Below are 115343 nucleotides of genomic sequence, written 5' to 3' on the forward strand. Positions count from 1 at the left end.
GTCCGTCCCGAGGAGCCATATATACGGAGAGTTACCCAAGAGGCCGAAGGGGACGGTTTGCTAAACCGTTAGTATGCGCAAGCGTAGCGAGGGTTCGAATCCCTCACTCTCCGCCATATGTTTTAATCTCATAGCTTCATGGCGGTGTAGCTCAGCTGGTTAGAGCGTTCGGTTCATACCCGAAAGGTCGGGGGTTCGATTCCCTCCGCCGCTACCATATTAGTTGCGGTCGTGGTGGAATTGGCAGACACACCATCTTGAGGGGGTGGCGGGGCGACCCGTGCGAGTTCGAGTCTCGCCGACCGCACCATACTTCATAATCCTGGCCCGTTGGTGAAGCGGTTTAACACAGCAGCCTTTCACGCTGTCATTCAGGGGTTCGAATCCCCTACGGGTCACCTAGCAAAATGCCCTGCAAACACAGGGGTCCTGGAGGCTTAGCTCAGCTGGGAGAGCATCTGCCTTACAAGCAGAGGGTCGGCGGTTCGATCCCGTCAGCCTCCACCACTTATATTAATGGACAAGGAAGGTCAGCTAAAAGCGCCACGTCCTGTGGCAACACTGACACTCAGTCGTCCTGATTATCGCGGGATGGAGCAGCTCGGTAGCTCGTCGGGCTCATAACCCGAAGGTCGCAGGTTCAAATCCTGCTCCCGCAACCAAATATGGAGCTGTGGTGAAGTTGGAGTTCACGCCGGTCTGTCACACCGGAGGTCGCGGGTTCGAGTCCCGTCAGCTCCGCCATTTTTATTAAAGAATGGCGAAAAGTAATCATAAATGGCTCGGTAGCTCAGTCGGTAGAGCAGAGGACTGAAAATCCTCGTGTCGGCGGTTCGATTCCGTCCCGAGCCACCACTAATTAAATTCAACAGCGCCGGTATAGCTCAATTGGTAGAGCACCTGACTTGTAATCAGGGGGTTGTGGGTTCAAGTCCTATTGCCGGCACCACCATTGGGGTATAGCCAAGCGGTAAGGCAACGGACTTTGACTCCGTCATTCCTAGGTTCAAATCCTAGTACCCCAGCCATTTGCGAGCCATTAGCTCAGTTGGTAGAGCATCTGACTTTTAATCAGAGGGTCGAAGGTTCGAGTCCTTCATGGCTCACCAGTTTTTTTTTGCTGAATAAGCAAAGCTGCGTGATAGTAACAGTAATGCCTTTTCTGTTCTAAGTAAAATGCGGGTGTGGCGGAATGGCAGACGCACCAGATTTAGGTTCTGGCGGGCAACCGTGGGGGTTCAAGTCCCTTCACCCGCACCATACTATAACAGAAAGCTTTGTCCTCAGTACAAACCACATAAGATGTAACATGCGGACGTAGCTCAATTGGTAGAGCGTCGCCTTGCCAAGGCGAAGGTCGAGGGTTCGAGACCCTTCGTCCGCTCCATTTATTTGTGCCCTTAGCTCAGCTGGATAGAGCGTTTGACTACGAATCAAAAGGTCGGGAGTTCGAATCTCTCAGGGCACGCCATATTTCATATGAAACCGAAGAGTAGGAATAGATCCTACTCTTTTTTTTATAATGACTTGTGTATTTTTGCAAATTTTAAGCATTTTTCCCTTGTATCTCCTATTTGCATCCATTACTTTAGAATTACGCTGAAAGCATGGAGGAACAGCTGTTACAAACCTGCGGAAGAATATCATGGAACAGGAGTTGTATCAACATGAACCCTATCAAATTGGAACAAGTAAATCCTGCAATAGCCAGTTTAATCGATAATATAGAAAAAGTATTGATTGGTAAACGCTCCGTGATTGAGTTGATGGTAGCCGCTATTCTAGCGAATGGTCACGTTTTGCTCGAAGATGTACCAGGCGTTGGGAAGACCATGATGGTACGGGCATTGTCCAGATCAATCAGCGGTGAGTTTAAACGTATTCAATTTACCCCAGATTTGTTGCCAACGGATGTGACAGGGGTTGCTATCTTTAATCAAAAAAGTCTGGAGTTTGAGTTCCGTCAAGGGCCGATTTTTGCGAATGTCATTCTTGCAGACGAAATCAACCGGACTTCGCCAAAAACACAATCTGCACTTTTAGAAGCAATGGAAGAGCGCTCAGTAACAATCGATGGGGCTACGTATCGATTGGCAGAGCCGTTTTTTGTGATGGCTACGCAAAACCCATTAGAGTATGAAGGGACCTTCCCATTACCTGAAGCTCAATTGGACCGATTTTTCATGCAATTAAGTTTGGGGTATCCAACGGTAGAGGAAGAAATGCGGATGCTGTCCAGATTCTCGGCAGCGAATCCATTGGAAGAGCTTCAGCCGGTTATGACCACAGCCGAGCTGGCGGAACTTCAACGCCAGGTGTCGACGATTAAGGTATCGGAAGGAATAAAAGAATACATCGTACGTCTATGTCATCGTACGCGTGAGCATCATCATATCTATCTAGGCGTGAGCCCGCGCGGTTCCCTTGCTCTTTTCCGGGCTGTTCAGGCGTTGGCCTTCGTTCGTGGACGTGACTATGTCATTCCAGATGACGTGAAGGAACTAGTTCCAGTTGTGTTTGCACACCGTATGATTGTGAAACCAGAAGCAAGACTGGAAGGAGCAACCGTAGATCGGGTGTTGGCTATGATCTTGTCTGAGACCCGTGTCCCGGTAAGCTAAGGCGGTGATTGCAGATGAGACAGCAAAGGTGGGGTAGGCTCAAGGCGATTGCATTAGTCCTGATCACGTATGCATTCGCAAAATTTCAAGGTGGCTTCTCAAGCTGGTTTCTTTTCTATAGTAGTTTGGTGTTTCTCCTGTATGAAATTGTGGCTTATGTACTCATGTTCACGAAGCTAGAAGTCGAGCGTGAACTAGATCGCAATCGTCTACAGGATGGGGAAGATGTCATTGTAACGATACGCTTGCGCCGGAGGATTTGGTTTCCGCTGGGATGGCATATGATTATGGAGCCATTGCCGGCGAGGCTGGCTGGCGTGTATGAACCGCATCGACAACTGATATTCCCATGGTTCAAAAGGGAAGTCGAGTTTCGGTATGTCATACCCAATGTACCGCGTGGATACTATCGTCTGGATGAATGTGTAGTGAGCGGCGGGGATTTTTTTGGATTTTTTGAGCGTCGGAAGGTTTATTCGATTTCTCAGGAGTTTCTCGTTTATCCAAAATACAAAGAATTGACCCATTGGGCCCTAGGTGACGGCAGCTTTAGTGGGACGGTGCATGTTTCCCATCGACGCTCTGACGACGTAGCAGCAGTACGCGGCGTAAGAGACTATCATCGGGGCGATCGGTTGAGCCAAATTCATTGGCGAGCTTCCGCACGGGGGATGGGTCTGAAGACGAAAGAGTTTGAGCATCAGGCGATGAATCAGGCTGTCTTTTTCCTTGATGTGGAGAAGGCGAGCTACCAAGGGAAGCCTGTGCACTTGTTCGAAACAGCAGTGAAGCTAGCTGCGAGTCTGATCGCTTACGCCAATCGGAATCAATACCATTATGGGCTCGTGTACAAGCAAGCAGAACGTATATCGATACCAACAGGACTGTCCCATGCTCATTTCCTCAGAGTTTTTGATCAATTAGCTCGTGTCGCACCAGAAGGACAAGAGTTATTTGCAAGAATTGTGGGAAGAGAATCATTGGAGCAGCCTCAAGGTGTCACTTTGATTATTATTACACCGCATGTAGAAAAAACGCTGATCAGTCGTTTGGTCACACTGGCTCAAAAAGGTAGACGGGTGCAGTTGTTTCTCATGCAGAACGAGTCAACGATTTCGCATGAACAAAAACAAGCGTTGCAGCTGCTTGGCGCAAACAAAGTAACATGTACGTCTATTCACATGGATGATCAAGAGTGGAAACGGATTGGAGGTGCATAGACTCATGAGCGTTTGGAAGCGTCCAACGATTTGGGAATGGGTCTTGGCCCTTTTTCTGTTCCTGATGTTAAGAGAGTGGCTTCTTCCTCTACAGACATTAACCGATACGGGCATTCTGTGGCCGTTTTATGCGATTGTGGCTGGAGTCATTATCATTGACCTGTTGATCCCTTATCGGTGGCTAACCTTGCCGATCAAGGCTCTTGGGCTAGTGGTGCTTTTGCATGCTACTTTATTTGACAAACCGTTTTTTGACACGGAATGGATTGGCGAATTGTACGGGCAGATGATTCACGATCTTCCGTTAGCGTTTCAACAGGATTGGGCCAGCATGTCGATCTTGTCGCGGAATACGATGTTTGATCTCGTTTTGGTGTTGTTAGCGACAATGTTAACGTATCTTGTGCTGGAACAACGGCAAGGCTTATGGTTTGTCTTTTTGACGGAACTGTATTTGGCTGTGTTGGATACGTTTCTCCCGTATGATGCCAGTGCAGGGGTTGTACGGACGCTGATCATTGGTTTCCTGATGCTGGCCATTAGCCATCTGATGAAGATGACGAACATGGCAACACTGGCAGGGAAGAGAAGCCGAATCATGCTCAACTCACTGCTGGCTTCGGTGTTGGTCATTATGGTCTGTATAGGCATCGGTTATGCTGCACCGAAGTCAGGACCGTCATGGCCTGATCCGATCGCCTTTTTAACAGGGAAAGGAAACGATACCCCTGTTGGTGTGATGAAAAAAGTAGGATACGACAACAACGACGAACGGTTGGGCGGTCCTTTCATGCAAGATAACACATTAGTGTTTATTGCAAAGACGAACGAGCGCAGCTATTGGCGAGGTGACTCGAAGGACGTGTATACAGGAGTTGGTTGGGAAAAAGGCGATAGAGAGTACGAGTCAATCCTGGACCCGCAAACCTATACATGGGAGAATACGTTGTTCCAAGGGCTTGAAACGAAGAAGGTACAAGCAACATTAGAATTTAAAGGCCCGCAGCAATTCCCTACTGTCTTTTATCAAGGTCAGCTGAATAAGGTGAGCAACTACGCTCCACCAGAGGCAACCGTTGTTTATGACAAAATGAATCAGCAGCTCGAAGTACGGGCAGGAAAAATCAACTTGGTTCAGCTGAGTGAGAAAAACGGTCGGCCAGAGTACGGCCCCAATCCGCTTTTGCTCAAACTGAATCAATATAAGGTCGAGACAGAAGTACCGATTGTCAGTGAAAAGGCCGTGACGAATGCGGGGACGAACTATCCGGATGATATCAAAGAGCGCTATTTGCAAGTGCCAGCCTCGGTGCCTCCGCGAGTAAGAGAGCTTGCTGCAACGATTACGAAGGATGCCAAGACTCCTTATGATAAAGTGAGAGCGATCGAGAATTACTTGCGCTCAAGTGGAAAATATAAGTATGAAACGAAAGACGTTCCAGTCGCTGCAGAAGGTCAGGATTTTGTCGATCACTTCTTGTTTGACAGCCTTCGAGGGTACTGTGACCATTTCTCCACTTCGATGGCGGTTATGCTTCGTACCTTGGATATCCCAACACGTTGGGTCAAGGGCTTTGCTCCAGGTGAACGAGTGGGAACGGATGCGTTTAATTACGAGACTGTAGAAGTGCGCAACAAGGATGCTCACTCGTGGGTAGAGGTATACTTCCCGGAGGTTGGTTGGGTTCCATTTGAAGCGACGAGTTCATTCATGTCACCTGTTCGTTTTAATTATGATCTGGTCACCTCACAGCCGCAGATCCCCGTTCCATTGCCAAACATGGAGAATCAAACGAATATTGATCGTGGGGATGGACGTTTCAATGAGCTGGAAGAGGGCGACAGACCAGCAGGCAGCTGGATTAAGATTCCATGGCAAGTAAATGCGGGATTGGCTGTAGCCGCTATCGTAGCAGGAATTATCGCGTGGCGCCGCAGACAAGACATCCAGCTATGGTGGATGCGCAGGCAACTGAATCAACAGCGAAGCAGTGAGTTCCCGGATCGGTACCATCTGCTGATGCGAATGATGGAGCGAGTCTACACGCGCAGACAGCCAGGAGAAACATTGCGAGAGTATGTGGGCAGGATGACCCTGCCGGCAGACAAGCGACAAGACCTGCGCTATTTGACGGAGCTGTACGAACGTACCGTGTATGGCTACAAACAAATGGAACAAAAGGCGAGAACAATAGCAGAGCAAATACTCGAACGGTTAATCCGTCAATTGAAGCCTTGAACAATGCCGTTCCATCTGCTAGAATGACGATCAATGAGACTCGTATAATGATCAGGAATAGGGCCTGAAAGTTTCTACCGCTAGACCGTAAATTTGGCGACTACGAGGAGAGCACATCGGATTTTTGTACATGCAAACCGCACATGTGTACACAAGCTGGGACGTTGCCTCCGTATTGTTTATCGGAGAAAAGCAGTCCCGGCTTTTTTGCAAATATGCGACAACTTCGCATGGCATGCCGACACTTGCACGTCCTGTATGTTACAGGAGAAGGGGGATATGATGGACAAGTCAATGGAAATGGTCGTCGTACTCGATTTCGGAGGCCAGTATAATCAGTTGATCGCGCGCCGTGTACGCGATCTGGGTGTTTATAGTGAACTGATAGCGTTCAATACACCTGTTGAAAAGATTAAAGAGATGAATCCAAAAGGGATTATTTTCTCTGGAGGACCTGCTAGCGTGTACGAAGAGGGAGCACCAACTGTAGACCCTGCGATTTTTGATCTAGGCTTGCCTGTATTGGGTATTTGCTACGGTATGCAGTTGATGAGCCATTTGACGGGCGGAAAAGTAGAACGCGCGGGTAAACGCGAGTACGGAAAAGCTGAATTGCGGATGCAGCAAAAACACAGCTTGTACGACAAATGGGATACGAATGAAATCGTGTGGATGAGCCACTCTGACAAAGTAGTGGAGCTCCCAACCGGATTTGTTATTGATGCGGTAAGCGACAGCTGCCCGGTAGCTGCGATCAGCAACCCTGAGCGCCAGCTGTACGGCGTACAGTTCCATCCAGAAGTAGTTCATACCCAAAAAGGTACTGAGTTCATCGGAAACTTCCTGTTCAACATTTGTGGATGTGAAGCGAATTGGAGCATGACGACGTTCATCGAAGACGAGCTGGTTCGCATTCGTGAAACAGTTGGCAATAAGCAAGTACTGTGTGCGTTGAGCGGCGGTGTGGATTCTTCCGTAGTAGCAGCGCTGATTCACAAAGCGATTGGCGATCAATTGACGTGCATGTTCGTTGACCACGGTCTTCTGCGTCAAGGGGAAGCAGAAGGCGTAATGGAAACATTCGCTGAGAAATTCTCCATGAAAGTGCTCAAGATCGATGCGCGCGAGCGTTTCATGAGCAAGCTCAAAGGTGTATCTGACCCAGAGCAAAAGCGCAAAATCATCGGTAACGAGTTCATTTATGTATTCGATGAAGAAGCAGCCAAGCTGACAGATATGGATTTCTTGGCACAGGGTACGCTGTACACCGATATCGTTGAGAGTGGAACAGCAACTGCGCAAACGATCAAATCGCACCACAACGTAGGCGGTTTGCCAGAAGACATGAAGTTCACGTTGATTGAACCATTGAAAACCTTGTTCAAAGACGAAGTACGCAAACTGGGTAAAGAGCTGGGCTTGCCAGATGAGATTGTTTGGCGTCAGCCATTCCCAGGACCAGGCCTCGGCATTCGTGTTTTGGGTGAAGTTACGGAAGAAAAACTGAAGATCGTTCGTGAATCCGATGCGATCTTGCGTGAGGAGATTGCCAAGGCAGGTCTCGATCGGGAAATCTGGCAGTACTTCACGGCTTTGCCAAACATGACGACCGTAGGTGTAATGGGAGATGTTCGTACGTATTCTTACACAGTAGGGATTCGTGCGGTAACGTCCATTGATGGTATGACTGCTGACTGGGCACGCATTCCATGGGATGTATTGGAGAAAATCTCTGTGCGTATCGTGAATGAAGTAGACAATGTTAACCGCATTGTATATGATGTAACGTCCAAACCACCAGCAACAATTGAGTGGGAATAGGAACAAAAAATGACTCTCTTTTATTTGCGTGATTTGCGAATAAAAGAGAGTTTTTTTATGACCAAGAATTATCTCGTTCCATACATCATGAGAAGCTTCCCATTTTCTTTGGCTAGAGCAATATAAATGACCCCGCCTAGCCATCCCGGAGGAAGAGTTCCTTCGATAATCCAAGCTTCTGCAATCGGGTTATAGCTGATAGCGAAGGGAGCTTCCTTTAAAAACGGAGAATAGTGCTCCGCTAAATAGGAGAAGATTGCAGTGGCAACTGCGTGTTCATCTATAAGCTCACCAAAAGCAATTTCATCTCCAAACCGATCTTGCTGGAGAAGAGTGTCGCGATCGGCGAAATAGAGTTCAAACCTTCCATATAAATTCTCATCATACAAATCACGTTCTACAAAGCCATATTCGATGACCTTTTCCTTTTGCTGAACGTTGCGTTTGCTCTTTTTCTTATCGTCGACCCGTAGGGTGATTTGATTGACTCGAAGCCGGTCACGTTCTCGCTCCTGCTCCGCTATTATTTGCTCCCAAGCATCCATATAGCTCATTTTGGACCACCCTAAAAGAGATTGTTGAGATCTGGAGGAATCTATGCAAGTATAACACAGGCCGTATTAGAAAATATCCGGATATTAAACTCTTTCCAAAAATGAATGTTCGTATTTTCGTTGACATTCCCTATGTCACCTGATACACTTCTCAATGTGAGTAGGTAATATAGGAAGGTTCGTATATTCTTGAGAATATGGCTCGAGAGTTTCTACATGGTCGCCGTTAACGACCTGGCTACGAACAAAATGTCATCGGGATCTGATTTTGTTATTATATTTGGAATTATTCCCGGAGTGTTTTGTTTGAAGGCCAGGCGCATGATAAGAGCGTCCGGGCCTTTTTTTGTGAAAAACGTCTCAACGTTTTTCATTAAATAAGATGTGACCGTTTACGGTCGGCAAAAAACAGTCTATCTGTTTTTGCAACAAGATTAGTATGGGGGGACTTATAGGTGCGGAAGTATTTTGAGTTTGACAAGCTAGGCACCAATTACCGTCGCGAAATTATCGCGGGTATCACTACTTTTTTGGCAATGGCTTATATCTTGGCTGTCAATCCATTCATTCTCAGTGGTGCTGATCTGCCGCCAGATTTAAAAGCGAACTACCCTGAATTTGGCGCTGTCTTTACCGCAACGGCTTTGGCTGCTGCTCTCGGTACACTGTTAATGGGTATTCTCGGACGTTTGCCGATCGGTCAAGCTCCGGGTATGGGATTGAACGCATTTTTCACTTATACAGTCGTTCTGACGATGCAAATTCCTTGGCAACAGGCTTTGGCTGGCGTATTCCTTTCTTGTACGATCTTTTTGATTCTGTCCCTGACAGGTGTTCGTGAAGCGATCATCAAAGCGATTCCACAAAGCTTGAAATACGCAGTTTCAGCAGGGATTGGACTTTTTATTGCCTTTATCGGTTTGAAAAACGCGGGTATCATCGTAGCAAATGATGCCACCTTCGTAGCATTGGGACATCTGACCTTCTATCACGAGGGTATGAAGCCGGAAGAAATTTTGGCAGCGAAAAATGCATTGCTCGCTGTGTTTGGTTTGATCGTGACGGTCATTCTGCTTTCTCGCAAAATCAATGCGGGTATCTTTATCGGAATGTTGATTACAGCGATTACCGGGATGTTCTTCGGACTGGTGAATCTGCCTGAGCAAATCGTCTCTGCACCACCGAGCCTTGCTCCTACATTCGGTGCTGCATTCCAATATCTCGGTGATCCATCCGCATTGTTCACCATGAATATGCTGATTGTTGTTTTGACTTTCTTGTTTGTAGACTTTTTCGATGCGACGGGTACGCTCTTGGGTGTAGCGAACCAAGCTGGATTGCTTCGCGAAGACGGCAATTTGCCACGTCCAGGAAAAGCACTCGCTTCCGATGCGATTGCAGGTATGGCAGGTGCGGTACTTGGTACATCTACCACTACAGCTTATGTTGAGTCGACAGCAGGGGTAGCGGCAGGCGGACGCTCCGGATTTACCGCAGTTGTCACAGGGAGTATGTTCCTTCTGGCGTTGTTCTTCTCGCCGATTCTCGCAATTGTGACACCAGCGGTTACGGCACCAGCGCTCATTATCGTCGGTGTTCTGATGGCTTCTCACATTGCAAAAGTGGCTTGGGATGACCTGGATGAAGCGTTCCCTGCATTCCTGACGATTTTGTTGATGCCATTGACTTACAGTATTGCAACAGGTATTGCGACGGGCTTCATCGTTTATCCGGTGATGAAGGTAATGAAGGGCAAGGCTCGCGAAGTGCATCCGGCGATGTATGTGCTGTTCTTCGTCTTCCTGGCGTACTTCATCTGGTTGCGCGAATAGAATTTTTTGGGAACGGGGCTCTTCGTCTACTGGACGGGGAGCTTTTTTTGCGCTATGATAGGAAAAATCTTTTTTGGAAGGATGGACCGATCAAAATGACAGGTCTCACTATGTTCCTTCAACAGCATCACCACACGTAGAGCGTTTGTATCTTCGGAAATTTTTCCGCAGGTGCAAGCGCTTCTTGTGCTTCGTGCCTGCGGTGGTGTATTTAGGAAGCCATGCGGGCAGGAAATTGCCTTGCATGGCTTTTTTGGTTTTCTTTATCTGAAAAAAGAAAGGGTGTTCCTCATGGAAAACGAAGTATTAAAAACGGTAAAAGGCACAAAAGATTTCATGCCGCAGGAGCAAATGCAACGAAACTGGATACGACGGACACTCGAAGCGGTATTCGAGACATACGGCTGCAAACCGTTGGAGACGCCTATGCTACAGCACTACGAATTGCTGGCATCCAAGTACGGTGGCGGGGATGAAATCTTGAAGGAAGTGTATCGCTTGAACGACCAAGGAGATAGAGAGCTTGGGCTACGCTATGATTTGACCGTACCATTGACGAAGGTAGTGGGTATGAATCCTGAGATGCGGATGCCGTTCAAGCGGTATGAGATCGGAAAAGTATTTAGGGACGGTCCAGTAAAAACCGGGCGTTTGCGCGAATTTATTCAATGCGATGTCGATATCGTGGGAACGACATCGGTGCTGGCTGAAGCAGAATTGCTCAGTATGGCGTTTGAGGCATTCAAGCGGCTGGGGCTCGACGTGTACATTGAGGTCAACAACCGCAAGCTATTGTCTGGGGTGCTTCAGGAGTTGGGAGTCCCCGCTCTGCGGGCCGGGGATGTCATGTTGTCGCTGGATAAGCTCGAGAAGATCGGCGTGGACGGAGTGCGTGATGACTTGCGGGAGCGAAACGTCGAAGAGCCACTCGTTTTGGCGATTACGTCTTTCCTGCAAGAAGGTGTGATTACCCTGGATCTGTTGGCAGAGCGCTTTGTGTCCCCGCTAGTTCAAGAAGGTATTCAGGAACTGCGCGATATGCTTGCCTATGTAAAAGGAGCGGGTGTGGGTGGGGAGCTTCGTTTCGCGCCATTTTTGGCAAGGGGCTTAGGGATCTACACGGGAATTGTGTATGAGATTTTTTTGCAGGATGGAAGTCTTACGTCCAGTATCGGCAGTGGGGGACGTTACGATCAGATCATCGGTCGGCTTTTGGATGATGGACGAGAGTATCCCGCTGTAGGGATTTCGTTTGGATTGGATGTCATTCTTGCAGCGTTGGCAAATCGCAACAAGGGAGAGCAGAAGGCTGCCGATGTACTCGTCATTCCCCTCGGGACCGAAGCATCCAGTCTTGGTCTGGCCAATCGATTGCGAGAGAGCGGCATCAGAGTCGAGCTGGAGCTGACAGGTAGAAGGCTGAAAAAAGCACTCGATTATGCAAACAAAGAAGGCGTTGCTTTTGCCTTGATCTATGGGGAAAACGAAGTGAACAGTGGGCAGGTCGTCGTCCGAGATATGCGAGAGGGAACGGAACAGCCGGTTCCTTTGGAGTTGGTTGAAAAGTGGCTGTCCGACAAGCTGTCAGGGTAAAGAGGAAAGATAGTCTTTTCCTTCCATTTTTTGTACAGTAGAGAAAAGGGGGAGATGGCGTGAAGAAATGGGTCTCAATGGTCGGTTGTAGCTTATTGTTTTTGACGTGGATGTTGCCTGTAAATGCTGAGGAGGGTACTGCGCTTAAGCGTAAACCACTCTATCAGGCTGATGTGCGAATTGATCCAATCAAGAAAGAAGTAGCAGGAACCGTAACAATTACCTTTTGGCCAAAAGACCCTACTCGTGCCTATCTCCATCTTTACCCGAACGTATTTACAGAAGAGCATCAAGGCATGCTATGGGAGGAACTTTTAGGCAATGGACCAACGCTTGGCTCATATACTAATAAAAAGCTCTTGGTTGATGGAGTAGCGGTTGTCGGCAAACAGATAAAAGACCTGAACATCCTGGAAGTGCCTCTAGAAGGACAGGCGGGACTACGAAAGATTGTGATGGAGTTCGAGATGACTCTTCCGCGAAACGACGGCAGGATGTCGTACGATGACCAATCGATCTGGCTGGGGAACTGGCTCCCAGTTCTTGCGGTGTACGACAAGGAAGGGTGGCATCTCGATCCATACGAGCCCGTTGGTGATCCATTTTACAGTGAGAACGCAGATTATGAGGTGAACGTGACGCTGCCAAAAGACTATCAACTGGCGAGCACAGCGTCAGACAGGGCTGCGAAGCAGCTTTCTACTAGTGAGGGAGAAAAGACAATACAGCTGGATGCAGAAAATGTGAGGGATTTTGCCCTAGTCGTCATGGATGACTCCTATCAGCAAACGGAAACAAAAGTGGGCGAGACAGTCGTCCGAACATGGTGGCGGAAAACAGATGATTCGGCAACTGCTGAGCAGATTCATGAAGCAGCTGCGAAGTCTCTCGCCTATTTTCATCATCAATTAGGTGCCTATCCATATACCGAATATGATGTGGTAAGGACTGGTGGCGCGATTAATGGGATGGAGTACCCAGCATTGGTCTTTCTCGACGGACGTCATTTCTTTGCTGGGGAAGAAACAGGTATCGTCACGGTTGTCCATGAGACGGCACACCAGTGGTTTTACGGCTTGCTCGGAAATAATCAGGTAAAGGAAGCATGGCTGGATGAGGGATTCACGGAGTACGTGACGCTCTCGTATTTATCTCAGCAAGACCCGCTGTTGGGAGCAGAACGGGTGCGCAGACGGCTTGCGCAGGGCACCTCTGTTCAGTATTACGTGGCAGAGGAACTGCGTCCTTGGCAAGCACTGTCTGCATTTCCTGATAATCAGAGTTATAGCGATCTCGTCTATTCCCGTCCGTCCTCGATGCTGTGGCTATTGCAGGGAGCGTGGGGGGAAGAAAGGGTACATGACGTTTTGAAACAGTATGTCGAGAAGTACCGTTATCAGGTTGTGACCGGAAAGGAATGGGGAGCTTTTCTATCTGAGATGGCAGGAGAAGATGCAAGCGCCTTCTTGGATTATTGGTTGAAGGTAGACATGTCCCAGCAGGAACAGGCAGCAGCTTGGCTGGAGCGCCAACGTCTCAAGCATCAGAAGAAGTAATCGAAGGCAGGGGATCACGATGTGGCGGAAGCATTGGGTGGTCATCGTGGCAGTAGGAGTCGTTTTGACTGTATACTTGACCGTCCGTCCTTGGATAGGGAAGGCAGGCCTAGATGCTCATGAGATTGTGCCGATTGATCACAGGCAGGCTGCAGTTACTTACAAGGCCGACGTACAAATCGATATGAACAAGCACGTGGTGAAAGGCATGCTGACGGCTCGTTTTGTCCCAAAAGATGACCAAGCTTTTTTTCATCTATATCCCAATGCTTTTTCTGCAAATGCTGCTCTCAGTGGTGAAAACTGGGAGGTTGTGCTGGGTAAACAGCGTGAGCCTGGTGGTATCAAGATAAGCGACGTACGGGTAAACGGAAAAAGTGTCGGCGTACAGTATGCAGGAAAGACCAATACGCTTTTACAAGTGCCCCTTCCTGCAAGAGCAACGTCTGCTGAGATGGTGGTGGATATGAATTTTCAGATCGAGGTCCCTTATAACAATGGGCGAATGTCTTACCATGATCATGCAATGTGGCTGGGCAATTGGCTGCCGATTCTGGCGGTCAAGGACGCAGGAGGCTGGCGGCTCGATCCTTATTCCGCGATTGGCGATCCTTTTTACTCGGATATGGCGAATTATCATTTGCGTGTGCAGTTATTAGAGGGGTACCAGCTTGCTACGAGTGGATTGGAGAGCGTGGCTGTCATCACTGAGACGAGACCGCAACGGCTAAAAATCTATGAGGTGGACGCATGGAACGTTCGGGATTTTGCCCTAGTCGTCATGGACGATACGTACCAGCCCATATCTGGTAAGGTAGGGGAAACTATCGTACGTACGTGGGTGCAGAAAAGTGATGACTCGCAAAACGTTGAACGAATACATGAAACTGCTAAGGAGTCACTCGACTATTACGGAAAACAGTTCGGGGTGTATCCGTATAAGGAATACGATGTTGTCAAAACAGGCGGCTTCTTTGGGGGAATGGAATACCCGAGCCTCGTCTTTATTGCTCAAGAGTATTTTGACCGTAGCGATGCCATGGGGGAGGCGGTCGTAGCGCACGAAACGGCACATCAGTGGTTTTATGGGTTGGTCGGAAACGACGAGGTGCGAGAGGCTTGGCTGGATGAGGGACTGACGGATTATGCGACGATGGTATTTTTGCAGCAAAAGTTCCCCGCACGTTCAAAAGCGTATATTCAGATGCGACTAGGCCAAGCACGTGCAGCGGAAGGATATGCGAACCAAAGAGTCACTGCGAAGTCATCCGTGGAAGCTTTTCCAGACTGGAGGAGCTACAATGACCTCGTTTACGGGCGAGCGGGTGCCATGTGGTGGAACTTGAAAGAAGAATGGGGAGTCGAACGACTGCATCAGGTGTTGCGCCAATATGTACGAGATCATCAATACAAGCAGGCAAATGGGGAGCAAATCACAGCGCTATTGACTGCAGCTGCCGGGGCGGATGCCAGTCCCTATTTGGATTATTGGCTTCGGGTTGAGCTAGAGAAAGCCGAAGCGGCAAACAAATGGGTAGAAAAAGGCAAACACGAATAATTTTTGATCTTTCATTTTTAAATGTTCGGAAACGAGGTTGACAGGCAAACTTTCTCCCTGCTACACTGAATATGTTGAGTGAAAACGAGTTCGAATAGCCCAGGCGATGAGAGCGGCGCGAAAAGCCGTTAGTCGGTTGGGTTTTCTTCTGATGTTACAAAACGTAGGGGGCGAATGGTTCATGCTACAGCCTTTGGTAGGAGTCATTATGGGCAGTACGTCAGACTGGGAAACAATGAAGGAAGCTTGCGCAATTTTAGACGAATTGCAGGTGCCGTATGAAAAGAAGGTCGTGTCTGCACACAGAACGCCAGACTTGATGTTTACGTATGCCGAAACCGCTAAAAGCCGCGGCTTGGAAGTCATTATTGCGGGTGCGGGCGGTGCAGCCCATTTGCCAGGAATGGTGGCTGCTAAGACAGAATTACCAGTCATTGGTGTCCCGGTGAAATCATCCAACTTGAATGGTCTCGACTCGCTTTTGTCGATTGTGCAAATGCCAGGGGGCGTACCTGTGGCGACGGTTGCGATCGGAAAAGCTGGAGCCATCAATGCAGGGTTATTGGCTGCGCAAATTTTGGGGATCAAATATCCAGACGTACAAGAGCGGTTCGTGCAAAGACGTGATGATGTACGCAATAAGGTGCTGGAGGCTAGTGAACTCGAATGACGACCAAAGACCGTAAGCAAATCAAACCAGGATCGACCCTAGGAATACTCGGCGGAGGACAGCTTGGACGGATGATTGCTCTTGCGGGACGAGCTATGGGCTACCGCTTTGTCACAATGGACCCGACAGCAGACGCACCATGCGGCCAAACGGCTGATCGGCAAATTGTTGCCAGCTACGATGATGTAGAAGCAGCGATGCAGCTTGCATCGGTCAGTGATGTCATTTCTTATGAATTTGAAAATGTCGATGCGCAGGTGGCTGAAGTGTTGGAGAGCCGCGCTTATGTGCCGCAGGGCAGCCGTCTTTTGCGCATCACCCAAAACCGGATTCGGGAAAAGTCCGCCATTCGCGAGATCGGCATTCCTGTTGCTCCGTTTTGTGTTGTGAATAGCTTGGAGGATTTGCAGAACGCCGTGCGTGAACTGGGACTGCCTGCTGTAATGAAGACCGCAACCGGTGGCTATGACGGCAAAGGGCAATGGGTGTTGAGAAGCGAGGCTGAGCTGGCGGAGGCGTATGAAACGTTGTCCAAAGCAGGTACAGAGCTGATCGTGGAACAATTTGTACCATTCCAAATGGAGTTGTCTGTTATTGCTGCACGCAATCCTGCGGGAGAACTGGCTGTTTTTCCTGTGTCAGAAAATATTCATCGGGAAAATATCCTACACCTGAGCATTGTTCCAGCTCGTATTTCGGCTGAAGTAGCAGCCCGCGCGGAAGAAATTGCCCGAACGATTGTAGAAAAGTTGGATGTGGTCGGCCTCATTGCCGTTGAGCTGTTTTTGACCGAAGATGGTCAGTTGTATGTCAATGAATTGGCGCCGCGACCGCATAACTCCGGGCATTTTACCATGGATGCTTGTGTCACCTCGCAGTTTGAGCAGCATGTTCGGGCGGTTTGCAATCTGCCTTTGGGATCTACAGAGTTGCTCTCGAGCGTCGTGATGGTTAATATTTTGGGAGAGCATCTACAGCCTGTCATCGATCAGATCGACAAGCTGCCGCGCACAGCCAAGCTCCATTTGTACGGAAAAGCAGAGAGCAAGGCCAAGCGAAAAATGGGGCATATCAATGTGCTCGCCCCTACTGTAGAAGAAGCGCTCACCCTGATTGATGAGCTGAAAATCTGGACGAATACATCGGAGGTATTATCATGATCGAACGTTATTCCCGACCGGAAATGCGCGCCATTTGGACGGAAGAAAACAAATTCAAAGCGTGGCTGGAAGTAGAAATTCTCGCGTGTGAAGCATGGTCCAAGCTGGGCGTCATTCCTGAGGAAGACGTGAAAAAGCTGTGGGATAAAGCTACTTTTGACATGAACAGAATCTATGAGATCGAAGAAGAGACACGCCATGATGTGGTGGCGTTTACCCGTGCAGTATCGGAAACCTTGGGCGAAGAAAAGAAGTGGGTGCATTACGGACTGACTTCTACAGATGTAGTGGATACTGCTCTGTCTTACCTGCTGCGTCAGGCGAACGAAATTTTGGAGAGTGATATCCAAGACTTCATCGAGATTTTGGCAGACAAAGCTCGTGAGCACAAGGATACGGTTTGCATGGGCAGAACGCATGGTGTACATGCGGAGCCTACGACTTTTGGCTTGAAGCTGGCCCTGTGGCATGAAGAAATGAAGCGCAACCTGGCACGTTTTCAGGCTGCGAAAAAAGAAGTGGCGTTCGGCAAAATCTCTGGTGCAGTTGGAACATACGCAAACATCGATCCGTTCGTGGAAGCGTACGTGTGCGAGAAGCTGGGGCTGTCGGCAGCGCCTATCTCGACTCAAACTTTGCAGCGTGATCGCCACGCCGAGTACATGGCAACATTGGCACTGATCGCAACCTCTTTGGAAAAATTCGCGACAGAAATTCGCGGTCTGCAAAAGAGCGAAATGCGCGAGGTGGAAGAAGCATTTGCCAAAGGTCAAAAAGGTTCTTCCGCCATGCCACACAAGCGCAACCCAATCGGCAGCGAAAATATTTGCGGACTGGCTCGTGTCATCCGTGGACACATGCTCACTTCCTATGAAAATGTTTCCCTCTGGCATGAGCGGGATATTTCCCACTCCTCTGCGGAGCGCGTGATTTTGCCAGATGCGACGCAAGCGTTGAACTACATGCTGCGCCGTTTCATGAACATCGTGAAAAACTTGACGGTGTTCCCTGAGAACATGAAGCGCAATATGGATCGTACCTTTGGATTGATCTACTCGCAGCAAGTGATGCTCAAGCTGATCGAAAAAGGCATGAGCCGCGAGCAAGCTTATGACACGGTACAGCCTCGTGCGATGCAGGCGTGGGAAGAGCAACGCTCCTTCCGTGCGATCGTCGAGGAGGATGCGACGGTCAGCTCCACACTGTCCAAGGAAGAGCTGGATGAGTGCTTTGACTATCGTTACCACCTGAAGCACGTGGATACGATCTTCCAACGTCTTGGTTTGATGTAAATACAAGGGCCCTCGAATTTTTCGGGGGCGTTTTTTTATACAGTAGCCGTAGTGGGGAGAAGCGCATTTCCAGTCTACGCTTCGGCCTACGCCCTGCTGGGGGATTGACTGTCCGCGCAGGAATAAATGGCGGGAGCGCTTCAAACGTAGAAATTTCAATGAAGGATTCCATAAGTGAAGCTTAAATTCCCCGCCATTTATTCCTACGCTGGGGCGGGCTCCAGAGGCACTTGGACTGGAAATGCGCTTCTCCTGCGCAGCTTCTATATAAAGAGCATGAAAGTGGATTCAAGACTGTGATATTACTGCTAAGAAGTCGCATGATTTAGCATGAAAACTGCTTTGAAAGACATGCAGGGCTTCTCCCCGGCCACAAAGGTTTGAAGACAACTTAAAAAACTCCTTAAGAAATTCTTAAAGATTTCTTTTGAAAGTTGTAACCGAAATGAAACCTCTTCCGTACCTACTTGTGCGAGCTTACAACGAGCCCATAAGTACCTTACAAAAGTGTAAGCTTCCTGAAATATAACTCGATGGTTCCTGCTTCGTTTCGACCGTACAATGAAATCAATTCATACGGATCACGAAACGGGAGATCGATTATGACGACAGCAATCATGTATCCAAAATTAAGTCACCAACAAATTTACGAAGATTACTCTGCTAAAATATATCGCTATTTCCGCTACCGCGTAAAAAACGTCTGGGATGTGGAAGACCTGACAACGACTGTGTTTATTAAGGTGTACTCCAAGCTTGAGCAGTACGATGGCCGCCATCCTTTTGGCGCCTGGATTTTCCGAATTGCGCACAATGCTTTGATTGACTACATGCGCAAGAAGCGGGAGAGCCCGGTAGATCAGGACACATTTAGCAATATGGTCGCAACGGATAAGCTGCCGGAGGAGTGCCTTCTGAATCAGGAGACAACCGAGGGCTTATGGGATAAGGTGCACACGCTGACAAAGGATCAGCGCAATGTGATTGCCCTGCGTTATCTCGGAGATTTGCGAATGAATGAGATCGCGGAAATTTTGGGTAAGACAGAGGCTTCGGTGAAAATCCTGCACTTCCGTGGGATTAAGAAGCTGCAGCAATTGATGGAGGCTCAAGCATAAAGGGAGGGACAACAGTCCTTCCCTTTTTTACTGCTGTAGTGGAGAGAAGAATATTTCCAGACTAGGCTCCAGGCTCCGTCCTGCTGGGGGCTAAGACTGTCCGTTCGGTAGGACTTCACAAGTCGCTACGCCTGGAAATATTCTTCTCTGTCTCTACTGATGACATCCTTACATTCTTTTAAGTCTTTAAAAAAACGTTTAAGTAGGAAAGCTCGTAGAGGAAACAGGAGAAATAAGCGAAGATCTTAGGGACACCGACCGAGACGCAATGCAAAAAGCGAAACACGCCCTTTAGCGTCCACCTCTGAAACACATCCTGAAAGGACAACTTTGGACGCGGTTTCGGTTTTTGCATGGAGTCGGGCAGTCAATCCCACAGCGGGTGGCCCTAGAAGCTGAGCGTTTTCTCCTGTTTCCTCCCCTCCACAACAGTAACGCACAAGCCGTTCTTTCAGTAGATATCTAAGTACGAGAAACGCCAAATGCTTGGCGTAGTCTAGTTTTCTAATGGTATAGTAAAGAATAAAATGGAGGAGACTCAAGACGAGAGGAGTATGAGTGATGTCCACAATTATGATTGTAGAAGACGACCCGAAAATCAACCAGCTGCTGCAAGAGCAACTGGAAAAATACGGATTCGAAACAGTCAATGTTGAACATTTCGATAGAGTCATGGAGGTCTTTACCCAGTCGCGCCCTGATTTGGTTCTGTTGGACGTGAATCTACCGAAATTTGACGGATTTTATTGGTGCCGGCAAATGCGCCAAGAGTCCAACTGCCCGATCCTGTTCATCTCTGCACGAGAAAGTAAAATGGACCAGGTGATGGCCTTGGAAAATGGGGCCGATGACTATATCACAAAGCCGTTTGACTACGATGTGGTTTTGGCCAAAATCCGCAGTCAGCTACGTCGGGCTTACGGACAGTATGCTCCGCAAGAAGGGGAGCGTACGGTTGAAGTGGCGGGACTCAAGCTGTTTTTGGAGCGAATGGAGCTATCTATGTACGATACCAAAATCGAGCTGAGCAAAAAGGAAGCGCTACTGCTCGAAGCCTTGATGAATCAACATCCGCGTGTCGTCAGCCGTGAGCGTTTGCTAGAAAAGCTGTGGGATGAACAGTTTGTCGATGAAAACACGCTGAATGTCTACATCACACGCGTGCGCGGCAAGCTGAAGGACTTAGGCTTAGAGGGAGCTGTCGAGACTGTTCGCGGTTCCGGTTATCGCTTGCGTGCAACTTGGGAGGAAGAGCAATGAAGCTGTTCCTTCGAGATCAATGGCCATTCGCAGCGTTTTTTCTAATCCAATTGATCTTATTGATTATGATTTTTGCGATGGATGGGTATTGGAATGAGTCATTGATGATCTACGTTATGTTTTTATCTGTTTTTTTTGCGGGGGCTTTTCTCGCCATCCGTTATTTGTCTCACCGCACAATCTATCAGCGACTGAGCAAGCCGGTAGAGTCATTAGAGGAACTGACCCAGACATACGGGAATTCGCCGTTGTGCCGCGCGATGGATGATATCAGTCAGGAGCAGTACCGAATCTACAAAGAACAGCTGCATGCCTATGAAAACAAGCAACGGGACCATACGACGTTTATTCAGCAGTGGGTTCATCAGATGAAGACGCCGATTTCGGTTATTCATCTGTTGCTGCAAAATGAAGACGATCCAACAGCTGAGAGCGTCCGTGAAGAAGTGGACCGGATCAAGCGAGGACTGGAAACCGTTTTGTACATAGCTCGCCTCGACCGATTTGAACAGGACTTCCTGATTGAGCCTGTAACTCTGCGTTCCTTAGTGCAGAATGTGTTGGCTGAAAACAAGCGGCTGTTTATCCGCAACCAGGTGTATCCCGAGGTAAAAGTGGATGAAAATTGGCGAGTGGAATCGGACGATAAGTGGCTTGCTTTTGTCCTCAACCAATTGTTGACGAATGCCGTTCGTTATTCAGCAGGAAAAAGCAACAAGGTCACCATTCGTGCGTATGAACGCGGAGCACATGCCATACTGGAAGTACAGGATTATGGAATCGGGATCCCTGTCGAAGATATTCGCCGCGTGTTTAAGCCGTATTTTACGGGAGAAAACGGGCGCAAATACCCTGAGTCCACCGGGATGGGACTGTACTTGGTGAAGGAAATTTGCGGGCGGCTCCATCATGGGGTGGAAATGGAATCAGAAGTGGGCGAGGGGACAACCGTACGGATCGTCTTGTCTGCCGTCGTACCAACCTTACAAGAAAGTAAGATAGCTGAAAGTTAATTCGATAGCTGGACTATGCGCACTTCCGTATAGTTGAATTTGGAAGTGCAAGAAAGGGGAATGGCGCATGGAAATGCTTGCTGTAAATAGCTTGAGTAAAATATACGGGGGCAAGGTGACCTACCGCGCGCTGACCGATATCGATTTTTCGATTCGCAAGGGCGAATTCGTCGGTATTATGGGCCCCTCAGGCAGTGGCAAGACTACGCTATTAAACATGATCTCCACTATTGATACACCAACCTCTGGTGCGGTTCTTTTGGACGGTACGAATCCGCATCATTTAAAAAAAGATAAACTCGCTCTGTTTCGTCGCCGTGAGCTCGGTTTTGTGTTTCAAGATTTCAATCTCTTGGACACGTTGACGATTGGGGAAAATATCGTGTTGCCGCTGACGCTGGATAATGAGAAAGTATCGGTCATGGAAGAAAAGCTGCAAAGTGTTGCAGAGAAGCTAGGGATTCAGGACATTTTGGAAAAGCGGACCTTCGAGGTGTCTGGGGGGCAACGCCAACGGACGGCCATTGCCAGAGCGATCATTCATTCCCCATCGCTTTTGCTCGCTGACGAGCCGACAGGAAATCTTGATTCCAAGTCTTCACGCAATGTGATGGAGACACTGGAAGCGATCAATAAGAGAGACAATACCACCATGATGATGGTGACGCATGATGCTTTGGCGGCCAGCTATTGCCATCGGGTGATTTTTATTAAAGACGGACAGCTCCATAACGAGATGTATCGCGGTGAGAGTCGACAGGTATTCTTCCAGAAAATTATTGACTCGTTGTCGTTTTTGGGAGGGAACACTTATGACCTTTCGACAATTCGCGTGTAATAACGTTGTACGAAATAAACGGATGTACGCTGCGTTTTTTATGAGTAGCGTTTTTTCTGTCTTAATCTTCTTCGTCTATGCGATGTTCATTTTTCATCCGGAAATTATCGGACAGGAGATTCATGAGTCCGTAGCCACTGGAATGATGGCGGCTGAGTACGTCATTTTTCTGTTCTCCTTCTTTTTTCTCTTTTATTGTGTCGGTGCTTTCCTGAAAAAGAGGGAGAAGGAGTTCGGCATCCTTTTTATCCAGGGCATGACACCGTTGCAGCGGAATACACTGATTTTTATGGAAAACATGCTGATTGGCATTGTCTCGATTGCTATCGGGATTGGGCTCGGTTTGGTTCTCGCCAAGCTGTTTTTCCAATTCGCCGGATTTTTGCTGGATGTAAAAGCACTCGGGTTTTACTTCCCGTGGAAAGCGATCGGCTTGACAGTGGTGGCGTTTCTCATCTTGTATGCAGCCATTTCGCTGTTTACCGTCCTCGTGCTGCGAAGCCGCAGTCTGTTGGATCTGTTGCAAGGGAGCGGTCGGCCTAAGCGTGAGCCGAGGGCATCGTTAGTGCTGTCTCTGGTCGCAGTAGCTTTGTTGGGAATGAGCTATGCCTTAGCCCTCACGGCTGACGGCGTGAATGTGCTCGTGCTGATGCTTCCGGTCATTGCGCTGACGACTGTAGGAACGTACCTGTTGTTTACTCAGCTGAGTGTCATCTTCATCGATTTTCTGAAGAAGCGTCGCGTTTTCTATTGGAAAGGTACGAATCTCCTGACGCTCTCTGATCTGGCCTATCGGATGAAGGATAATGCACGGATGTTCTTTTTGGTCAGCATCGTCTCTACCGTTGCTTTTTGTGCGATTGGCACGCTGGCAGCGTTGGCTGGATCGATTCAGATTACGGTGATGAAAACACATCCATTTGCGTTTGAATACCAGTCCAAACAAAGCGATGCGGAGAGAGCGAAGCATCTGTCGTTAATCGAAACGAGCTTGCAGCAAAGTGGCTTTTCCTTCGAAAAATATCAAGTGGCTATGAGAGTTTTGCCAGAACTGGTTCAGGAGGAAAGGGTTGGAGTAGTCAAGCTGTCTGACTATAACCGGCTGGCGGTAGCGTCCAATTCGACTGTACTCGAAATGACGAATAAAGAGGCCTTCGTACTGCTCAATTGGATTGGTGATTCGGTAGCGAGCAAAACGCTGCAAGTGGGGAAGGCACAGCTCGCAGTCAAAACAGATACGAATATGACTCCATTGATCAGAGGGATTGAATTTGAGCGCTTGGTTGTCGTACCGAATCAGGTGTTTGACCAGCTTCCGAAAATGAAGGAAGAAGAGCGCTTTGTGTACGAGGTGCCAAGATGGAAGGAAACGCAGGATCTTAGTCTCAAGCTTCAGGAAGATATTAGTCATGTCGAAGATAATTACTCGTTTTCAGCTCGTGCGCCATACTACCACTCCATGAAACAAATGGCGAACATGGGACTCTTTATCGGGTTGTTTGTGGGCGTGTTGTTCTTTGTAGCCGCAGCAAGCTTTCTCTATTTCCGTCTGTACACGGATCTGGAATACGACAAACGGCACTATGGTTCGCTTTCCAAGATCGGACTCACGGATGCGGAGCTGACGCGTATCGTGACGACCCAGGTTGCCCTGTTGTTCTTCGTGCCGATTGTGGTGGCCATTATTCACAGTATGGTGGCGTTCGTCTCCCTGCAAAGCTTGTTGAAGCTCATTCTTGTCGCGTCTGTGGTTAAACCGACTGCGATTGTATTGTGCAGCTTTGTCATTGTTCAAGGTGTGTATTTCTGGATCATTCGAAACCGTTACTTGTTCCATTTAAAGCAATCGATGAACCGCTAGTGACTTTTCCAGCATGTCCAGATAAGCAGGGACATAGGATAAAAGGAGAAGGATGCGAGGGGGCTAGCGGATGGAACGGGAGGTATGGATGGGTCAAGCCGTACAGATTGCGTTTGAAAATGTACGTGAGAAAATAGGCGGACCGTTTGGAGCTATTGTCGTGAAGGACGGACACGTAATCGGACGAGGACGCAATGAAGTGACAACGAGCAATGATCCTACGGCACACGCCGAAATCCAAGCGATTCGAGAAGCATGTCGTCATCTCCAAACCTTTCAGTTAAACGATTGTGACTTGTATACGAGCTGTGAGCCATGTCCGATGTGTCTGGGAGCCATCTATTGGGCCAGACCGCGCAATGTCTATTACGCTTGCACGAAAGAAGATGCGGCGCATGTCGGTTTTGATGATCAGTTTATTTATGAGCAGATCGTTCTCCCTCATGAGGATCGCAGCATTCCTTTTCAGAGAATCAATCTTGCGAATAGACAGAGTCCATTTCAAGCATGGTCTCAATCTCCGGACCGTATCGAATATTAATAGAGAGCCTCTCCTAGCGGAGTAGGCTCTTTTTTTTCGTTTTATTTATAGTAAGAATAGGTAGAAAGAAGAAAATAAAATGAAAATGCTTTCAAAATGAAATTTTCAGATAAAGTATTGCACTATGTCGATAATCGTATTATAGTAACAACAATCATTATGAAATTCGACCATATTTTCTTAAATTGAGACGTAACAAGGTTGAATATTGTTGAAAAAAGACGAATAAAGGTGTGTTTATATGGAAGAGACTTTTCGTAGATCACTTTATCCTGATTTAGATGACATCGACTACGGGATCATTCGAGCCTTGCAAGGAAATGCGCGCTTGCCGTTTACTCAGATTGCAAAGGATCTTGGGGTCACGGAAAAGACGATCCGCATGCGCGTCCAGCAATTGCAGGACGAAGGTGCCCTGAGTCTGGTCGGTATTGTCAATCCAGTCAAGGCAGGGTTTCATGTACAGGCGATGATTCAAGTGGCTGTGGATGCGGAAAAGCTGGACGATGTGGTTGCTGCATTAACGGACACCGTTGAGATTAGGCTCATCGTACTCACTTCTGGTGAATATCAGCTTTTCACACAGGTGCTCGTAACAAGTAACGAAGAATTATCGCAATTTTTACTCAAAAAACTGCACAAGATTCCTGGCATCTCTAAAACGAATGTGATTAACGAATTGAAAATACTGAAGTCCAAGTATAACTTTATCCGTTAGGCATGGGTGACCTTGGAAGGGGGAATGCCATCGGGCGAAAATCCGCTGGGATTATGAATGCCGAACGATTCTGGGAAGAAACCGGAGAAAAAACGAGAGAAAAGGGGTCATCCTATGTTTTCGACCAAAGTGAGCAAAGCAATGCTCGGTGCTGTTCTGGGGACAGTTTTATTGGTAACAGGCTGTGGAGGAGGAAATAGTGCGAGTACAGATAACGGCAAAGCCGCAACAACATCGCCAGTCTCCGGGAAAAAAGTACTGAATATTGGGTTAAAGGCAGATCCGCCGTCAATGGACCCAAACACCTCGACATCGCTGTACGACCGTCAAGTATACGCGAGCCTCTATGACAAGCTGTTTGATATCGACTCAGAAGGAAAAATAGTGCCAATGCTGGCGGAATCGTATGAAGTAACGCCAGACGGCAAGACCTATACATTGAAGCTGAAGCAGGGTGTGAAATTCCACGATGGCACCGAGTTTGACGCTGAGGCAGTGAAATTCAACTTCGAGCGTAACATGAACGATGAGAAGTCCCGTCGGAAAGGCGAATTGAAATTCGTAGATTCCGTTGCCGTAGTGGACAAGAATACCATAAAAATCCAGATGAAAGAGCCTTTCGCTCCATTCCTGTCCGTCTTAACAGACCGTTCGGGCATTATGGTATCGCCAAAAGCAGTGAAGGAACATGGCGATCAATACCTCAATCATCCGGTTGGTACAGGCCCATACGTATTTGTTGAACAAGTAAAAGGCGACCACGTGACACTGAAGAAAAATGAAAACTACTGGAATGGTCAAGTGAAGATCGATGAAGTGAACTACAAAGTATTTACGAACGGAACAGCGAAGGTGCAAAACCTGCGCTCCGGCATGCTGGATATCATCGATGATACACCTGTAAAAGAAATTCCTGCAATCAAAGGCGATGCGAACCTGCAATTGGTGGCGGAATCCGGCATGGGTTACCAAGGGCTTTACTTGAACAACTCCCGCCCGCCGTTTGACAACAAGTACCTCCGTCAGGCTGTGGATCGTGCCATTGACCGTGATGCTCTAGTAAAAGTGCTGTTTAACGGCTATGCGGCACCGGCTCGTACAGCATTTACAAAAGGCAGTCTGGCTTACAATGAAGCACTGAACACACCGAAGCCGCCAGATGCAGCGGAAATCAAGGATTTGCTCGCGAAGGGCGGTCAACCAAACGGATTTAACTTTAAGCTGTACATCTCTACTTCTCCAGAGAATGAGCAACTGGGTGCGGTACTGCAAAACATGCTGAAACAACACAACATCAATGTGACATTGGAAAAATTGGAATATGGACAATTGATCGAAACGGGCGATAAAGGTGAATTTGAAGCGATGCAACTGGGCTGGTCTGGACGTCAGGACCCTGACCAAAACTTCCATGACTTCGTCGTAACAGATACATCTAACAACGATGGCCGTATTTCCATTCCAAAGCTGGATGAACTGGTTATCAAAGCACGTGGTGAGCTGGACGAAGCAAAACGCAAGGCGCTGTATGACGAAGCTGCCACATTGCTGCAAGACGAAGCGGGCTATGCCTATATGTACCACCAATATGTACTGCTCGGCATGAACAAGAAAGTAACTGGCTTTACTTATGTTCCAGATGGTTTGATCCGTACAGCCAATTTGGACAAGCAATAGGTAGCGCAACACTATAACAGCAAGAGCAAGGAGGAATTGTCATGATGTTCATAGTCAGGCGTCTATTGCTGACAATCCCGATTCTCCTGCTGGTGTCGATTATGACATTCTCTTTGATTCATATGATCCCGGGCGATCCTGCCCGGGTCATTTTAGGAGAGGAAGCGACACCGGAAGCCTATGCGGCATTGCGAACCGAGCTGGGGTTGGATCAGCCGATCGTGGTGCAATATTTTTCCTGGCTAGGAAAAGTGGTAACGGGTGATTTGGGAATATCGATTACGGACCGTGTGCCGGTCGCAGACTTAATTATGCAAAGACTACCAGCTACCGTGGAATTGACGATCGGAACGTTCTTGGTAGCGATTCTGATTGCGTTTCCTGCGGGAATTCTCGCGGCAGTGCGACGCGGGACCTGGATTGACTATACAAGTACCTTTACTGCGCTAGGCGGTATGAGTATCCCCAGCTTCTGGCTGGCGATGATGATGATTATTTTCTTTGCCGTGGAAAATCAATGGCTGCCTTCATCTGGTTATGTACCTTTTTCCGAGAATCCTACACAAAACCTGATGGCCATGATCCTGCCCTGTTTGGCAACGGGCTTGCGGGAATCTGCCGTATTGATGCGAATGCTACGTTCTTCTTTGCTCGATGTCGTGAGCATGGACTTTATTCGGACAGCGAAAGCGAAGGGATTGAATGAGGCTCGCACGATTCTGGGGCATGCGCTGAGAAATGCGATGGTTCCAGTGGTAACGACCTCGGGTTTGATGATCGCAGGCTTGTTGGGTGGTCTGGTGATTACCGAGTCGATTTTTTCGATTCCTGGCTTTGGCCGTCTGATTGTGGAATCTGTCTTCAAACGTGATTATGTAACGGTTTAAGGAGCTATTCTTGTTTCTGCGGTTCTCGTTGTCTTGGTGAACCTGATTGTCGACATTTTGTACGCTGTCATTGATCCGCGCATCAAGGCTGGGAAAGGAGCAGGTGAGTGATGAAAACCGTGGGCAAATTTCTCCGGAATGGCTTGGGCGTCATCGGAGCGGTGATTATCCTCGGATTGATCTTCGTGGCGATTTTCGCGCCGCTGATCGCACCCTTCGACCCCAATGCACAAGACTATAACAAAATTTTGATATCACCAGATGGTGAGCATTTGTTTGGGACGGATGATCTCGGTCGGGATATTTTCTCCCGTGTTGTTTACGGGGCGCGCATTTCCATTCAGGCAGCGCTGATCTCCGTCGGTATTGCAATGCTGATCGGGGTGCCGATTGGACTGTTGTCCGGTTACTACCGCGGCTTTTGGGATGAGTGGATCGTCATGCGGAGCGTCGATGCGATGCAAGCCTTTCCGTTTCTCATTTTGGCTCTGGCGATTTCGGCGGTGCTCGGTTCAGGCTTCGGGAATGCCATGCTAGCGATTGGGATTGGTTTTGCCCCTGCTTTTATACGGATTACACGTGGTCAAGTTCTTTCGCTTCGAAATATGGAGTATATTCAAGCAGCACGTTCGGTTGGGGTAAAGGATGCGCGCATTATTTTCCGCCACATTTTGCCGAACGCCATGAACCCCATTGTGATTCAAGCGACGTTGGCAATGGCATCCGGGATTATCGCAGAAGCATCCTTGTCCTATCTCGGATTGGGTGTACAGCCGCCGACTCCCTCCTGGGGAAGCATGCTAAACCAAGCACAAACACTTATGTCCGTCGCGCCCTATGCGACATTTTATCCGGGGATTGCCATCTTCTTAGTCGTGCTGGGCTTCAACTTGTTGGGGGATGGTCTACAGCAAGTTCTGGACCCACGCGCACGTAAATAATGAATGCCCTACACGGGAGAAAAGGAGTGGAGCAGATGACGACCATCTTGGAAGTGGAACAGCTAAGAACCCGTTTTCGCACGGACAGCGGTGTCGTCAGTGTCGTAGACGGCGTCGACTTCTTTATCCGTGCTGGTGAAACGCTTGGCGTCGTGGGCGAATCCGGCTGTGGGAAGAGTGTAACCAGCCTGTCGATCATGCGCTTGCTGCCGCCCAACGGAAGCACGGAAGGATCGATTCGCTTCAATGGGAAGAACGTGCTTGCGCTGTCGGAAAAAGAAATGCAAGGTGTACGCGGTAATGAAATCGCGATGATTTTTCAAGAGCCAATGACATCCCTCAATCCGCTGCATACCGTAGGCAAACAAATTGAGGAAGCAGTCATGCTGCATCGCAAGGTAACGAAGGCAGAGGCAAAGGAACGGGCGATTGCGATGCTAAAAGCAGTCGGAATGCCTCGTGCAGAAGAGATTTACGGAGAGTTTCCGCATCAGCTATCAGGAGGGATGCGCCAGCGTGTAATGATCGCGATGGCCATGTCCTGCGATCCGAAGCTGATTATTGCAGACGAGCCGACAACGGCACTGGATGTGACGATTCAGGCGCAAATTCTCGATTTGATGCGCGATTTAAAAGAAAAAACGGGAACTTCCATCATGCTGATTACGCATGATTTGGGTGTAGTAGCCGAGATGTGTGACCGAGTGATCGTCATGTATGCCGGGCAAGTCGTTGAAGAGACTGATGTCGATACGTTGTTTGACAGTCCGAAGCATCCGTATACGATCGGTCTGATGAACTCGATTCCGGAGCTGGACGAAGAGCGCGAATATCTGGAAACCATTCCAGGAGCAGTTCCCCTGCCGTATCAAATGCCAGTGGGCTGCCGTTTTGCCCCGCGCTGTTCGCAAGCGATAGCGATTTGTCACGAAAAGCCCCCTGAACTCTTGCAACTGGACAATCAAAAATGTCGCTGCTGGCTGTACGCGAAGGAGGGAGAACAGGCATGACGACACCTCTCTTAGAAGTAAAAGGGCTGCAACAGCATTTTCCCATCAAGGGTGGATTTTTGAAGCGGACAACGGGACATGTAAAAGCAGTCGATGGTATTGATCTGACCGTGTATCCCGGTGAAACGCTTGGGATTGTAGGGGAATCGGGCTGCGGCAAGTCTACGACGGGCCGAACGATTCTACGCCTCTTGGAGCCGACAGCAGGAGAAGTCTGGTTTGACGGCAAAGATTTAGCGAAACTTCCAAAAGAAGAAATGCGCGTCATGCGGCGGAACCTGCAAATGATTTTTCAGGACCCATACGCTTCGCTGAATCCACGGATGACGATCAAGCAGATTTTGATGGAGTCGCTGATGGTGCACAACATCGGGACAAAGGCAGAGCGGGAAAAAGTCATCGAAGAGATTATTCAGGTCGTTGGCTTGCGAAAAGAACATCTGAACCGCCACCCACACGATTTTTCCGGTGGGCAGAGACAGCGGATCGGAATCGCCCGCGCACTGGTCGTAAAACCAAAGCTGATCATTGCCGATGAGCCCGTATCTGCATTGGACGTGTCGATTCAATCACAGGTACTCAATTTGTTGAAGGATTTGAAAAAAGAATTCAATCTGACCCTGATGTTCATTTCGCATGATTTGTCGGTCGTGAAGCACTTGTGCGACCGGATCGCGGTGATGTATTTGGGACGGATCGTAGAAATTGCTGACAAGCGGACGTTATTTGAGAACCCGAGTCATCCGTATACACGGGCGCTGCTCTCGGCTGTTCCAGTAGCGAAACCACGGCAAAAGCGCGAACGGATCTTGTTGACAGGCGATTTGCCGAGTCCAGCAAATCCACCGAGCGGCTGCACTTTTCATCCGCGTTGTCCATATGCGACAGAGACTTGCAAGACGCAGGTGCCCAGTTTGTCAGACATCGGCAAGGGCCAACTGGTATCCTGTCATTTGGTGCAATCGGGCGAACTTATCCGCTAGCTTGGCAAGGATGGAGGTACAGCTATGATTTACTGGCAATTATTTCTCGCCTTTTTCCGCATCGGAATCTTCGGGTTTGGGGGAGGACCTACGATGGTTCCTCTCTTTTACACCGAATGCGTGAAAAAGTACAAATGGGTGACAGATGAGGACTTTTCCGACAATCTGGCGCTCGGCAACGCTCTTCCAGGACCGATTGCGACCAAGCTGGCCGCATTTATTGGCTATCGGGTAAAAGGCTGGAAGGGTGCATTGGTGGCAAACATCGCAGTAGTGATGCCAATCGTGCTTGTGATGATCGGTTTGCTGCAAGTCATTTATCAATGGAAGGATGCGCCGGGTGTATACGGCATGATCCAGGCAATCGGTCCCGTAATCGCAGTCATGACAGGCGTCCTTACGTGGGAATTCCTTTCAAAGAGCTGGAAGGGAGCGTCCAGCAAAGCAGGTGTGAGCCTTTCCCTTGCCCTCTCACTCGTAGCGTTGCTCTTCCTTGATTGGCATCCGGGCATCGTAGTAGGAATTGCGCTGGCCGTTTCATTTGCCTACTCTACTTGGTCTGTCCGCAAGCGCAAGGACAAGGATGGCAAGGAGGGAGTAGCATGATTTACCTGCAATTATTTTGGGCCTTTTTCATCTCCAACATTTTGGGGTACGGGGGAGGACCACCGAGCATCCCATTGATCCAAAATGAAGTGGTTGACCATTACCAGTGGATGACTGTACAGGAATTCGGAGAAGTACTGGCGGTAGGAAATGCGCTGCCCAGCCCAATCGCGACCAAGCTCGCTGGGTACATTGGCTATCAGGTAGCGGGTGTACCGGGTGCAGTAGTCGCGTTATTGGCAACGGTTGCTCCGACAGCGATCGCGATGGTCTTATTGATGGGTTTTATTAATTTATTTCGCAGTGCTCCACAGGTAAAAGCGATGACCCAATCGGTACGGCCAGTCGTTACTGTTTTGCTTGGAACGATGACGTATCAATTCCTGATGGGCGCAGTCGAGGGGATCGGCTGGATGCAAACAGGGATTTTGACAGTGGTATCCTACCTTCTGCTCGAAACATGGAAGGTCCATCCCGCTTTTGTCATTCTGGGAGCGATGGCTTACGGGTTTGTTTTCATCGGCTAACAAAGAACTACTTAAGGAGGCATAAATCATGGTTAACTATGACGCAATGGAATACCCATACCCATCGAAGCGTGTGACGACTTTTGCCAAGAACGGCATGGTGGCGACCTCGCAGCCACTGGCGGCACAAGCAGGTCTCGATATATTGAAAAAGGGCGGAAATGCGGTGGATGCGGCGATTGCAACAGCTGCGTGCCTAACTGTAGTAGAACCGACCTCGAACGGCATCGGGGGAGACGCATTTGCCCTCGTGTGGATCAAAGACGAGCTGCATGGACTGAATGCAAGCGGGCCTGCTCCACAAGGAATCTCCATTGAGGCATTAAAAGCAAAAGGTCTGGAAGAAATGCCGACCTACGGCTGGACACCTGTCACGGTACCAGGCGCACCTGCTGCGTGGGCCGCCTTGTCCAAGCGTTTTGGACGTCTTCCGCTGACAGAGGTTTTGCAGCCAGCGATTGATTATGCGGAGAATGGCTATCCGGTATCGCCAACATTGGCGCATTATTGGAATGCCGCACACAAAAAGTTTTCCCAGCAATGCAAAGGGGAAGAGTTCGCACATTGGTTCTCCACCTTTACGCCAGATGGCAAGGTGCCAAAAGCGGGCGACATCTGGAAGTCGCCGGGTCATGCTGAGACGCTGCGTCAAATCGCGGAAACAAATGCAGAGAGCTTCTATCGCGGAGAGCTGGCAGACCAGATTGACGCGTTTTCCCGGGAGTGTGACGGCTACTTGCGCAAAGAAGACCTAGCTGCCTATGAGCCGGAATGGGTGAAGCCGATCAGTGTCAACTACCGCGGCTATGATGTGTGGGAGATCCCGCCGAACGGGCAAGGAATGATCGGTCTGATGGCGTTGAACATTCTGAAGGGCTTTGATTTTGACGCAAAAGACACGACGGAAACGTATCACAAGCAAATCGAAGCGATGAAGCTGGCATTTGTCGATGGATTGAAATACATCACAGAAGAGAGCAAAATGAAAGTTTCCAAGGAAGCATTGTTGTCAGAGGAATACGCTGCCACTCGCCGTGCACTGATTGGTCATGAAGCCTTGACGCCGGAGCCTGGTCAGCCGAAGACGAGCGGCACGGTCTATCTGGCGACTGCTGACGGTGAGGGCAACATGGTGTCCTTTATCCAAAGCAATTACATGGGCTTTGGTTCTGGGGTCGTTGTGCCGGGGACGGGGATTGCCATGCAAAATCGCGGTCATAACTTCTCGCTGGACCCTGCTCATGACAATTGCTTGGAGCCAGGCAAAAGAACGTTCCACACCATTATCCCGGGCTTCTTGACGAAGGATGGAAAAGCAGTGGGGCCATTCGGCGTAATGGGTGGCTTCATGCAGCCACAAGGACACGTACAGGTGGTCATGAACACGATCGACTTCCACCTCAATCCGCAAGCTTCGCTCGATGCACCACGCTGGCAGTGGATGGAAGGAAAAACGGTGGAGTTGGAGCGTCATTTCCCGGACCATTTGGCACAAGCCTTGGAGCGCAGGGGCCATACCATCAAGTGGGCGCAGCTCGGCAATTACTTCGGGCGCGGTCAAATCATTTGGCGTGATGAAAATGGTGTGCTGAGTGGTGGTACTGATATGCGTACGGATAGTTGTATTGCAGCTTGGTAATGAAAGAGGAGAAGGGAAGAGGATCCAAAAGAGCCGAAGCGATGCTTCGGCTTTTTGCGTTGGAACGAGAAGACCCACGAACCGCTATTCTTTAACCTTAGATGGAATTGACGATAGACAAGATTTTTTCGTCCCTTTCTGAAAAGGGATCTGTTCTCGTCTCGGGGCTAAGATAAAATATCAAAACGTTTTTTGCCGCAAATATTTGCGGTATAACCATGTTCAATTTTTCCGTTTGGTTAAAGAAATCCTCCAATCCCTTTTTGGCATCTTCTTCTGATGCAAACACATAAATGTACAGGGGATTTCCGTTCACTGCATATTTTTCAGGGGATTGACCGTTCAGGACAAAGTAATCTGCGTTTTCGGATTTCGTCAAAGGCAGTGTGTTCGAATCAAATGCTTGAACAACGGCTTGCAAGGTGATGTTTTCGACCGGTTTTTCATTGCACCCTGAGAGGAAGAGCAGTGCAAGGAGTAGTAGAATTTTCTTTTGTACCATGATTTTACCTCCGATTCTATCCAATTCGGCGAACGATTTGATTTGGGGTGTAAATTATCTTCTCCGAAAATATAGTATTTACAACTTGCAGAAATATTCATACAATTGGTATAAATTCCAAAAAAAGGAAAAAGAGGTGTGAGTCATGAAGAGAAAATTTACTAGCTTAGGTATTGCAACGCTCTTATTGATTGTTCCTATTCAGTCTGCACTTGCTGATTACTGGCAGGGAGGAAAAACATGGGGAGGGACTACGGTATATGAGTTTGATTCCTCCGTATACAACTACTCCTATGACTACGAGAATGTTTATAACCAAGCCATTCGTAATTGGGAAGGCATTTCATCAAAGGTTAGCTTTGTTTCACGGACGCATGAGAATTCAGATAAATACTATGTAGGAGAAACGAGTGTTCAAGGGTTGTTAGGAAGGATGGACCCGTATAATGGTACTCGGATGGCAAATATTAATGGTAATTGGAGCTCCACCAAAGTTCATATATTTCACAACAATATGGACGCGTTTAATATGAACGAAGCTGAAAGAATTTCGAATGCTACACACGAAATTGGACACAGTCTGAAATTGGCACATCCTGTTGGCAACGTAACTTCTGTTATGAAACAAGGGATACAAAGTAGAGGACCGAGCTCCTATGATAAGACAGAATTAAAGAATAAATGGGGACAATAGAAAAGAGAAATAATATAAAGTCAAAGGAGAGGTTTTTGGATGAATCTGAAAATGAATCGATTGTATATGAAAATAGCAATTGGAATCATGTTGACTGCCATCGTTTTTGTGTGCGCAGCTTTCAGCACCTTTTCCAAAAAGAATGAGCCAATGGAAACAATCTCTTTAGAAGCACTTTATATGACATATGAAAGTGCCGAGGAGTTGGATGAAGCAGATTTAATTCTGATAGGGACTCCAACCTCTGACTTTTCAGATCGAGAACATAAGACCAGTTATTATGAAGATGGTAGTTTGCAAGACTTTTATACGTTAACAGAGATTGAGATAGATAAAATTATTAAATCTCCGAATGACTTTGATTTAGAAGAATCTGAAACACTTTCCATAATAGAACCTGTTGGTATGATCGAGTTAGATGGAACGAAAAAAATCACGATTGATGAATATAAAGAAATGGAACAAGGTGAGAAGTACATTATTTTCTTGAACGATAATGGACATGGACAGTACAGTGTAATTAACAATGATTTAGGAAAATTTAATTTAGATTCAAAATCAGCAAAAAGTGAAAAATCACTGAGCAAAAATTCAGGGATTACGTTAAAAGAAGATGTTCTAGAAAAATATAGTGAGTTCATTGAATAATTTCGGGAAAAGAGAACCGAATAGAAAAGAGAGTAGAGCCGAAGCAGATGCTTCGGCTTTTTTTATTTCCCAGTAATGGAATGGACGAAAGGTATGTAGTTCTTCATGCCTGTTTCTTCTTGTGACTATTCTGTGCTGTTCAGAAACTGTTTAGATGTTCCTAGTAGAATGTAGAAAATGGTCAGATTATGTCATTTTTGCGTATAGGAAACCCTTTATGTTGGTTTGAAAGTCGCGGTATAAAAGATAGGAGAAATCATTTTGGATGAATAGCATTTTAATTGTTGATGATACAGCGTTTACGAGACTCGTGCTCCGTCACATGTTTGAGAAATTAGGTGTTGAGGTAGTTGCAGAAGCTGATTCAGGGGAGGAAGCTGTTAGAAACTATTGTTTGTATCGACCGTCACTCGTCATGATGGATATTACCATGCCGGGCATGAACGGTTTGGCTGCTTCCCGAAAAATCATGGAGCTGGATAAGGATGCGAAGATCATTATTTGCTCCGCAGTTGCACGACGCGACACTGTCATCAAAGCGATCCAGGCAGGTGCACGTGATTTTATCGCAAAGCCCTTACAGTTCGAGAGGATTGAATGGGCTGTTCAAAATTTGTTGGAATCAGATACTAGGTGAAACAGAATAGCTGTGGTGTTGCGTGAAGGCGGAGCTTTCGCTAGGGTACATGGAAACTGGGATGACTCGTAGCGAGATTCGTTTGTTGAAAAAAGAGAAAGAGAAGGTTCGGCGAAAAAAATAGTGTAAAAACATGAAGAAGAACAGGGAAAAGCTGCCGTATAGGTATCTGTCCCTGTTCTTCTTTTTATATGGCAGGGGAGCGGAGACATCTGATGGTCTTTTTGACTTTTGTTCAGAATTTGTTGAGATGATCCTAGTAGAATAGGAAAAGCTACATGTCGGGGGTCTTTGTGCCTACGGAAAATGAAATTTGTAAGACAGTAACTTTGGTTGGTAGTGAAATCGGGAATATATTACTATAATAAAATAATCCAAAAGATATAGATGGATAGGATAGGAGATAGCGTTTTGGATGAATAGCATTCTGATTGTTGATGATACAGCGTTTACGAGACATGTGCTGCGCAACATGTTTGAGTCGTTAGGACTACATGTCATAGCGGAAGCTGATTCAGGAGAGGAGGCTGTTAGAAATTACTGCTTGTATAAACCATCACTCGTCACGATGGATATCACCATGCCCGGCATGAATGGTTTGACTGCTTCACGCAAAATCATGGAGTTGGACAAGGATGCCAAGATCATTATTTGCTCAGCGGTGTCTAGGCACGATACCGTCATCAAGGCGATTCAGGCAGGTGCGCGGGATTTTATAGCGAAGCCACTGCAGCTGGAGCGAATCGAATGGGCTGTCCAAAAAGTGCTGGGAACAGGGGTAAATGTTCGTCAGGGAGATAGACAGGGGAAACAAATAGCTGAGGTGTTAGTATGAAAGTTTTGATCACAGGTGGTTATGGGTTCATCGGTTCTTTTGTCGCAGAGAGATTTAATAAGGAAGGCTATCAAGTATTTATCCTCGACAATCTCAGTTCAGGCAATCAGAGGAACGTCACATTTCCGCATAAGGCATACGAGCTGGATGTAGCGGATAAAAAATGCGATGAAGTATTTAAAAGCAACAAGTTCGATGTCGTCGTACATTTAGCGGCCCAAGTAAGTGTTGCTGCATCCATGGAAGACCCCCTGCTGGATTCGAATACGAATATTCTTGGACTCATGAATATGCTGAGGCTATCGAGCAAATATGGCGTGTCCAAATTTATTTTTGCGTCATCAGCCGCTGTTTACGGCATGAATGAAAATACTCCTTTACACGAAGATTCAGTGTGTGATCCGGTATCTGTTTATGGAATAAACAAGCACATCGGTGAAATGTATTGCCGCAAATGGGCGGAAATGTATGGCTTGCGAACGGTTGTCTTTCGCTTGGCGAATGTGTATGGCCCGAGACAAAGCGCAGTCGGGGAAGGCGGCGTCATCTCTACTTTTTTAACCCAGATCAACCATGGAAAAGAAATAGTTTTGCACGGGGACGGCAGTCAAACGAGAGATTTTATTTATGTAGAGGATGTAGCTGACGCCATTTTCCGTTCCGTTACCACGGATGATACCGGGGTGATGAATTTGTCTACCAATCAGGAAAGCAGCATTAATGAGCTTATTGACATTCTCGGGGCGAACCAGCAGCTCCAGGGAATAGTGCGAAGGGAAAAGCGCCCAGGAGATGTAGATAAGTCGGTTTTGGACAATACGCGGGCAAAGAGAAGACTAGATTGGATCCCGATGTATTCATTGCCGGAGGGGCTAGAAAAAACGGCGCAGTGGTATCAAGAGACCCTCGCAGAGAAAGAACAAGAGCAGGAAAGCGAAGCGAAGAAAACGATCAATTGGCTCCGCTCATGGGATGCAAGGCCGTACATTGAGAACATTCTCGCTTTTCTTGTGGTGGTTTTCGCTACAGTTGGAACGGTTAACAGTGGTGTTTTTGATCTCAAGCTGATTTACATCGTGTTGATAGGCGCGATTTACGGAACGAAGCAATCGCTCTTGTCTGTCATCCTGGCCTGTGGACTTTTCATCGGAGAAAGCCTGCATAACGGGCGCGATGTCGTATCGCTCTTGTATGACGCCAATGCTCTGTTTCATATCGCTGTCTATTTTATTATCGGGATTGCTGTGGGGTATTCGATCGATAAACGCAACAGGGACATACTGTCTAAGGAACTGCAAAAGCAAGCGCTGGAAGACAAGTATGACTTTTTAAAAGACATTTACAACGATGTCCTGATGGTCAAGCAAGAATTGCAGCAGCAGATCGTGAATTCGGAAGACAGCTTCGGAAAAATCTACAACATCACCAAGGAGCTGGACAGCCTCGAGCCGGAACGCGTATTGCAGAAATCGGTCAAGGTGCTGGAAAGAATCATGAAGTCCGATGAGATCGCAATTTATACGATGAATCAAAATGGCTCCTTCTTGCGATTGATGGCTAAATCAAATAAAGCGGGCTTTGATCTGCCACGCTCGTTGAAAATGAGTGAGCATGCTTATCTTACTGAACTAATGATAATGAAGAAGATCATCGTGAATAAAGAGCTGCGTCACGACATGCCTCTTATGGCAGCTCCCATTTTTGACAATGGCAAAATGGTGGCGGTCATAACGCTGCAACAACTTGGATTCGAAAATTTTACGATGTACACCCAAAACCTTTTCCAGGTCGCCGTTCAATTGATCTCTTCCGCATTGTCGCGTTCACTTCGTTTCTTAAACTCCACACAAAAGGATCGCTATCTAGAAGACACCTCCATCCTGATTCCAGCCTATTTTTCGGCTATGTTGAAGAACAAAAGGGACGCCAAGCAACAGTTGAACACTGACTTTACACTCTTGGCAGTGGACGCTGCGCAAATGGACCATCATACGCTCTCTTCCTTTATCGCCAGCTCTCTGCGCGAAGCGGATTATATGGGAATGGACGAAGCAGGAGACATCTATATCATTCTCTCCAATTCAAACGAGCAAGAAGCCAATATCGTGATTGATCGGCTTGGTAGACTCGGCATGGCAGCGAGAATTGTACAGGAAAAAGACCAGGATCGCTTCTCCCTGAGGGATGGCGCCTATGCTTAAGTTTGTCTTCCTCCATGTATTGGTGACTGTTTGTTACAGTTTGATGCAAAGCCACGGCCGTAATAAGCAAATGCTGATCGTGCGAATGCTAGTCGCTGGCTTTCTTCCCATTTTCGGTCTTTTATTATTAGCAATTACCGATGTGTACAAGCGCACATCGAAAAAGAATGTGAATGAGTTAATGCTGGAGAGCGATTTGTTGAAGCTCTCGGAGGGATCAAATATTTTTCGAAGAACGGACATGGAAAAGGAAATGAACATCGTTCCAGTTGAGGACATTCTGTTTTTGAATGACACCAGCACGCGGCGAAAGATGCTGATCGATGTCCTGAAAGAGCAGACCATTTGGCAGATCGGCACATTGGAGACAGCCCTGCAAAACGAAGATTCGGAAACGGTTCACTACGCAGCAGCCGCTTTAACGGAAATGCGACGCAACCTTCAGCTTCAGCTGCAGGATTTATCGGTGAAATACGAGGAAAACAAGCAGAATCTTGAGGTTTTGCGCGCCTACGCAGACGTATTGAAGAAGTACTTGGACAGTCCACTTATTGATCAACGAACCTATGTGAAATACAGCTATACGTATTCCTTTGTGCTGGAGTCTTTATTGGACATCTATCAGGAAGAAGAAAGCTATTTTGTGGACAAGATCAATTGTGAGCTAGTGAACCAGTCCTATGAAAAAGCCGCACAGTACTGTCAATTGTTTCATGAGTATCATCCAGAAAGCGAACAGCCATATGTCATGTCGCTAAAGCGATTCTTTACGATCAGAGACCATGCAGGGTTTGCGGCAGAAATGAATCGATTAAAAGGCTCGGCGGTTAAAATCTCTCACGCTACGCTGATGATGATTCGCTACTGGAACACCCTAGAAGCTGATGAGCAAGACAGTACTTGGAAGGAAGTCGCTGCTGCACAGGAAACAGGTACGAATTCGAAAGAGATGAGCGATACAAAATGAGAATGACAAGGAACAGGAGAAAGAAAAGAGACAGGGAAATGGATCGAGAATGGAGCCAGTCGAGGTCCAACGACATTCCTGTGAAAAAAAACATCTACCTCATTCTGATCTTTGTGGCGATTCTGGGGATCACCATAGAAGCTACCCGATCACAGTTCATCCTCCAGGTGAGCAGTAATAAATCGGGAGGCTCGGGAGTGCAGACTGACGAGCCGAAGCAAAACGCAATCAGCCAGGAGGAAATCGCCAAGCTTGCAAGGGAGCGGTTCCTCGTTCTGCATGATTCCAAGGATGAGAGCAGTATGGCAATCGCGAGGAATGTGGAGCAAGTGCTACGGTACATGAAAAAGGAGTACGATCTCGCAGACATTAAGCAATTTTCGAAGCCCGATCCCCAATACATGACGGTCATTGTCACTGTAGAAAATCTGGGCTTGCTAGCCGATCTGGATGCAATGATGCAATATGCGCACAATGGGGGAAATGTGTTCCTTTCTCGTACGCCTGAATACAATGACAGTTTATATCGCATTTACCGAAAGCTAGGGATCAATTCCATCGATCTCCCCATCGTGACAAACGGCATTCAGATGAGATCCAATCTCTTGATCCAAGGAAAAAATGCAAAAATCGGGGGAGAGTCCATTGTTAATTCCTCGATTCCCGTAGAGCTGGATAGGCAAGCGAAGGTACATGCTGTTTCTGCCGACAATATGCCACTGCTATGGGAGGCTCAGCATGGACAGGGAAAGTTCCTGGTCTATAACGGGACAAATATGCAATCTGCCATGAACAGAGGACTGATTGCTGGTGGCATCAGTTTACTGAATCAAGATTTCATGTACCCCATTTTCAATATGAAAATCACGTATATTGACGACTTTCCTGCTCCCTTTCGCCAGGGAATCGAGCCGAGTATTTACCGCGAGTACCGCAAAGATATTCCCAGCTTCTTTCGGGATGTGTGGTGGCCCGACATGATCAAGCTTGCTGCTGATTACGATGTGACCTACACGGGAGCGATTATCAAAACCTACAATAACCGAGTTTCCGCCCCCTTCGCCGATGAGGAAGGAACAGATTCGAACAATCTGATTACGTACGGCAGGGATTTGGTGAAATTGGGTGGCGAATTGGGCATCCACGGATATAATCATCAATCGCTGGTTACTGATCAAGCGACAGCGAGCCATTACGAGTATAAGGCTTGGCCTGATGAAGCAAGTATGGCCGAGTCACTTTCGTACCTGAACGATTATATCAAGAAGGTCTTCTCGTCATATGACGTACAGGTGTATGTCCCGCCTTCCAACGTGTTGGGAGCCGAAGGGCGTCGAGCGCTGAAAACGTCCTTCCCTGATCTGAGAGTCATTGCCTCCTTATATGCGGAATCAGACAGCACGCACGAATACATCCAGGAGTTTTCCGTGGCCGAAGATGGCATCGTAGAGCTGCCGCGTATTACCTCGGGATACAGTCGCACAGACATTCATGATTGGTACATAGCGAATGCGATCACATCCATCGGTGTCTTTTCCCATTTTGTTCATCCAGACGATGTGTTGGACAAGGAACGAAGCAATAACAAGTCGTGGCCGGAATTGGCAAAAGACTTTCAACGTATGATGGAAGAGCTTTACCAGCACTATCCATGGCTGCGCAGCCAGACTGCTTCCGAAGCTGCAGCAAGCCTTGAGAGCTATTTGCAGACGGATGTGTATATAGCGCATACGGATAAAAAAATGACAGGATACATGAACAACTTCTCCGACGAAATGTATTACATTTTGCGGACAAATAAAAAAATGACGAGCTTAGTAAATTGCACGGTAGAAAAAATAGAGGAAGGCGCCTATCTCGTACGTGCAACGGGTGCAAAATTTGAAATAGGACTGGAAGAGTAAGCGATGAAAATTTGTCTGATTGCCGAAGGATCTTACCCTTTTATTACAGGGGGTGTCTCTAGTTGGATTCATTCCTTAATCGCTAGCATGCCAGAGCATGAGTTTATCATTTATGCGATTGGTGCAGAAGAGAAAAATAGGGGGAAATACGTCTACCAGCTCCCCGCGAATGTGGTGGAAATCAAAGAGGTATTTCTGGATGCCTATCTCAAAGAAGATGCTGCACTGGGCAAGCGTCTGGGGCTAACTGAGGATGAGCAGCAAGCGGTGCTTTCGTTGCTTGATGGCAGTAAGGGCGACTGGCATGCTCTTTTTTCCGTGTTGTCGGGGAGTAAGGTGCCATCCGTAGCCGAGTTGCTTACAAGCAAGGACTTTTTCGAGGTAATCCAGCGGCTTTGCGAGCAAAAATACCCGCAAATTCCCTTTACCGAAATGATCTGGATGATTCGCTCGATGGTGTTGCCACTATGTCTAGTCATTCAAAACGGCATGCCGCAAGCGGATTTGTATCACAGTGTTTGTACGGGATATGGCGGTGTAGCAGGGAGTCTCGGGAAGTATCTGCATGAAAAGCCGTTTTTGCTGACGGAGCACGGAATCTACACCCGCGAGCGGGAAGAAGAAATTATCAAGGCAAACTGGATTAAGGGTCACTTTAAAGATATTTGGATTGATTATTTTCATAACCTTTCTGCATGTGCCTACTCTTATGCGGATGAGGTAATCACGTTGTTTGAGCGAAACAAGGAAATTCAGATTGAGCTAGGCTGTGATCCTTCCAAAGTATCAGTGATCCCAAACGGTGTAAAAGTGAGCGATTATGTAGACATCGTGGAGGAAAAAAAGAACGATGCAATAACGATTGGCGCTGTCGTCCGTGTGGTACCCATCAAGGATATTAAAACAATGCTGCACAGCTTCGGGCTCGTCAAAGAACAAGTGCCACACGCACGCTTTGTCATCATGGGTCCGACGGATGAAGACGAGGAGTACTACACAGAATGCCTGCAATTGGTCGAAAGCCTGCAACTGGAGGATGTGACGTTTACGGGTGCGGTCAATGTGAAAGAGTATCTCGGAAAAATGGACATGCTTGTTTTGACCAGCATCAGTGAAGGACAACCGCTCGTTATTTTGGAAGGAATGGCATGCAGAAAGCCCTTCGTCACAACGGACGTGGGAAGCTGTCGGGAATTGTTGTACGGCAATGGCGACAACTATGGCAACGCAGGGATAACGGTACCCGTCATGCATTTTACTCAAGTTGCTCAAGCGATCATTACGTTATGCCAAAACGAGCCCATGAGACGGCGAATGGGCAGATGTGGCTTCCAGAGAGTATCAGCTATTTACACACATGAGAATTTCTTGGCGGGATATCGCAATATGTATCGGAAATACGAGGTGTAAGAAACATGGCGGGCATTGGCTTTGAACTGAAGAAAATGTTTCGGAATAAAGGGTATTTGTCCAGTGTGAAGGCGTATGCATTTTCTTCGTTGGTCACAGTCGGACCGATGCTGATTTGTATGGTAATGATTACGGTGCTACAGCAAATTCTTCTTCAATGGAATGTCAGCTATTTGGAAAGGATGTCTTTTTTAGCAGCTGTCGTTTATGCATTCGTGTTTTCTCTGTTAATTACCTGCGGCTTTTCCATGGTCATTTCTCGCTATATCGCAGACAAAATTTACTTGCGTGAGTATAACGACATCATTGCGTCTTTGTATGGAGTTATCGCTGTTTGTCTAGGTTTGGGGGGAATTCTCGGCGGTGCCTTTTACTGGCTCGCGCCTCTACCGTCTGGCTTTAAGCTCGTAGCCTACCTTCTTTTTGTGGAACTGATCGTCGTATGGCTGCAATCTGCCTACTTGTCCGCATTAAAGGATTATATGCGCATCATTCGTGGGTATTTGGCTGCTGTTGCCGTTACGCTTCTGGCTGCTTTTCTGCTGTTGAATCTGACTGAGCTGGAAAAAGGAATCGCGATGCTGATTTCTTTGGATCTCGGCTTTTTTACGATGATCGTCCTATCTATGCTTCATCTGGAGAGTTTTTTCCCAAAGCGGGAGAGGAATTATTTTGATTTCCTGAAGTACGTGAAAAAGTACCCAAGTCTGCTTGGTGTGGGTCTCTTTTGTTCTCTCGGTTTTTATGTGCACCATTTTATTTACTGGCTGGGGAGTCCGCTGCAGGAGATCGTGGCGGATACTTACGTGATTGCGCCTTTTTACGACGTGCCAGCGTTCTACGCTTCCTTGAGCATATTGCCTACCATGGTCATGTTTGTGGTATCTGTGGAGACTGCTTTTTACGAGAAGTATCGAGCGTATTACGGAACGATATTGGGCACAGGCTCGGTGCAGGATATCAAGCGGGCGAAAACTGACATGATTCAAACGTTGATGCAGGAGCTCAGCTTCATGATGGAGGTGCAGCTGTTCTTTTCCTTCGTTGCACTGGCTTTAGGCATTACGCTGCTTCCGCACATCGGTTTTACGTCCGATCAAATGGAGCGGTACAACATCTTGGTCATCGCGGGATATTTGTACGCTGTTATGTTTGTGATCGTGCTGATGTTGCTCTATTTTGACGATCGGAAGGGGGCGTTTGCGGTGACAACCTTATTTCTCATCAGTACCGTTGTCATCACTATAGCGATGTTGCCCCTTCAAAACTACGGTTTTTCATTTTTTATTGCTTCGTTTCTTGCACTGGTAGCCGGTCTCGGCAGGCTGATCTATTACTTGAAAAATATCGATTATTACACCTACTGCCTACAGCCGCTCTTTGTCAAAGGAAAACGAATGGAATAGACGGGGATGTATAGATTGAGGAGGACATAGGTTGAAGAAAAAACGATTCGTACTGAGCCTGTTCGTTGCATTAGGAGTTGTATCGACTGGTTGTACACAAGATGCGCCTGAACAGCCAGTGTCAGACAACTCGCCAGCAACGAATCAGGTGGCGTCAACTCAGCAGATGAACGAGGATCTGATTGAAAATAGAAGCGTATACGATCAGGATGTTGATGGGAGCATTGTCCATTTATATGTGACGGTAGTCAACGAAGAAAATTCGAAACTGAAAACGACCACCTTTACGGAACTCAATCTAGCTCCTAGTGGACGGAATGAAAAGGGAGAAGATCTCCAGGCCAAAGTCATTATGCAGGAAGGGACGGCGGAGGGGCCAACCCAGGGGTACTTTGGTTTTGGCGAGTCGAGAGCGAACGGAACGATTGAGCTGCGGGGGGAATCGAGCAGAAGAGCGGAACAAAAATCGTACAAAATCCGTTTGTTCGACAGCGCCGGATACTGGCGGGATCAGCGCAACATCAACTTAAGTAAGCATAAGTCTGACATGACGCGTGTTCGACAAAAGCTTAGCTTTGATTATTTCGAGCAAATGCCAAATATGACCAGTTTGCGGACGCAGTTCGTTCAAGTAAAAATCAAGGATTTGACCAAAAAAAATCCGGACCGAGACTTTGTTGATTACGGTTTGTTCACTCAAATTGAACAGCCAAACAAAACATTTTTGCAGGCACACGGATTGGACCGAAACGGAAATTTGTACAAGGCAATTGATTTCGAGTTCCACCGTTACGAGGAACAACTCAAGCTGGCAACAGACCCTACCTACGATAAGAAAGCCTTTGAGAAAATTTTGGAGATCAAAGGCAGTGAGAATCATGAAAAGCTCATTTCGATGCTGGACGATCTTCACAATCCTGCGATCAATACGCAAGACTTTTTGGACAGGCATTTTGATCGGGAGAACTACTATACATGGCTGGCATCCAACCTGTTGATGGGGAATCACGACACGGCTGTTCATAATTTTTACTTGTACAGCCCTAGCAACTCCAACAAGTGGTATTTCCTACCGTGGGACTATGACGCATCGTGGGGATTTTTTGAAGAAGAGCTCAAGCGAAGCCCGGAAAAAGGGCTTGGACAATGGCAGTTTGGCATTTCCGACTACTGGGTGTCGAATTTGCATCGCCGCATCTTTAAAGATCCCGAAAACATCAAAACGCTTAACGAAAAGGTTGAGGAAATCAGCAAGATCATTACGAAGGAGCAAACGGAAAAATACTTGAAGAGCTATTATCCGATTGTGAGTAAATATGTGCTGCAACAACCTGATTTATATAACTTACCGCTGGATGTCTCCTATTTTCACAATGAGCAAGCACTTCTATCTGGTGAACCGGAGCGTAACAAAAAGAGGTACTATGAACGCCAAGAGAATCCGATGCCCTTTTTTATGGGGGAGCCAAGAAAAGAAGGAGATAAGCTCATTTTTGCCTGGGACCATTCCTATGACCTGCAAGGTGACGATCTGACCTACGACTTTACCGTCAGTTACGATCCTGCGTTTACGAAGATACACGCGCAGGCCAAGGGGCTGACAGGGGTCCAATACACGATAAACGATCCGGGTAAAGGCCGCTTTTTCTGGCGTGTGATTGTTCGGGACAGCAAAGGGAACACACAGACGGCATTTGACAGGGTAGAGTCCGAGGATGCGCTTTATCATGGGGTGAAGGAGTTCGTATTGAAATGAAAGGAATACAGAGCACGGGCATCCAGCTCGGCAACAAGCGATTGCGGCATGAGTTGAAGTATTATCTTCGGGTGAGTAATTACGAGCCGCTGCGGCAGAGATTGCGTCTGATCGCGACTCCTGACCCTTATTCTGTGAGTGAGGAAGGGTATCATATTCGTAGCCTGTACTTTGACGACTTTCACGACACGGCTCTCTATGAAAAAAACTACGGGGTTTTTCAAAGAAAAAAGTATCGCATTCGCATCTACAACAAAAGTGATGCAGTCATCAAAATGGAGCGAAAGAGCAAGTTCGGTGGATACATTTGCAAAGAATCAGCGTCGATCACACGAGATGAGTATGAACTGATTTTGGCAGGCGATGTTGAGTTTCTGCGAGAGACAGAAAGTGCTGTGCTTCGAGATTTTTATTTATCGTGCAAAAATCATCTGTTTCGGCCTCGCGTCATTACGGATTATGTTCGAGAGGCGTATTTGGTGAGAGAAGGGAATGTCAGAATTACGTTTGACAAGTATTTGAAGGCAAACGTCAATTCACTCGATATTTTTGACGAAAACATCATGATGGTCAGAGCCATTCATCAGCCCATGATGATCATGGAAGTGAAGTACGATCAATTCCTGCCGTTCAATATTAGACATTTGCTACAAAACCTGAGTAATCAGCGATCGGCTATCTCCAAATATGTCATTTGCAGAGAGGAGACCAAAAAATACTATAATCTTTAGTGTGAGGAGAAGTCGGGAAACTATGGATACTACCAATACGATTAATTTTCAAGATATCATCAAAAAAAGTGTCTTAAAAATGGATCAATTTGCCAGCATCTCGATCATTGATACCATCATAGGGCTTGTGCTATCGGGATTGCTAGGTTTGTTCATCTACTATATTTACAAAAAGACGTTTCGCGGTGTTGTCTATACACATACCTTTAACATTACGCTGGTGGCAATGGCGATGCTTACTTGCCTGATTATCATGACGATTAGCACCAATATCGTGCTCTCTCTCGGGATGGTCGGAGCGTTGAGCATCGTGCGGTTCCGTACTGCTATTAAAGACCCGTTGGATATTGTTTTCATGTTTTGGTCGATCTCGGTCGGTATTGCGACGGGAGCGGGTGTGTACCCGGTTTCCGTCTTGGGATCACTGGTGGTGGCTGCTGTCATTGTCGTATTATCCAAGCGGCAAATGAAAGATGTTGCCTATCTGCTCATTATCAACTATCACGATCAAGCCAATGACGGGGTTAAATACCAGTTGAACAAACTGAAATACGCCTTGAAGTCAAAGACCGTACACAAAGAGATGGTGGAATTGATCGTGGAAGTCAAAATCAAAGGAGATAATACGGCATTTGTTCAAGATATTTCAGAGGTAGAAGGTGTGAAGAACGTATCATTGGTAAGCTACGATGGCGATTATGCACCATAATGATTAGAAGAAAAAATCCCTTTCTGACTCCTATACAGGTGGTCAGGAAGGGATTTTTTTGATGGATCAGTCTCGTACTTGGACCGTACCTAACGTATATCTTCCGTCCGAGCGTTTGCCTTCCATGGCAAATTGAATGCCCGGCTCTTCTGTATGGGGATCGAGGATTGCTACACAGAGAGTGTATGTTCCTTCAGGAAGATTATCCGGAATTTCCAAGCTTTGCTTGACGGTTTTCTTGCCGGGAAGCCATTTGCGGATGTCTTCGTCCGTGTTGGTCTTGGTTACGATCTCACCGTCTTCATCCGCGAGTGACAGCTCGAGAATCCACGGGAAGTAAAATGGAGCAGCACCGCGGTTTTGCCAATCCATCGTCACAGCGAGGCTGTCTCCGGGCTCGACTGCTTTTGCATGTGTCTCTTTGGTGATGGAGAAGCGGTAGCCAATCGTGTTTAAAAAGCGGTCCAAATATTCTTGTTGATCGCCGTCTTTTTCGAAACGTACGGGTGTATTTGGGCCAAGCCAGCTAATATGCGAAGCTTTGGCTTGTGAGATTACCTGGTTAATCGAGGAGCGAGTAAAGTAGCTAGTCAATGAGTCGGATGGAGAGAATTCTCCGCCGCTTGGCGCATACTTCCAAAAGTCGGGCATGGCAGGCATTTTTTCTTTGGTCAGCCAGGAGACGTAGCCTTTCTGTATCCAGGACAGGTAGCTGTTTGTATCTTCTTTATTGCCGAACATGTCGTTAAACAGCCCCAGTCTGTACTCCTTGGCAACTGGGTGTGGTCTGCGCATCAGCAGCATGGGATCAGGGAAGTTATCTATATACGGTTGTACGTACTGATCCGTGATTTCTGTTGCAGGGAAAGGAATAGACGTGTCGGTGTGCCATTCTCCCCAGTGACCGACGCTTCCCAGTTGTATGAAAGCAATGCGGGGATCGTCCTTGTAGCGCTCTCCCAGAGCGTCAATCAATTCCTTGTGGTACTTGATGATCAATGGATTACTGTAGTTGGGACTGTAGCCTTTGCCATAGTCGTTTCGATACCACTCGCCATCATCAAAATGGTCATTGTCCCCGCCGATCTCGTTGTATAGCCAATCCGGTATTTCCATGTCCGATTTTTTATCAGGAAGATCCATAACGATGCGGAGGATGAACTTGACGTCTTTTTCTGTCCATTCTTCAAACCGGATCGTATCTTCGACCTCATCAAAAGCATAATCTCCTTTGGTTGGCTCGAGCATCCTCCAGGTTAGATTGGCATAGACGAGGGTGTGTGCTTGCTCATGATTACTCGTCCGTGAATCGGGAGCCAGTCCCATATAAGGGTTTTGTAGTACGTCTTGGGATTGCTTTGGCGAATAAGTCGCCGTTCCATAACTGGAGGCGGCGGCAGAGGAAGGTAGAATGCAAAAAGCAGCGAGAAGTACGCTGTATAGACCACTTCGGATCTTCATGAGTGCCCCCTAGATCTAGTGAGAGAGTATCATTACTTTTGTTCTGTCTCCTGTTTCCATATGTGATACCAATTGGTGATATGTTCGTTTACAGTAGAGCCGAGTTCAATCTCCCATCGAGAGGTCAAGAGTTGATACTGCTCTTCTACAGCCGCTTGATTATCCAAGGAAGCGTACAACTGCATCAAGATCATGTAGCTGTCTTCTTCAAGCAGGTGCAAATGCTGAATGCGTTGGTTGACGTTGATCGCCTCTTGGACTCTGCCGTGTCCCAAATAGAAGCTGCTCATTGTTTTGGCGAGCTGCAGCCACATCCTGCGGAGTCTTTCTCGCTCGTACTCTGCCCACAAATAGTCGTAGTCTCCGAAATAATCACCCGTATACGTCGCGAGCACTTGCTCATACTTTTGCATATTGGCAAGAGAGAGGGGCGGTAACTGTTTGAGACGATTCTCCCATTCTTCCACATCGATCGCAGCTGAATCGATCGTCAGTTTATAGCCGCCTTCTAAATTGCCTTTGTTGATCGATATCGTTTGGAGACCATAGCGTTTCAAGGTTTGCCGGATGAGGTAAATCGTCGTATATAGCTGGGTTACGCCTTTGCTTCCATCATAGTCCGGCCACAAAAGCTCGATCAGCGAATCTTTGTCGAGCATCTTATTGCGGTGATGCAACAAATATGCAAACAGCTCGCGGGCTTTATTCGTGCGCCACTTGATCTCTTGCGGCTCCTGATTCGACTGGTGAAACAAAATACTATTGAAGCATTGGATAGAAACGAATGATTCTTCTTTAACAGGCTCGGCTTCTTGCGCGGACTTGATTCTCTCATGCAGTCGGTCCATTGTCTTTTGCAAGCGTTGAAGTTGTACGGGCTTCATGATGTAATCCAGCGCGCACAGCTCAAAAGCATCAACGGCGTACTTATCATACCCCGTGACAAATACGATCTCCGGAGAGTTATCGATTCCTTGCAGACGTTCTCCGATCTCTAGTCCACTGATGCGTGGCATATTAATATCTAAAAATACGACATCTGGTTGAAGGGATATTGCTTGGTCGATCGCTTCGAGAGGATTGGTGTAGGCTCCGACTACCTTAACGCCGCCAACATCTTTTTCTAGCAATCGTTGCAGATGCATCAAGGGTAGTTGCTCGTCGTCTACCAATAAGGCTCTCATCCACTGTCTCTCCTTCAAAAAACGATAAAATGCAACAGATTGTCTTACGAGTCTGATTTATCCATACTCTCTACTCTATCATCAAAAGAGAGGTTATCCAAATCTTTACGATGGAAGGAAATGTGAATTTTTAGCAAGTGATGGAGGTCAGAACACGCTCCAGCTCGTCAAATGATACAAACCGGGCTTGCCGAAACACTTCTTTTCCAACCACAAACAAGAGGATCGCTGGAGCAGTAAATACGAGATACTCCCCAGAAAGGGTAGGTATTTTTTCCATGGATACCACCATGCTTTTCACTTGTGGAAATTGTTTCAGCCGTTCTACTGTTCTTGCGTAGGTGACATCGCAAACACCGCAGTTTGCCGTTTTTATAAACAACAGACTAATCGGATGACGTTCAATCTCTGCAAGTAGTTCAGTCAGTTCGAGATACTCCTGAACGGTTCGGTACTCCCACCTTTCGTCGCCGTATTTTTCTACTAGAATAGCACAAAAAAAGTTTGCCTCATGAAGCGACAACAGATGTAATCTCCGAGGAAATGAAAGCGCTTTTCCAAAAAACATCCAAAAAAATTGGATATTATTGCAACAAATTTCCCTGATATGGAGTCTGTAATGGTGAAATTTTCCTCAAAAAGCAGGAAGGAGGACATATGGTGTTATCTTGGTATGTCATCATTCCCATTCTTTTCGTAATGGCAGTCGCTATGTATACCGACCTACGCCGCCGTCTCATTTACGACTGGCTGACGCTTCCGGGAATTGTATATTTTCTCGTTCTGCATGCATACCTTCATCCAGAGAAATGGCTGACTTATGCGATGGGAGTAATTGTGCTGGGAGGAATTTCATTACTGATGGCGGTGATCAGCAACGGTCAGATGGGCGGAGGAGATATTAAGCTGCTCGCTTTGGTCGGCGCAGCGGTTGGATGGCAAGCGGGGTTGGTCGTGCTCATGCTTACGTATTTGCTTGCGGGAGTCAGCGTGCTTCCTATGTGGGCCATCGCCAAAATGACAGGCAGGATGAAGCTCGGGCGAGAGATCCCGTTGGCTCCATTTGTTGCGGGTGGGACCAGTCTCATGCTGGTCATGATCATGTATTCCTAGTGCCTTTCTCATAAGGTTTTCGATTTGGAATATTTGGCAATAAAACGACAGTGTATGAACATGAATGGATTTTTCGAAAAAGAGAGGGAATCTTCTGATGTTGGAATCAAAACGTAGGGCAATCATTTTCCTTGTATTATCGTTCCTACTTGCTGCACTTGCGGGCTTTCTGTTTCTGCAAAAAATCAAGGATTTGAATGCGCAACTGGGCGAAATGGTGGAAATATACGAAGCAAATGCAGATATTCCATCTCGGGCACTGATACAACCCGATCAATTGACGGTAAGGGAAATCCCCAAAAAGTACGCGGATGATTCGTACGTCATCGATAAAGCTAGTTTGAAAAATCAAGTCACGATCGTTCCCTTGTCAAAGGGAGACATCATCACGAAAAACATCATGAAGCCAGCCAATGTTGTACGGGACCAAAACAACAGGCTCGTAACGGTGTTTACATCGAGCAATGTCGTCTTCGACCAGGAGCTGGAGGCGCTAGACCGGGTGGACGTCATCATTTCGCATGAGGAAAACGGGAAGCCCGTGACGGAAGTGTTCATGAAAGACGTGCCAGTCGCCATGGTGGCCAAATCGGAGAACAGCTTCAAGGGGGTAGCTCTCGAGCTGCCGTTCGAGGAAGCGCCGAAATTCATTCACCAGCAGCATTATGCTCAGATGGTTCGCATTTTGAAAGCGAATGTGGGCAAAGGGGACTTGGGTATACCCGATCCGTTTGTGGAACCCAAGCCGGAACAGACAAAACCGCCTGGCAAACCTGCTGAAGCGAAATCTGCGACACTGCCTGTCACACCACCGGCAGCAGGGCAGCCAGCCGTACAGACACCACCGACAGTTCCGGCCCAGCCTCCAACGAAACCAACTTCGGTACCACCGCAGCCAACTAATCAACCACCGAAAACCGGAGGGTAAGTCATGAACAAAGATATGAAGATTCTCGTCGTTGCGGATTACGACTCTGTAAAAGACATGCTGAGGGACATTTTGACTCCGTATGAGCAAGTACGCTACACGACTTCCAGCGAAGTGAAAAAAGAAATTGACCGGATTGGACCGGATGTCGTTTTGCTTGTGCAGCCGGAAGACGGAGCAGGAGTAGAGCTGGTGCAGTACATACAAGGAGAGCTTCCGGAGGGCATCCTCATTTATCTCACAGAAAAACAAGATTTTGTCCTGCTGCGAGATGTTGTCCGCGCGGGTGCGGTGGAATACATCGTGATGCCCGATGAGCTGAACCTATTGTCCGATCGTCTCGACAAAATATCAGATTTATCCCAGATCAAACAGAGAAAAAAGGGCACGGATGCATCCGGCAAAGCTTTTGTGCGAGGTCGGGGAAAGGTGTACTCCTTTTACAGTGGAAAAGGGGGAAGTGGACGAACGCAGCTGGCAACGGGCTTTGCGCAAGCATTGAAGCTGGAATCTACGGCCAGTGTGCTGCTCATCGATCTCAATCTCCAATACGGTGGAATCGAAACCTTCTTGTCATTTGACAACAACCGTACATTAGGAGATCTCATGCCGGTTATGGATGAAATCAACGAATTTCATATTCGCAATGTGGCCCAGCGGGAGGACCATTCCAAGCTGGAGGTGCTGGTCAGTCCGCGTGATGCTGAGACGGCGGAGAATATGTCCGAGGCATTTGTCACCAGGTTGATCCGTGCTAGCCGCCGCAGTTATGACTTTGTGATTATCGACCTGCCAACGCATATGAACGAGCTTACCTTTGCCGCTTTGTCAGAGTCGGACATGATTTATTACGTGATGAATCTGGACACACCGTCCGTTCAAATTTACCGACTCGTGGAAGACTTGTTCCGACGTCTGCGCATTGATACCGCAGGCAGGCTCGAAGTGGTCGTCAACCAGGTAGGAAGGGATAACGAACTGAATGTATCTGATTTGAAAGGATTATTCACTGCACCGATTACTGCTGAAATCAGCAGAGATCATCAAGGCGTGCAAGCGGCTGTCAATCAAGGCCGACCGTTGCAAAAGGAAGCGAATGAGAAGAAGCTCTCTCCTGCTGCGAAAGACATCCGAAAATGGGTACTCAAGAAACTGTCATAAAGAGCAAGTTCAAAAAGGTGGGAGTTAGATGGCTTTATTCCGACGAAAGCAAGAGCAGACAGCGCCAGGGGATGAGGCAAAACAGACGACACTCGCTGCCACATTAGCAGCTCCTTCCTTCAATCCGTACATCGACGAGCTGGCTGAGCATTACAAGACCCGACTCTTGCGGGAGACCAATCTGGAGAGACTGACCAGCCTTCGTTCAGATGAGATGCGCCTCGCAATCGAACGTCTCGTCTCCCAATACATGTCGGAAGAAAAAGTAGTCATTCCGCGAAATGAAAAGGATATCCTGCTGACTCGTTTGATCAATGAATCGGTGGGGCTTGGTCCACTTGAACCGCTGCTCGCCGATCCGGAAATCACGGAGATCTCGATTAACGGACACAACCTGGTATACGTTGAGAAACGAGGAAGGCTGGAATTAACCGATTTAAAATTTCGTGACGAGGAACATTTGCGGCATATCGTGGACCGGATTGTGGCACCGCTTGGTCGACGAATCGATGAAAGCTCGCCGATGGTCGACGCCCGTCTGAAGGATGGAAGCCGCGTGAATGCCGTCATCCCTCCGATCAGTCTCAATGGCACACTCGTTTCGATCCGTAAATTTCGCAAAGAGCCGTTCTTGATGGATGATCTGATGCAATTTGGTTCATTCAGTGAAGCAATGTCCCAGTTCATTCAAGCCGTGGTGGAAGCCAAAATGAACACGCTCATCTCTGGGGGGACTGGTAGCGGAAAGACGACATTGCTCAATGCGACAGCAAAAGCCATTCCGCACTATGAACGTGTCATTACCATTGAGGATTCGGCCGAGTTGAAGCTAACTCACCCCAACTGTATCGGGATGGAGGCACGTCCGCCCAATATGGAGGGAACAGGGGAAGTCACGATCCGTCAGCTCGTGCGAAACTCCCTGCGGATGAGGCCAGACCGCATCATCGTCGGGGAGGTACGGGGTGCAGAGGCATTCGACATGCTTCAGGCCATGAATACTGGGCATGAAGGATCACTTACCACTGTCCACGCCAACTCACCACAGGATGCTTTCAACCGTTTGGAAGGGATGGTCGTCATGGCCGGGATGGATTTGCCCTCTACGATTGTCCGTGAATATATCGTCAGTGCGCTGGATATCATCGTCCAGGTCACACGCCTGTCAGACGGAACACGTAAAATCGTTTCGATTTCAGAAGTAGCGAAAACGGAAGACAAACGGGTGGAGGTCAACGAGATTTTTCGTTTCCAGCGGAAGGGGATCGGCGCGAAAGGGGAAGTCCTTGGCTACTTTACGGCAACCGGGGTCATCCCGCGGTGCTTGGAGAGGCTCCAAGTTTTTGGAATCAATCTGGATGAATCCATATTCAGGGCGGAAGGAGGGAAGCAACGTGACCATGCCCATTCTGTTTAGTCTCGCGGTGTTGTTTGGCATCTGGGGCATCTACGAGTATCTCGGTTATCGGGCCAAGAAGACCGAATGGAAAAAGAAAGCGGAAGAATGGTTCGAAGTGAAGGGAAAACGAAAAAGCGTCGTCATCGTTTGGGGAGATAAATTTGACCAGACGCCCTATGCCAAAGAAATCCAAAAAAAGCTGATCAAAGCGAACTTTCCGCTTGCTCCCTCGGAGTTTTACGGAATTTTGATCGTAGGTACCATGGTGCTCGCCTTCTTGCTCAGTAACATCGTGAATATTTCTTTTCCTTTTAACATTATGATCGGGGCAGTGGTGATGTATCTCATACAGAACGTGCTGTTCTTTGTCCGACGCAACAAGTACCAGGAGCGATTGAATGAACAGTTGTCCGAAGTGTGTCGCCTTTTGGCCAACTCGCTGCGTGCAGGTCTTACGCTCTCGCAGGGGATCTCACTGGTAGCCAAGGAGATGAATTATCCCGCTGGTGATGAGTTTAGTCGCATGGCGCGTGAGCTGCAGCTAGGCGTCAGCTTTGACCGAGCGCTCTCTGACATGGAAAAACGAATACCGACACGAGAATTCCGTATCTTTACTGCTACCCTGCTGATTCAACGGCGTGCAGGGGGGAATTTGAGCCAGGTGCTGCAAGAAATGGCGGAGACATTGGAGGATCGTCGCATCGTGAATCAGGAAATCAAGACGATGACGGCGGAACAGCGGTACGTCTCTATCTTGGTGCCGATCATGCCAATAGCCCTGGTGCTGATGATGAACATGATGAACAAAGGCTTCATTGATCCGTTGTTTTCCGGATTTGGTCTTTTTCTTCTGGGGTTGTTTGTAATCGGAACACTCCTGTCCTATATCCTCGTCAAGAAAGTGACCAACATAAAGGTGTGAAAACATGGATGCTCTCATAATTACATGCGTGTTCTTGTTTCTATTGCTGTTTGCGATCTGTCTGAAGGAGTGGTATCGCTACTCCATCGAGAAGCAAAAACTGCTCGCACATGTCCATGAGATGAGCGGGCACAAAAACTACGGTGTGCGCAAGCAGGAAACCTCATCCGAGCGCCTGGTCAAACGATTGCTTCGGTATGGAGATGACTATGCTGTCATGGGGCAGCGCATCAACTTTTTCAGTGAGTCGCATGAGGTTGAGGATTGGTTGCTAAGGGCTGGGCGGCCGCTAGATTTGACCGTCGCCCAATTCCAAGGGGTCAAAATTTTCATGGCTTTGCTCGGCATTATTGCCGGCACGCTGTTTTTCATTCTCCGCTTTCCCTTATCGCATCTAGGTTTGATCGCCTGGCCGTTGATTGGCTACTTTTTGCCCATCCTTCTGTTGAAGAAAAAAGCGCGCGATCGTCAACATCAGCTTCGCTATGACCTGCCAGAATTTCTCGACACCGTAAGCGTGACGCTTCAGGCGGGGGTGAGTCTTGATCAGGCTTTGCGCGAAGTCATCAAGTTTTTTGATGGGCCGATTCGGGAAGAGTTTTCCCGATTCAATCAAGAGCTGGATCTCGGTGTACAGAGGGAAAAGGCGTATGAACAATTGCTGCGACGCAACGACAATCCGGAGTTTCAAATGCTGATCAAAGCGCTCATTCAGGGGATGCGCCTGGGGGTGCCGATTGCCGTCACGTTCAAGGCACAGGCGGAAAACATGCGGAGAATCCGCAAAGAGCTGATCAAGGAAAAGGCGGCCAAGGCGTCGCCAAAAGTAACCCTGATCACCACGTTTATCGTGACTCCTACAGCGATTATCCTGATTGGCGGTTTGATGGTATTGAATATTTTGGAGAACGTCAGCTTGTTTTCCGACGTCATGCCATGATCCATGGCTTCACTTTTAGGAGGTGATGCCCGTCAGCGAGATGGGAGTGCACAGTTCTTTATTTTTTCATTATCCAAATCATGAAGGGAGTAGATTTTATATGAAAAGCATGATGCTGAAATGGTATGTAAAAGGTCAGGGAGCTCTTGGAAACGAAAAAGGAGCACAGGCGATTGAGTGGATCGCGTTGGCAGGTGTGGTCATCGCTGTGTTTGGTGCGGTTATCGCCTACTTTGATACCGACCCCGCACTCGTTGGAGAATCCATTGGGGATACATTGAGCAATATCATCAAAAAATTAGACGGAAATTAATCAACCATTGAATGCTTTATTGGTGATGAGCATATGGAAAAGAGGTGGTGGAGGAATACTTCTTCACCACCTGAACCATATGGCGCTTCATACATAGCAAGTCGAAATCAAGCAGGAGGTAGCACTTTGATGAGACTCGTGAAGGGAATAATTGCAGTGATCCTCCTGTTGAGCCTGTTAACGGCGTGTTCGCAGGAGCCGGATACACCTCAGAACACAGAGGGGCAAAATCCTTCTGTACCACCAAGCGCGGAAACACCGCCTGCGCAAGGCCAACCGCCAGACCAAACAGGAGAGCCAAATGCCGAGATGACGCGAGAAGAAAAGGTAAAAGCGTTGGAGGCAATGGCACAGGAAGGAATGCCGCTAAAGCGGGAAACGACAGAGGACTTCGTCAATTCGCCGCCAGGACGTTTTTCCGGGGTTTCGTATGACAACAACAGGGAAGAAGTATTGCCTGAACTTAAAAAGTTCCCTACTGTTGAAAATCCGGACGAAGAAATGATTAACAATTACTACCTTGCCTTGTTGGGGCTGTATGCACAGAGCTACCCTGATCCGCAACAAATCATGGATGAACTGAAAATGGCCTCATTTGGGAATCCGGACATCGATGATCCACGGTTCAAGTTTAAGGAAAGCTACAATGTTGAAATTATCTTGGATGCGAGTGGCAGCATGGCGGCAAAATCGAATGGCAAGACGAGGATGGATGCTGCCAAAGAAGCGATTCAAGCCTTTGCTGAATCTTTGCCGAAACAGGCGAATGTCGCTTTGCGCGTATACGGGCACAAGGGCAGCGGGAAAGAGTCGGATAAAGCACTATCTTGCAGCAGCAGTGAACTGGTATACGGAATGCAGCCTTACAACAAAGAAAAATTGCAGCAATCTTTGAATCAGTTCCAACCTACCGGATACACTCCGATTGGCTACTCTTTGCAGGAAGCGAAAAAGGATTTAAGCAAATGGCCTGGAGATAAGAACACCAATATGATCTTCCTCGTCAGTGACGGAATCGAAACGTGCGATGGTGACCCTGTCGAAGCTGCCAAACAGTTGGCCCAATCCGAGATTACGCCGATTATTAACGTGATTGGATTTGGTGTAGACGGTCCGGGACAGCAGCAGTTGAAAGAAGTCGCAAAGGCAGCGGGAGGCCGCTATGTTCTGATTCAAGATCAGAAGGAGCTACAGGAAGAATTCAATCGTGGGAAAGAAATCGCGAACAAGTGGAAAGAGTGGAAAGCCAATGCATCCCATCAAGCCGTATCCACTCGTAGTTCTCGATCGATCGACATTAGTCACTTTGCTTTGAAATGGAGCCGTATCGCCAAACGGGAAAATCATGATCTAACATCTGTAATCATGACTATGGATGCAAACAACATCATTTCAGATGAGTTCGCCGATCAGCTGCGGAAGCTGAACGATGAGCAGCTGGAAATCGCACAGAAAAAGGCAGATGAACTGGAGCAATTCCTGGATACCTTGAACGAGAAGTCCTATAAGGAAGCCGTGGATGCGATCAACGAGAAGTTTGCTCAACATACGAAAACGAACTAGAGACGAAATCTCCAAAAGGAGGTTTGTAAAGTGAGAAAATGGGTAAGAGGCCCAATGGCAGCGGCGACTTTCGCTTTTCTGATTCTTATGATGAATCTGTTTCCAATGGTGGGCCTGGCAGCTTCCATTCAGTATCAAGGGTTACAATACGAGGCCCCGAAGTGGGATCAGCCAAATCTTGAGTCGCCACAATGGGAGCAGCTCAACCCACAAGCGCCGCAGTGGGAACAAATAAACCCACAGGCTCCTGATTGGGAAAAGCTGAACCCGCAGGCGCCGAGCTGGGATCGGACGAATCCGCAAGCACCAAATTGGGATCGGATAAATCCGCAGGCACCTGATTTGCAGGGGCCAAGCGTCAATCACTCGAACCCGCAAGCGCCAAATGCAACCGCACCTGCACCAAATGTACAAATGCCTGCTTCTCAGCAGCCTGGCGTCGATCCAGATAGCTCGAAGCCGATGACGGAGACGCTTGAATACGGTGCAGTCAAATGGACGTTCAAGGACGTCATGGGCGGAACGCTGGCATATAGCGCTGATTTGCTTATGAATGGCGAAGTAGACATGGCAGCGGGACTTCGTGGCAAAGGCTTGTTCTTGGGAGATCTGGCGATAAAAGGTCTTGATCTTGCCTTCAAGAATACGCCGTATGTAAACACAGTAACAGGCTTAGGTGTCGATTCACTCGACGGGATGAATGCGTGGGCCAACTATCAATTTGTGTTGGCACAATTGCCGAATAACAGTTTTCGGGATATTTTCCAAGGCGGTCAGCTGACGAATTCGGCAAATCCATCCGGCGTCAGAATGCCGGGGATCGTAAAAGGCTTAAATGTGGGCGTAGCAGCGATCAGCCTTCCGTTTGACATCATGGATACGATCGGCAGCTTTGGCATGGCGTTTGATCCGAGCCAGAATGAAGCTACACAAAATGAGAAATTTGTGGATGGCGTCGGTAATTTCGGCAGTGTGCTGATGGACGGAGGGGTCATTGCTTCCATCATACCAGGTGGGCAGGCGGTAGGCGGTGTGCTTGTTGTCACCGGTGCGGTTTTGTGGGGGTTGAGCAAACTCGTGAAGTACGCTGATAAGCTAGCCGGAGGAGCGATTACCCGTGGAATCCGGGATGGAGTCGGAAAAGCTGTTGGCTGGGTAAAATCCTTATTTGGGTAACGGAGGTCCTTGCTTATGAAAGTCGTGAATACACCACAGGTTCAGGCTCAGATCGAGCGGAATAAGCGTTTTTTAGAGAGGACAGAGCTGTATAATTACCCGGCCTACGTAGACGGAGAATATTACTACCATGTCGCGTACTGGAAATGGGGAAAAAAAGACGCTGTCGGGTACTTGGTGCTGCGACCGGATGGTGAAGTGGTTCGCCGCAAGGAAGCAGAGCCCGTCGTGAAACTATTTTTGGTGCATGCACATGCGGGGCGCAAGATTAAGAACAATCTGGCCATTGATAAGGATAAACCGATCGAGATGTACGAGCAAAAATACGAGTTTTTGAGGGCGCTTTTGCCAAGCTACCAGGATAAGATGGACACGGTGCTTCGGCAAGATGCAGAGAAGCTGATCGACATTTGTAAAACCATGATGGAAAGCCGGGACCAGCTGCGTGCCATTTATGATCGAGGGATGGATCTGCTCAATCAATTTTTCGCGCGCAACTACGTCATCGCGGGAGAAGAAACGGCATTACGGGATGTGTTATTTGAATCTGACTATATTTTGTATGATCGCATTCGCAAGCAGGTGCTGATCAAAGACTCGGTAGACCGGCTTTACCAGTTTTTCCAATCCAATCGAGTAGAACTGGATCGGGTACAGGAGCAGAAACGAAAAAAGCTGAGCGACTTGCTCTCTGTATACAAAGACAAAACACTGCGAAATATTGCCGATGAATCCGTGAAAAGCTTTGAGACGCATACGACAGGGAAGCATGAGTCTTTCCATACGGTTGAACAGTTGCGGGAAGCCCACGAGAAGCTGAATAGGACCATCTTGGAAAACGGGCTGATGGATAAACTGCGAAACCCTTAACAGGAAAGGTGAGAGAAACCCATATGCATCCCTTCAAAGAAAGCATTCGGTTTTATGCACGGAACATCGAATCTTTGCTGCTCTTGTCCGCCGTGCTCGTTGTTCCATTTTTTGTCATCCACAACTTTACGCTGAACTACTTGAATCTCATTGCCGCGATCACGGGCGCCAAATTCGTAGCAAGCTTTTTCAATCTGTTTTTACTTCTTCTGTTTTTGCTGATCCTCCAGATCCCTTTTGCCCAGTATGTCCAAAGTGATCTGGACGGCGATGAGCGTCCGATTCGAAAAGCATTTCGGACATTTTTTGAACACAGCTTTTCTGTATTCGTATTTGGGATCGTGTTTAGCTTTCTTGTCTCTACAGGAATGATGCTGTTCATGATACCCGGGTTGATTCTTATGATCTTGTTTTATTTGACGCCGTTTTTTGTGGTGCTGAAAAAACAATCGGCTTGGCGTTGCTGGCGATCTGCCATGGAAATGGGCAAAAAGCATTTCTTCCCAATCCTTGGCCTATTGCTACTGGTGAGCGTGGTGGAATGGCTAATCAGTATGGCGGGCTTGTTCCTCGTCACGTCTATTACGGCGACCTTTGGGGCGGTTATGTTTATTGAGTTGTTGCTCAATGTGATTGTTCTCCCGTTTTTTGCGGTCATGTTCATGATGTACGTGAATAAATGGAAAGACGAGGCGGCAGGAGCGGAAGCGGCTGTGGCAGGGGGATTGCTGCTCGATGAAAGATAGCTTGCAAATAAGTTCGAGAGGAGATGAGCGAAGAATGCGCCTGAAGAAGATCGTTTCCAATGAAAAGGGCTCGGTTACCGTAGAGTTTATCGCCATACTGCCGTTCGTCTTTCTGATCATGCTGATTTGCTGGCAGTTTCTTGTGGGCGTCTACGGCGTCATCATCTCTCAGTCGGCAGCAAATGAGGCAGCGAAGGTGTACGCCATAACGGGGAATTCGGGTGAAGCCATACAAGCTGCCAGAAACGTGGTGAACGCGGCAGGAGGCTATATTTCCTTCAGTGACGGCGATATCAGGTGGGATGGTGACGGATATTTTACAGCCAAGGTCGGCGTCCAGATGGAGCTGGGTTTCCTTCCTGACTGGCTCTCTATCAAAAAGGAAGACCGATATATCTCCTTTGATCGGGAAATGAAGAGCAGGGTGATGAACTAGATGGTACGTATACTGCGTCACTTGCAAAATGAACGTGGAAATATGACGATCTTCACCCTGACGATTTACTGGTTTATGTTCATGCTGGTGTTTGTTGCGCTGTTCAACTTTTCGACCATTTTTGTAGACAAGGAGCAGGCGTCGAACAGTGCGCAGCAGGCGAGTATTGCGGCGGTGAAGGATATTTATGATGAGATGGATGATGCAATTAAAATATACGATGCGTCACCCAATCGGTATTATAACCAAGATTATCTCACACCCAGAATAATAGCTGCTGAGAGCTCCCTGAGAGCGTCGCACCCCGATTGGTCTCATAGCGAAATTGAGTATGGCGCGATTGACTCGGTATTGAGCAACGCATTGCCAGGCAATGTTGAGTTGCAGGGATATGTAAGTCTAGGGTTGAGAAACGCGGCCAGCCAAATTCCTGGGGTGGTTGCCAAAGTACTGTCGGATAACCATGCAACGCTCAGCGGTTCGTCCGTCAAATTGTTCAACAGTGACAATCGGATTGAAGTAACAACTTCTGTAAAGTACGAATCGGAATCGATGGGGTTTGACTTCATTCCTGCCTATTCCGAGCAAATCTACCAGACTGGGGAAAGCAGACGGATCGATTTTATTGATGAGGTGAACGACTGGTTTTACATCAATATCCCGATTCTTGGATGATGATGGTTGGAGGAAATGGCATGACAAGAAGGCTACAAAAAATGCGGATGTCGCTCTTGATCAACAGCATCATGATCATGCTGCTGCTTTCTGGCTGTTCACTGGGCGCAATAGGTGTGGGTACAGGGATCCAGCAAAATCAATGGCCGCAGACGACACAGGAGTTGATTGCTTCACAGCCCGGACCGCTTGCTGGCACACAATTTTTCCATGCAGCTTATCCGCATCGAGCTGAGATCATACAGGTTTTGGATAAAATGCCTACCCTGGTCGATGGGATGAATGATGCTTACTTGGATTTGTACTGGAATCAATTGCTCACCCTGTTTGCCGAGGATTACCTCAGTCCCCAAATGGTTGTCGACCGTTGGAGAATGGCTTCGTATGGGAGTCCTGACATCGAGGACGCCCGCTTTCAGTTTCGGGAAAATTTCAACGTAGAAATCATCCTGGATGCAAGCGGAAGCATGGCTGGGAAAATCGGGGACAAAACGAAAATGCAGCTCGCTAAGGAAGCGATCCAGGAATTCGCGGAAGCACTACCAGAAGAGGCGAGAATCTCGCTGCGCGTGTATGGACATAAGGGTAGCAATGCAGATGAGCATAAACAGCTCTCCTGTGGCAGCAGTGAGATGGTCTATCCATTGCAAGCCTACGATGCGAAAGGTCTTGAACAAGCACTTGGCATGTTTGAGCCGACGGGCTGGACATCCATTGCGCACTCCTTGCGTCTCGCTCAGGAGGATTTGGCGGGATTCGAAGCGGACAAAAATACGAATGTCATCTATCTAGTTAGTGACGGCATCGAGACGTGCGATGGCAATCCGGTGGCAGTAGCCAAGGAATTGTCCCAGTCCAAAATTATGCCGTTGTTGAACGTCATTGGCTTTGATGTGAATGCAGAAGGGCAGAAGCAATTGAAGGAAATTGCCCACGCATCAGAAGGTCTGTATGCAAATGTGACGAACCGTGAGCAGTTCAAGCAAGAGCTGGAACGCGCGAAAGAAATTGCCCAGAAGTGGGAGCAGTGGAAACGGGATGCTTTGACAGAAGCAGACGCTGTGCTGATCGACCGCAAAAAATGGGTGGATGCTTACGACCGGGACTGGTACGAGAAAAACTGGCGGGAGAGTCTGAACATCGGAATGGCGATTGAGCATTTGTCTGCAAGTGGCAAGATTGGCAATGAAGCGAAGGAGTACCTTACTGGGAAAAGGCAAGCAAGAGAAGCGTTGGCTACACAGTCCAAGGAGGAGCTTACCAATTACTTGGTAAGTCTCACAACCGAGACGTATCAGGAAATGAGAGAGGAAATTGAGGATAAATACAGCGGAAACTAACAGCAATGGGTTCTCCGTTACAAAAGCGATTGCGATTGCGGTCGCAACGGAGAACCCACTGTAAATGTAAAGGATTAGGGTGCGTCAATCATAGGTAAACGTAACGACCTGTTGTAGGCCTGGGTCCACTCCGATTGCCACATCATGTAAGCCATCTGTGTAATAAAAGTAACGCTTGGCGTCATTGGAATGAGCGTCAGAAGCTTTAACCAATTGGAAGTCGTTCGTCGCAAGCAGGTTTTTCGAGCGGATGAAGTCTGATGCCGTCTTTTCCAAATCTGCTTCTGTCATCGTTTTTGTCGCCATTTCTCCGTTTATTCCAATAACGTCAATCGACAGGGAAAGGATTTGCTTTGATCTCGGTTCGATGATGGCGTGAAAGCCATGGACATCGCCACTCACAGGTTCGCGTTTTAGTACGGCGTGAACAGGGACTCCTCTGTATACCGAATTGGTTGGGTCCTCCAGCGTGATTTCCCGATCCGTCGTATCAACATCCATCTGATAATATTGTCTAACAGCGGCTGCAGCGATTTGCGCCGCTTCTTCTTTTCCAAGCCCTTGCACTGCATCTGGTGAGCTGGAGGAGCATCCCATTAACAGAAAGACGAGAAGCGCCGTGCCCAGCCATGTGAACTTTTTCATTGTGAACCCTCCAGCCATCCCAAGTCATACGTGTAATCTTTTTTTATCCTAACAGGGATTGTTTCGACTCCCTATCGATTAACCTTTCCATTACCTTACGATGTTGTAAGTTTTGAGAAAAATGCAGGGAATGACAGGACTTTGGGCAAAAAAGACGAAAAATTCGGAGTATGAGTGGTGTAAGTGAAAACGAGGGGGCAAATGGAATGAACGCCATCGAGTTAAATCAAGCGCTTCAAATGTATGTGAGGACCGAGACCTTTCCTGTAGGAGTTAGCATCCGAAAAGAAGAAGCCGCTCTGCCGTCAAAGGCAAAGCGACCTGTTCGTGATCTGGGTTATCCGATTACCATTTGCCAAGCTGTCGGTTTTTCACGGCGTTATGGCTGGAGTATCGCGATGAATGGAGCCGATCTGTCCTGTCCGATCGCGCAGGTGGCTTTTGGCTATGAAGAGCAGCCTGCGTTTTATACAGAGGGTCATCTCGCCTGTGGGATGTATACAGATTCATTGGAAAATGGGGCGAAAAGCGAGCTGGATGTCCCGAAATTTTCAGCAGAAGAAAGCGGCTACTATGTATCATTTCCGCTGGAGCGGGCAGAGATCGAGCCAGATGTCGTCGTGATTTACGGCAATGCGGCACAAGTCATGCGATTGGTGGCGGGGATGCTGTACAAGCGCGGTGGATCGATTCCTTCCACCTTTTCCAGTCGGGCTGACTGTGCAGACATCGCAATCAAGCCGATCCAGACGGGACAGCCGCAAGTGATCGTACCGTGTTATGGAGACAGATTGTTTGCCCAGACACAGGATCACGAGATGGCCTTCAGCTTTCATTTTCGCGATGCTGCCGAGCTAGTGGAGGGATTAGTGGGAACGCAAAAAGGCGGAATCCGCTACCCGATCCCGTCCTTTTTGCGCTATCAGGCAGAGTTTCCGCCGACTTATCAGAAGCTCGCGGGGATGTTTGGAGAAAAAAACTAACCCTTCAGTCGGTTGAGCTGGAGCAGGTGATGGCGATAGTGCATTTCTACGACGGCAAACCATTCCATTGCCGTCAGCGGACCGAAGGCTGGGTGAGCCACCGTGTGATGCGCAGGAATTTCGTCCAAAATCGCTTCCAGCTCTTTCATTTGTGTGAGCACGCTGATGAGTCCATCACGCAATTGCTCCTTGCTCTCTGGCTGTGCAGGTGTGTACTCCGGGGAGGCAGGGACTTTCACGCGAATAGGCGGCAAGGAGCCTTGAGCAAATATCGTCTGCCCGATCTCGGATTTTTCGGTACCTGCTTCTGTGACAGCAGGACCTCCTTGTCTACACTTCTCGATACTTCCCAGTTGAAAATACCGGGCAGATTGGATCAAGTGAAGGTACATTTGACCGATCGACCATTCCTCTTCACTTGGTTTTTGCAAGAGTTGTTCCATGGTGAAGTCTTCTAATTCATGCAGGTAGTGGTTTGTCACGTCTTCAAATTTGTTCACGATTTCCTTTGTATTCATGGGCGAATCAGCTCCTCGTGGTTTTCTTGCTTTTATAATAGTAAAACGCTACTGACAGCAGTATGTCAGTAGCGTTCCAATAATTTTTTGGCTTCTTCGTGCATTCGGCTACGCAAGGATTCAGGAGTAAGAACAACCGCATCTGCCCCCAACCCAAGTACCCAAGACAATATTTCTTCGATTTGTCTGACGCGCAATCTGACGAGAAAGCCGTCCGGATGCTCCGTAATCTCTTCTATATAAAAATAGCCCGATTCTTTTACCCGATCAGCGACAGCTGCGGTGATGACGATCTGCACCTCCAGGGAACGATCGTCGAGAGGCTTGTAGTCATCAAAATGGAAATGGTCAGGGAGGATAAAGCGGTCTTCCAATACGATCAGGCCGCTCATGCGTGACAGGCGGAATCGACGAATATCCTGTCGCAGATCGCAATGAGCGAGAAGTATCCAAGAACCACGAACCAGCACCAGACCATATGGAGCAACGTCACGCACTGTCTCACGATCGTCATCATGCCCAGGTGTGCCCCTCCGATAGCGGAACCGTACCTTCCGCTCATTGATGATCGCATCGTGGAGGAGTTGTGCATGCGCCTTTTCCTGCTCGCGCAGATTGTTTGCTCTGGGGCTTATGAGGCGAAAGGTTGAACGGATACGTCTTGCTTGTTCACCTACATCCGTTGACAGGATCGCTTCTACTTTGCGCTGTACAGCTCTTGCACTATTGCCAAAGTTTTGGTCAAATACTTGCTCAACCATGTCTGCACCGATCAAGAGTGTAACGGCTTCTTCTACCGAAAAGCTGACGGGCGGGAGAAAATACCCTTCCATTAATGAATAGCCCTGCCCTGGTGCCCCAACGATGGGGACGCCTGCTTCGCTCAATGCCTGCATATCACGATAAATCGTCCGAACGCTCGTCTCGAAGGTCGCGGCCAAATCTTCTGCGCGCAACGTACTTTTTCGCTGCAGCTCCAGAACAATTGCCAACAAACGGTCTGTTTTGTTCATGCTCTGACCCCCTCTCTATCCAGCTAGCATCTTTATAAAAATGAATGGCCAACTTTAAAATTATTTTATATTTACCCTACTTTTTATTTTAACAGTTTTCCCTATCCTACATGTGTAAGTGAAGGAGGAACTGTGAATGAAAAAGAGGGTTTTTTGGCTTGTGATGCTTTTGCTGTTTGGATATATCGTGATTCAAAAAATAGCAGATGGACCACCTAATGTTGGGGGACACACTGAAACGTTGGGAGAGGCTACCGAGGTGGAGCACCAATCGATACAAATAACAAAAGATCAAATTTATCAAGGAGACCTTCTCTTGGTCAATAAAGAGTATCCGGTTCATGAGGCAGGGGTAAAAAACGATGTGGTTCGATTGTCTGAGAATGAAGAACTGTTACAAGGCTATCGCTTGCAAGATCAAAGAATCGAAGTGTCAGAGAGTGTAGCCAAAAAATTTTTGGAGATGATCAAAGCTGCGCAGCAAGATAACGTGAGCCACTTTATCCTGAACAGCGGTTATCGAGGCAAGGAAGAACAAGATCAGCTATATGCAGAAATGGGGCCAGCGTATGCGATGCCGAGCGGTTACAGCGAACATAATGTAGGTTCCGCGCTTGATATTGGATCGACGCAAATGAAAATGGAGCGCGCCCCTGAAGGCAAGTGGTTGGAAGATTATTCATGGAAATACGGTTTTATTTTGCGCTACCCAAAGGACAAGGTAGCCATTACAGGAACGGAATTCGAGCCTTGGCATTTCCGATATGTCGGCTTGCCGCATAGCGCGATCATGAAGCAGAATAACTTTTCGCTCGAGGAATACTTGGATTACCTAAAAGACGAAAGAAGGATCTCCGTGACAAACGATGGGAAGATCTATGAAATTAACTACTACCCTGTCGATCAAGAGATGACGCTCAAAGTACCGATTGCTCGCAACTATGAGATTTCGGGTGACAATATGGGCGGCGTGATTGTAACAAGCTACGTGAACAAAGAAAGAAGGAGTGAATGAGTATGAAGAAATTGACTGTAGCGATTTTGTTTGGGGGATGTTCTTCGGAGTATGAAGTATCTCTTAAATCTACGAGTTCGGTGCTGGAGAGTTTGTGTCTGGAAAAGTATGAGGTGATTTTACTAGGAATTACGAGGGAAGGGCAATGGCTGCGATATACCGGCAACATCGAAAGCATTCGGAATGACAGTTGGCATCAAAGTGAGAAGTGCGTGCCTGCCTTTCTCTCTCCTTGCAGACAGATGCGGGGAATTGTTACACAGGAGAACGGTGCCATGACGATCACGCAGGTTGATGTGGCGTTCCCAATTTTGCATGGCAAAAACGGAGAGGATGGAACGGTGCAAGGGTTGTTGGAGCTCGCCGGAATTCCGTTTGTCGGTTGTCAGACACTATCCTCTGCGATTTGTATGGACAAGGATATCGCTCACACGCTGGCGGCAAGCTCCGGTGTAAAAACACCAAGATCCGTTACCGTTTATCCAAATACTGATCTTGCCACTGTTCAATCTGCCACCGAAGAACTGGGATTCCCTTTGTATGTCAAACCTGCAAAGGCAGGGTCTTCGATTGGGATTACAAAGGCATACAACACGCAAGAATTGGTTTTCGGTATAGAAAACGCCCTTCTGCATGATGACAAAGTAGTCATCGAGGAAAACATCGTGGGATTTGAGGTCGGCTGTGCGGTACTAGGAAATCGTGAGATCCTTGTGGGAGAAGTGGATGAAATCGAGTTGCTCCAAGGCTTTTTCAATTATACGGAAAAGTACTCATTGGAGACTGCTCACATCCACGTCCCAGCAAGAATTGACGAAGAACTCGCTGCAAAAATCAAGCAAACAGCCACCCATCTCTATCAGGTTTTAGGTTGTCGTGGTTTTGCTCGCGTAGATATGTTTGTCACTCCAGACGGAGACATTGTATTTAACGAAGTGAATACAATCCCCGGCTTTACCTCGAAAAGCAGATATCCAAGCATGCTGCGTGCAGCGGGAATTTCCTATAAAGAGCTTCTTGATACGTTGATTATGCTAGCGTTGGAGGAGGACTAATCGATGACACAACTTCACGTCTCTACGATTTCTTTGAACAGCGAAAATCTGCATCACGGCCATCTGATTCTGGTGAATCGCCAGTACCAGATCCGCTGGCAAACAGACGACAGTATTCTACTAAACCGCATGCGGCTGATTGATGGAACACACAACCAAATTATGCTGGAAAACACGGCTGCGAAGATGCTTGCCAAGCTGCTGAAAGCCTGCAACGCACAGCAGACAATCGTGCCAGTCAGTGGCTTTCGCAGCAAGGCCGAACAAACGGATATCTATGATCAATCCTTGCTCGAAAATGGACAGGTGTTTACCAGTAAATTTGTAGCACGTCCGAATGAAAGTGAACATCAGACCGGGCTTGCGATTGATGTAGGGGAAAAGAAGGAAGAGATCGATTTTATTTGCCCTTCTTTTCCCGATCATGGCGTATGCCGAATGTTTCGCCAACGTGCCAGTCAATATGGGTTTATCAAACGCTACGACAAAGACAAGGAAAAACTGACAGGCATTTCGGATGAGCCTTGGCATTTTCGGTATGTGGGCTATCCGCATGCCGTCTTAATGGAAAAGCTTCAGCTCTGTCTGGAAGAGTATATCGAGTATGTGAAAAACTACGAATTCCATCAGGAGCATTTGCTAGTGGATGAAGAGAGCATTGAAATCTACTATGTAAAAGCTACCGATACTGTTACGCACATCCCGGTTGTGGATGGTGAGAGATACGAAATATCGGGCAACAATGTGGATGGATTTATCATTACGGTGTTTCATCAGGAGGCACGTAATGAACGGGGGTAGTGAAAAGCAGTATGGCGGGCTGGATCAATTCCGAATCATCGCAGCGATCCTTGTCATCGCAATCCATACTTCTCCTCTGCTGTCCATAAGCGAATGGGCTGACTTTACACTGACACGAACAATAGCCAGGGTGGCGGTTCCGTTTTTCTTTATGTGCACAGGATTTTTCTTCTTGCAAAAGCTTGGTACAGATCGCAACAGAAATGCGTACTTGCTGAAGCCGTTTTTATGGAAAGTAGGAAAGCTATATTTGCTTTCGATTCTTCTCTATCTTCCGGTGAATGTGTATGCAGGGTATTTTACGGATCAATTGACCGTGTTTTCGGTGGTAAAAGACCTCCTTTTTAACGGGACTCTGTATCATCTGTGGTATTTCCCAGGCATCATGCTGGGGGTGTGTATCAGTACCTTTTTGTATACAAGACTATCCGCATGGAAAACGTTTTGGGTGACCATGCTGCTGTATGGCATCGGGCTGTTGGGAGACAGTTACTTTGGATTTGCCCAGATGAATCCGTATGTGGATAGTTTCTATCAATCGATGTTTACCCTGTTTGATTACACGCGGAACGGTATATTTTTTGCCCCGGTTTTTGTAGTCATGGGAGGAATGATTGCCAATACCCGCAGACGGAAAAAGAAAAAGGTTGCACCGTATGCCATCGGGTTTGTTTTGTTCGGAAGCATGTTAGTTATAGAAGGCTTGCTTTTACACGCTTTTCAGCTGCAACGCCATGACAGTATGTATATTTTTTTGATACCGTGCATGTATTTTCTTTTTCAACTTCTGTTGTTCTGGAAAGGCAGAAATCGCCCAGCCTTACGAAAGCTGAGTCTGTATGTTTATGTCATTCATCCGCTATGTATTGTGCTCATTCGCGCGGCGGCCAAAGTAACGGGACTGACATGGCTACTTGTTGAAAACAGCTTGGTTCATTTTACGCTAGTCACGGTGCTGTCGTTTGTTCTTTCTGTGATGGCGATGAAGGTGATCCAGCGCTTTCGAGGTGAGAAACCGGATCAAACAGGACGAGCATGGGCGGATATCCATCTTCCTCATCTCCAACATAATGTCAGGGAAATCCAGCGGGTTCTTCCGAAGGATTGTGCGGTGATGGCAGTCGTGAAGGCGCAGGCATATGGTCACGGCGGGTGGCAAGTCGCGAGGTACTTAAACAAGCTCGGGATTGATCACTTCGCTGTTGCCACAATCGATGAAGGAATCGAGCTAAGAAAGAAGGGCGTAAAAGGGGAGATCCTGGTGCTTGGCTATACCGATGAGCAACGGATACGCCAAATCGCCCGTTTCAGACTGACGCAAACCGTAGTAGATGACGAATATGCCCAAAAACTGAATAGCTACAACGTGAAAATCCCTGTTCATATCAAGATCGACACGGGAATGGGGAGACTCGGGGAATCTTGGGAACACACGGAAAAAATTGCGGCTATGTATCGCTATAAAAATTTGCAGGTATGTGGTACCTTTACGCATCTGAGTGTGGCTGACAGTTTGGAAGCTTCGGATATCGCATACACGAAAAATCAAATTGCTCGTTTCCAGAAAGTGATCGAGCAGTTGAAAGAAAAGGGAATCGATCCACAGAGGCTGCACGTCCAAAGCAGTTACGGCGTGCTCAATTATGGGGAGCTGCAATACGATTATGCTCGGATTGGGATTGCTCTCTACGGAATGTTGAGCAAGCAGGGAGACACGGTAAAAACAAGTGTCGACCTACGTCCTGTGTTATCACTAAAAGCAAGAGTTGTGCAGGTGAAACAGGTGGAAAAAGGAGCCTCCGTGGGCTATGGCCGAGCTTACACAGCACAGCAAGACAGTAAGATGGCCATCGTATCTATCGGGTATGCTGACGGGGTTCCACGTATGCTATCACACACGGGCGCTATCTGCCTCATCAAAGGAAAAAGGAGACCGATTATCGGCTCTGTCTGCATGGATCAACTTTTTGTAGATATTACAGACATGGAAGGGGTACAAAAGGGAGATGTTGTGACCTTTATCGGCAGAGATCAAGAAGAGGGTATCACTGCCGAGGAAATGGCCCTTCCATGTAAAACCATTACGAACGAGTTGGTTAGCCGTTTAGGAGAACGTGTCAAAAGAGTCTATCATGATTGAGCACTGGACGGAAGCGAGTATAGGGAGTGGTTCATTTTTTCCATGATGAAGAGGAGATATAGCTTTCGTTCCAAAATGATTGAGCTTCTTGGGTTTGGCATGCTTTTGGCCGGTCTCGTAACCTACCTGCTCTATAAAGTGCTCCAGTTTTACTATCGGACGGAGGTCAAGTACGAAGATCCGCTTGCCCTGGTTCGCCGTTACATCAAGGAAATGGGAGATATCAATTTCTTTTTGCTTGTTTTTGCTCCCATTGCGATCTTGTTGTTCTATCTCCTGACCAAACGGTATGTTGGCTATTTTCAGGAGATTTCCAAAGGCATTCATTATCTGGCAAATGGAGATTTTACGCACAATGTGCATATTTCTTCCCATGATGAGTTCGCAGATATCGCCAAGGATATCAATCTGGCAAGTGAAATGCTGCAAAAGGCGGTAGAAAGAGGAGACTTCGCGGAAAGCAGCAAGGATCAGCTTGTTTTGAATCTGGCACACGATTTACGCACACCACTGACATCCGTGCTGGGTTATTTAGATTTAGTTTTAAGAGACGAGCAGATGCCACAAGAACGGATGCGGCATTATGCGACGATTGCCTTTACCAAGTCGCAACGATTGGAAAAGTTGATTGATGAGCTCTTCGAAATTACCAGAATGAATTACGGCATGGTCAACATCGAACAAAAGGTCATTGATTTGAGTGAATTGCTGGTTCAGTTAAATGAAGAGATGTATCCTTCCTTTGAGAAAAATGAGCTGGTCGCGCGGTGTACGATTGCTGCTCAATTAGTGATCGTGGGGGATGGAGAGCTGCTGGCGCGCGTATTTGAGAATATCCTGACCAACGCGATACGCTACGGGGGCGATGGCCATTTTATCGATTTGAACGCTTACCGGGAGGGCGATGAAGTAGTTGTTCAAATCATGAATTACGGTGACCAGATACCTGAAGAGGCGCTGCCGCATATTTTTGAAATGTTTTTTACGGGCGACAAAGCGCGAGCTCATCAAGGGGGAGGCACTGGACTCGGCTTGTTTATTGTAAAAAATATCGTCGAGAAGCATCGGGGAACGATTTCTGTTCAAAGTGATGTGATTCGAACGTGTTTTGAGGTCAGGTTGCCGTATGGGACAATCATTTAATAGTGCTGTTGACTCGCGAGTAAAAGGGTGCACGCACAAGAAAAACGATTTGTCACAAATGCCGCAATTGCTGTGATTATTCTGATATGCCAACGTAAGTCTCTTCATCATGGGAGGCTTATTTGTGCTTGATACGAAGTTGTTTGCGGGTTAAGAGTTTGGTCCACCTTGCTGAGAGAAAGACTGTTGCCAATTGCTCCGACTGAAATTTGATTTCGAAAGTCGATTCATGTTATGGCTATCAGCAACATCACGGGTAAATTATACGAAATTTTAAAGTGTTCAAAGTTTCAACAAAAGTAATTTGACAAACTATATTTAGTGAAATAAACTAAAATATGTAAAAAACGAAAAAGGTGATCTTATTATGAATAAATACATTAAGTGTTACCTAGTTGTATTATTAAGTTTTTCTCTATTAATGTTAGCAGCTTGTGAACCAAGCAATACGAATGCACAAGTTACCAATAAGATTGATGTGCAAACGTTCAACTCAAAATTCTCACTTTTAAAAGAGAATTTTAAACCGGAGGGTTATGTTGAGGTAACTGAGGATTGGAATATTAGAAATATAGTACCAGCTATTAATGATGAGCCTAAAGAGTCACTAGAGCAATTTCATGATAATAATAAAACTTTAGTTTATAAAAATGAAAAAAATGGTGTAGTAATAATGCTTGGTGTGGCACCAGGTCCTGAGGGAGATTTTCAATGGACTAATTCAGTTAGTTATTCCCCGAATTTTTACAACTCCAAGGACGAAAATAATGGTATTACTAAGGCGTATAGTGATAAATTTCCTAATACTTTTGTAAATGTATATAATTTTTCGGGAAATGGGCTGTCCGTAAGCATGGTTGCTATGACGTTAACATCACAGGATGTAGATGTTCAAAAATTATATTCAGAATTCTTAGTGATGTTACTGAATTATTTAAATAAGAAATCTTAATTTGGTTTTATAGCCTAGTAGGTTATGAAATATATGAATTTTGGAGGACTGATTATGGCATTTAAGAGAAAAGCGTTATCTACCTTTATTTTAGGATTTTCTCTCCTATCATCTAGTATTTTACCAACTACTTTTGCATCTGGAGACATTACAACCTACACACCAGCAGGCCCAGATAAATATGATAGTCGAGTGGTGGGGTCCTATGGAGAAGATGAAGAAGAAGGTTCTATAAAACCCTTAGATACTGGTATTTCCTACTATAGAGATGGGTATGTAAGAGGTACTGCTACTTACGAGTATAGTAAAGATGAAACTAGACATTTTTTAGTATACAAAGAGTATATTACAGTTACGGATGGTACTGAATTAAGTGCAAAATATACATCGAGTACAAAAGAAACTGTTCAGAGTACTCATGATTGGGCAGCAGGTGTAGAATTTCCCATAAAATTAGTAAAGGTCGATTTGGGATACAAGTTTGTTTCATCACAAACACATGAAGTCGTAAAAGGACAAGAAATTAATGCTACCTTTAAAAAGCCAGGTTCGTATGTTATCAGACTGTGGGCTGTTGCTGAGGTATACAATATATATGCGGATTGGCGTGCTAAAGTTTATCCAGGAGAAGATACAGTGGTAAAACAAAGGCGTATTGGAAGGATTAAAGTGCCAACACCATTTACACACACAGAAGTGAAAGAATCAAAATAGGAGTTATTTAATGTGCGGAATTTACAAAATAAAAAGTGATCTCCCTATTTACTAAGGAGATCATCTTTGGGAAAACTGAGTATTTCTCATTCTGAGAATGACTCAGTTAGATCGTTGACTACCACCTCAACAATCTAAACGTTATTTTACTGATTTATTGTTAGTTAGTAAAGTCACCCCGTTAGATCGTATGTAAGAAATGGGGTTCGTAGTGAATCTTATTCAAAAAAGGGCAGGGAGCCTCGTCCCTGCCCTTTTCGCTATTATGGCACTTTTTAAATCAAATTCTCCGGGTTCAAGCCTTCCAGCTCTGGCAATACAAAACGACCGTCTTTTCTGATCAGCACATCGTCAAACCAGATTTCGCCGCCGCCGTATTCAGGGCGTTGGATTTGGACCAAGTCCCAGTGAATGGAGGAGCGGTTGCCGTTGTCTGCTACTGTGTAAGCATTTCCTGGCGTGAAGTGGAAGCTGCCCGCGATTTTCTCGTCAAACAGGATATCCAGCATCGGGTGGAGGATGTGCGGGTTGAAGCCGATCGCGAATTCTCCGATATAGCGTGCGCCCTCGTCAGTGTCGAGGATATCGTTCAATGCTTTTGTATTGGAGCTGGTCGCTTCCACGATTTTGCCTTCTTTGAAAGTGAACTGAACATCATTGAAGGTAATGCCGTTGTAGATCGATGCCGCGTTGTAGAAAATCGTTCCTTCAACGGAATCGCGCACAGGAGCGGTGTATACTTCGCCATCCGGGATATTGCGTTTGCCGTCACATTTGATGGCATTGATTCCTTTAATGGAGAAGCGCAGGTCTGTTTTTGGACCGACGATGCGTACACGATCGGTGCGCTCCATCAGCTCTTTCAACGGAGTCATGGCAGCGGACATTTTCGCGTAGTCCAGATTGCAGACGGAGAAGTAGAAGTCCTCAAAGCCCTCGAGACTCATTTTGGACAGCTGCGCCATCGACTTGTTCGGGTAGCGCAGTACAACCCAGCGTTTGTTCGGAACACGCTCGTTCGTATGTACAGGTTGATACAGGACGCGAGCGTAAATGCCCATTTTGTCTTCCGGTACGTCGGCATACTCGTTGATGTTGTCGTAAGCGCGGATGGCGATGTAAGCGTCCATGTCTTTCATCCGGTCATACTCGTATTTTGCCATCAGGGCCATGTGTTCTTCGCTCGTGCCTTGATAGAGTGCACGCATGACTTCCTGATCTTTCAAGGTGACCAAAGGCAGAGCCCCAACTGCAAATGATTCACGCACAAGTGCACGAACGAGTTCAGGTTGCAGGCCTGTATTTTCGATCAGAACTTTTTCGCCTTTTTGCAAATGGAGCGAGTAACGGACGAGACGGCTTGCCAGTTCATTAATGCGTGGATCTGCCATAGGTGGTAACCTCCGTAGTAAAATAATTTTGATTAATGATTAATTTGTATTATTACACAACTAATCGAGGGCTCGCCAGTGTGTTTGATGCTCCGATTACAGGCAAGCCTCGTAGATCGCGATCACATCAGATTCATTCAATTTTCGTGAGCTAGGCAGATACCCGATTCCGCGTCCGCCGATGCGAACCGCTTCTTCAGCCATTTGTGCCAACGATTGTTGGGTCACGCCGAAGTCAGACAGACGTTCTGTGATTCCCATGCGCTCATACCAACGGCGAACGGCTTCAATCGTTGCTCGTGCTGCTTCGCCGTCGTCCTCCACGGTAACGCCAAAGCAATGACGTCCCATACGGGCTAGTCTCTCGGGACGGTCTTGCAAAATCACCTGTTCAAAATAAGGAAGAGACAGGATCGCCAGTCCCCGACCGTGAGCCATATCGTAGATTCCGCTCAGCGGATGTTCAACTCCGTGCAACGGCATACCAGCACCACGACCGCCAGCAGCGAAGGGACTGATGCCCAGCGTGCTCGCCCACAAAAGGGTGGATCGTGCTTCTGCATGGTCTGGTTGCTGAAGCGCTATGATGGAGTGCTCGACGACGAGACGAATGAGTGTTTCGGAAATACCGTCCTGGACGTGGGTTCCTTCCGCGCTGATCAAATAGTTTTCAAACAGATGCGAAAAGATATCGGCGCAAGATTCCGCTGTGACACGAGCCGGAACGGTAAAGGTGATAGACGGGTCAAGAATGGCAATCTTCGGGTAAAGTGCTGGACCGTTGATCGAAGATTTTTCATGCGTGTCCCAATGAGTCAGGACGCTGATATGGTTTGCTTCCGAACCTGTAGCGGCTACTGTCGGAACGGTCATGATTGGCAGTGCTTCCTGAACGGGTACCAGCAATTGACCAGAGCCGCTAGGATTTCCTCGCATGTAATCGTAAATCGGGCGTCCGGAAACCGCTGCCGCCGCAATCGCTTTGGAGGCATCCATCACGGAGCCGCCACCGATAGCCAGGATGAAGTCACACTGATGCTCACGAGCAAGAGCAGCTCCAGCATCAACCGTTACCGTACGTGGATTCGGTTCGATTTTGTCAAAAACAATATACGCCACCTGAGCTTCCTGCAATAGAGCCTTGGCGCGGTCCAAAAGTCCTGTACGTTTGGCCGCATTGCCGCCTGTGACGAGCAATGCTTTTTGGCCCATCGATTTTGCTTCTTGGCCCAAACGTTCCAGTTCGCCCATGCCAAAGTAAATTTTGGTAGGAAAAGACACTTCAAATGGAAACATCTGAAATTCCTTCTTTCACGTATTGGTTGTACCAACGACAAGTTTACCATAAACAAAAGAGAAGAGTCTGCTCCGTGGGCGGGCTCTATGTGCATATGAGGTAGTTTGGATAATGAGTTTGCGAATGTTAGTGAGGTTGAGAAGGGAAATATAATGTAAATCCCGAACGTTTGTCGAAGTGTATTCCATCATTTTTCGTTGATAAATGCGTATGTTTGTGTTTTAATGTAGTTGAAACGTTCGTGAATTAACCGAAACTCAACCTTTTTGACTGGGAAGGTGACTCCTACGGTGGAAAAACAGGAACAACTCTACGAAGGTAAGGCAAAACGTATTTATCGGACATCTTTGCCTGATCAGTACTGGGTAGAGTACAAAGACGACGCAACAGCATTCAATGGAGAGAAACGGGCGCAAATCACCGGAAAAGGTGAGCTGAACAACCGCATTACGGCAATCTTTTTCACCATGCTGAAGGAGCGGGGCATCGACAACCATTTTGTCCGTCTGCTGTCCGCCACAGAGCAAGTTGTTCGCAAAGTGGAGATTATCCCTTTGGAGGTAGTCGTTCGCAATATCGCAGCAGGCTCATTGGCCAAGCGTCTTGGCATGGAAGAAGGGACTGTGCTCCCGCAGCCAGTTGTCGAGTTTTACTACAAGGATGACGCACTGGGAGATCCATTGGTGAATGCCTCCCATATCAAAGTGTTGGGGATTGCGAGTGAGAGTGACCAAGCGACATTGGAGCGCATGGGTCTTGCTGTAAACGAGGTCCTCGTGCCTTACCTGAGCGAGCGCAACATTACTTTGGTCGATTTCAAACTGGAATTCGGAAAAACAACGGACGGGGAGATTCTCCTCGCCGATGAAATATCCCCGGATACATGCCGTTTCTGGGATTCGGTAACAAATGAAAAGCTCGACAAAGACCGCTTCCGCCGCGATTTAGGCAATGTGGAGGAAGCTTACAAAGAAATGCTTACGAGACTAGGAGGAGACGTACATGTTTAAAGCTGTTGTTTATGTAACATTGCGCGAGAGTGTTTTGGACCCGCAAGGACACGCTGTAAAAGGTGCTCTGCACACCTTGGGTTTTGATGAAGTAAACAATGCGCGCATCGGGAAGTACATGGAGCTGGAATTGAACACTTCTGACCGTGCGCAAGCAGAAGAACGTGTACGTGAAATGTGCGAAAAGCTGCTGGCCAATACGGTGGTAGAAGACTATCGCTTTGATATCGTGGAGGGCTAAGGACATGCGAGTAGCCGTTATTGTCTTTCCAGGCTCGAATGCCGACATCGATTTGTTTAACGCAGTTGAAGATGTAATGGGAGTGCCAGTGGATTACGTATGGCATTCCGATACGGATCTTTCTAAATATGATGCGATTCTCTTGCCAGGCGGATTCTCTTATGGAGATTATCTGCGCTGTGGTGCAGTCGCTCGTTTTTCACCCGTCATGGAGCAAGTGGTGAAGGCAGCAGAAGAAGGCAAGCTGATCATGGGAATCTGCAACGGCTTCCAGATCCTGACCGAGGTCGGGCTGTTGCCAGGAGCACTTTTGCGCAACCGTTCACTGAAATTCCGTTGCAAGCTGTCCGAATTGCGTGTGGAAAACAACGATACCTCCTTTACCCGTGATTTCGCGGCAGGGGAAGTCATCCAAATTCCGATCGCACACGGCGAAGGGAACTACTACTGTGATGAAGAAACGCTGGCGAAGCTAAAAGCGAACAAGCAGATCGTTTTCCGCTATCATGGCGAGAATCCGAATGGTTCACTGGAAGATATTGCAGGCATTTGCAACGAACGTGGAAACGTACTTGGCATGATGCCTCACCCGGAGCGTGCCGTCCATTCTTGGATGACTTCCGATGACGGACGCCGCATGTTTACCTCGATCCTGAAGACTTGGAGGGAGCAGAACAGTGCCACAACTCACGCATAAAGAACCGACAGCCGAACAAATTGCCGATCAAAAGCTCTACAAAGAAATCGGTCTGACTGACGAAGAATATCAGCGTGTCGTAGAAATTCTCGGCCGCAAACCGAACTGGACGGAGACAGGTCTGTACAGCGTCATGTGGTCGGAGCACTGCTCCTACAAAAATTCCAAGCCTGTCCTGCGTCGTTTCCCGACAAAAGGACCTCGCGTTTTGCAAGGACCGGGGGAAGGTGCGGGTATTGTCGACATCGGTGACAATCAGGCGGTTGTTTTCAAAATCGAAAGCCATAACCACCCATCTGCGATCGAGCCGTACCAAGGGGCTGCGACTGGTGTGGGCGGTATCATCCGTGACGTATTCTCGATGGGCGCGCGTCCGATTGCGCTGCTCAACTCGCTTCGATTCGGAGAGCTCAAGTCTCCTCGTGTCAAATATTTGTTCGAAAACGTCGTTGCAGGTATCGCAGGCTACGGGAACTGCATCGGGATTCCGACTGTGGGTGGCGAAGTGAATTTCGACCCTACGTATGAAGGAAATCCGCTTGTCAACGCTATGTGCGTCGGCTTGATCGACCACGAAAAGATTCAAAAAGGGGTAGCGTCCGGTATCGGCAACCCTGTTATCTACGTTGGTTCCAGCACAGGGCGAGACGGTATTCACGGGGCGACCTTTGCGTCTGAGGAGCTCACGGAAGAGTCGGAGAAAAAACGCCCGGCGGTACAAGTCGGCGATCCATTCATGGAAAAGCTCCTGCTGGAAGCGTGCCTGGAGTTGATCGACACGGGTATCGTTGTCGGCATTCAGGACATGGGAGCGGCTGGCTTGACCAGCTCCAGCTCCGAGATGGCGTCCAAGGCGGGCAATGGTATCGAAATGAATCTGGACCTGGTGCCACAGCGTGAAGCTGGCATGTCTGCATACGAAATGATGCTGTCTGAGTCTCAGGAGCGTATGCTCGTCGTCGTGGAAAAAGGTAAAGAGGCAGAAGCGATTGCGATTTTTGATAAATGGGGCTTGGCATCCGCTGTAGTGGGTAAAGTAACGGAAGACAGCAAGCTGCGCCTGGTGCATCAAGGTGAGGTAGTAGCCGAAGTGCCAGTAGACAGCTTGGCAGACGACGCACCTGTGTACCATCGTCCATCTGCGGTGCCGGCTTACTACGAAGCAAACGCGAAGGTAGATGCAGTGGCTGCAATCAGTGAACCGAAAGATCTGAATGTAACGCTGAAAAGCTTGCTGGCTCAGCCAACAGTGGCGAATAAAGCGTGGGTATACGAGCAATATGATCACATCGTGCGTGCAAACACAGCTGTAAAGCCTGGTTCTGACGCTGCTGTTGTCATGGTGCGCGGTACTCGCAAGGCTCTTGCCATGAGTACGGATTGCAACGGTCGCTATGTATACCTCGATCCAAAAGTGGGCGGTGCCATTGCGGTTGCAGAATCTGCACGCAACGTCGTCTGCTCCGGTGCAGAACCGCTGGCGATTACGGACTGCTTGAACTTCGGAAGCCCGGAAAAGCCTGAGGTGTTTTGGCAATTTGAAAAATCGTGTGAGGGCATGAGCGAAGCGTGCGTAGCACTCGATGCTCCGGTCATCGGCGGAAACGTATCCTTTTACAATGAACGCAGTGGTGACGCGATCTATCCAACCCCAACGGTGGGAATGGTCGGCTTGATCACTGATGTTGACCATATTACGACGCAGGATTTCAAAAATGAAGGCGACGCGATCATCCTGTTAGGTGAGACCTTCGCTGAACTGGGCGGCAGTGAGTATCAAAAGATGGCTACCGGCAGCATTTCCGGACGTCCTCCACAAATCGATCTGACCAAGGAAGCGGCAGTACAAAAGCTGGTTCTCACAGCGATTCGCCAAGGTCTGGTGAACTCCGCACACGATCTGTCCGAAGGCGGTCTGGGTGTTGCGCTGGCTGAATCTTGCTTCGGCAAAGGCTTCGGTGCGCAGGTGGCTCTTGCGTCCGAGCTGCGTACTGACGTGCTCTTGTTCAGTGAATCTCAATCTCGCATCTTGCTCAGTGCTTCTGGGGAGAAAGCAGCGGCGATTCTCGCATTGGCAGGTGAACATGGCGTACCTGCTGAAAACATCGGTACGGTCGGCGGCAATCGTCTGGTAGTAAACGTGAACGGTACAGAAGCGATCAACGCTTCGACTCAAGAGGTGAAAGCAGCCTGGAAGGATGCGATTCCATGTTTGATCGGCTAATCTGGGACAAATTGAACGAAGAATGCGGCGTCTTTGGCATCTACAACCACAAAGAAGCATCCCAATTGACCTATCTGGGTCTGCACGCCCTTCAACATCGCGGTCAGGAGAGCGCAGGTATCTGCGCCTCCGACGGCGAGAAATGGTATAAGCACCGCGGAATGGGTCTTGTGTCAGAGGCTTTTGGCAAGGGCGATCTGGAGAAGTTCAGCGGTCATATCGCGATTGGTCATACCCGTTATACGACTGCTGGTTCGAGCAAGATTGAAAATGCCCAACCTCTCTTTTTCCGCTATGCACAAGGCAGCATGGCTGTTGCCCACAACGGAAATCTCGTGAATGCCGCCGTGCTTAGGAAAGAGCTGGAAGCAAAAGGCTCTATTTTCCAGACGACCAGTGACACAGAAGTGATCGCACATCTGATCGCCCGCTCTGAGTGCAAGGATTTGCCGGGAGCGGTAAAGGACGCCTTGCAATACATCAAGGGAGCGTATGCCCTTCTCGTAATGAACGAGAATCAGCTCGTGATCGCCCTCGATCCGAATGGCTTGCGTCCGTTGTCATTGGGACGACTCGGAGATGCGATCACTGTCGCGTCCGAGACTTGTGCGTTCGATATCATTGGCGCGCAATATTGGCGTGACGTGCAACCGGGTGAGCTGATCGTCATCGACAAGGATGGCATTACCGAAAGCAAGTTTACAGAAACGACACAGCGTTCGATTTGTACGTTTGAATACATTTATTTTGCCAGACCAGACAGTGACATCGACGGAATCAATGTCCACATGGCGCGCAAACGTCTGGGCAAGCAACTGGCATTGGAATCCGCGATTGATGCGGATGTCGTCACAGGTGTACCGGATTCGAGTATCTCAGCTGCTATCGGATTTGCTGAAGCGACAGGAATTCCGTACGAAATCGGCTTGATCAAAAACCGCTATGTCGGACGTACCTTCATTCAGCCGAGTCAGGAGCTGCGCGAGCGTGCTGTCTATCTCAAGCTGTCTGCGGTTCGCAAGGTAGTGGAAGGCAAGCGCGTAGTTATGATTGACGACTCCATTGTTCGTGGTACGACGAGTAATCGGATCGTCCGTATGCTGCGTGAGGCTGGCGCCAAAGAAGTGCATGTGCGTATCAGCTCTCCGCCTGTTATGAATTCTTGCTTTTATGGCATCGACACCTCGTCGCGTGAGGAACTGATTGCATCGACCAAATCCGTAGAGGAAATTCGTCAAATCATTGAAGCTGATTCGCTGTCGTTCTTGTCTGTTGAAGGAATGATCGATGCAATTGGCCGCACCGATTCGGCTCCGAATAGAGGACACTGCCTCGCATGCTTTAACGGAGAATATCCGACTGAGATTGAATTCGAAGAAGCGCTTCCTGCGCTCAAATGCTAATACAAGCACCTCTTGCTAGGGGGAGAAACGATGAGTGAAGCATATAAACAAGCTGGTGTAGACATCGATGCGGGCAACGAAGCCGTCGAACGCATGAAAAAGCACGTCAAACGAACATTCCGCCCGGAAGTTATGACGGATTTGGGAGGGTTCGGAGCGCTGTTTCGCCTGGATACCAAAAAATACGAGAAACCGATTCTCGTTTCTGGCACAGATGGAGTAGGAACCAAGCTGAAGCTCGCTTTTGCCATGGACAAACACGATACAATCGGCATCGATGCTGTCGCTATGTGCGTCAATGACGTAGTGGTTCAAGGGGCAGAGCCGCTCTTTTTCCTCGATTATCTGGCAGTAGATAAGGTCATTCCGGAAAAAATCGAAGCAATTGTCAAAGGGATCGCGGAAGGCTGCTCCCAGTCCGGCTGCTCGCTGATTGGCGGGGAGACTGCCGAGATGCCTGGCATGTACGCAGAAGGCGAGTACGACATCGCAGGCTTCACCGTAGGTGTCGTGGACGAGAGCAAAATGATTACGGGAGCGTCCGTGGCGGCAGGCGATGTACTGATTGGTCTGGCTTCCAGCGGCGTGCACAGCAACGGTTTCTCGCTCGTTCGCAAGGTTCTTTTGGCAGACAAAGGCATGTCCCTGCATGATCATGTTGACGTATTAGGCAAAAAGCTCGGCGAAGAGCTGCTGACACCGACCCGCATTTACGTGAAGCAAGTGCTATCCGTTCTTGAGTCACATGAAGTGAAAGCTCTGGCACACATCACAGGCGGCGGCTTTACTGAAAACATTCCACGCGTGCTTCCAGAAGGAATGCAGGCTGTGATCAACGTTGGTTCCTGGCCGGTGCTGCCGATCTTCGAGCTGGTACAGGATGCGGGTAACATTTCATACCCGGATATGTACAAAACGTTCAACATGGGCATTGGCATGATGCTTGTCGTGAAGCCAGAAGACGCAGTAAGTGTGATGGAAAAGCTGCAAGAGTTGGGAGAACAGGCGTATTTGATCGGACATATTCAAGCGGGAGAGCGCAAAGTCGTATACAACGGGGTGGAATGGTGAGAAAGCTGGCCATTTTCGCCTCAGGCAGCGGCTCCAACTTTGAAGCGATCGTGCAGGCTGTACAGGACGGTAGGCTCCCAGGTGTAGAGGTTGCCTTGCTCGTGTGCGACAAGCCTGGCGCCAAGGTTTTGGAACGGGCAGAGCGTTTAGGGATCGACACCTTTGTTTTTCAACCGAAGGAGTATGCAGACAAGGCTGCGTTTGAGCAGGAAATAGTGGCGCAGCTCCAAAAACGCGATATATCGCTGGTTGTGCTGGCAGGCTACATGCGGTTGGTGGGCGACACTCTTTTGTCTGACTACGAAGGAAAAATCATCAATTTGCATCCGTCGCTTTTGCCTGCTTTCCCAGGAAAAGACGCGATTGGTCAGGCACTCGCATACGGGGTAAAGATAACGGGGGTAACGGTACATCTGGTTGATGCCGGTCTGGATACAGGGCCGATCATTGCCCAGATTCCCGTAGCGGTGCAAGATGCAGATACGGCTGAGACTTTGGCGGCTCGTATCCATGCCGTGGAGCATGAGCTTTTGGTGAAGGTCATTGGCTATTTAGCAGAAGAGAGAGTGAAGCTGGAAGGAAGGCTTGTCCAGCTGACGTAAATCGAGAGATAAAGAAGAAACCGACATCCTTTTATGATGTCGGTTTTTTGGTCATCCGTTTTAGAAATACCTCTTTCTCCAAAACAGGAGGGCTGTTACGGACGTAATAGCAGTGGACATGACCATAATGATCGTGAATGCGTGCGGATGATCCTGTAAAGGAAGCGGGACGTTCATGCCATAAAAGGTGCCGATCACCATAGGTAAGGTGATGACAATGGTAATGGCGGTCAACAGCTTCACTACGCGATTCAGATTGTTGGAGATGACGGAGCCAAAGCCATTCATGATGTTCCCTAAAATGGCGGTATAGATTTCCGTCATTTTGATGGCCTGCTTGGTTTCGATTTTTACTTCTTCCAGCAGTTCCTTATCTTCTTCGTACATTTTCAAATAACTGCCGCTCCGAAGCAGGGAGATCAACAGACTGTTCGTTTCCAGGGACGTCGAAAAATAAACGAGGCTTTTCTGCAATTCAAGCAAGGTAAGCAGTTCATTGTTTTTCGTCGATTGTCGCAACGATTTTTCCATCGTTTCTGTCTGCTTGTTGATTTTTTTCAAGTAATGCAAATAATCATGCGACGTATTCGATAAAATTTGCAGGACGAACCGGTTTCGCATATGCGTGTGAAAGTTTTTCACTTTCCCTTTGACGAACTCATTCATGACAGCTGTTTCTACCAGGCAAACGGTTAAGATATAATCTTCCATCACCATAATTCCCAACGGAACCGTCGTATAGTGGTCCTTCGTCGCTTCCTTCGTGGAGATCGGGATGTCCACGTAGAGCATCACGCGGTTTCCGTCCTTGTCGATCCGTCCGATTTCTTCGTCATCAAGGGCATCCTGCAAAAAATGAAGGTCAATCGACAATTCCCTGACGACTTGTTGCTTTTCTTGCTCAGAAGGATCGGTCAGATGGATCCAGCAGCCTTTTTCAAATTGATGCAGCTCTTCTATTTTTCCCATGGTATTCGTTTTGTAAATGTTCAACATGGTTTTCTCATCCTTTCGCAAATAAGGATCGGAGGGATACGACCATGTTGCGCAAGCATGTCTACATAAAGTTACTTACATACACTCGTCCCATAAAAAGGGAGAATGTCAAATAAGGTATGGGGAACATGCCGCAGCGCCACAAGGCCGGAAAATTCTCCGTACACAATCTTGATTGCAGTTATTCATTCGGTACCTTGGACTACTGTCCATTAAAACGTTCCCCCCTTTCAAAATAAAAACCCTCTAGCGGGAATCTAGAGGGTTAGAAAAGTGCACAAAATAACACCACTTTTTCTCCCCCTACCAGAGCTTTGGCACTATACAACGTAAAGGAAACATTCCTTAGCCACCTTAAGAAAAGCCTTAGTTCGGCAGTTCCTGTTCTACCCATTGGCATCTTTCGATATTTCCGGGCAGTGGCCTATGTTTGTATAGGAGCCTCACCTAACGAGGATGAATGATTGACTTTGTCATCGTATTCCTGTCACTAATATTTGTCAATCATATTTTCTCGTCCTACATGCATGTTATTCATGTCCTTTCATACGGTGTCGGCTTCTAACTATGACCGACTCACCCTATTTTGCTGCGAGGTTTGCCAACAACCACTCACATTCGGTTGCTGAAATAGGTTTGCTGAAAAAATATCCCTGGAAAGTGCTGCAGCCAAGTGAGCGTAAAAATTCCAGCTGCGCTTCTGTCTCCACGCCCTCGGCTACTAGAGAAAGACTCAAGCTATGTGCCATGGCAGCAATCGCGGACACGATGGACGTGTTGGTGGACATGTTACGCATGAAAGACTGATCGATTTTCAAAGAGTTGATCGGGAGCGACTGCAAGCAACTTAACGAGCTATAGCCTGTCCCGAAATCATCGATGGAAATATGGATCCCCATGTCTTGAAGTGCCTGAAGACGCGGGATGACTGTATCGAGTCGATGCATGGCAATGCTCTCGGTAATTTCAAGCTCAAGGTAAGCAGGGGCGAGACCTGTCTTCTGCAACGTTTGCTGGACCATAGTCACCAGATGCTTGTCTTGCAACTGGCGCATGGACAAGTTCACGGCGAGACGTACAGGTGGCAAGCCTTGCTGCTGCCATTCCACGCATTGTTGGCAGGCCTTTTCCAGCACCCATTGACCGATTGGGATGATCAAGCCCGTTTCCTCGGCTAGGGGAATGAAATCAAGAGGGGACACAATTCCGTATGCAGGATGCTGCCAACGAATCAAGGCTTCCAGGCCGACAATCTTTTCATGATCGTACTGCGGCTGGTAATGTAGCTGAAACTCGTTGTGATCCAATGCGGTTCGAAGACCGGCTTCCAGCATCATTTTTTTGGCGAGAGCAATATTCAGTTCGGGGCAAAAAAACTGATAGTTGTTTCTGCCGTGTTCCTTGGCTTGGTACATCGCTGTGTCCGCATTTTTTATTAATGTTTCAGCGTCAGTTCCATCTTGAGGGAAGAGACTGATGCCCATACTGGTAGTGACCACGAAGCTTTGGTTGCCCAAAAAGATCGGCGAGATGAGCTTTTGCATGAGCTTTTCAGCAAAATGCATCGCTTCATCGTGAGCCATTCCTGGCAGGATGATGGTAAATTCGTCCCCGCCTAGACGGCAAACAGTATCATGAGGACCGACGCTGTCTCGCAAGCGCTCGGCAACTTGCGTAAGCAGATGATCCCCGGTGGAATGGCCGAGTGTATCGTTAATGTATTTGAAGCGATCCAAGTCCAGAAACAGGATCGCAAGCGGTTGTGCTTGGTGAGAGGCATGGAGTAGCGAATCTTCCAGCTTGCTTTGGAATAAGGAGCGATTGGGCAGGCCTGTCAGTGTATCATGGTAGGCAAGGTAGTGAATCATTCTCTCGGTTTCTTTGCGCTTGGTAATATCTTTGGCAATGACAAAATAGCCGACATTGGTCTCGTTTACGACAATAGGGACGACGGTGGCGTTTAGCTCAATGCGCGTTCCATTTTTATGGAGCACAGACAGATCGTAATTATCGGATACGCCTTTTTGTGTATGACGTGACATGGAGAGGACGCGCTTGACGCCTTCTCTGTCCAGCAACTGTTGAAAAGACTGGTTGCGAAGATCGTTCAGGCTGTAGCCAGTGACGACTTCGAACGCCGGATTCAGATTCAAGAACTTGCCTGCCAGATCCAGCCAGCACACGATGTCCGGGTTGTGCTCAAACAGTGATTTGTAGCGCTGCTCGCTAACCTCCAGCCGTTGCTCAGCCCATTTACGCTCCGTAATATCGTGTGTAACGATCAGGGCACCAACAGGTTCACCAGATACTTGGGTGAGGAGCTTCCCATTGGCTACGAGAATCGAAACGGCTTTTCCGCTCGGTTGTGTCCACAATTCTTGGCCATTGACGATTTCCCCGCATAATACTCGAACAGACGGCAACTCCTCAAAAGCTACAGGAGTAATGCCGTCTGGATGATAAAAGGCAGAAGAGCCGTATGTTTGCTCGTGCAGATTTATCGGTTCGGACATGCCGAAGTGTTTGGCAGCTTTGTTGAAAAAAAGGACATTGCCGTCAAGCCCGTAAACAGTCACCCCTGCTTCCATATGCTCCAAGATTGGTTGTAAAAGGGTTTCATGTAGGGTAGAGGACGACAAGCCACCCAAAGAACCGTCAACAGGCGGAGAAAACAGAGAATTTCCAATAAAGTTCATATGGGCCCCCGGACTGTTGGATTTTGTTGGTATCATTTAAATGTTATAGGAAACTGAAAATTATTGTCAATATTTGGACAGCGTTCCTTCCTCCGCGAATCATGACAAACCAAATCAACTCTTGTGACATACAGTAAGAGAGGGATATTCCCACAAAGGGAGGGGCCGACTTGAGCGGAGATTTTGTTTCGAACTTGCTCGATAAGCTAAGCCAAAAAACAGGGCGGCAATGGACGCTTAACGATATTATGAAGCTAGCGGAAAAAATGCCGAAGGGCGGAGCCAATGTAGATGCACTGCTCGATGAGCTGGGAAACATGGGATTCGAAGTGCCAGAGGAGACGAAAGAGCGCGTCAGGGATCGTGTAAAGGACGGCGAATCCATCTCTATGGAAGAGTTAGGGAACTTAATGCCCAAAGAAGTAAAGGCGAAGAGCCGCAAGTCGAAGAAGCAGATCAAGCCAATCAGGGCGAATGCCAAAAGCAAATCAGTCTCACTGTCAGGTCGCATTAAAAAGCTATCAGGCAAAGGCAAGAAAAAACGATAACTTCATCAAAGCAAATGCAGGTGTATGCAGTCGCAAGTGCCGAACAGGCATGGGCGGCTGCGTTTGTTTTCCTGACGAAGTTGTTGATAATAGCGTACAATTATTTTATAATATGTAAGTATTGTTCGTGTTTTGGTCAATAGTTACTCATGTTTTCACTAAAATTCAGGAGGTTCTATCCGTGAGTGTGAAAAAAGCGTTGATCAGCGTTTCTGACAAGACAGGATTGATTCCGTTTGCCCGTCGATTGGTAGCCGCCGGGGTACAAATCATTTCTACCGGGGGTACGGCTTCTCTCTTAAAAGCAGAGGGAGTTCCCGTCATTGGCATTTCTGAAGTGACTGGATTTCCAGAAATTCTGGACGGTCGCGTCAAAACGTTGCATCCCAATATCCACAGCGGCCTCTTGGCTGTAAGGGACAGTGAAGCACATGTGCAGCAACTAAAAGACCTTGGGATTGAAACCATTGATCTGGTTGTCGTGAACCTTTATCCTTTCAAGGAAACGATAGCGAAGCCAGACGTGACATATGAAGATGCCATTGAGAATATTGATATTGGTGGACCAACGATGCTGCGCTCTGCTGCGAAAAATCATGCGTTCGTCAGTGTCGTAGTCGATGCAGCCGATTACGAAAAAGTAGCAGAAGAAATTGAGGCAAATGGCGATACTACGCTAGAAACCCGTCGCAAGCTAGCTGCAAAAGTATTCCGTCATACGGCTGCCTATGATGCCTTGATCTCTCGCTATTTGAGTGAGCAGGTGGGCGAACTGTTGCCTGAGAGCTACACGGTGACTTACGAGAAAGCACAAGATTTGCGCTATGGGGAAAATCCACATCAACGTGCGGCATTTTACCGTGAGCCGTTATCGGATCAGTTGAGCATCGGGAATGCTAGTCAACTGCAAGGAAAAGAGCTTTCCTATAACAACATCAATGACGCAGATGCAGCGTTGGCGATTGTACGCGAATTCGCTGAGCCTGCTGTCGTTGCGATCAAACACTCCAACCCTTGTGGAGTAGGGATCGGTACTGATATTCGCGCCGCTTACCAAAAAGCTTACGAAGCAGACCCTGTCTCTATTTTCGGTGGGATCGTGGCTGCAAACCGCTCGATTGACCGTGACACCGCACTCGCGATGAAAGAGATTTTCCTGGAAATTATCATTGCACCAGACTTCACCGAAGAGGCGTTGGCTGTTCTGGCTGAGAAAAAGAACCTGCGTCTCTTGCGTATTCCTGCGCTGAATGAACCAGCCAAAAAAGTGGACAATCTGTTTCGCGTGGCTCCTGTTGCAGGCGGGGCACTCATTCAAGACTTCGACTACAAGCAGCTCGAAGAAAGCGAGATTCAAGTGGTCACAGACCGTAAGCCTTCGGAAGAGGAGCTGGCACAGCTGAAATTCGCTTGGAAAGTCGTCAAGCACGTCAAATCGAATGCGATTCTCTTGGCAAAAGACAATATGACCATCGGCGTGGGTGCAGGTCAGATGAACCGCGTTGGGGCAGCGAAAATCGCCATCGAGCAAGCAGGTGCATTGGCAAGTGGCGCGGTTATGGCTTCGGATGCCTTTTTCCCTATGGGAGATACCGTGGAAGCGGCAGCCAAAGCAGGGATTACCGCTATCATCCAGCCAGGCGGCTCCATTCGCGACCAAGAATCGATTGATGCTTGCAACCGAGTGGGCATTGCGATGATCTTTACCGGCACTCGTCATTTCAAGCACTAAAAGAGGCTATTCGGGAGTAACGTTCGCTTTTTATCACGTACTTAAGAGTGGATTACCTCTCACACAGGAGGAAATACGATGAAAATATTAGTGATCGGCGGTGGCGGTCGAGAACACACGATTGCCTGGAAGCTGTTGCAGAGCTCTAAAGTGACAAAGGTATACTGTGCGCCAGGAAATGGGGGCACTGCCCAAATCGCACAAAACGTGCCGATTGGCGTTTTCGATTTTGCTGCACTGGCTCAATTCGTCAAAGATGAGGGAATTGATCTGACAGTCGTTGGCCCGGAAGATCCTTTGCTGGCGGGGATTGTGGAATTTTTCCAGGAGCGCAATCTGCCGATCTATGGCCCGAACCAAAAAGCGGCAATGATCGAGGGCAGCAAGTCTTTTGCGAAAAATTTAATGAAACGCTACGAGATTCCGACGTCTGCCTATGAATCGTTCCTGGATTACGAATCCGCGAGTGCGTACGTGCGAGAGCAGGGAGCTCCTATCGTTGTCAAAGCGGACGGCTTGGCAGCGGGGAAAGGGGTCGTTGTCGCAGAAACAGTGGAGGAAGCGGAAGAGGCACTCCGTCAGATCATGCAGGAAAGCGTCTTTGGTGAAGCGGGAGCGCGCGTGGTCATTGAGGAGTGCATGTTCGGCGAAGAGCTGTCGCTGCTGTCTTTCGTCGATGGAGAGACAGTTAAGCCGATGATTACTTCTCAGGATCATAAGCGAATCTTCAATGATGACCGAGGTCCCAATACAGGCGGCATGGGAACATACGCTCCGGTACCGCAAATGTCTGCTGAGCTGGTAGACGAGATCGTCAAAACGATTGTCCAGCCGATGGCGTCAGGGATGGCTAAGGATGGCATTCCGTTCAAAGGCATTCTCTACACAGGTCTGATGATTACGGAGCAAGGCCCGAAAGTCGTGGAATTCAATGCGCGTTTTGGCGATCCAGAGACACAGGTGCTCTTGCCGTTGCTCGAAACAGATTTGCTCGATATTTTTGTCGGGACGATCAATGGTGAGCTTGATGCAGTTGATGTGACGTGGCAAAAAGGAAGTGCTGTCTGTGTCGTCATGGCAGCCCCGGGTTATCCGGGAGAATATCCAAAGGGTGCGTTGATTCAGGGACTGGGTCAGGCAAACGAGGGAGCTACGGTGTTTCACGCAGGTACGAAGGCAACCGAGGAAGGCATCGTTACGAGCGGTGGCCGTGTGCTTGGCGTCGTGGCAACCGGAGCGGATTTGGCGCAAGCGCGTGAGACAGCGTATGCGAAGGTCCAAGGGATCTCGTTTGATGGGGCGCAGTACCGCACGGATATTGCGGCACGAGCGATGAAGTATCAGCAAAAATCGTAACAGCAAAAGAAACTGTTCCTTAGTGGGAAATTCTACTAGGGAACAGTTTTTTTTTTTTTTTGAAAGACAAATGAGTTCACATTAGCGTCAAATTTTATTGATTTAAACTCCTTACTTATATAACTTAATTTTCCAAAAAATACAAAGTTTATTTACCGAAGATAAAGAATGTAGTATAAATATATATGGTAATATTTAGTTTATTTACCAATAAAATAATTTAAATGCAGGGGGTGGAAGGTTGAATACTACAAAATGTAGTATCAACTGAATTTATGTTTAAGAATCAAAGATGGATAACAGTTTTTATGGTAATCGCATTGTTATTCGGAAATGCTACTAGTATTTTTGCAAAGACGAGCGACGAGAAAGACGCCTATATGCAGCGAAGTGAAATTGAGCAATATATAGACATATTGTCAGAAGAGGGTACAGAAGCTTCCATAGAATTGAGTAATAAGTTAAAAGAATATTTGGGGGATAACGAAGATTACTTGTTTGAAGAGATTGTTTCAATTGTTGATGAGTATGCAGATAAGACAACGCAGTCTGAGAACAACGATAATAATATGATGGATATAGATCAAGAAGATTTACAGAGGGACTTTGAGCGTATAGATGCGCTTGCTAAAGAATATTATGATTACTATCAGATCCACAATGAATTCCCAGAAGAGGTGGAGATCAGAAGTATAACGACTAGCCACGCTCTAACAGTATTAGAAGAGATTGGGATTAAAATAACCGAGAAACAGTTACTTAAACGCTTAGCAGCATTGGGAGTTATTGCTGCGATTGATGGCCCAATACCTGTTGGGGATTTTATAGCTCTTGTTACAGGAGCGGTAATAACAGGTGAATTTGTAGGTGATTATGTTGCAAACCAAGGAGCCCTTGCTAAGGAAATAGGCGAATACTTTGGTAGATCTTTTATCAAATTTGTGACTAAAAGTGTTACAATGAGTGAAGAAGTTGCATATCAAATAAAAAAGAAAAAAGAAAAACATTTTAAGGCTTATTTAAACTCCGATGGTGGAATAATAGTTTCTGAACCTCTAACTCTCAGTCAGGCTCAATTAGAAGCAAGAAGGGGAAGGGAAACCTTCAGTGTTAACAAAAATTATGCAGAAAAAGTTGTAACGCAGAAGAACTATAATTTTGAATACGAAGACCCCCATTATTTTGATCGGTATGGTAGACTGATGGTAGCTAATCTTCCTCATTTCCATTTAACAAAGAAGGTTGATGGAAAGTGGGAAAGATTAGAGGGACATCATTTCTTCCCTTGGTAAAAATATAGGTTAATTGATTCGGCGTAACACTATTTTCTGTTACGCCATTTTTATATAATTGCTGGAAAATGGGGAGATACCGTGCGACTAAAGGTTGTTGACGTTGAAGCATTTTTTATAGTTGGTATTGAAGTAGATTGTTACTATGATCCGGACGAGTTCATGCAAGCGCCGGATTCCAGATTGTGTGAAATTAAAAATGTTGTCGACAGTCATTTATACTATGAAGTTTGGAATTCGATTACGCAAAAGCAAATGATAGGTAAACGAGTAAGTATCATCACTCATGTTCCTGACGGGTGTGTCGTGGTGACGATTCCCTCTGGTCCCTTTGCAATGCTCCATAAAAGCCAAACCAATGATGTGCATCATCTGTTTGCAATGACGAATTATGAGGATATCGAAAGGGTTGAATTTAGAACTCTCATGCTAACAGACGAGTCTGCAACTCCTGTACACATATATCGTCCAGTTGAGTATAGAGAAGATGTATTGAACATTCGTAACATACCAATCCTTTCTAAAGAAGTGTCAATCCAGTTGAGAGAGCAGTACATTCATAAATTTCTCAACGTCAAGGGTGATTGTGTTAGGGATTTTTTTTATAAACGGTACGTAAAATTAAACAAAGGTTATTTGTGGCAATTTATCCGGGGAGAGATAGCCACGGGGTTAACAGCTCAAGAAGCAAAGGATTATCTTCATGACAAAGAAGAAGTATTATTTTTCTGGGATTCTGTTAGTTCGATTGGAAGAGACTTCACCCGAAATAAAGTATTCAGGCTGAGTACCAAGCGATTATTACAATCATACACCCGCTTTACTTTTGATCTGTATATCTTTGACTCTACATTGACCTGGACGATTATTTTTCATCATGAGCCGGATGCAGAAGGCTACAAATGCAGTCTACTTACTAGTCCATAGATTTTGAGTAAGAAGCGATTCCCCATGAAGCTATTTGTTCATAGGGAGCAGCTTTTTTGGGGAAAAATAGGTTGTTTCAACTACATCCCAACGTTTTCACTCGCAATGGCCGCCTTTTTCGCTTTTGCCGCAACCAACTGCGAAAGGAAATAAACGATGAGGAACAGCAGCAAGCACGCTGCCGACCAGCGGTACATGACAGAGTAGCTCGAATGTGTCGCGATGACTCCGAGGAGCACAGAGCCGACTGCGATACCGAGATCGATGGAATTAAAGAACAGTCCGTTTGCCATGCCGCGTTGCTCAGGTGTGACGACCTTCACCATCCACGCCTGAATAGATGGCTGAATCATGCCATAGCCAAGTCCATAGAAGGCAGCAGAGACGAGAAGCAAGGACTCTGTCGTTGTTAGGGACAGGAGCAAGAGGCTGATCCCGACGAAGATCGCACCGGGAGGCAGGACGGCAATGTGCCCTTTGCGATCATACAGCTTGCCGGAAAAAGGGCGAATCATCACCATTGCCAGTGCATTCGTAAGGAAAAACCAGCCAACATTCTCAATGTGGGCTTCTTTTCCGTACAAGGCCAAAAAGCTGAGAATCCCGCCATACGTAATGGATAGGCAAAAATTCAATCCAGCTGGAAGCAGCAGCTTTTTATCATAGAACCGGCGAATGCCTGTGACGGAGGGCGTGTTTTCGGTCGACACAGGAAGTCGATTATACGCACGAATGAAATGCATCAACGGAAAAATAATAGCAACGAGTAGCACGAGAACCATGAGCATCCAGCCAAACCCAAACGAGTTCAACAGTCCAAGTCCAATCATCGGGCCGAGCGCCATAGCCAAGCTGGTCGATAAGCCGAAATACCCCATGCCTTCGCCGATCCGTTTGGCAGGAATCACATTGGAGACAATCGTCGGAAAGGTCGTGCTACCCATCCCAAAGCCGATGCCGACCAAGATTCGCAACAGAAGAAAGAAAACAATGCTTCCCGCCCAGTAATAGCCTGCGCTAAAAATCGCGACGAATCCAAGTGCTACGATCGCCAAGATCTTACTGTTTTTCGTTTTCAATGCTTCCCCAGTAAACACCCTTGCGACCACTGCTGAAAGTGAAAACAAGCTAATGACCAGGCTGACGACAAAATCATTGGCCTGATACGCTTCCTTCACATAGGCAGGGAATGTTGGGGTCTGCATTTGAACAGTGAGAAACAACATTAAATTACATACCGTTAACAGGACAAAATCTCTCGTCCACAGTCTCTCTCTACTCTCTCCCAATGCTGTCACTCCTAGTCTGTCGTTTTTCTATTGATGTTCTCGTTAATCTCCAGCAAGATTTCCCGCAAGAAGGCTAGCTTTTCAGGAGAGATCCCTTCCAAAATGTCTGCAACGGCATGAGCCTCTACGGGAATCGCCTGCTCAATCCATTCCCGTCCTTTCGGGGAAAGGGTAATGATGTAGGCACGGCGGTCTTGTTCGCTCAATGCCTTTTCGATAAAGCCTTTTTTGGCGAGTGTATCTAAAATGCGTGTCATGGAAGGCTGATCCTTGGCTGAGCGCTGGGCCAGCTCTTTTTGATTGATGCCCTCTTCTTCTCGTAGCCGATACAGGACGGCAAACTGCTCTGTGGTCAAATCAAATTCCTTTAAAAAAAGGGAGACATAATGAATCATTCTCCGGTATGTATTTCCAATGAGGAATCCAACCGGTTCTTTTTGCCAATGATCGATCAGGGGAATGACCCTCTTTCGTTCAAAAATACTTGCAATGACAATTATATGCATAACAAGTAATTATGTAAATGGAAAAAACCGCCCGATGACAGGCGGTTGGTTGCTTTTCCTTTACTGACGATACCTTCCTTTTCTTCTCGACGTTCGAAAGAAGTAATATCCCATCACGCCGATGACGCCAATGATCATGGCAATGACAAAGAAGTTATGCGACATCCATTCATACATCTGGGAGCCGACAAGCATATGCAGTGCCTCCTCTCCTTATGTGTACGTGGGGTAGCGATTGCTGCTGTTGTTATTTTCTTGGGAACGAAATGAAATGAACTCTCTTGCCGCCTTTTCGAGAAGTTGATCCTCGGGAGTAAGCTGCGCGTTTTGCTGATTGTCGATAGGTTGTTTTTTCTGGTTCGCTGATGATTGTGGGCTTGCAGAATACTGTATGTTTGCCTTATTCGTTGTCGCTGAAGTGTTGCTCGTATCATCTTGGTTGTCGTTCGAGTCTTTGATGGGCGCAATATTCATGGAACGCGTGAACTGATTGACCGCCATCTGCACGCCTTTTTTCTTGAGCTGATCCATCATGCCCTGCATGCCATTCCCTTTTGTCGTATTGATGCCCATCGCTGCGTACATCGGACAAAAGCGCGTAGCCCCTTCTGCTACTTTCATTGCTGAAAATGCCATGAGCAGCCATGGAGCATTGTATGGGCGACGACTCATTCTTCCGATGCCGTATGCCAAGCCTAACAGACCGCCAGTCATACGAATCATGGCATCCGTTCTACCTACGTTTTTATGCATGAGAGTTGTCCTCCTGTCGCAATGACTTCTATTCGATAGTCTGCGATGAAGGACGACAAGACACCCGTGGGAATTGTTACTACCATCACCAAGCTTGCAGGGGAATGTTTTATGGGCGGCGAAGCTGTAGAGAGCAATGAATGATCGTTCATTTTTTGGAAACATCGGCAGACCAGCAAGGAGAGAAGAAATGATGCGCGTACGAGCCATATCAGATCGTGATTACTTGAACATGATTCGCGTGAGCAGACGTCAGGCACCGGCAAGCCTCTGGATAAAAGGGGCAAGCGTTCTCAATGTGTACACAAAAGAATGGCAAGAGCATCACGTCGTAGTGGCAGGAGAACGTATTGCTTATGTAGGAGAAAAAGAGCCATTGATCGATGACCAGACCGTGATCATGGAGGCGGCTGGGCAGTATCTCGTGCCAGGATACATCGAGCCACACGCGCATCCGTTTCAGTGGTATAACCCTTACACGTTGGCTGACTTTGCTCTGCAAACGGGAACGACTGGAATGGTGTCGGACTCACTGATGCTGATGCATCTTCCTTTTTCGCAAACGGCAGCGATCATGGATTCTCTGGCAGCTCATCCGGTGAAGCAATTTTTCTGGGGCAGACTCGATCCGCAGACAGGGAGGGCTCATCCGGCGTTCACCAAGGAAAGCTTGGCGCGAATGCTGGAGCATCCAAGAGTGATCCAGGGTGGGGAGTTGACGAATTGGGGCGGGGTTTTACAAGAGGATGAGACGCTGCTTTTTGGTTTGAAGCATGCGCGGGATTTAGGCAAAAGGATGGAAGGGCATCATCCGGGAGCTTCTTACGAGACCTTGAACATTGCCGCAGCAGCTGGCGTAACAGCTTGTCATGAAGCCATCCATGCAGCAGATTTGCTGTCGCGCATCCGTTTAGGCATGTATGCGACACTGCGCCATTCCTCCATTCGCCCTGATCTGCCGGAGCTGGTGAAAGGGTGGCTTGCGCTGGGGGTGCCGTGGTCATCACGAATGATGCTGACATCGGATGGAAGCACACCGCCGATGCATCGTGACGGGTTCATGAATAGTACGATCCGTGTGGCCATCGAAGCGGGGATGCCGCCAGAGGAAGCATATGTCATGGCGACGTTGAACCCGGCTGTCTATTACGGGCTGGACGCTGAGGTCGGAGGAATTGCGCCGGGGCGAATCGCGGATATGCTATTGTTGACTGCAAAGGATCAACCGACACCATCCATCGTGATTGCAAATGGACAACTGGCAGCAGAAAATGGAAACTTGCTTGTTCCAACGGTTCAGCCACAATGGGATGAAGCTTCGTTGGAATTGCAAGATCCCTTGGCGAAGAGAGCCAATCCAGAATGGTTCCGTCTACGGCCAGATGAAGACAGGAAGGCCCCGGTCTTGGAAATGCTGAATGCCGTTATCACGCGGTTGTCGCTAGAGGACATGCCCGTTGATAAGGATGGTTATGTAACTTTGCAGCATGATCCGCAGTTGGCGCTGATCGCCGTCATCGATGCGACTGGCGGCAATCGAACATTGGCAGTGCTTCGTGGCTTTGGTGAGCAGCTTGAAGGGTTGGCCAGCACCTACTCCGCGTCTGGCGATTGGATCGTAATCGGACGCAATCCCCAAGCGATGGCGCAAGCATTGGAGCGTATTCGGGAAATAAAAGGCGGGGTCGTACTGATCGATGAAGGAAAAATGATCTGCGAATGCCCATTGCCTCTTGCTGGAAAATTCACGTCTGCGCCGATGGAGGAAGTGATCAGCATGGGTGAAAATTTGGTAAATCAGCTCCGTGCCAAAGGCCATGTCCATCTCGATCCAATTTATTCAATTCTGTTTTTTACCGCTACTCACTTGCCATATGCGCGTCTGACGGCAGATGGCATTGTCGACATTAAGAGTGGGCAAATCGTCGTTCCGGCACTCCCTTTACCATAAGGGAGTATTTTTTTTGTTTTTTTGTTTGTGCATCAATGATATATGTACATAAAAAATATTTTACTTCTTGTAAATTATCAGATTTATTTTAAAATAAAAGCAACCAAGCCTCATCTATCTTTATCCCCGAAGAGTCATCATTTTTGAAAGTCGCAACCTGGCTAACGAGGTAGATGGACTGGGTAACAAGAACAAAGAATGATAAAAGGGGGATTCATTCTGAATGAAAAAGCGTTCTTATGTCGGGGTTTTATCTGCGGTATTGGCTGCGAGTATGGCATTAACAGGTTGCGCAGGAAACAGTAATTCAAGCGGCGGTAGTAACGCAAGCGGGGGGCAAAGTCAATCTACTCCAGGCAACAGCAGTGGCGGAACGACAGAGGGTGGTCTCATTAAAATTGCCACACAATCCCCTTTGTCTGGGAGCAATTCCGCTGTCGGAGATGCGATTAAGACTGGCGCGGGTTACGCTCTCGAAAAGCGCAAGGAAGAGTTTAAAGCACTTGGCTTTGATCTCCAGCTTTTCCCTCAGGATGATCAAGGTGACCCGAAAATTGGGGTATCCAATGCGGAGATGCTTATCTCTGATCCCGATGTGTACGGTGTAGTTGGGCACTATAACACAGGTGTTGCGATTCCATCGTCTGTGAAGTACGAGGAAGGCAAGCTTACCATGGTATCCCCAGCCAATACAGGGGTGAAGCTCACGGAGGAAGGCAAGAAAACTGTCCATCGAATTTGTGCTCGCGATGACGCACAAGGACCAAAGGCTGCTCTTTATGCAAAAAATACACTTGGCGTAAAAACGGCCTATATTATCCATGATAAGACAGCATACGGCCAAGGTCTGAGCGATCAAGTGAAGATGCAATTCGAAAAGGACGGAGTCCAAATCCTTGGCTTTGAGGGCATTACTCAGGGCGAAAAGGACTACAGCGCGGTACTTAACCAGGTAACGGTGAAAAAACCGGACATCATCTTCTTCGGGGGTCTTTATCCAGAAGGTGGAATTATGGTCAAGCAAGCTCGTGAAAAAGGATTTAAGGGTTATTTTATGGGTGGCGACGGCTTGGATTCTTCTGATATGATAAAAATAGCCGGTGATGCTGTCGAAGGTGTAGTCTTTACGTCAGTAGCAGGGGACGTAACGCAAACCGAAGAGGGCAAGAAATGGGCTGAAGAGTACAAAAAAGCCACAAATAAGCCTCTGGAAACCTATTCCGTCTACGGTTTTGACTCCATGAACGTCATCCTCAATGGTGTTTTGGAAGCGACCAAAGCGAACGGAGGCAAAAAACCAACCCGCGAGCAAGTCCTCGATGCAGTTCACAAAACCAAAGATTTTCAGGGTCAATTCACCAAGGTTACCTTTGATGAAAAAGGTGACAACACAAATGCAGATGTATTCATTTACAAGTTTGACAAGGACAAATCCATTTTCGTAGGCAAGGCCGAGTAATCACACCACACAACGCGCACACACTCCCATGCCTCATATCAGGATAGGGGGCTGCACGCCGGTGTTGGCCCCTTTTCCACGAGAAAACAAGTCCAGTCAACGGAATGGATGCAGAAAATTTGTACAAGTCTACAAGAGAAATGAGGGATGGGAAAGCATGATCAATATTTTGCCGCAGGTGTTGGTTGACGGATTGACACTTGGATTTATGTACGCAGTGGTGGCTTTAGGCTACACAATGGTTTACGGGATTTTGGAAATTATCAACTTTGCCCATGGAGACATTTTCATGGTCGGAGCCTTTATCGGTACAGAGGTATTATTGATCTCTGATGCGCTAGGGGCACTTGAAGGTATGAATCCATTTGTCGCACTTTTCATAACACTCATAATTGCCATGGTATTAACTGGTGCTTTGGGGGTAGGAATTGAGAGGATTGCCTATCGACCATTGCGCGGAGCACCACGTCTTGTGCCGTTGATTTCGGCGATTGGCGTATCGTTTTTGCTGCAAGACCTCGTACGTTTTACAGAAGCACTGGCTCGTAATGAGTTTTATCTGAACAGTCCCGCTCTTTTTACAGGTTCGATTCCATTAGGAAGTATTGCTACGATTCCAACAAAAGGATTGATCGTAATTGTAATTGCGATCGTCATGATGATTGCGTTGACGTTATTTGTGAATAAAACAAAATGGGGAATCGCCATGCGCGCCGTCGCACAAGACCAGAGTACGGCTTCGCTGATGACCATAAATGTAAACAAAGTAATCATGCTTACGTTTTTGATTGGCTCCAGCCTGGGTGGCGCTACAGGTGTTCTGTTTGCGCAAAACTACGGGACGATCGATCCGTATATCGGTTTTATTCTTGGATTAAAAGCATTTACAGCTGCCGTACTCGGCGGGATTGGGAACCTGCGTGGTGCGATGATCGGTGGCGTACTCCTCGGTCTTCTGGAATCCCTGTCCGGTGCCTTTATGGGGCCGTTGACCAACGGAGCCTTTGGTGCAGAGTACAAAGACGTGTTCGCGTTCAGTATTTTAATTCTCGTGCTTCTCTTCAAGCCGGAAGGACTGTTTGGCGAAGCTGTAAAAGAGAAAGTGTAGGTGAAATAAATGGCAAATCTCGCTTGGAAATCGTTTAAAGGCATTCCGCTGGTATTCACGTTGATTTGGATTGTAGCTTTTTCTGCCGCGTTGTACCTTATGGATAAATCGGTCATTGCGTTTCTCGGTATTCTTTCTTCCATTGTGCTTGTCTATTACACCAATACCTCAAAGACGATCAAGATGGTGATTGGCGCTATCGTTCTCCTCCTGATCATTCCGTTGGTAGCCGGTGAAAACCGTTACTACATGGAGGTAGCATCACAGGTAGGCATTTATGTAGCGATGGCTTTGGGCCTGAATATCGTAGTAGGCTTTGCTGGTCTGCTTGACTTGGGTTACGTCGCGTTTTTTGCTGCTGGGGCTTATGCGTACGCGATTTTCTCGACTTCGCAAGCGAATGAGTTTATTGCAGGGAACCTGTTCCCGCTATCCGGTGAGTGGTTTTGGCCATTTCTCATAGTCGGCTTGATTGTGGCTGCTGTTTTCGGAATATTGCTAGGATTGCCAGTTCTCAGAGTAAAAGGAGATTACCTCGCGATCGTGACCTTGGGCTTCGGTGAAATCATTCGCATTGTTTTCAACAACCTGGATAAGCCCATCAACATCACCAACGGTCCGCAGGGAATCACGCCGATTCCGTCTCCAGAGTTGTTTGGGATCAAAATGGGGACGCCGTTTTACTTTTACTTCATCGTGTTGTTTGTGATTGCCTTTATCGTTTTGGCGAATATACGCTTTGAGCATTCTCGTTTGGGCCGTGCATGGATTGCGGTACGTGAGGATGAGCTGGCTGCCCAGTCTATGGGGATTTCCCTGTTGAATACCAAGCTGGCTGCATTTGCCTTGGGTGCTTCCTTTGCTGGTGTCGTCGGTGTTATCTTTGCGGCCAAGCAGACGTTTATCGATCCGACCTCCTTTACGCTGATGGAATCGATCGGGATATTGGTCATGGTCATTCTGGGTGGTAGTGGCAGCATACCAGGGGTTGTGCTTGGTGCCGCTTTTGTCACAATCTTGCAGGTACAGCTGTTAAAAGAATTCTCCAACTTCCTGCACGGTCTGCAAAATGCGGGGATCATCAGTTTGCCTAACCAGTTGGACCCATCCAAGTTCCAGCGACTCATTTTCGGAATTATGCTCATTCTCGTTGCCTTGTATCGCCCTAACGGATTGATTCCGGCCAAACGGAAGAAAAACGATCTCGATGCGATCAAAAATAGCGAGTTTGGCAAAGAAAAGCTGGGGATTCTCGGTAAACTGTCCCAATTGGCTTCTGGAAAACAGTCATAGCGGACGAGGAGGGAAATGAGCATGGCATTGTTAGAGGCAAAAAATTTAACGAAGCGCTTTGGTGGCTTGGTAGCCAATCAAGACGTCTCGATTGGGATCGAAAAAGGTAGCATTACGGCTGTCATCGGACCGAATGGGGCTGGAAAAACGACTTTTTTCAATATGATTACCGGATTTTACGAGCCAGACGAGGGAGAAATCCTACTGAACGGCAAAAGCATCAAGAAGCTTCGTCCTGATCAGATCGCGAGTCGCGGTATCACCCGTACTTTTCAAAACATTCGTCTGTTCAAAGAAATGACGGCATTGGAAAATGTCATGGTGGGCGTGCATAGCCGCTTATCGGCTGGAATTCTCGGAATCTTGTTCAACTCCAAACGGGTACGCCAGGAGGAAGAGCGGACGCGCGTCGAGGCTTATCAGCTCATGGAGTATGTCGGGATCGCGCATATTGCCAATGAAGCAGCAGGGAGTCTGCCTTACGGGTTACAACGAAGATTGGAAATTGCCCGGGCGATGGCGACCAATCCGCAAATCATTTTGCTCGATGAACCAGCGGCAGGGATGAACCCTCGCGAGACGGTTGAGATGACGGATTTTATTCGTCGGCTGAAAAAAGAGCTCGATTTGACGATTATCTTGATCGAGCATGATATGAAGTTGGTCATGGGACTTAGCGAATACATTCACGTGCTGGATTACGGGAGAAAAATTGCAGAAGGAACACCCGAACAAATCCGCAATAACCCTAACGTCATTGAGGCCTATCTCGGAAAAAGTGCGTCGGACGTGTCGTAGAAGGAGGAAAATCGATGGCATTGCTAGAGCTGACTAACGTTCATACGTATTACGGCGGCATCCACGCATTAAAAGGATTGAGCATGACGGTAAACGAGGGCGAAGTGGTGACACTGATTGGTTCCAACGGGGCAGGTAAATCGACCACGTTGAAAACGATATGTGCGCAGACTCGTGCCAAAGAAGGAAAAGTTATCTTTAATGGCAAAGATATTACGCAGATGCGTACACATGATATTGCCTTAGCAGGAATCGCCCACGTTCCGGAAGGTCGCCGCATTTTTCCTAAGCTGACCGTACGCGAGAATTTGGAGATGGGTGCCTTCAGTGTATCTGATAAAAAGGTGATCGAAGAAGGAATCGAGCGTGCCTTTGCTTACTTTCCACGGCTGAAGGAACGGGTAAATCAAAAAGGTGGCACGATGTCCGGGGGCGAGCAGCAAATGCTGGCGATTGCTCGTGGACTGATGATGAAGCCCAAAATTCTCATGCTCGATGAACCGTCGATGGGATTGGCGCCTATTCTGGTGGAGCAGATTTTTGACATCGTTACGGAGCTGAACAAGGAAGGCATGACGATTCTCTTGGTCGAGCAAAATGCGAATCAGGCACTGTCTGTCGCGCATCGCGGTTATGTGATTCAGACAGGCGAAATTATTTTGAAAGACGACGCCCAGACATTATTGATGAATCCGCAGGTAAGAGAGGCGTATTTGGCGTAATAGAAACGTGAGTACCGATGGGGATTTTTGTCTCCGTCGGTTTTTCATTTCGTCAGCGAGGAGGATGTAGCTTGCTTGATATTAGTCCCCGCTTTGTAGAAGGGAGCGAGCCTCTCTATCTACAGCTTTATCGCTATTTTTGTACAGAAATACAAGGGAGGCGCTTGATCTCCGGGACGCGTCTGCCCTCTGTTCGGGCATTGAGTGGATTTTTGCATGTAAGTAAAACGACAGTCGAAAGCGCGTATCACCAGCTCATGGCAGAAGGCTATATCGAGAGTCGGGAGCGCAGCGGATTTTATGTGGTCGATGTGGATTGGGATGGGCCAATGCCTGTACCCACAGGGAAAGGGCAGCCACCAGTTAAAACGGTTCACGTCCAAACGCCTCCACCTACGACCTCACCAGTCCCAGTTCAATATGATTTTCACCAAGCACGCGTAGATGCCGAGCATTTTCCTTTTGACCGATGGCGCAAGTACACCAATCAATGCATGCAGGAAGAAAACAAGCATGTACTCTACTACGGTGACCAACAAGGCGAGCCGCAGCTGCGGGAGGAGCTCTCACGCTATCTCGGACGTGCTCGAGGTGTACAAGCTACGCCGGAACAAATTGTGATCGGTGCGGGGACGCAAGTGATGATCAGCTTATTGGGGTTCTTATTCGGGACACGAGGACAGGCTGTTGCGATGGAAGAGCCGGGCTATCACGGTGTTCGTGCCGTGTTTTCTCATTTGGGCTATGATGTACGCCCGATCAGGCTGGCGGAGGATGGGATTGATGTGGAAGCGCTCAATGAGAGTGGAGCGCAGCTGGTTTATATCACTCCGTCTCATCAGGACCCGACTGGAATTGTCATGCCGTATGCCAAACGGCTAAAGCTGCTACACTGGGCGAATCAGACAGGGAGCTACATCATGGAGGATGACTACGATGGTGAGTTTCGCTATCATGGCAAGCCAATTCCTTCCCTTCAAGGGCTCGATACGCAGGGACGCGTCATTTATTTAGGGACGTTCTCCAAGGCGTTGCTGCCGTCGATTCGGATGAGCTATATGGTTTTGCCACAAACGTTATTGGCGGTGTTTCAGGAGAAATTGGCGGATTTTGACCAGTCTGCTTCACGAATTCATCAGGAGACGCTGGCCTTGTTCATGAAAAATGGCGATTGGGAACGGCATATTCGCAAGATGCGGACGCTTTACCGCAAAAAGCATGGGGCTCTACTTCAGTGCTTGCAGGAACACTTCGGGGCGTACATCCAGATCAAAGGTCAGGATGCCGGGCTGTCCGTAACGGTAGAAGTGAAAAGTGAGAGCACTCCGCAACAGTTGAAGCAAATTGCGGCTGCATCAGGCGTTCGTGTCTATCCAACCGCACATAAATGGGTTCATCCGCAGGAAAATGGACTTCCGGCTTTTCAGTTCGGCTTCGGGGGGCAGACCATCGAGGAGATTGAGGGTGGCGTTTGTCTGTTGAAACGTGCATGGGAGCCTTATTTGCACAAGGACATGGGCGAGGAATAGAACAGGGAGAATCGCGAATCGTGCGATCCCGGTTTAACAAAAGAGAAAAAATGAAAAGCAGCATCCCAGAAAGGGAATGCTGCTAATAATTAAGGGACGTACTGTTCTGTAATTTTTGTGATGATTCCATTCGTTACTTCAATGTGGAATGGTAGATGATAAGGAATTCCCTTGGATAGCACGAACTTTTTAAAAGTATCGGTGTTTACTGATTCATTCCAATTGAAATTGTCATCTTTTATAGAGTTGGTTTGAAGAGTAAAGGAAGCTTTTGGAGAAACTTCAAACGTTCTAATTTTAGGACTGTTATTACGAATGTAATAGGGCATTGGATAGTCCTCTTTTTCTAATGGATGATCTTGGCGATAAGCTTTTGCTCCTGCCTCACCGAAAAACCATTGAATATAGTCAAGCGAGACAAATAGTTTTCCATTTTTCACTTGTAACGTTTTCACATATGCCATTGATTTTTCATGGGTATTTCCGTATTTATCCTTGCTATTTGTTGGAACAAGTACTTGGGGAGGAACAGGTGCAACCGCTCCTTGGGGTGAAACTGCATGAGCGTCAGTAACAAACAATGAACAGAATAGCAAAGAAGAAAGAAGCAAATATGTTTTTCTCATAACAGGATGTCATCTCCTTTCTAGTTACATGTAACACAATACACAATTAGTAAGACGAAAAACTGACTAGACCGTTTCGCCCCAAGATGAAAAATTTAACATAATATTTCTAGAGTGAAGTATAAGGAGCCGATGCTTTAAAGTGGAGCATCAGTCCTGCAGAGTTAGTTTTCTGGGTGTGACAGGTCTTCTTTTAACACTCAATAGGATAAGTTTACTAGGCTTACACTTAGTTACAAATGTTTACACTCCAAGCAAATTCAGCGAGAGAACAGGACTTCCTGATAAAATGGAGACAAGCAAATAGGAAATAAGCCACTCGGGGCGCCGGGTGGCTTTTCTGTTTGCATTCTGGTCAAAATCTTCCAACGGATCAGATAAAACACAGGTCGAAGGAGAGATAGTATGAGTAAAAAAGAACTGCGGAACAGAGATTGTTCTAAAAAGATTGCCCAGCGTTATATCGTTAACTTTATCGACGGGGTTAGTGAGAAAGAGCAAGACAAGATTATTAAGCAATTTGGAGGTAAAGTACTAAAAAAATTCCGTACACCAGCCTTTGATCGTTTCGCTGTAGTTCATATTGATGATGAACAGGTTGAACAACTGCTAGCACACAACCTTGTTGAGAGTATTGACCAAGACACCGAGGCAGAAAGTCCATCTAGTACTGAAGTAGAAACGTGGGCACATGCTACAGCTCAAGCATTTAACTTTTGGAATGCTGGCTACACTGGTGCTGGAGTAAAGGTGGCAATTATTGACACCGGAGTAACTCCTCACCCGGATCTACCGACGCCTCTTAGTACATGGAACGTGGTAACCGATTCTACTGATGCAACAGATGTTAGTCCAGATAATCATGGACATGGTACTTGTAGTGCTGGTGTAATTGCAGCTCGCAATAATGGCTCCTATGTAAAAGGTATTGCTTATGACTCTGACATTCACGTTATTAACTGTTACTACCAAAAAGAAGGAGATACTCAAGATGCTTATACAAATCTTTCCTATACAGCAGAAGCACTCCAATATGCTGCGACTTTGGATGTTGACGTTGTACTTTGTAATGTACAATTGAGCTCTGGAGGCACTTCTCTACAAGCTGCCTGTGATGCACTAGAGGCCAAAGGTATTCCCATCTTAGCTGCTGCAGGTAACTATCCAGATAAAAATGGAGATGTTACCAAGGACACAGTAAGATACCCTGGACATTACGATAAGGTCGTTGCTGCTGGAGCTGTCGAGATATACTCTGACGCTCCATACTTAACCCGAGCAAATTATTCAGGTACTGGACCCTATTTGGATATAGCAAGCTTTACAGGATTGGTGACTACTAGTAAGTCTGGCGGTTATAATTACCACTATAGTGGAACGTCGTGTGCAACTCCGTTCGCTACTGGTGTAATGGCGTTACTAAAACAGGCATATCCGAATTACACTGCAAAACAACTGAGGGATAAATTGTATGAGGGTGCCACTCCTTATGGGACAACGAACGAGTATGGTGTTGGGCTGATTGGCCTTCCGGCATCACTACTACCATCAAACACACTAGAATATCCGGTTCTGACAGCATCTACAACGGAAGATTTCTCTGATTCAAACTTTAATTTTAATCTTTCGGGTGATTTTGTAATCGGAACTGATAGTGGCCGGACAGTATTAAGAACTCCCGCATATTCCAATACAGGAACGGGTATTAGCCGTTTCACTTTCCAGGTGCCAGCAAATGCAGTGAATCCTCAGATTAGCATTACACATAGGAGTGATTGCAGAGCGACTGATAATATGCTTGTGACTGTTAATGGAAGGCCTTTAACATATGCGAGCAGAATTAAGTCCAACTATGAAACTGATACGCTTCCCTTACAACCAAGCGGAAAGTATCTCGTAGAACTTCGGTGGGATAAGTACGAATCCTATTCGCTAGGTTTAAATGCGGTATTTATTGACAGCATTTCTGTAAACTTTACTACTAGTGGAAGCGGCGGAGGAACTCTAGGAGATTCTTTTACCAACCCAATAGTGGTTTCTGGAACAACTGCAAGCGGAACCTTGCAGGATACAAAAGATCTATACTTCAAATACACTGCATCAAGCACAGGAAGTTATAATTTCACAACATCGGCATCGTTTGATTCTTACATGCAACTACTCGATAGTTCCCAAAACATCTTGGCACAAGATGACGACAGCGCAGGCAGTTCGCAACCGAAAATCACATATAATCTATCTGCTGGTCAAGTGGTATATTTGAAAGTCTACGGATATAACCATGGAGCAGGTAAGTATGGACCAATTACGCTAAACATTACAGCTCCATCCGTTGGTTCTGTCCCGAGTACAGCTAGCGTATCAATAGGTTCACCAAGTACATCTAGCCTGACACTTAATATGTCTGCTACAGGTGCTACAAGTTTTAATGTATACCGTAGCGCATCACCGTCTGGGACGTACTCGCTTGTTGCATCTGGTGTAACCTCTCCATACACAAATACAGGGTTATCTTCTAACACAACATACTATTATAAGGTTGCTGGTGTAAATAGTTATGGAACAGGACCACAATCATCATATGCTACTGGTACAACAAATAGTAGTGGGGGAGTGACACCAATTACTATAGTGGAGGACTTTTCGGATGGTAGTTTTGATCCGCGATTGAACCTATCACTTGGTGGATGGGAATATGATTCTTCTGTAGGCTCTATTTCAGCAATTGTTGCTGATTCCACTGGCTCAAAAAGTGTAACACTAAATGTAGATATCCCATCTGGAACTACCTCGAGAACTTTGAAACTTGACCACAAAGGAATGCTTTTTGGAGGTAGTAGTGGCGTTTATCATACTCAAGTTTTCGTTAATGGAATTTTGAAACACACATTTACTGAATCAGACGTCCAATGGAGAACACAAACAATAAATCTTGGCACGGGTAACCAGGCTATCGAAATTCGAGCTTCTTCTACTTCGAGTACTTGGGTTACGGGAATAGATAATATCGTTGTCAGTTGGAGGTAAATAAACGATTCTTGAGTTTTATAAAATATCTAATATCTTTATTTCTGAGCCCAATTAATCTTGGGCTCTTTTTCTATTTACATAACATAACTATGGTGGTGGTGATGTAATGGCAAGAGCAAGAGACCTGAACCGAAAGTAGGGCTTTAGAGATAATGAAGCGAAATTTGCCGCTATCGGTTTGATTTCGCACGGAATCGTGGACTGGCTGATTCTCGTCTCGCCGCTACAGTTTGGCATTTTGAACAGCGAGGAGATGAGCAGGAGCCCGCTGTGCGTCGGGCGCTTTCATCTACAGCGGGTGCTGGGTGAGTCAACATAAAGAGAAACCTCCTATCATCAGAGCAGCCTAATGAACAGGAGGTTTTTTCATGGCTTCTTAAACTGATTTCAAGACATTCGATACCCTAGCTGTGCCGACATCGCACGTACCGTCGCGAGCGTTTCTTGTAAAATCTCGTCTTTTTTCGGCATCACGCGGTCAGAGGGACCGATGACACTGACGGATGCAGTTATGTGTCCAGTCGAATCAAAAATCGGGGCAGCGATTCCGGTCACGCCTGTGTTACGTCGATTCGAGCTGATTTCATAACCTCTCTCGCGGATCGTCACCAAGTCCTCTTTGATTTGCTCGACCGACGTGTACGAATGAGGCGTGTAGCTTTTCAGGGGATGTTCCTGCAATATCTCGTCCTGAAACTCCTCCGGCTGATAGGCGAGCAAAACCCTGGCGGCGGAGGTAGAGTAAAGGGGAAAACGCCGGAAGGATTCTACGGTAAACCGAACAGGGTGAAGTGAATCCTCTTTGGCTACATAAATCGCGTCCTTGGAATCTTGTACACATAAGACCGCCAATTCGTTTGTCCGTGAGACAAGCTGGTCTAAGAACGGTTTGGAAAAATCAACGATATCGTGATTCGTGAGCACCTTAGTGCCCAGCTCCAAAAGCGTGTAGCCAAGCGTATACTGCTTGGTTTTTTCATTTTGGCGGATAAAGCCTTCAGACTCCAGCGTGGACAGGAGCTTGTGAACGGCTCCCTTGGACAGCTGGAGCTTTTTGCTGAGCTCCGTTACCCCGAGTTCCTTTGGCGAATCGAGAAATATTTTTAACAGCCGACAGCCATTTCGAACAGAAGACAATACTTGGTCCATACAAACGTCTCCTTTGCTTACATTAGCCTTATTTTACGTGTAAGAAACAATGCTGACAATCTCGCAATTCGGGCAATGATGATGCTATTACGACTACCTTGAATAGTCTGTATCTTTATGCTAGTATAACATTATCGTTCTCTAATAGGAAACGATGTTCTCTATTCGTGAACAAAACAGACAATCGGGGGTCGAACTTACATGAAGAAAAAGGCATTATCCGTCTTGTCCATTTTCGCTTTGACTGGTTCCTTGCTGGCTGGATGTGGCTCATCCGCACCACAAACATCTGCTCCTGCACCGGCTGCTGGCAACAAAAGCGGCACCGAAGCACAAGCTCAGCTGGAAGACACTCTGGTAGTAGCAGGAAACGGCGCAACCGTTGAAAAGATGATGAAGGATGAAGTCTTCAAGAAGTTTAACGAGAAATATCCGAATGTAAAGCTGACCTATGTTTCCGGGGTTTCTACGGACATCGTAGCGAAGGTTAAGGCACAAAAAAATGCTCCGCAAATCGACTTGACCATCGTTGAGGGCGGCGAGCAAGAGAAGGGTCGCCAAGAGGGCTTGTGGGAAACCGTATCCGCAACAGATATTCCGAACATGAAAAACGTACCGGAAGATTTGCATGTGACGGAGGATAGCGGTGTAGTCGTAAACTTTACGCCGATGGGGATTTCCTACAATGCGGACCTGGTAAAAGAAAAAGGCTTGCCTGTACCGAAGTCATGGAATGATCTGGCGAAGCCTGAAGTGAAAGGCTACATCACGATGACAGACGTAGCGAGCAACTTCGGACGCTCTGCGATGATCATGCTGGCGTACGCAAATGGCGGGTCCGAGAAAAATATGGAACAGGGCTTCAAACAAATGGAAACGATTGCAGGATACATGCCGACCTTTGCAAAGAGCGCAGCACAGCTTCAGCAAAATCTGCAAAACAAGAGCGCAGCGTACACCACTTGGACAATGGCGCGTAGCTTGACACAAAAAGAAGCAGGCGTACCATTGGAGTTCGTTTTCCCTGAAGAGGGCGGAAACATCGTACCGAACGTAGCTACGCTGGTAAAAGGTTCGAAGAGTCCAAAAGCCGCTAAAGCATTCGTCGATTTCCTTTTGACAGATGAAATTCAAACGATGTACGCAACGAAGCTGTACTACAATCCGGCAACATCCGTGAAGCTGCCAGACGATGTAGCGAAAACATTGGAATTCGATCGTACAAAGGTAGTCGATTTCGACTATAGCGTAGTGAGCAAGGAAACATCTGCTTGGTTGGATCGCTTTAACAAAGAAATCGCACCTAAAACAGGAAAGTAGGTATTCACGTGACCAAGGTGATTGACGTTGAACTGCGCGGCATCATGAAAAAATTTCAAAGCAATGTCGTGGTTCAAAACTTCAACCTGCAGGTGGAGCAAGGCGAATTCATCTCGTTTCTCGGCCCATCTGGTTGCGGTAAGACCACGACCTTGAATATGATTGCTGGTTTTTTGGACCCGGATGGCGGAGACCTCTTGATCAAGGGGCAGCGAATGAATGGCGTGCCTCCGTACAAAAGGGAACTGGGAATGGTGTTTCAGACGTACTCGCTGTTCCCGCATATGACTGTGGCAGAAAACATCGCCTACGGCTTGAAATTACGCAAAGTGAGCAAGCAAGAAATGCAAGAGCGTGTGAATCGTGTACTTGGCCTGGTCAAGCTGCCAAACGTAGCAGACCGCTACCCGAAACAGCTCTCTGGCGGACAACGTCAGCGGATTGCGATTGCACGGGCGCTTGTTATTGAGCCGTCGCTCCTGCTTTTGGATGAGCCGCTCAGTAACTTGGATGCCAAACTTCGGGAAGAGCTGCGCGATGAGTTAAAGCGCTTACATCACGAAATCGGCGTTACGACTATTTTCGTCACACATGACCAAGAAGAGGCGCTCGCGCTCTCTGATCGCATCGTGGTTATGAATCACGGATTCGTGGAGCAAATCGGTACACCGCTGGAGATTTACAATCAGCCCGCATCTGAATTCGTACATACCTTCATCGGTAAGACGAACCGTTTGGAAGGGGAAGTCATCGGAATTGACGGGGATGTACTTACGCTGCGGACGACTGGTGGAATGCTCGTGAAGGCGGCAAAGCAACAGCGAACAGTGGCACTCCATGAAAAAGTGATCATTTTTATCCGACCAGAGAAAATCAAGCTGACTGATACAGCGGTCAGTGAGGAAGCGAATCGGGTAAAAGGACATTTGCAGCTTGCCTCCTTCCTGGGTTCGTACACAGAATGTGAGGTCAAGGTCGGGGAGCATACGCTTTCGGTAAAAGTCCAAATGACCGATAGTTCGGTGGACCGCCAAGAAGGTCAAACGGTTTACTGTCAATGGAACGCGGACGACGTACTGGTCATGCCCGCAGGAAGGGGATGACGGATGAGCAAGCGTCTCTCGGTTACATTGTTGACAGCACCTGCGATGATTTTGCTGCTTGGCGTATTTATCCTTCCGATGCTGATGATGCTTTTGCTCAGCTTTCAGGATGAGAATCAGGCGTTCTCTTTTCACAATTATTCATTATTTGTACAAGATCCGTACTACTTGGAGATTCTTTGGCGGACAATTCGCGTGAGTCTCTGGACGGTACTGGCGTGCCTCTTGCTTGGATTTCCTGTAGCGATGTACATGGCGCAGGCCACAGGGAAAATGCGTGGAATCGTCACGATGCTGATCCTAGCCCCTCACCTCATCAGTGTTGTTATTCGCAACTTCGGTTGGGTAGTGGTATTGGGGGAAAAAGGGTGGATCAATGAAACATTGATGAGTCTGGGGTTGATCGATCAACCATTGCGGCTGTTGTACAACGAGCTGGGTATTGTGATCGGTCTGACGGATTCCTTTATTGCCTACATGGTTCTGGCGATTGCAACCAGCTTGTATGCCATCGATTCGTCCTTGAATAAGGCGGCATCGATTTTGGGGGCTTCCCGCGCACGTACGTTTTTCAGTGTGACATTACCCTTGTGCTTGCCGGGGATGATTGCTGGTACGACACTGGTGTTCAGCTTGTCGATGAGTGCTTTTGTAACACCTGCCTTGATGGGTGGAACGTCCGTGAAGGTCATGCCTGTCATCGCCTATGAGCAAATCATGGCGACACTGAACTGGCCTTTGGGTGCGGCACTTGCCTTCCTGCTTCTGGGTAGCACGATTCTATTGGTGACTTTGTATACGAAGCTGATTGAAACCAAGCGGTATAAAGAGGTGTTTGCGTCATGAAAAAAATAAACGTACTCGGACTCATCACATTCTTTGTGCTTGTTTTGGTTAATCTGCCGTTTCTGGTCATCATCCCGAGCTCCTTTACCGCAGCAGGATATCTCGGATTTCCGCCGGAAGGGTTTTCGTGGCAGTGGTATGAAATGATTTTGGATCGACCGGAGTTCATCGATTCGCTGTGGTTCAGTCTTAAGCTAGCTACGGTAACAGCAATTTTGGCGACTCTCATAGGGACATTGGCTGCATTCGCGCTGTCCAAATACAAGTTTCGTGGGAGCGGCATCATCAACGCTCTGATGCTTTCACCGCTTACTGTTCCTTCGCTCATTATCGGGATTTCCGCGCTGCTGTTTTTCACACGAATTGGTATCGCGGGGACGTTTACGGGGCTTTTGCTGGCGCACATGCTGATCTCGATTCCGTATGTCGTAAGGCTGGTGCTCACAGGGCTTAGCTCGTTCGATTATACGTTGGAAAAAGCGGGATACATGCTGGGGGCCCATCCGTTTCGGGTGTTCTGGGATATTACGTTGCCACTGTTGCGTCCGGCCATCGTGTCGGGGATGATCTTTTCGTTCTTGACGTCGTTTGACAATGTGACGGTTTCCTTATTCTTGGTGGCACCGGATACGACGACGCTGCCACTCGCGATTTTCACCTATATGCAGGAAACACTTGACCCGTTGGTGGCTTCGATCTCCTCGGTGGTCATCCTGTTGAGTCTGGTGTTCATCGTCTTGTTGGAAAAAGTGTACGGACTAGAGCGCCTGTTCGGACTCAATTCACAATCTCACTAAGGAAGAGGCACTATGTCAATCCACACTTATGTACAAGAGAATATGTCCCACTATCTACAGCTACTCGAAGAGGCCGTCAACATGGACTCGCCTTCTCGTGACAAACAGCTGGGCGACCGCATGGCGGGCTGGTTCGCTTTGCAGTTTCAACGGCTGACAGGGGGAGTAGCAGAGCTGATCCCGAATAAGACGTATGGCGATCAGGTGCGTTGTACGCTGGGCAACGGAGAAAAGCAAATC

102 protein-coding genes, 14 tRNA genes, 1 pseudogene and 3 riboswitches (1 of these 120 running past the window's edge) are annotated in these 115343 nt (G+C 47.5%); of the genes and pseudogenes, 99 read left to right on the forward strand and 18 right to left on the reverse strand.

Annotation, left to right across the window (positions count from 1 at the left end; translation table 11 throughout):
* Positions 1–25 precede the first annotated feature (25 nt).
* From C7R92_RS12175 to guaA, 18 genes are all read left to right on the forward strand, one after another.
* Positions 26–116: transfer RNA gene (locus C7R92_RS12175), tRNA-Ser, on the forward strand.
* A gap of 24 nt (positions 117–140) precedes the next feature.
* Positions 141–217: transfer RNA gene (locus C7R92_RS12180), tRNA-Met, on the forward strand.
* An 8-nt stretch (positions 218–225) separates the two neighbouring features.
* Positions 226–310, forward strand: a tRNA-Leu gene (locus C7R92_RS12185).
* 14 nt (positions 311–324) lie between these two features.
* Positions 325–398 (forward strand) — tRNA-Glu (locus C7R92_RS12190).
* A gap of 33 nt (positions 399–431) precedes the next feature.
* Positions 432–507, forward strand: a tRNA-Val gene (locus C7R92_RS12195).
* A 78-nt stretch (positions 508–585) separates the two neighbouring features.
* Positions 586–662, forward strand: a tRNA-Met gene (locus C7R92_RS12200).
* A 5-nt stretch (positions 663–667) separates the two neighbouring features.
* Positions 668–744, forward strand: a tRNA-Asp gene (locus tag C7R92_RS12205).
* 35 nt (positions 745–779) lie between these two features.
* Positions 780–855: transfer RNA gene (locus tag C7R92_RS12210), tRNA-Phe, on the forward strand.
* A gap of 18 nt (positions 856–873) precedes the next feature.
* A tRNA-Thr gene (locus C7R92_RS12215) sits at positions 874–949 on the forward strand.
* 4 nt (positions 950–953) lie between these two features.
* Positions 954–1028, forward strand: a tRNA-Gln gene (locus C7R92_RS12220).
* Positions 1029–1033: 5 nt separating this feature from the next.
* Positions 1034–1109: transfer RNA gene (locus C7R92_RS12225), tRNA-Lys, on the forward strand.
* A 69-nt stretch (positions 1110–1178) separates the two neighbouring features.
* Positions 1179–1260 (forward strand) — tRNA-Leu (locus C7R92_RS12230).
* Between the two features lie 51 nt (positions 1261–1311).
* Positions 1312–1387 (forward strand) — tRNA-Gly (locus tag C7R92_RS12235).
* A gap of 7 nt (positions 1388–1394) precedes the next feature.
* A tRNA-Arg gene (locus tag C7R92_RS12240) sits at positions 1395–1471 on the forward strand.
* A 196-nt stretch (positions 1472–1667) separates the two neighbouring features.
* Positions 1668–2621, forward strand: coding sequence for an AAA family ATPase (locus tag C7R92_RS12245; protein WP_017249636.1), 954 nt, complete (start codon positions 1668–1670; stop codon positions 2619–2621).
* A gap of 14 nt (positions 2622–2635) precedes the next feature.
* A complete protein-coding gene (locus C7R92_RS12250) occupies positions 2636–3841 on the forward strand; it encodes a DUF58 domain-containing protein (RefSeq protein WP_106834436.1) in 1206 nt (401 codons plus the stop codon).
* Positions 3842–3845: 4 nt separating this feature from the next.
* The gene (locus C7R92_RS12255) at positions 3846–6080 is read left to right on the forward strand and encodes a transglutaminase TgpA family protein (protein ID WP_167403203.1); all 2235 of its coding nucleotides are present in this window, start codon (positions 3846–3848) and stop codon (positions 6078–6080) included.
* Between the two features lie 20 nt (positions 6081–6100).
* A riboswitch (purine riboswitch) is annotated at positions 6101–6203 on the forward strand.
* Between the two features lie 159 nt (positions 6204–6362).
* A complete protein-coding gene (guaA, locus tag C7R92_RS12260) occupies positions 6363–7901 on the forward strand; it encodes a glutamine-hydrolyzing GMP synthase (RefSeq protein ID WP_069847532.1) in 1539 nt (512 codons plus the stop codon).
* 68 nt (positions 7902–7969) lie between these two features.
* Here the strand turns inward: guaA and C7R92_RS12265 are convergent, their stop codons facing one another.
* Complete coding sequence (locus C7R92_RS12265) at positions 7970–8455, reverse strand: NTF2 fold immunity protein (RefSeq protein ID WP_106834438.1); 486 nt, start codon at positions 8453–8455, stop codon at positions 7970–7972.
* 159 nt (positions 8456–8614) lie between these two features.
* A riboswitch (purine riboswitch) is annotated at positions 8615–8716 on the forward strand.
* A 194-nt stretch (positions 8717–8910) separates the two neighbouring features.
* On the opposite strand from C7R92_RS12265, the gene C7R92_RS12270 reads away from it, so the two are divergent.
* The 22 genes and pseudogenes from C7R92_RS12270 (at position 8911) to ggt (ending at position 33735) form a co-directional block, all read left to right on the forward strand.
* Positions 8911–10287 carry an NCS2 family permease gene (locus tag C7R92_RS12270; RefSeq protein ID WP_017249642.1) on the forward strand — a complete coding sequence of 459 codons (1377 nt, stop codon included), beginning with the start codon at positions 8911–8913 and terminating at the stop codon, positions 10285–10287.
* A gap of 291 nt (positions 10288–10578) precedes the next feature.
* Positions 10579–11880: a histidine--tRNA ligase gene (locus C7R92_RS12275; RefSeq protein WP_106834497.1), complete on the forward strand. Its 1302-nt coding sequence runs from the start codon at positions 10579–10581 to the stop codon at positions 11878–11880.
* A gap of 59 nt (positions 11881–11939) precedes the next feature.
* Complete coding sequence (locus tag C7R92_RS12280; protein ID WP_106834439.1) at positions 11940–13436, forward strand: M1 family metallopeptidase; 1497 nt, start codon at positions 11940–11942, stop codon at positions 13434–13436.
* A gap of 19 nt (positions 13437–13455) precedes the next feature.
* Positions 13456–14994 carry a M1 family metallopeptidase gene (locus C7R92_RS12285; protein WP_106834440.1) on the forward strand — a complete coding sequence of 513 codons (1539 nt, stop codon included), beginning with the start codon at positions 13456–13458 and terminating at the stop codon, positions 14992–14994.
* A 181-nt stretch (positions 14995–15175) separates the two neighbouring features.
* Positions 15176–15664: a 5-(carboxyamino)imidazole ribonucleotide mutase gene (purE, locus tag C7R92_RS12290; protein ID WP_012684280.1), complete on the forward strand. Its 489-nt coding sequence runs from the start codon at positions 15176–15178 to the stop codon at positions 15662–15664.
* A complete protein-coding gene (purK, locus tag C7R92_RS12295; RefSeq protein ID WP_106834441.1) occupies positions 15661–16824 on the forward strand; it encodes a 5-(carboxyamino)imidazole ribonucleotide synthase in 1164 nt (387 codons plus the stop codon). The genes purE and purK overlap by 4 nt, the downstream gene beginning before the upstream one ends.
* Complete coding sequence (gene purB / locus C7R92_RS12300) at positions 16821–18116, forward strand: adenylosuccinate lyase (protein WP_017249647.1); 1296 nt, start codon at positions 16821–16823, stop codon at positions 18114–18116. The genes purK and purB overlap by 4 nt, the downstream gene beginning before the upstream one ends.
* A gap of 602 nt (positions 18117–18718) precedes the next feature.
* The gene (locus tag C7R92_RS12310) at positions 18719–19234 is read left to right on the forward strand and encodes a sigma-70 family RNA polymerase sigma factor (protein WP_069847459.1); all 516 of its coding nucleotides are present in this window, start codon (positions 18719–18721) and stop codon (positions 19232–19234) included.
* A 561-nt stretch (positions 19235–19795) separates the two neighbouring features.
* Complete coding sequence (locus tag C7R92_RS12320; protein ID WP_106834442.1) at positions 19796–20494, forward strand: response regulator transcription factor; 699 nt, start codon at positions 19796–19798, stop codon at positions 20492–20494.
* Positions 20491–21507 (forward strand): sensor histidine kinase, encoded by a 1017-nt coding sequence (locus C7R92_RS12325; RefSeq protein WP_017249651.1) that lies wholly within the window; start codon positions 20491–20493, stop codon positions 21505–21507. The genes C7R92_RS12320 and C7R92_RS12325 overlap by 4 nt, the downstream gene beginning before the upstream one ends.
* A 67-nt stretch (positions 21508–21574) precedes the next feature.
* Entirely contained in the window at positions 21575–22345 is a 771-nt protein-coding gene (locus C7R92_RS12330) for an ABC transporter ATP-binding protein (protein ID WP_106834443.1), read from the forward strand.
* On the forward strand, positions 22320–24206 hold the full coding sequence (locus C7R92_RS12335) for an ABC transporter permease (protein ID WP_106834444.1): 1887 nt from the start codon (positions 22320–22322) through the stop codon (positions 24204–24206). Before C7R92_RS12330 ends, C7R92_RS12335 begins: the two co-directional genes overlap by 26 nt.
* 70 nt (positions 24207–24276) lie before the next feature.
* Complete coding sequence (locus C7R92_RS12340) at positions 24277–24747, forward strand: nucleoside deaminase (protein WP_106834445.1); 471 nt, start codon at positions 24277–24279, stop codon at positions 24745–24747.
* Between the two features lie 241 nt (positions 24748–24988).
* Complete coding sequence (locus tag C7R92_RS12345) at positions 24989–25465, forward strand: Lrp/AsnC family transcriptional regulator (RefSeq protein ID WP_069847451.1); 477 nt, start codon at positions 24989–24991, stop codon at positions 25463–25465.
* A gap of 114 nt (positions 25466–25579) precedes the next feature.
* Positions 25580–27142: an ABC transporter substrate-binding protein gene (locus C7R92_RS12350; RefSeq protein WP_106834498.1), complete on the forward strand. Its 1563-nt coding sequence runs from the start codon at positions 25580–25582 to the stop codon at positions 27140–27142.
* Positions 27143–27183: 41 nt separating this feature from the next.
* Positions 27184–28140: pseudogene (locus C7R92_RS12355) on the forward strand (ABC transporter permease).
* Positions 28140–28970, forward strand: coding sequence for an ABC transporter permease (locus tag C7R92_RS12360; protein WP_069847449.1), 831 nt, complete (start codon positions 28140–28142; stop codon positions 28968–28970). The pseudogene C7R92_RS12355 and the gene C7R92_RS12360 overlap by 1 nt, the downstream one beginning before the upstream one ends.
* 35 nt (positions 28971–29005) lie before the next feature.
* Entirely contained in the window at positions 29006–29980 is a 975-nt protein-coding gene (locus C7R92_RS12365; protein ID WP_026043173.1) for an ABC transporter ATP-binding protein, read from the forward strand.
* The gene (locus C7R92_RS12370) at positions 29977–30963 is read left to right on the forward strand and encodes an ABC transporter ATP-binding protein (RefSeq protein WP_026043174.1); all 987 of its coding nucleotides are present in this window, start codon (positions 29977–29979) and stop codon (positions 30961–30963) included. Before C7R92_RS12365 ends, C7R92_RS12370 begins: the two co-directional genes overlap by 4 nt.
* A gap of 24 nt (positions 30964–30987) precedes the next feature.
* Complete coding sequence (locus C7R92_RS12375; RefSeq protein ID WP_106834446.1) at positions 30988–31569, forward strand: chromate transporter; 582 nt, start codon at positions 30988–30990, stop codon at positions 31567–31569.
* Positions 31566–32096 carry a chromate transporter gene (locus C7R92_RS12380; RefSeq protein ID WP_069847444.1) on the forward strand — a complete coding sequence of 177 codons (531 nt, stop codon included), beginning with the start codon at positions 31566–31568 and terminating at the stop codon, positions 32094–32096. The genes C7R92_RS12375 and C7R92_RS12380 overlap by 4 nt, the downstream gene beginning before the upstream one ends.
* Before the next feature lie 28 nt (positions 32097–32124).
* A complete protein-coding gene (gene ggt, locus C7R92_RS12385; RefSeq protein WP_106834447.1) occupies positions 32125–33735 on the forward strand; it encodes a gamma-glutamyltransferase in 1611 nt (536 codons plus the stop codon).
* A gap of 97 nt (positions 33736–33832) precedes the next feature.
* On the opposite strand, the gene C7R92_RS12390 is transcribed toward ggt, so the two are convergent.
* On the reverse strand, positions 33833–34237 hold the full coding sequence (locus tag C7R92_RS12390; RefSeq protein ID WP_069847431.1) for a hypothetical protein: 405 nt from the start codon (positions 34235–34237) through the stop codon (positions 33833–33835).
* 145 nt (positions 34238–34382) lie between these two features.
* Here C7R92_RS12390 and C7R92_RS12395 point away from each other — a divergent pair, with 145 nt between their 5' ends.
* The 12 genes from C7R92_RS12395 to C7R92_RS12450 all read left to right on the forward strand — a co-directional run bounded on the left by C7R92_RS12395 (position 34383) and on the right by C7R92_RS12450 (position 48135).
* Positions 34383–34931 carry a hypothetical protein gene (locus tag C7R92_RS12395; protein WP_106834448.1) on the forward strand — a complete coding sequence of 183 codons (549 nt, stop codon included), beginning with the start codon at positions 34383–34385 and terminating at the stop codon, positions 34929–34931.
* A gap of 39 nt (positions 34932–34970) precedes the next feature.
* On the forward strand, positions 34971–35579 hold the full coding sequence (locus C7R92_RS12400) for a hypothetical protein (RefSeq protein WP_106834449.1): 609 nt from the start codon (positions 34971–34973) through the stop codon (positions 35577–35579).
* A 265-nt stretch (positions 35580–35844) separates the two neighbouring features.
* Positions 35845–36216, forward strand: a complete 372-nt coding sequence (locus tag C7R92_RS12405) for a response regulator (protein WP_106834450.1) — start codon at positions 35845–35847, stop codon at positions 36214–36216.
* Between the two features lie 415 nt (positions 36217–36631).
* Positions 36632–37051, forward strand: a complete 420-nt coding sequence (locus C7R92_RS12410; RefSeq protein WP_106834451.1) for a response regulator — start codon at positions 36632–36634, stop codon at positions 37049–37051.
* Complete coding sequence (locus C7R92_RS12415) at positions 37048–39252, forward strand: NAD-dependent epimerase/dehydratase family protein (RefSeq protein WP_106834452.1); 2205 nt, start codon at positions 37048–37050, stop codon at positions 39250–39252. Before C7R92_RS12410 ends, C7R92_RS12415 begins: the two co-directional genes overlap by 4 nt.
* Complete coding sequence (locus C7R92_RS12420; RefSeq protein ID WP_106834453.1) at positions 39245–40219, forward strand: hypothetical protein; 975 nt, start codon at positions 39245–39247, stop codon at positions 40217–40219. Before C7R92_RS12415 ends, C7R92_RS12420 begins: the two co-directional genes overlap by 8 nt.
* 38 nt (positions 40220–40257) lie before the next feature.
* Positions 40258–42123 (forward strand): DUF2194 domain-containing protein, encoded by a 1866-nt coding sequence (locus tag C7R92_RS12425; protein WP_244195732.1) that lies wholly within the window; start codon positions 40258–40260, stop codon positions 42121–42123.
* Positions 42124–42126: 3 nt separating this feature from the next.
* Positions 42127–43533 (forward strand): GT4 family glycosyltransferase PelF, encoded by a 1407-nt coding sequence (gene pelF / locus C7R92_RS12430; RefSeq protein WP_069847418.1) that lies wholly within the window; start codon positions 42127–42129, stop codon positions 43531–43533.
* 5 nt (positions 43534–43538) lie between these two features.
* The gene (gene pelG / locus C7R92_RS12435; RefSeq protein ID WP_106834454.1) at positions 43539–44939 is read left to right on the forward strand and encodes an exopolysaccharide Pel transporter PelG; all 1401 of its coding nucleotides are present in this window, start codon (positions 43539–43541) and stop codon (positions 44937–44939) included.
* A gap of 31 nt (positions 44940–44970) precedes the next feature.
* Positions 44971–46695, forward strand: a complete 1725-nt coding sequence (locus C7R92_RS12440) for a CotH kinase family protein (RefSeq protein WP_106834455.1) — start codon at positions 44971–44973, stop codon at positions 46693–46695.
* Positions 46692–47426 (forward strand): polyphosphate polymerase domain-containing protein, encoded by a 735-nt coding sequence (locus C7R92_RS12445; protein ID WP_069847412.1) that lies wholly within the window; start codon positions 46692–46694, stop codon positions 47424–47426. Before C7R92_RS12440 ends, C7R92_RS12445 begins: the two co-directional genes overlap by 4 nt.
* A 22-nt stretch (positions 47427–47448) precedes the next feature.
* Positions 47449–48135 (forward strand): DUF4956 domain-containing protein, encoded by a 687-nt coding sequence (locus C7R92_RS12450; RefSeq protein ID WP_017249677.1) that lies wholly within the window; start codon positions 47449–47451, stop codon positions 48133–48135.
* 66 nt (positions 48136–48201) lie between these two features.
* On the opposite strand, the gene C7R92_RS12455 is transcribed toward C7R92_RS12450, so the two are convergent.
* From C7R92_RS12455 to C7R92_RS12465, 3 genes are all read right to left on the reverse strand, one after another.
* A complete protein-coding gene (locus tag C7R92_RS12455; RefSeq protein ID WP_106834456.1) occupies positions 48202–49596 on the reverse strand; it encodes a DUF4832 domain-containing protein in 1395 nt (464 codons plus the stop codon).
* 32 nt (positions 49597–49628) lie between these two features.
* Positions 49629–50780 carry a response regulator gene (locus C7R92_RS12460; RefSeq protein ID WP_069847405.1) on the reverse strand — a complete coding sequence of 384 codons (1152 nt, stop codon included), beginning with the start codon at positions 50778–50780 and terminating at the stop codon, positions 49629–49631.
* 130 nt (positions 50781–50910) lie between these two features.
* Complete coding sequence (locus C7R92_RS12465; protein WP_244195733.1) at positions 50911–51303, reverse strand: thioredoxin family protein; 393 nt, start codon at positions 51301–51303, stop codon at positions 50911–50913.
* 134 nt (positions 51304–51437) lie between these two features.
* Here C7R92_RS12465 and C7R92_RS12470 point away from each other — a divergent pair, with 134 nt between their 5' ends.
* The 14 genes from C7R92_RS12470 (at position 51438) to C7R92_RS12535 (ending at position 64362) form a co-directional block, all read left to right on the forward strand.
* Complete coding sequence (locus C7R92_RS12470) at positions 51438–51893, forward strand: prepilin peptidase (RefSeq protein WP_069847522.1); 456 nt, start codon at positions 51438–51440, stop codon at positions 51891–51893.
* A gap of 97 nt (positions 51894–51990) precedes the next feature.
* Entirely contained in the window at positions 51991–52821 is an 831-nt protein-coding gene (locus tag C7R92_RS12475) for a CpaB family protein (protein WP_106834457.1), read from the forward strand.
* Positions 52822–52824: 3 nt separating this feature from the next.
* Entirely contained in the window at positions 52825–53982 is a 1158-nt protein-coding gene (locus C7R92_RS12480) for a CpaE/TadZ family protein (RefSeq protein ID WP_017249683.1), read from the forward strand.
* 28 nt (positions 53983–54010) lie between these two features.
* Positions 54011–55399, forward strand: coding sequence for a TadA family conjugal transfer-associated ATPase (locus tag C7R92_RS12485; RefSeq protein WP_106834458.1), 1389 nt, complete (start codon positions 54011–54013; stop codon positions 55397–55399).
* On the forward strand, positions 55377–56303 hold the full coding sequence (locus tag C7R92_RS12490; RefSeq protein ID WP_106834459.1) for a type II secretion system F family protein: 927 nt from the start codon (positions 55377–55379) through the stop codon (positions 56301–56303). The genes C7R92_RS12485 and C7R92_RS12490 overlap by 23 nt, the downstream gene beginning before the upstream one ends.
* Before the next feature lie 4 nt (positions 56304–56307).
* Positions 56308–57243, forward strand: a complete 936-nt coding sequence (locus tag C7R92_RS12495) for a type II secretion system F family protein (protein WP_106834460.1) — start codon at positions 56308–56310, stop codon at positions 57241–57243.
* Positions 57244–57343: 100 nt separating this feature from the next.
* Positions 57344–57556: a hypothetical protein gene (locus C7R92_RS12500; protein ID WP_056495066.1), complete on the forward strand. Its 213-nt coding sequence runs from the start codon at positions 57344–57346 to the stop codon at positions 57554–57556.
* Positions 57557–57685: 129 nt separating this feature from the next.
* Entirely contained in the window at positions 57686–59119 is a 1434-nt protein-coding gene (locus C7R92_RS12505) for a vWA domain-containing protein (protein WP_106834461.1), read from the forward strand.
* A gap of 30 nt (positions 59120–59149) precedes the next feature.
* Positions 59150–60295, forward strand: coding sequence for a hypothetical protein (locus C7R92_RS12510; protein ID WP_106834462.1), 1146 nt, complete (start codon positions 59150–59152; stop codon positions 60293–60295).
* 15 nt (positions 60296–60310) lie between these two features.
* On the forward strand, positions 60311–61165 hold the full coding sequence (locus C7R92_RS12515) for a hypothetical protein (protein WP_106834463.1): 855 nt from the start codon (positions 60311–60313) through the stop codon (positions 61163–61165).
* Between the two features lie 23 nt (positions 61166–61188).
* On the forward strand, positions 61189–61911 hold the full coding sequence (locus C7R92_RS12520) for a hypothetical protein (RefSeq protein ID WP_106834464.1): 723 nt from the start codon (positions 61189–61191) through the stop codon (positions 61909–61911).
* Positions 61912–61945: 34 nt separating this feature from the next.
* Complete coding sequence (locus tag C7R92_RS12525; RefSeq protein ID WP_026043177.1) at positions 61946–62347, forward strand: TadE/TadG family type IV pilus assembly protein; 402 nt, start codon at positions 61946–61948, stop codon at positions 62345–62347.
* The gene (locus tag C7R92_RS12530; protein ID WP_106834465.1) at positions 62348–63022 is read left to right on the forward strand and encodes a Tad domain-containing protein; all 675 of its coding nucleotides are present in this window, start codon (positions 62348–62350) and stop codon (positions 63020–63022) included.
* Positions 63023–63042: 20 nt separating this feature from the next.
* Entirely contained in the window at positions 63043–64362 is a 1320-nt protein-coding gene (locus C7R92_RS12535) for a VWA domain-containing protein (protein WP_106834466.1), read from the forward strand.
* 84 nt (positions 64363–64446) lie between these two features.
* Here C7R92_RS12535 and C7R92_RS12540 read toward each other — a convergent pair whose 3' ends face one another.
* Positions 64447–65007 carry a hypothetical protein gene (locus C7R92_RS12540; protein WP_017249696.1) on the reverse strand — a complete coding sequence of 187 codons (561 nt, stop codon included), beginning with the start codon at positions 65005–65007 and terminating at the stop codon, positions 64447–64449.
* Between the two features lie 206 nt (positions 65008–65213).
* Between C7R92_RS12540 and C7R92_RS12545 the strand changes: the two genes are divergently transcribed.
* Entirely contained in the window at positions 65214–65990 is a 777-nt protein-coding gene (locus tag C7R92_RS12545; RefSeq protein ID WP_017249697.1) for a DUF169 domain-containing protein, read from the forward strand.
* Here C7R92_RS12545 and C7R92_RS12550 read toward each other — a convergent pair.
* Positions 65987–66508, reverse strand: coding sequence for a DinB family protein (locus C7R92_RS12550; protein ID WP_106834467.1), 522 nt, complete (start codon positions 66506–66508; stop codon positions 65987–65989). The two genes, C7R92_RS12545 and C7R92_RS12550, sit on opposite strands and share 4 nt — an antisense overlap.
* Before the next feature lie 65 nt (positions 66509–66573).
* Positions 66574–67521 carry a helix-turn-helix transcriptional regulator gene (locus C7R92_RS12555; RefSeq protein ID WP_106834468.1) on the reverse strand — a complete coding sequence of 316 codons (948 nt, stop codon included), beginning with the start codon at positions 67519–67521 and terminating at the stop codon, positions 66574–66576.
* Between the two features lie 136 nt (positions 67522–67657).
* Here C7R92_RS12555 and C7R92_RS12560 point away from each other — a divergent pair, with 136 nt between their 5' ends.
* The 7 genes from C7R92_RS12560 to C7R92_RS12590 all read left to right on the forward strand — a co-directional run bounded on the left by C7R92_RS12560 (position 67658) and on the right by C7R92_RS12590 (position 75341).
* Positions 67658–68536 (forward strand): M15 family metallopeptidase, encoded by an 879-nt coding sequence (locus tag C7R92_RS12560; RefSeq protein WP_069847377.1) that lies wholly within the window; start codon positions 67658–67660, stop codon positions 68534–68536.
* Between the two features lie 2 nt (positions 68537–68538).
* On the forward strand, positions 68539–69591 hold the full coding sequence (vanG, locus tag C7R92_RS12565; RefSeq protein WP_106834469.1) for a D-alanine--D-serine ligase VanG: 1053 nt from the start codon (positions 68539–68541) through the stop codon (positions 69589–69591).
* A 3-nt stretch (positions 69592–69594) separates the two neighbouring features.
* On the forward strand, positions 69595–70392 hold the full coding sequence (locus C7R92_RS12570) for a M15 family metallopeptidase (RefSeq protein ID WP_106834470.1): 798 nt from the start codon (positions 69595–69597) through the stop codon (positions 70390–70392).
* The gene (gene vanT, locus C7R92_RS12575; RefSeq protein ID WP_106834471.1) at positions 70379–72532 is read left to right on the forward strand and encodes a serine racemase VanT catalytic subunit; all 2154 of its coding nucleotides are present in this window, start codon (positions 70379–70381) and stop codon (positions 72530–72532) included. The genes C7R92_RS12570 and vanT overlap by 14 nt, the downstream gene beginning before the upstream one ends.
* 42 nt (positions 72533–72574) lie before the next feature.
* Positions 72575–73675, forward strand: a complete 1101-nt coding sequence (locus C7R92_RS12580) for a sensor histidine kinase (RefSeq protein WP_106834472.1) — start codon at positions 72575–72577, stop codon at positions 73673–73675.
* 367 nt (positions 73676–74042) lie between these two features.
* Positions 74043–74627, forward strand: a complete 585-nt coding sequence (locus C7R92_RS12585) for a hypothetical protein (protein ID WP_106834473.1) — start codon at positions 74043–74045, stop codon at positions 74625–74627.
* A gap of 54 nt (positions 74628–74681) precedes the next feature.
* Positions 74682–75341 (forward strand): hypothetical protein, encoded by a 660-nt coding sequence (locus C7R92_RS12590; protein WP_106834474.1) that lies wholly within the window; start codon positions 74682–74684, stop codon positions 75339–75341.
* Between the two features lie 275 nt (positions 75342–75616).
* Here C7R92_RS12590 and C7R92_RS12595 read toward each other — a convergent pair whose 3' ends face one another.
* On the reverse strand, positions 75617–76732 hold the full coding sequence (locus C7R92_RS12595) for an aminopeptidase (protein ID WP_106834475.1): 1116 nt from the start codon (positions 76730–76732) through the stop codon (positions 75617–75619).
* 96 nt (positions 76733–76828) lie between these two features.
* Positions 76829–78028: an iron-containing alcohol dehydrogenase gene (locus C7R92_RS12600; RefSeq protein ID WP_106834476.1), complete on the reverse strand. Its 1200-nt coding sequence runs from the start codon at positions 78026–78028 to the stop codon at positions 76829–76831.
* A 291-nt stretch (positions 78029–78319) separates the two neighbouring features.
* Between C7R92_RS12600 and purC the strand changes: the two genes are divergently transcribed.
* Genes purC through purN form a run of 7 tightly spaced genes read left to right on the forward strand, consistent with a single transcriptional unit; the run spans position 78320 to position 85277 of the window.
* Positions 78320–79039 carry a phosphoribosylaminoimidazolesuccinocarboxamide synthase gene (gene purC / locus C7R92_RS12605; RefSeq protein ID WP_017249708.1) on the forward strand — a complete coding sequence of 240 codons (720 nt, stop codon included), beginning with the start codon at positions 78320–78322 and terminating at the stop codon, positions 79037–79039.
* Positions 79032–79280 carry a phosphoribosylformylglycinamidine synthase subunit PurS gene (purS, locus tag C7R92_RS12610; RefSeq protein ID WP_007717324.1) on the forward strand — a complete coding sequence of 83 codons (249 nt, stop codon included), beginning with the start codon at positions 79032–79034 and terminating at the stop codon, positions 79278–79280. The genes purC and purS overlap by 8 nt, the downstream gene beginning before the upstream one ends.
* Before the next feature lie 4 nt (positions 79281–79284).
* Positions 79285–79977 carry a phosphoribosylformylglycinamidine synthase subunit PurQ gene (purQ, locus tag C7R92_RS12615; RefSeq protein ID WP_069847358.1) on the forward strand — a complete coding sequence of 231 codons (693 nt, stop codon included), beginning with the start codon at positions 79285–79287 and terminating at the stop codon, positions 79975–79977.
* Complete coding sequence (gene purL / locus C7R92_RS12620) at positions 79958–82201, forward strand: phosphoribosylformylglycinamidine synthase subunit PurL (protein WP_106834477.1); 2244 nt, start codon at positions 79958–79960, stop codon at positions 82199–82201. The genes purQ and purL overlap by 20 nt, the downstream gene beginning before the upstream one ends.
* Complete coding sequence (gene purF, locus C7R92_RS12625; RefSeq protein ID WP_017249711.1) at positions 82186–83604, forward strand: amidophosphoribosyltransferase; 1419 nt, start codon at positions 82186–82188, stop codon at positions 83602–83604. Before purL ends, purF begins: the two co-directional genes overlap by 16 nt.
* 30 nt (positions 83605–83634) lie before the next feature.
* Positions 83635–84675: a phosphoribosylformylglycinamidine cyclo-ligase gene (gene purM, locus C7R92_RS12630; RefSeq protein WP_069847354.1), complete on the forward strand. Its 1041-nt coding sequence runs from the start codon at positions 83635–83637 to the stop codon at positions 84673–84675.
* Positions 84669–85277, forward strand: a complete 609-nt coding sequence (gene purN, locus C7R92_RS12635) for a phosphoribosylglycinamide formyltransferase (RefSeq protein ID WP_069847352.1) — start codon at positions 84669–84671, stop codon at positions 85275–85277. The genes purM and purN overlap by 7 nt, the downstream gene beginning before the upstream one ends.
* Positions 85278–85337: 60 nt before the next feature.
* Here purN and C7R92_RS12640 read toward each other — a convergent pair whose 3' ends face one another.
* Together C7R92_RS12640 and C7R92_RS12645 are read right to left on the reverse strand one after the other, a co-directional pair.
* Positions 85338–86273: a magnesium transporter CorA family protein gene (locus C7R92_RS12640; RefSeq protein WP_106834478.1), complete on the reverse strand. Its 936-nt coding sequence runs from the start codon at positions 86271–86273 to the stop codon at positions 85338–85340.
* 293 nt (positions 86274–86566) lie between these two features.
* A riboswitch (M-box (ykoK) riboswitch) is annotated at positions 86567–86735 on the reverse strand.
* A 119-nt stretch (positions 86736–86854) separates the two neighbouring features.
* On the reverse strand, positions 86855–88969 hold the full coding sequence (locus tag C7R92_RS12645) for an EAL domain-containing protein (protein ID WP_158265748.1): 2115 nt from the start codon (positions 88967–88969) through the stop codon (positions 86855–86857).
* 170 nt (positions 88970–89139) lie between these two features.
* On the opposite strand from C7R92_RS12645, the gene C7R92_RS12650 reads away from it, so the two are divergent.
* The 5 genes from C7R92_RS12650 (at position 89140) to C7R92_RS12670 (ending at position 94824) form a co-directional block, all read left to right on the forward strand.
* Positions 89140–89517 (forward strand): hypothetical protein, encoded by a 378-nt coding sequence (locus tag C7R92_RS12650; protein WP_106834480.1) that lies wholly within the window; start codon positions 89140–89142, stop codon positions 89515–89517.
* A gap of 181 nt (positions 89518–89698) precedes the next feature.
* Positions 89699–91249: a bifunctional phosphoribosylaminoimidazolecarboxamide formyltransferase/IMP cyclohydrolase gene (gene purH, locus C7R92_RS12655; RefSeq protein WP_106834481.1), complete on the forward strand. Its 1551-nt coding sequence runs from the start codon at positions 89699–89701 to the stop codon at positions 91247–91249.
* Between the two features lie 78 nt (positions 91250–91327).
* Complete coding sequence (gene purD, locus C7R92_RS12660) at positions 91328–92605, forward strand: phosphoribosylamine--glycine ligase (RefSeq protein WP_106834482.1); 1278 nt, start codon at positions 91328–91330, stop codon at positions 92603–92605.
* A gap of 308 nt (positions 92606–92913) precedes the next feature.
* Positions 92914–93897, forward strand: a complete 984-nt coding sequence (locus C7R92_RS12665) for a hypothetical protein (RefSeq protein WP_106834483.1) — start codon at positions 92914–92916, stop codon at positions 93895–93897.
* Between the two features lie 81 nt (positions 93898–93978).
* The gene (locus C7R92_RS12670) at positions 93979–94824 is read left to right on the forward strand and encodes a hypothetical protein (RefSeq protein WP_106834484.1); all 846 of its coding nucleotides are present in this window, start codon (positions 93979–93981) and stop codon (positions 94822–94824) included.
* A gap of 80 nt (positions 94825–94904) precedes the next feature.
* Here C7R92_RS12670 and C7R92_RS12675 read toward each other — a convergent pair whose 3' ends face one another.
* The 4 genes from C7R92_RS12675 to C7R92_RS12685 all read right to left on the reverse strand — a co-directional run bounded on the left by C7R92_RS12675 (position 94905) and on the right by C7R92_RS12685 (position 97372).
* Positions 94905–96113 carry an MFS transporter gene (locus tag C7R92_RS12675; protein ID WP_106834485.1) on the reverse strand — a complete coding sequence of 403 codons (1209 nt, stop codon included), beginning with the start codon at positions 96111–96113 and terminating at the stop codon, positions 94905–94907.
* 11 nt (positions 96114–96124) lie between these two features.
* Positions 96125–96508 (reverse strand): MarR family winged helix-turn-helix transcriptional regulator, encoded by a 384-nt coding sequence (locus C7R92_RS12680; protein WP_106834501.1) that lies wholly within the window; start codon positions 96506–96508, stop codon positions 96125–96127.
* Positions 96509–96679: 171 nt separating this feature from the next.
* Positions 96680–96814 (reverse strand): EYxxD motif small membrane protein, encoded by a 135-nt coding sequence (locus C7R92_RS33135; protein ID WP_017249723.1) that lies wholly within the window; start codon positions 96812–96814, stop codon positions 96680–96682.
* Between the two features lie 18 nt (positions 96815–96832).
* Complete coding sequence (locus C7R92_RS12685) at positions 96833–97372, reverse strand: YgaP family membrane protein (protein ID WP_106834486.1); 540 nt, start codon at positions 97370–97372, stop codon at positions 96833–96835.
* Positions 97373–97565: 193 nt separating this feature from the next.
* Between C7R92_RS12685 and C7R92_RS12690 the strand changes: the two genes are divergently transcribed.
* The 7 genes from C7R92_RS12690 (at position 97566) to pdxR (ending at position 106232) form a co-directional block, all read left to right on the forward strand.
* Complete coding sequence (locus C7R92_RS12690) at positions 97566–99323, forward strand: adenine deaminase C-terminal domain-containing protein (RefSeq protein ID WP_106834487.1); 1758 nt, start codon at positions 97566–97568, stop codon at positions 99321–99323.
* A gap of 223 nt (positions 99324–99546) precedes the next feature.
* Complete coding sequence (locus C7R92_RS12695) at positions 99547–100782, forward strand: branched-chain amino acid ABC transporter substrate-binding protein (RefSeq protein ID WP_106834488.1); 1236 nt, start codon at positions 99547–99549, stop codon at positions 100780–100782.
* A 61-nt stretch (positions 100783–100843) separates the two neighbouring features.
* Entirely contained in the window at positions 100844–101890 is a 1047-nt protein-coding gene (locus C7R92_RS12700; RefSeq protein WP_017249727.1) for a branched-chain amino acid ABC transporter permease, read from the forward strand.
* 9 nt (positions 101891–101899) lie between these two features.
* A complete protein-coding gene (locus tag C7R92_RS12705; RefSeq protein WP_106834489.1) occupies positions 101900–103183 on the forward strand; it encodes a branched-chain amino acid ABC transporter permease in 1284 nt (427 codons plus the stop codon).
* 21 nt (positions 103184–103204) lie between these two features.
* Positions 103205–103981, forward strand: coding sequence for an ABC transporter ATP-binding protein (locus tag C7R92_RS12710; protein WP_106652489.1), 777 nt, complete (start codon positions 103205–103207; stop codon positions 103979–103981).
* Positions 103982–103995: 14 nt separating this feature from the next.
* Positions 103996–104703: an ABC transporter ATP-binding protein gene (locus C7R92_RS12715; protein WP_069847329.1), complete on the forward strand. Its 708-nt coding sequence runs from the start codon at positions 103996–103998 to the stop codon at positions 104701–104703.
* 71 nt (positions 104704–104774) lie between these two features.
* On the forward strand, positions 104775–106232 hold the full coding sequence (gene pdxR / locus C7R92_RS12720) for a MocR-like pyridoxine biosynthesis transcription factor PdxR (protein ID WP_106834490.1): 1458 nt from the start codon (positions 104775–104777) through the stop codon (positions 106230–106232).
* 89 nt (positions 106233–106321) lie between these two features.
* Here pdxR and C7R92_RS12725 read toward each other — a convergent pair whose 3' ends face one another.
* Positions 106322–106858: a hypothetical protein gene (locus C7R92_RS12725; protein ID WP_106834491.1), complete on the reverse strand. Its 537-nt coding sequence runs from the start codon at positions 106856–106858 to the stop codon at positions 106322–106324.
* Between the two features lie 405 nt (positions 106859–107263).
* On the opposite strand from C7R92_RS12725, the gene C7R92_RS12730 reads away from it, so the two are divergent.
* The gene (locus C7R92_RS12730) at positions 107264–109885 is read left to right on the forward strand and encodes a S8 family serine peptidase (protein WP_106834492.1); all 2622 of its coding nucleotides are present in this window, start codon (positions 107264–107266) and stop codon (positions 109883–109885) included.
* A gap of 390 nt (positions 109886–110275) precedes the next feature.
* On the opposite strand, the gene C7R92_RS12735 is transcribed toward C7R92_RS12730, so the two are convergent.
* Positions 110276–111037, reverse strand: a complete 762-nt coding sequence (locus C7R92_RS12735) for an IclR family transcriptional regulator (protein WP_017249733.1) — start codon at positions 111035–111037, stop codon at positions 110276–110278.
* Positions 111038–111238: 201 nt separating this feature from the next.
* Between C7R92_RS12735 and C7R92_RS12740 the strand changes: the two genes are divergently transcribed.
* The 5 genes in view from C7R92_RS12740 to C7R92_RS12760 are tightly spaced (at most 12 nt apart) and all read left to right on the forward strand, a layout consistent with a single transcriptional unit that may run on beyond the window.
* Positions 111239–112357 carry an ABC transporter substrate-binding protein gene (locus C7R92_RS12740; protein WP_106834493.1) on the forward strand — a complete coding sequence of 373 codons (1119 nt, stop codon included), beginning with the start codon at positions 111239–111241 and terminating at the stop codon, positions 112355–112357.
* A gap of 8 nt (positions 112358–112365) precedes the next feature.
* Entirely contained in the window at positions 112366–113460 is a 1095-nt protein-coding gene (locus tag C7R92_RS12745) for an ABC transporter ATP-binding protein (RefSeq protein WP_017249735.1), read from the forward strand.
* Positions 113461–113463: 3 nt separating this feature from the next.
* Positions 113464–114306: an ABC transporter permease gene (locus C7R92_RS12750; RefSeq protein ID WP_106834494.1), complete on the forward strand. Its 843-nt coding sequence runs from the start codon at positions 113464–113466 to the stop codon at positions 114304–114306.
* Positions 114303–115103: an ABC transporter permease gene (locus C7R92_RS12755; RefSeq protein ID WP_048031089.1), complete on the forward strand. Its 801-nt coding sequence runs from the start codon at positions 114303–114305 to the stop codon at positions 115101–115103. Before C7R92_RS12750 ends, C7R92_RS12755 begins: the two co-directional genes overlap by 4 nt.
* Positions 115104–115115: 12 nt before the next feature.
* A protein-coding gene (locus tag C7R92_RS12760) for a M20 family metallopeptidase (protein WP_106834495.1) crosses the window boundary here: on the forward strand, positions 115116–115343 show its 5' end (the start). Its footprint extends 909 nt past the window's final position; 228 of the gene's 1137 nt are visible here — the first part of the coding sequence; its start codon is at positions 115116–115118; its stop codon lies beyond the right edge, outside the window.

It is taken from the genome of Brevibacillus porteri (genome assembly GCF_003013475.1).
Lineage (GTDB): Bacteria > Bacillota > Bacilli > Brevibacillales > Brevibacillaceae > Brevibacillus > Brevibacillus porteri.

Bases quoted from the DNA above. Each gene is read 5' to 3' on its own strand.
- C7R92_RS12245 (WP_017249636.1), top strand. From the start codon at position 1,668: ATGAACCCTATCAAATTGGAACAAGTAAATCCTGCAATAGCCAGTTTA.
- C7R92_RS12250 (WP_106834436.1), top strand. From the start codon at position 2,636: ATGAGACAGCAAAGGTGGGGTAGGCTCAAGGCGATTGCATTAGTCCTG.
- C7R92_RS12255 (WP_167403203.1), top strand. From the start codon at position 3,846: ATGAGCGTTTGGAAGCGTCCAACGATTTGGGAATGGGTCTTGGCCCTT.
- guaA (WP_069847532.1), top strand. From the start codon at position 6,363: ATGGACAAGTCAATGGAAATGGTCGTCGTACTCGATTTCGGAGGCCAG.
- C7R92_RS12265 (WP_106834438.1), bottom strand. From the start codon at position 8,455: ATGAGCTATATGGATGCTTGGGAGCAAATAATAGCGGAGCAGGAGCGA.
- C7R92_RS12275 (WP_106834497.1), top strand. From the start codon at position 10,579: ATGGAAAACGAAGTATTAAAAACGGTAAAAGGCACAAAAGATTTCATG.
- C7R92_RS12285 (WP_106834440.1), top strand. From the start codon at position 13,456: ATGTGGCGGAAGCATTGGGTGGTCATCGTGGCAGTAGGAGTCGTTTTG.
- purE (WP_012684280.1), top strand. From the start codon at position 15,176: ATGCTACAGCCTTTGGTAGGAGTCATTATGGGCAGTACGTCAGACTGG.
- purK (WP_106834441.1), top strand. From the start codon at position 15,661: ATGACGACCAAAGACCGTAAGCAAATCAAACCAGGATCGACCCTAGGA.
- purB (WP_017249647.1), top strand. From the start codon at position 16,821: ATGATCGAACGTTATTCCCGACCGGAAATGCGCGCCATTTGGACGGAA.
- C7R92_RS12310 (WP_069847459.1), top strand. From the start codon at position 18,719: ATGACGACAGCAATCATGTATCCAAAATTAAGTCACCAACAAATTTAC.
- C7R92_RS12320 (WP_106834442.1), top strand. From the start codon at position 19,796: ATGTCCACAATTATGATTGTAGAAGACGACCCGAAAATCAACCAGCTG.
- C7R92_RS12325 (WP_017249651.1), top strand. From the start codon at position 20,491: ATGAAGCTGTTCCTTCGAGATCAATGGCCATTCGCAGCGTTTTTTCTA.
- C7R92_RS12330 (WP_106834443.1), top strand. From the start codon at position 21,575: ATGGAAATGCTTGCTGTAAATAGCTTGAGTAAAATATACGGGGGCAAG.
- C7R92_RS12335 (WP_106834444.1), top strand. From the start codon at position 22,320: ATGACCTTTCGACAATTCGCGTGTAATAACGTTGTACGAAATAAACGG.
- C7R92_RS12340 (WP_106834445.1), top strand. From the start codon at position 24,277: ATGGAACGGGAGGTATGGATGGGTCAAGCCGTACAGATTGCGTTTGAA.
- C7R92_RS12345 (WP_069847451.1), top strand. From the start codon at position 24,989: ATGGAAGAGACTTTTCGTAGATCACTTTATCCTGATTTAGATGACATC.
- C7R92_RS12350 (WP_106834498.1), top strand. From the start codon at position 25,580: ATGTTTTCGACCAAAGTGAGCAAAGCAATGCTCGGTGCTGTTCTGGGG.
- C7R92_RS12360 (WP_069847449.1), top strand. From the start codon at position 28,140: ATGAAAACCGTGGGCAAATTTCTCCGGAATGGCTTGGGCGTCATCGGA.
- C7R92_RS12365 (WP_026043173.1), top strand. From the start codon at position 29,006: ATGACGACCATCTTGGAAGTGGAACAGCTAAGAACCCGTTTTCGCACG.
- C7R92_RS12370 (WP_026043174.1), top strand. From the start codon at position 29,977: ATGACGACACCTCTCTTAGAAGTAAAAGGGCTGCAACAGCATTTTCCC.
- C7R92_RS12375 (WP_106834446.1), top strand. From the start codon at position 30,988: ATGATTTACTGGCAATTATTTCTCGCCTTTTTCCGCATCGGAATCTTC.
- C7R92_RS12380 (WP_069847444.1), top strand. From the start codon at position 31,566: ATGATTTACCTGCAATTATTTTGGGCCTTTTTCATCTCCAACATTTTG.
- ggt (WP_106834447.1), top strand. From the start codon at position 32,125: ATGGTTAACTATGACGCAATGGAATACCCATACCCATCGAAGCGTGTG.
- C7R92_RS12390 (WP_069847431.1), bottom strand. From the start codon at position 34,237: ATGGTACAAAAGAAAATTCTACTACTCCTTGCACTGCTCTTCCTCTCA.
- C7R92_RS12395 (WP_106834448.1), top strand. From the start codon at position 34,383: ATGAAGAGAAAATTTACTAGCTTAGGTATTGCAACGCTCTTATTGATT.
- C7R92_RS12400 (WP_106834449.1), top strand. From the start codon at position 34,971: ATGAATCTGAAAATGAATCGATTGTATATGAAAATAGCAATTGGAATC.
- C7R92_RS12405 (WP_106834450.1), top strand. From the start codon at position 35,845: ATGAATAGCATTTTAATTGTTGATGATACAGCGTTTACGAGACTCGTG.
- C7R92_RS12410 (WP_106834451.1), top strand. From the start codon at position 36,632: ATGAATAGCATTCTGATTGTTGATGATACAGCGTTTACGAGACATGTG.
- C7R92_RS12415 (WP_106834452.1), top strand. From the start codon at position 37,048: ATGAAAGTTTTGATCACAGGTGGTTATGGGTTCATCGGTTCTTTTGTC.
- C7R92_RS12420 (WP_106834453.1), top strand. From the start codon at position 39,245: ATGCTTAAGTTTGTCTTCCTCCATGTATTGGTGACTGTTTGTTACAGT.
- C7R92_RS12425 (WP_244195732.1), top strand. From the start codon at position 40,258: ATGGATCGAGAATGGAGCCAGTCGAGGTCCAACGACATTCCTGTGAAA.
- pelF (WP_069847418.1), top strand. From the start codon at position 42,127: ATGAAAATTTGTCTGATTGCCGAAGGATCTTACCCTTTTATTACAGGG.
- pelG (WP_106834454.1), top strand. From the start codon at position 43,539: ATGGCGGGCATTGGCTTTGAACTGAAGAAAATGTTTCGGAATAAAGGG.
- C7R92_RS12445 (WP_069847412.1), top strand. From the start codon at position 46,692: ATGAAAGGAATACAGAGCACGGGCATCCAGCTCGGCAACAAGCGATTG.
- C7R92_RS12450 (WP_017249677.1), top strand. From the start codon at position 47,449: ATGGATACTACCAATACGATTAATTTTCAAGATATCATCAAAAAAAGT.
- C7R92_RS12455 (WP_106834456.1), bottom strand. From the start codon at position 49,596: ATGAAGATCCGAAGTGGTCTATACAGCGTACTTCTCGCTGCTTTTTGC.
- C7R92_RS12460 (WP_069847405.1), bottom strand. From the start codon at position 50,780: ATGAGAGCCTTATTGGTAGACGACGAGCAACTACCCTTGATGCATCTG.
- C7R92_RS12470 (WP_069847522.1), top strand. From the start codon at position 51,438: ATGGTGTTATCTTGGTATGTCATCATTCCCATTCTTTTCGTAATGGCA.
- C7R92_RS12475 (WP_106834457.1), top strand. From the start codon at position 51,991: ATGTTGGAATCAAAACGTAGGGCAATCATTTTCCTTGTATTATCGTTC.
- C7R92_RS12480 (WP_017249683.1), top strand. From the start codon at position 52,825: ATGAACAAAGATATGAAGATTCTCGTCGTTGCGGATTACGACTCTGTA.
- C7R92_RS12485 (WP_106834458.1), top strand. From the start codon at position 54,011: ATGGCTTTATTCCGACGAAAGCAAGAGCAGACAGCGCCAGGGGATGAG.
- C7R92_RS12495 (WP_106834460.1), top strand. From the start codon at position 56,308: ATGGATGCTCTCATAATTACATGCGTGTTCTTGTTTCTATTGCTGTTT.
- C7R92_RS12500 (WP_056495066.1), top strand. From the start codon at position 57,344: ATGAAAAGCATGATGCTGAAATGGTATGTAAAAGGTCAGGGAGCTCTT.
- C7R92_RS12505 (WP_106834461.1), top strand. From the start codon at position 57,686: ATGAGACTCGTGAAGGGAATAATTGCAGTGATCCTCCTGTTGAGCCTG.
- C7R92_RS12515 (WP_106834463.1), top strand. From the start codon at position 60,311: ATGAAAGTCGTGAATACACCACAGGTTCAGGCTCAGATCGAGCGGAAT.
- C7R92_RS12520 (WP_106834464.1), top strand. From the start codon at position 61,189: ATGCATCCCTTCAAAGAAAGCATTCGGTTTTATGCACGGAACATCGAA.
- C7R92_RS12525 (WP_026043177.1), top strand. From the start codon at position 61,946: ATGCGCCTGAAGAAGATCGTTTCCAATGAAAAGGGCTCGGTTACCGTA.
- C7R92_RS12530 (WP_106834465.1), top strand. From the start codon at position 62,348: ATGGTACGTATACTGCGTCACTTGCAAAATGAACGTGGAAATATGACG.
- C7R92_RS12535 (WP_106834466.1), top strand. From the start codon at position 63,043: ATGACAAGAAGGCTACAAAAAATGCGGATGTCGCTCTTGATCAACAGC.
- C7R92_RS12540 (WP_017249696.1), bottom strand. From the start codon at position 65,007: ATGAAAAAGTTCACATGGCTGGGCACGGCGCTTCTCGTCTTTCTGTTA.
- C7R92_RS12545 (WP_017249697.1), top strand. From the start codon at position 65,214: ATGAACGCCATCGAGTTAAATCAAGCGCTTCAAATGTATGTGAGGACC.
- C7R92_RS12550 (WP_106834467.1), bottom strand. From the start codon at position 66,508: ATGAATACAAAGGAAATCGTGAACAAATTTGAAGACGTGACAAACCAC.
- C7R92_RS12555 (WP_106834468.1), bottom strand. From the start codon at position 67,521: ATGAACAAAACAGACCGTTTGTTGGCAATTGTTCTGGAGCTGCAGCGA.
- C7R92_RS12560 (WP_069847377.1), top strand. From the start codon at position 67,658: ATGAAAAAGAGGGTTTTTTGGCTTGTGATGCTTTTGCTGTTTGGATAT.
- vanG (WP_106834469.1), top strand. From the start codon at position 68,539: ATGAAGAAATTGACTGTAGCGATTTTGTTTGGGGGATGTTCTTCGGAG.
- C7R92_RS12570 (WP_106834470.1), top strand. From the start codon at position 69,595: ATGACACAACTTCACGTCTCTACGATTTCTTTGAACAGCGAAAATCTG.
- vanT (WP_106834471.1), top strand. From the start codon at position 70,379: ATGAACGGGGGTAGTGAAAAGCAGTATGGCGGGCTGGATCAATTCCGA.
- C7R92_RS12580 (WP_106834472.1), top strand. From the start codon at position 72,575: ATGATGAAGAGGAGATATAGCTTTCGTTCCAAAATGATTGAGCTTCTT.
- C7R92_RS12585 (WP_106834473.1), top strand. From the start codon at position 74,043: ATGAATAAATACATTAAGTGTTACCTAGTTGTATTATTAAGTTTTTCT.
- C7R92_RS12590 (WP_106834474.1), top strand. From the start codon at position 74,682: ATGGCATTTAAGAGAAAAGCGTTATCTACCTTTATTTTAGGATTTTCT.
- C7R92_RS12595 (WP_106834475.1), bottom strand. From the start codon at position 76,732: ATGGCAGATCCACGCATTAATGAACTGGCAAGCCGTCTCGTCCGTTAC.
- C7R92_RS12600 (WP_106834476.1), bottom strand. From the start codon at position 78,028: ATGTTTCCATTTGAAGTGTCTTTTCCTACCAAAATTTACTTTGGCATG.
- purS (WP_007717324.1), top strand. From the start codon at position 79,032: ATGTTTAAAGCTGTTGTTTATGTAACATTGCGCGAGAGTGTTTTGGAC.
- purQ (WP_069847358.1), top strand. From the start codon at position 79,285: ATGCGAGTAGCCGTTATTGTCTTTCCAGGCTCGAATGCCGACATCGAT.
- purF (WP_017249711.1), top strand. From the start codon at position 82,186: ATGTTTGATCGGCTAATCTGGGACAAATTGAACGAAGAATGCGGCGTC.
- purM (WP_069847354.1), top strand. From the start codon at position 83,635: ATGAGTGAAGCATATAAACAAGCTGGTGTAGACATCGATGCGGGCAAC.
- purN (WP_069847352.1), top strand. From the start codon at position 84,669: ATGGTGAGAAAGCTGGCCATTTTCGCCTCAGGCAGCGGCTCCAACTTT.
- C7R92_RS12640 (WP_106834478.1), bottom strand. From the start codon at position 86,273: ATGTTGAACATTTACAAAACGAATACCATGGGAAAAATAGAAGAGCTG.
- C7R92_RS12645 (WP_158265748.1), bottom strand. From the start codon at position 88,969: ATGAACTTTATTGGAAATTCTCTGTTTTCTCCGCCTGTTGACGGTTCT.
- purD (WP_106834482.1), top strand. From the start codon at position 91,328: ATGAAAATATTAGTGATCGGCGGTGGCGGTCGAGAACACACGATTGCC.
- C7R92_RS12665 (WP_106834483.1), top strand. From the start codon at position 92,914: ATGGTAATCGCATTGTTATTCGGAAATGCTACTAGTATTTTTGCAAAG.
- C7R92_RS12680 (WP_106834501.1), bottom strand. From the start codon at position 96,508: ATGATTCATTATGTCTCCCTTTTTTTAAAGGAATTTGATTTGACCACA.
- C7R92_RS33135 (WP_017249723.1), bottom strand. From the start codon at position 96,814: ATGCTTGTCGGCTCCCAGATGTATGAATGGATGTCGCATAACTTCTTT.
- C7R92_RS12685 (WP_106834486.1), bottom strand. From the start codon at position 97,372: ATGCATAAAAACGTAGGTAGAACGGATGCCATGATTCGTATGACTGGC.
- C7R92_RS12690 (WP_106834487.1), top strand. From the start codon at position 97,566: ATGCGCGTACGAGCCATATCAGATCGTGATTACTTGAACATGATTCGC.
- C7R92_RS12695 (WP_106834488.1), top strand. From the start codon at position 99,547: ATGAAAAAGCGTTCTTATGTCGGGGTTTTATCTGCGGTATTGGCTGCG.
- C7R92_RS12705 (WP_106834489.1), top strand. From the start codon at position 101,900: ATGGCAAATCTCGCTTGGAAATCGTTTAAAGGCATTCCGCTGGTATTC.
- C7R92_RS12710 (WP_106652489.1), top strand. From the start codon at position 103,205: ATGGCATTGTTAGAGGCAAAAAATTTAACGAAGCGCTTTGGTGGCTTG.
- C7R92_RS12715 (WP_069847329.1), top strand. From the start codon at position 103,996: ATGGCATTGCTAGAGCTGACTAACGTTCATACGTATTACGGCGGCATC.
- C7R92_RS12725 (WP_106834491.1), bottom strand. From the start codon at position 106,858: ATGAGAAAAACATATTTGCTTCTTTCTTCTTTGCTATTCTGTTCATTG.
- C7R92_RS12730 (WP_106834492.1), top strand. From the start codon at position 107,264: ATGAGTAAAAAAGAACTGCGGAACAGAGATTGTTCTAAAAAGATTGCC.
- C7R92_RS12735 (WP_017249733.1), bottom strand. From the start codon at position 111,037: ATGGACCAAGTATTGTCTTCTGTTCGAAATGGCTGTCGGCTGTTAAAA.
- C7R92_RS12740 (WP_106834493.1), top strand. From the start codon at position 111,239: ATGAAGAAAAAGGCATTATCCGTCTTGTCCATTTTCGCTTTGACTGGT.
- C7R92_RS12750 (WP_106834494.1), top strand. From the start codon at position 113,464: ATGAGCAAGCGTCTCTCGGTTACATTGTTGACAGCACCTGCGATGATT.
- C7R92_RS12755 (WP_048031089.1), top strand. From the start codon at position 114,303: ATGAAAAAAATAAACGTACTCGGACTCATCACATTCTTTGTGCTTGTT.